Source organism: Pseudomonas sp. (assembly GCF_030150285.1).
Classification (GTDB): Bacteria; Pseudomonadota; Gammaproteobacteria; order Pseudomonadales; family Pseudomonadaceae; genus Aquipseudomonas.
On the sequence record NZ_JASLGE010000085.1, the window covers coordinates 1 to 105,839 of the forward strand.

General features: G+C 58.1%; 83 protein-coding genes, 2 pseudogenes and 2 riboswitches. Of the genes and pseudogenes, 36 read left to right on the forward strand and 49 right to left on the reverse strand.

Going from position 1 to position 105,839, the window contains the following annotated elements:
- Positions 1–361: 361 nt before the first annotated feature.
- Together Q1W15_RS19920 and Q1W15_RS19925 are read right to left on the reverse strand one after the other, a co-directional pair.
- Entirely contained in the window at positions 362–2,062 is a 1,701-nt protein-coding gene (locus tag Q1W15_RS19920; RefSeq protein ID WP_300731237.1) for an AMP-binding protein, read from the reverse strand.
- Positions 2,063–2,270: 208 nt separating this feature from the next.
- The gene (locus Q1W15_RS19925; RefSeq protein WP_300731240.1) at positions 2,271–2,717 is read right to left on the reverse strand and encodes a helix-turn-helix domain-containing protein; all 447 of its coding nucleotides are present in this window, start codon (positions 2,715–2,717) and stop codon (positions 2,271–2,273) included.
- Positions 2,718–2,833: 116 nt separating this feature from the next.
- On the opposite strand from Q1W15_RS19925, the gene Q1W15_RS19930 reads away from it, so the two are divergent.
- From Q1W15_RS19930 to Q1W15_RS19945, 4 genes are all read left to right on the forward strand, one after another.
- On the forward strand, positions 2,834–4,045 hold the full coding sequence (locus Q1W15_RS19930; RefSeq protein WP_300731460.1) for an MFS transporter: 1,212 nt from the start codon (positions 2,834–2,836) through the stop codon (positions 4,043–4,045).
- 146 nt (positions 4,046–4,191) lie between these two features.
- A complete protein-coding gene (locus Q1W15_RS19935) occupies positions 4,192–10,128 on the forward strand; it encodes a hypothetical protein (protein ID WP_300731243.1) in 5,937 nt (1,978 codons plus the stop codon).
- Positions 10,129–10,332: 204 nt separating this feature from the next.
- Entirely contained in the window at positions 10,333–11,160 is an 828-nt protein-coding gene (locus Q1W15_RS19940; RefSeq protein ID WP_300731246.1) for a hypothetical protein, read from the forward strand.
- Positions 11,161–11,174: 14 nt separating this feature from the next.
- The gene (locus Q1W15_RS19945) at positions 11,175–12,230 is read left to right on the forward strand and encodes a linear amide C-N hydrolase (protein WP_300731249.1); all 1,056 of its coding nucleotides are present in this window, start codon (positions 11,175–11,177) and stop codon (positions 12,228–12,230) included.
- 112 nt (positions 12,231–12,342) lie between these two features.
- Here Q1W15_RS19945 and Q1W15_RS19950 read toward each other — a convergent pair whose 3' ends face one another.
- Positions 12,343–13,851: an MFS transporter gene (locus tag Q1W15_RS19950; protein ID WP_300731251.1), complete on the reverse strand. Its 1,509-nt coding sequence runs from the start codon at positions 13,849–13,851 to the stop codon at positions 12,343–12,345.
- Positions 13,852–13,951: 100 nt separating this feature from the next.
- Positions 13,952–14,032: pseudogene (locus Q1W15_RS24560) on the reverse strand (His-Xaa-Ser repeat protein HxsA); the annotation flags it as partial.
- A gap of 620 nt (positions 14,033–14,652) precedes the next feature.
- On the opposite strand from Q1W15_RS24560, the gene Q1W15_RS19955 reads away from it, so the two are divergent.
- A complete protein-coding gene (locus Q1W15_RS19955) occupies positions 14,653–15,423 on the forward strand; it encodes a hypothetical protein (RefSeq protein ID WP_300731254.1) in 771 nt (256 codons plus the stop codon).
- Positions 15,424–15,605: 182 nt separating this feature from the next.
- On the opposite strand, the gene Q1W15_RS19960 is transcribed toward Q1W15_RS19955, so the two are convergent.
- From Q1W15_RS19960 to Q1W15_RS19970, 3 genes and pseudogenes are all read right to left on the reverse strand, one after another.
- Positions 15,606–15,947, reverse strand: a complete 342-nt coding sequence (locus tag Q1W15_RS19960) for a type II toxin-antitoxin system HicB family antitoxin (protein WP_300731257.1) — start codon at positions 15,945–15,947, stop codon at positions 15,606–15,608.
- A 47-nt stretch (positions 15,948–15,994) separates the two neighbouring features.
- Positions 15,995–16,126: pseudogene (locus tag Q1W15_RS19965) on the reverse strand (type II toxin-antitoxin system HicA family toxin); the annotation flags it as partial.
- 176 nt (positions 16,127–16,302) lie between these two features.
- Complete coding sequence (locus tag Q1W15_RS19970) at positions 16,303–16,524, reverse strand: hypothetical protein (RefSeq protein ID WP_300731260.1); 222 nt, start codon at positions 16,522–16,524, stop codon at positions 16,303–16,305.
- A gap of 67 nt (positions 16,525–16,591) precedes the next feature.
- Between Q1W15_RS19970 and Q1W15_RS19975 the strand changes: the two genes are divergently transcribed.
- Together Q1W15_RS19975 and Q1W15_RS19980 are read left to right on the forward strand one after the other, a co-directional pair.
- Positions 16,592–16,837: a type II toxin-antitoxin system ParD family antitoxin gene (locus Q1W15_RS19975; protein WP_300731263.1), complete on the forward strand. Its 246-nt coding sequence runs from the start codon at positions 16,592–16,594 to the stop codon at positions 16,835–16,837.
- A complete protein-coding gene (locus Q1W15_RS19980) occupies positions 16,830–17,120 on the forward strand; it encodes a type II toxin-antitoxin system RelE/ParE family toxin (RefSeq protein ID WP_300731266.1) in 291 nt (96 codons plus the stop codon). Before Q1W15_RS19975 ends, Q1W15_RS19980 begins: the two co-directional genes overlap by 8 nt.
- Positions 17,121–17,433: 313 nt before the next feature.
- Here Q1W15_RS19980 and Q1W15_RS19985 read toward each other — a convergent pair whose 3' ends face one another.
- The gene (locus tag Q1W15_RS19985) at positions 17,434–18,348 is read right to left on the reverse strand and encodes a LysR family transcriptional regulator (RefSeq protein ID WP_300731268.1); all 915 of its coding nucleotides are present in this window, start codon (positions 18,346–18,348) and stop codon (positions 17,434–17,436) included.
- 333 nt (positions 18,349–18,681) lie between these two features.
- On the opposite strand from Q1W15_RS19985, the gene Q1W15_RS19990 reads away from it, so the two are divergent.
- The 4 genes from Q1W15_RS19990 (at position 18,682) to Q1W15_RS20005 (ending at position 25,515) form a co-directional block, all read left to right on the forward strand.
- Positions 18,682–19,704 carry a zinc-dependent alcohol dehydrogenase family protein gene (locus Q1W15_RS19990; RefSeq protein WP_300731271.1) on the forward strand — a complete coding sequence of 341 codons (1,023 nt, stop codon included), beginning with the start codon at positions 18,682–18,684 and terminating at the stop codon, positions 19,702–19,704.
- Between the two features lie 297 nt (positions 19,705–20,001).
- Positions 20,002–21,471: a hypothetical protein gene (locus Q1W15_RS19995; protein WP_300731274.1), complete on the forward strand. Its 1,470-nt coding sequence runs from the start codon at positions 20,002–20,004 to the stop codon at positions 21,469–21,471.
- A gap of 142 nt (positions 21,472–21,613) precedes the next feature.
- A complete protein-coding gene (locus Q1W15_RS20000) occupies positions 21,614–23,263 on the forward strand; it encodes a VRR-NUC domain-containing protein (RefSeq protein WP_300731277.1) in 1,650 nt (549 codons plus the stop codon).
- On the forward strand, positions 23,260–25,515 hold the full coding sequence (locus tag Q1W15_RS20005) for an ATP-dependent DNA helicase (RefSeq protein WP_300731280.1): 2,256 nt from the start codon (positions 23,260–23,262) through the stop codon (positions 25,513–25,515). The genes Q1W15_RS20000 and Q1W15_RS20005 overlap by 4 nt, the downstream gene beginning before the upstream one ends.
- 84 nt (positions 25,516–25,599) lie before the next feature.
- Here the strand turns inward: Q1W15_RS20005 and Q1W15_RS20010 are convergent, their stop codons facing one another.
- Both Q1W15_RS20010 and Q1W15_RS20015 read right to left on the reverse strand, forming a co-directional pair.
- On the reverse strand, positions 25,600–25,824 hold the full coding sequence (locus Q1W15_RS20010) for a hypothetical protein (RefSeq protein WP_300731283.1): 225 nt from the start codon (positions 25,822–25,824) through the stop codon (positions 25,600–25,602).
- Between the two features lie 158 nt (positions 25,825–25,982).
- Complete coding sequence (locus tag Q1W15_RS20015; RefSeq protein WP_300731286.1) at positions 25,983–26,258, reverse strand: peptidylprolyl isomerase; 276 nt, start codon at positions 26,256–26,258, stop codon at positions 25,983–25,985.
- 238 nt (positions 26,259–26,496) lie between these two features.
- Here Q1W15_RS20015 and Q1W15_RS20020 point away from each other — a divergent pair, with 238 nt between their 5' ends.
- Positions 26,497–27,798 carry an OprD family porin gene (locus Q1W15_RS20020; RefSeq protein WP_300731289.1) on the forward strand — a complete coding sequence of 434 codons (1,302 nt, stop codon included), beginning with the start codon at positions 26,497–26,499 and terminating at the stop codon, positions 27,796–27,798.
- Positions 27,799–27,873: 75 nt separating this feature from the next.
- On the forward strand, positions 27,874–28,620 hold the full coding sequence (gene cobF, locus Q1W15_RS20025; protein WP_300731291.1) for a precorrin-6A synthase (deacetylating): 747 nt from the start codon (positions 27,874–27,876) through the stop codon (positions 28,618–28,620).
- Between the two features lie 198 nt (positions 28,621–28,818).
- Here the strand turns inward: cobF and Q1W15_RS20030 are convergent, their stop codons facing one another.
- Positions 28,819–30,096 carry a glycosyltransferase family 4 protein gene (locus Q1W15_RS20030; RefSeq protein WP_300731293.1) on the reverse strand — a complete coding sequence of 426 codons (1,278 nt, stop codon included), beginning with the start codon at positions 30,094–30,096 and terminating at the stop codon, positions 28,819–28,821.
- A 182-nt stretch (positions 30,097–30,278) separates the two neighbouring features.
- Positions 30,279–30,477: riboswitch (cobalamin riboswitch) on the forward strand.
- Between the two features lie 92 nt (positions 30,478–30,569).
- On the opposite strand from Q1W15_RS20030, the gene cobW reads away from it, so the two are divergent.
- From cobW to Q1W15_RS20050, 4 genes are all read left to right on the forward strand, one after another.
- The gene (gene cobW / locus Q1W15_RS20035; protein WP_300731462.1) at positions 30,570–31,640 is read left to right on the forward strand and encodes a cobalamin biosynthesis protein CobW; all 1,071 of its coding nucleotides are present in this window, start codon (positions 30,570–30,572) and stop codon (positions 31,638–31,640) included.
- A gap of 3 nt (positions 31,641–31,643) precedes the next feature.
- Positions 31,644–35,414 (forward strand): cobaltochelatase subunit CobN, encoded by a 3,771-nt coding sequence (cobN, locus tag Q1W15_RS20040; RefSeq protein ID WP_300731296.1) that lies wholly within the window; start codon positions 31,644–31,646, stop codon positions 35,412–35,414.
- Positions 35,415–35,469: 55 nt separating this feature from the next.
- On the forward strand, positions 35,470–36,483 hold the full coding sequence (locus tag Q1W15_RS20045) for an ATP-binding protein (RefSeq protein ID WP_300731300.1): 1,014 nt from the start codon (positions 35,470–35,472) through the stop codon (positions 36,481–36,483).
- Positions 36,484–36,593: 110 nt separating this feature from the next.
- Positions 36,594–37,145: a VWA domain-containing protein gene (locus Q1W15_RS20050; protein WP_300731465.1), complete on the forward strand. Its 552-nt coding sequence runs from the start codon at positions 36,594–36,596 to the stop codon at positions 37,143–37,145.
- 35 nt (positions 37,146–37,180) lie between these two features.
- Here the strand turns inward: Q1W15_RS20050 and Q1W15_RS20055 are convergent, their stop codons facing one another.
- The gene (locus Q1W15_RS20055; RefSeq protein ID WP_300731302.1) at positions 37,181–37,447 is read right to left on the reverse strand and encodes a hypothetical protein; all 267 of its coding nucleotides are present in this window, start codon (positions 37,445–37,447) and stop codon (positions 37,181–37,183) included.
- A 341-nt stretch (positions 37,448–37,788) separates the two neighbouring features.
- On the opposite strand from Q1W15_RS20055, the gene Q1W15_RS20060 reads away from it, so the two are divergent.
- Positions 37,789–38,730, forward strand: a complete 942-nt coding sequence (locus Q1W15_RS20060) for a sigma 54-interacting transcriptional regulator (RefSeq protein ID WP_300731306.1) — start codon at positions 37,789–37,791, stop codon at positions 38,728–38,730.
- A 4-nt stretch (positions 38,731–38,734) separates the two neighbouring features.
- Here Q1W15_RS20060 and Q1W15_RS20065 read toward each other — a convergent pair whose 3' ends face one another.
- The 15 genes from Q1W15_RS20065 to Q1W15_RS20135 form a co-directional block, all read right to left on the reverse strand.
- Positions 38,735–39,259, reverse strand: coding sequence for an AAA family ATPase (locus Q1W15_RS20065; RefSeq protein ID WP_300731309.1), 525 nt, complete (start codon positions 39,257–39,259; stop codon positions 38,735–38,737).
- The gene (gene pnuC / locus Q1W15_RS20070; protein WP_300731312.1) at positions 39,256–39,819 is read right to left on the reverse strand and encodes a nicotinamide riboside transporter PnuC; all 564 of its coding nucleotides are present in this window, start codon (positions 39,817–39,819) and stop codon (positions 39,256–39,258) included. The genes Q1W15_RS20065 and pnuC overlap by 4 nt, the downstream gene beginning before the upstream one ends.
- 265 nt (positions 39,820–40,084) lie before the next feature.
- Positions 40,085–41,692: a glycosyltransferase family 39 protein gene (locus Q1W15_RS20075; RefSeq protein WP_300731315.1), complete on the reverse strand. Its 1,608-nt coding sequence runs from the start codon at positions 41,690–41,692 to the stop codon at positions 40,085–40,087.
- Between the two features lie 73 nt (positions 41,693–41,765).
- Positions 41,766–43,142, reverse strand: a complete 1,377-nt coding sequence (locus Q1W15_RS20080; protein ID WP_300731318.1) for a UDP-glucose/GDP-mannose dehydrogenase family protein — start codon at positions 43,140–43,142, stop codon at positions 41,766–41,768.
- A complete protein-coding gene (gene arnF / locus Q1W15_RS20085; RefSeq protein WP_300731321.1) occupies positions 43,139–43,546 on the reverse strand; it encodes a 4-amino-4-deoxy-L-arabinose-phosphoundecaprenol flippase subunit ArnF in 408 nt (135 codons plus the stop codon). The genes Q1W15_RS20080 and arnF overlap by 4 nt, the downstream gene beginning before the upstream one ends.
- Positions 43,543–43,887 (reverse strand): 4-amino-4-deoxy-L-arabinose-phosphoundecaprenol flippase subunit ArnE, encoded by a 345-nt coding sequence (arnE, locus tag Q1W15_RS20090; protein WP_300731323.1) that lies wholly within the window; start codon positions 43,885–43,887, stop codon positions 43,543–43,545. The genes arnF and arnE overlap by 4 nt, the downstream gene beginning before the upstream one ends.
- Entirely contained in the window at positions 43,884–45,533 is a 1,650-nt protein-coding gene (arnT, locus tag Q1W15_RS20095) for a lipid IV(A) 4-amino-4-deoxy-L-arabinosyltransferase (RefSeq protein ID WP_300731325.1), read from the reverse strand. Before arnT ends, arnE begins: the two co-directional genes overlap by 4 nt.
- A complete protein-coding gene (gene arnD / locus Q1W15_RS20100; protein WP_300731328.1) occupies positions 45,530–46,414 on the reverse strand; it encodes a 4-deoxy-4-formamido-L-arabinose-phosphoundecaprenol deformylase in 885 nt (294 codons plus the stop codon). Before arnD ends, arnT begins: the two co-directional genes overlap by 4 nt.
- Positions 46,414–48,405 (reverse strand): bifunctional UDP-4-amino-4-deoxy-L-arabinose formyltransferase/UDP-glucuronic acid oxidase ArnA, encoded by a 1,992-nt coding sequence (gene arnA, locus Q1W15_RS20105; protein WP_300731332.1) that lies wholly within the window; start codon positions 48,403–48,405, stop codon positions 46,414–46,416. The genes arnD and arnA overlap by 1 nt, the downstream gene beginning before the upstream one ends.
- Positions 48,402–49,415, reverse strand: coding sequence for an undecaprenyl-phosphate 4-deoxy-4-formamido-L-arabinose transferase (arnC, locus tag Q1W15_RS20110; protein WP_300731335.1), 1,014 nt, complete (start codon positions 49,413–49,415; stop codon positions 48,402–48,404). The genes arnA and arnC overlap by 4 nt, the downstream gene beginning before the upstream one ends.
- Positions 49,416–49,897: 482 nt before the next feature.
- Positions 49,898–50,722, reverse strand: a complete 825-nt coding sequence (efeO, locus tag Q1W15_RS20115) for an iron uptake system protein EfeO (RefSeq protein ID WP_300731338.1) — start codon at positions 50,720–50,722, stop codon at positions 49,898–49,900.
- 24 nt (positions 50,723–50,746) lie between these two features.
- A complete protein-coding gene (efeB, locus tag Q1W15_RS20120) occupies positions 50,747–52,072 on the reverse strand; it encodes an iron uptake transporter deferrochelatase/peroxidase subunit (RefSeq protein ID WP_300731341.1) in 1,326 nt (441 codons plus the stop codon).
- A 17-nt stretch (positions 52,073–52,089) separates the two neighbouring features.
- Complete coding sequence (efeO, locus tag Q1W15_RS20125; protein WP_300731344.1) at positions 52,090–53,283, reverse strand: iron uptake system protein EfeO; 1,194 nt, start codon at positions 53,281–53,283, stop codon at positions 52,090–52,092.
- Positions 53,284–53,291: 8 nt separating this feature from the next.
- Positions 53,292–54,134, reverse strand: a complete 843-nt coding sequence (gene efeU / locus Q1W15_RS20130) for an iron uptake transporter permease EfeU (protein WP_300731347.1) — start codon at positions 54,132–54,134, stop codon at positions 53,292–53,294.
- A 194-nt stretch (positions 54,135–54,328) separates the two neighbouring features.
- Positions 54,329–54,805, reverse strand: a complete 477-nt coding sequence (locus tag Q1W15_RS20135) for a nuclear transport factor 2 family protein (protein ID WP_300731350.1) — start codon at positions 54,803–54,805, stop codon at positions 54,329–54,331.
- Between the two features lie 388 nt (positions 54,806–55,193).
- On the opposite strand from Q1W15_RS20135, the gene Q1W15_RS20140 reads away from it, so the two are divergent.
- From Q1W15_RS20140 to Q1W15_RS20155, 4 genes are all read left to right on the forward strand, one after another.
- Positions 55,194–55,883, forward strand: a complete 690-nt coding sequence (locus Q1W15_RS20140; protein ID WP_300731353.1) for a GntR family transcriptional regulator — start codon at positions 55,194–55,196, stop codon at positions 55,881–55,883.
- Positions 55,884–55,905: 22 nt separating this feature from the next.
- On the forward strand, positions 55,906–56,583 hold the full coding sequence (locus Q1W15_RS20145; RefSeq protein WP_300731356.1) for a DUF2848 domain-containing protein: 678 nt from the start codon (positions 55,906–55,908) through the stop codon (positions 56,581–56,583).
- A gap of 8 nt (positions 56,584–56,591) precedes the next feature.
- On the forward strand, positions 56,592–57,932 hold the full coding sequence (locus Q1W15_RS20150; RefSeq protein WP_300731359.1) for an amidase: 1,341 nt from the start codon (positions 56,592–56,594) through the stop codon (positions 57,930–57,932).
- Between the two features lie 150 nt (positions 57,933–58,082).
- Entirely contained in the window at positions 58,083–59,417 is a 1,335-nt protein-coding gene (locus Q1W15_RS20155; protein WP_300731361.1) for an MFS transporter, read from the forward strand.
- Between the two features lie 37 nt (positions 59,418–59,454).
- On the opposite strand, the gene Q1W15_RS20160 is transcribed toward Q1W15_RS20155, so the two are convergent.
- Positions 59,455–60,477: a DNA-binding protein gene (locus Q1W15_RS20160; protein ID WP_300731363.1), complete on the reverse strand. Its 1,023-nt coding sequence runs from the start codon at positions 60,475–60,477 to the stop codon at positions 59,455–59,457.
- Between the two features lie 178 nt (positions 60,478–60,655).
- Between Q1W15_RS20160 and Q1W15_RS20165 the strand changes: the two genes are divergently transcribed.
- The 3 genes from Q1W15_RS20165 (at position 60,656) to ahpF (ending at position 64,020) form a co-directional block, all read left to right on the forward strand.
- Positions 60,656–61,594: a site-specific integrase gene (locus tag Q1W15_RS20165; protein ID WP_300731366.1), complete on the forward strand. Its 939-nt coding sequence runs from the start codon at positions 60,656–60,658 to the stop codon at positions 61,592–61,594.
- Between the two features lie 172 nt (positions 61,595–61,766).
- Positions 61,767–62,330: an alkyl hydroperoxide reductase subunit C gene (gene ahpC, locus Q1W15_RS20170; RefSeq protein ID WP_300731368.1), complete on the forward strand. Its 564-nt coding sequence runs from the start codon at positions 61,767–61,769 to the stop codon at positions 62,328–62,330.
- 127 nt (positions 62,331–62,457) lie between these two features.
- Positions 62,458–64,020 (forward strand): alkyl hydroperoxide reductase subunit F, encoded by a 1,563-nt coding sequence (ahpF, locus tag Q1W15_RS20175; protein ID WP_300731371.1) that lies wholly within the window; start codon positions 62,458–62,460, stop codon positions 64,018–64,020.
- Positions 64,021–64,075: 55 nt separating this feature from the next.
- On the opposite strand, the gene gloA is transcribed toward ahpF, so the two are convergent.
- From gloA to Q1W15_RS20190, 3 genes are all read right to left on the reverse strand, one after another.
- The gene (gloA, locus tag Q1W15_RS20180; protein ID WP_300731374.1) at positions 64,076–64,597 is read right to left on the reverse strand and encodes a lactoylglutathione lyase; all 522 of its coding nucleotides are present in this window, start codon (positions 64,595–64,597) and stop codon (positions 64,076–64,078) included.
- Positions 64,598–65,056: 459 nt separating this feature from the next.
- Positions 65,057–65,419, reverse strand: coding sequence for a histone-like nucleoid-structuring protein, MvaT/MvaU family (locus Q1W15_RS20185; protein WP_300731376.1), 363 nt, complete (start codon positions 65,417–65,419; stop codon positions 65,057–65,059).
- Between the two features lie 182 nt (positions 65,420–65,601).
- The gene (locus Q1W15_RS20190; RefSeq protein WP_300731379.1) at positions 65,602–67,149 is read right to left on the reverse strand and encodes an EAL domain-containing protein; all 1,548 of its coding nucleotides are present in this window, start codon (positions 67,147–67,149) and stop codon (positions 65,602–65,604) included.
- A gap of 366 nt (positions 67,150–67,515) precedes the next feature.
- On the opposite strand from Q1W15_RS20190, the gene hppD reads away from it, so the two are divergent.
- Complete coding sequence (gene hppD / locus Q1W15_RS20195; protein WP_300731382.1) at positions 67,516–68,592, forward strand: 4-hydroxyphenylpyruvate dioxygenase; 1,077 nt, start codon at positions 67,516–67,518, stop codon at positions 68,590–68,592.
- Between the two features lie 275 nt (positions 68,593–68,867).
- Here the strand turns inward: hppD and Q1W15_RS20200 are convergent, their stop codons facing one another.
- Genes Q1W15_RS20200 through Q1W15_RS20210 form a run of 3 tightly spaced genes read right to left on the reverse strand, consistent with a single transcriptional unit; the run spans position 68,868 to position 73,816 of the window.
- The gene (locus Q1W15_RS20200; RefSeq protein ID WP_300731385.1) at positions 68,868–69,506 is read right to left on the reverse strand and encodes a DUF1345 domain-containing protein; all 639 of its coding nucleotides are present in this window, start codon (positions 69,504–69,506) and stop codon (positions 68,868–68,870) included.
- A 51-nt stretch (positions 69,507–69,557) separates the two neighbouring features.
- Positions 69,558–72,659 carry an efflux RND transporter permease subunit gene (locus Q1W15_RS20205; RefSeq protein WP_300731388.1) on the reverse strand — a complete coding sequence of 1,034 codons (3,102 nt, stop codon included), beginning with the start codon at positions 72,657–72,659 and terminating at the stop codon, positions 69,558–69,560.
- A gap of 2 nt (positions 72,660–72,661) precedes the next feature.
- Entirely contained in the window at positions 72,662–73,816 is a 1,155-nt protein-coding gene (locus Q1W15_RS20210) for an efflux RND transporter periplasmic adaptor subunit (protein ID WP_300731390.1), read from the reverse strand.
- Between the two features lie 177 nt (positions 73,817–73,993).
- Here Q1W15_RS20210 and Q1W15_RS20215 point away from each other — a divergent pair, with 177 nt between their 5' ends.
- Both Q1W15_RS20215 and Q1W15_RS20220 read left to right on the forward strand, forming a co-directional pair.
- Positions 73,994–74,695 (forward strand): response regulator transcription factor, encoded by a 702-nt coding sequence (locus Q1W15_RS20215; RefSeq protein WP_300731393.1) that lies wholly within the window; start codon positions 73,994–73,996, stop codon positions 74,693–74,695.
- Positions 74,696–74,699: 4 nt separating this feature from the next.
- Complete coding sequence (locus tag Q1W15_RS20220; protein ID WP_300731396.1) at positions 74,700–75,995, forward strand: ATP-binding protein; 1,296 nt, start codon at positions 74,700–74,702, stop codon at positions 75,993–75,995.
- An 87-nt stretch (positions 75,996–76,082) separates the two neighbouring features.
- Here the strand turns inward: Q1W15_RS20220 and rarD are convergent, their stop codons facing one another.
- On the reverse strand, positions 76,083–76,967 hold the full coding sequence (rarD, locus tag Q1W15_RS20225) for an EamA family transporter RarD (protein WP_300731398.1): 885 nt from the start codon (positions 76,965–76,967) through the stop codon (positions 76,083–76,085).
- A gap of 202 nt (positions 76,968–77,169) precedes the next feature.
- On the opposite strand from rarD, the gene Q1W15_RS20230 reads away from it, so the two are divergent.
- The 7 genes from Q1W15_RS20230 (at position 77,170) to Q1W15_RS20260 (ending at position 89,036) form a co-directional block, all read left to right on the forward strand.
- A complete protein-coding gene (locus tag Q1W15_RS20230; RefSeq protein WP_300731401.1) occupies positions 77,170–78,291 on the forward strand; it encodes a sugar diacid recognition domain-containing protein in 1,122 nt (373 codons plus the stop codon).
- A gap of 76 nt (positions 78,292–78,367) precedes the next feature.
- On the forward strand, positions 78,368–79,507 hold the full coding sequence (locus Q1W15_RS20235) for a glycerate kinase (RefSeq protein ID WP_300731404.1): 1,140 nt from the start codon (positions 78,368–78,370) through the stop codon (positions 79,505–79,507).
- A 99-nt stretch (positions 79,508–79,606) separates the two neighbouring features.
- Positions 79,607–80,950, forward strand: coding sequence for a CDP-diacylglycerol--serine O-phosphatidyltransferase (pssA, locus tag Q1W15_RS20240; RefSeq protein ID WP_300731406.1), 1,344 nt, complete (start codon positions 79,607–79,609; stop codon positions 80,948–80,950).
- Positions 80,951–81,043: 93 nt separating this feature from the next.
- Positions 81,044–87,130: a M3 family metallopeptidase gene (locus Q1W15_RS20245; protein WP_300731409.1), complete on the forward strand. Its 6,087-nt coding sequence runs from the start codon at positions 81,044–81,046 to the stop codon at positions 87,128–87,130.
- 291 nt (positions 87,131–87,421) lie between these two features.
- The gene (locus Q1W15_RS20250) at positions 87,422–88,027 is read left to right on the forward strand and encodes an SCO family protein (RefSeq protein WP_300731412.1); all 606 of its coding nucleotides are present in this window, start codon (positions 87,422–87,424) and stop codon (positions 88,025–88,027) included.
- 28 nt (positions 88,028–88,055) lie between these two features.
- Positions 88,056–88,529, forward strand: coding sequence for a copper chaperone PCu(A)C (locus tag Q1W15_RS20255; RefSeq protein WP_300731414.1), 474 nt, complete (start codon positions 88,056–88,058; stop codon positions 88,527–88,529).
- 3 nt (positions 88,530–88,532) lie between these two features.
- Complete coding sequence (locus tag Q1W15_RS20260; protein WP_300731468.1) at positions 88,533–89,036, forward strand: GNAT family N-acetyltransferase; 504 nt, start codon at positions 88,533–88,535, stop codon at positions 89,034–89,036.
- A gap of 3 nt (positions 89,037–89,039) precedes the next feature.
- Here the strand turns inward: Q1W15_RS20260 and Q1W15_RS20265 are convergent, their stop codons facing one another.
- From Q1W15_RS20265 to Q1W15_RS20330, 14 genes are all read right to left on the reverse strand, one after another.
- Positions 89,040–90,383, reverse strand: a complete 1,344-nt coding sequence (locus Q1W15_RS20265) for an OprD family porin (protein ID WP_300731417.1) — start codon at positions 90,381–90,383, stop codon at positions 89,040–89,042.
- Positions 90,380–90,817, reverse strand: coding sequence for a pseudoazurin (locus tag Q1W15_RS20270; protein ID WP_300731420.1), 438 nt, complete (start codon positions 90,815–90,817; stop codon positions 90,380–90,382). Before Q1W15_RS20270 ends, Q1W15_RS20265 begins: the two co-directional genes overlap by 4 nt.
- 21 nt (positions 90,818–90,838) lie before the next feature.
- Positions 90,839–91,630 carry an ABC transporter ATP-binding protein gene (locus tag Q1W15_RS20275; RefSeq protein ID WP_300731423.1) on the reverse strand — a complete coding sequence of 264 codons (792 nt, stop codon included), beginning with the start codon at positions 91,628–91,630 and terminating at the stop codon, positions 90,839–90,841.
- Positions 91,627–92,643 (reverse strand): iron chelate uptake ABC transporter family permease subunit, encoded by a 1,017-nt coding sequence (locus tag Q1W15_RS20280; protein WP_300731426.1) that lies wholly within the window; start codon positions 92,641–92,643, stop codon positions 91,627–91,629. Before Q1W15_RS20280 ends, Q1W15_RS20275 begins: the two co-directional genes overlap by 4 nt.
- Positions 92,640–93,653: an ABC transporter substrate-binding protein gene (locus tag Q1W15_RS20285; protein ID WP_300731429.1), complete on the reverse strand. Its 1,014-nt coding sequence runs from the start codon at positions 93,651–93,653 to the stop codon at positions 92,640–92,642. The genes Q1W15_RS20280 and Q1W15_RS20285 overlap by 4 nt, the downstream gene beginning before the upstream one ends.
- A gap of 119 nt (positions 93,654–93,772) precedes the next feature.
- A riboswitch (cobalamin riboswitch) is annotated at positions 93,773–93,969 on the reverse strand.
- Positions 93,970–94,024: 55 nt separating this feature from the next.
- Positions 94,025–96,907 carry a glycoside hydrolase family 99-like domain-containing protein gene (locus Q1W15_RS20290; RefSeq protein WP_300731432.1) on the reverse strand — a complete coding sequence of 961 codons (2,883 nt, stop codon included), beginning with the start codon at positions 96,905–96,907 and terminating at the stop codon, positions 94,025–94,027.
- Between the two features lie 6 nt (positions 96,908–96,913).
- Positions 96,914–98,263 (reverse strand): ABC transporter ATP-binding protein, encoded by a 1,350-nt coding sequence (locus tag Q1W15_RS20295; protein ID WP_300731436.1) that lies wholly within the window; start codon positions 98,261–98,263, stop codon positions 96,914–96,916.
- Positions 98,253–99,071, reverse strand: coding sequence for an ABC transporter permease (locus Q1W15_RS20300; protein ID WP_300731438.1), 819 nt, complete (start codon positions 99,069–99,071; stop codon positions 98,253–98,255). The genes Q1W15_RS20295 and Q1W15_RS20300 overlap by 11 nt, the downstream gene beginning before the upstream one ends.
- Entirely contained in the window at positions 99,071–99,199 is a 129-nt protein-coding gene (locus Q1W15_RS20305; RefSeq protein ID WP_300731441.1) for a hypothetical protein, read from the reverse strand. Before Q1W15_RS20305 ends, Q1W15_RS20300 begins: the two co-directional genes overlap by 1 nt.
- Entirely contained in the window at positions 99,196–100,083 is an 888-nt protein-coding gene (gene rfbA, locus Q1W15_RS20310; RefSeq protein WP_300731444.1) for a glucose-1-phosphate thymidylyltransferase RfbA, read from the reverse strand. The genes Q1W15_RS20305 and rfbA overlap by 4 nt, the downstream gene beginning before the upstream one ends.
- Before the next feature lie 71 nt (positions 100,084–100,154).
- Positions 100,155–101,096, reverse strand: coding sequence for a glycosyltransferase family 2 protein (locus Q1W15_RS20315; protein ID WP_300731447.1), 942 nt, complete (start codon positions 101,094–101,096; stop codon positions 100,155–100,157).
- A gap of 426 nt (positions 101,097–101,522) precedes the next feature.
- The gene (locus Q1W15_RS20320; protein ID WP_300731449.1) at positions 101,523–102,425 is read right to left on the reverse strand and encodes a hypothetical protein; all 903 of its coding nucleotides are present in this window, start codon (positions 102,423–102,425) and stop codon (positions 101,523–101,525) included.
- 150 nt (positions 102,426–102,575) lie between these two features.
- The gene (locus Q1W15_RS20325; protein ID WP_300731452.1) at positions 102,576–103,874 is read right to left on the reverse strand and encodes an MFS transporter; all 1,299 of its coding nucleotides are present in this window, start codon (positions 103,872–103,874) and stop codon (positions 102,576–102,578) included.
- A 36-nt stretch (positions 103,875–103,910) separates the two neighbouring features.
- Complete coding sequence (locus tag Q1W15_RS20330) at positions 103,911–104,684, reverse strand: SDR family NAD(P)-dependent oxidoreductase (RefSeq protein ID WP_300731454.1); 774 nt, start codon at positions 104,682–104,684, stop codon at positions 103,911–103,913.
- A 140-nt stretch (positions 104,685–104,824) separates the two neighbouring features.
- On the opposite strand from Q1W15_RS20330, the gene Q1W15_RS20335 reads away from it, so the two are divergent.
- Positions 104,825–105,703, forward strand: coding sequence for a LysR family transcriptional regulator (locus Q1W15_RS20335; RefSeq protein WP_300731457.1), 879 nt, complete (start codon positions 104,825–104,827; stop codon positions 105,701–105,703).
- Positions 105,704–105,839: the final 136 nt, after the last annotated feature.

A 105,839-nucleotide genomic window follows, 5' to 3' on the forward strand; every position in this document is an offset into this window, starting at 1 on the left:
ACAAAAGGAACCAAAAAGGCCTTGCCCCGACGTTCGGCCTTCGCTGCGCTCAGGTTCCCTCGCTCCGGTCCCGCTTCGAGGGCACGCCGAGACGGGCCATCCTTGGCCCGACACGGCTTTCCCGGCATCCATGCCGGTCAATCCTCTACGCAGAACCTGCTCTCGGCCTGCCGAAAGGGGCTTGTAGATCAAGATCAAGATCAACAGCGCGTGCGGCGCGTTCCGTAGCAGTTGACGAGTAGAACGAGGCTACGTCCGATTGCGCAGCGATCGTAAAACCTGAATTCCGAATCTACCAGGAACACCGCGCTGTCTGGTTTCACGACGCCTTCGGCGCCGGACGTAGCCTCGCAAGGCTCGGTCACCCCTTGATCTCTACAAAGTCTTCTTCGTGGTACTCGTGGGTGCCGCGCTCACCGCTCTGGCGTTGCAGCACTTCCATTTGTCGCAGTTCGACGCGGCGGATTTTTCCCGAGATGGTTTTCGGCAATTCAGTCACGAATTCAATGCGTCTTACCCGTTTATAAGGGGCCAGGTTCTCGCGGGCGAAGGCCAGGATGCTGCATGCCAATTCGGCCGTTGCCAGCGAACCGCCGGTAAGGATCAGGTACGCCTTGGGCACCGCCAGGCGCAGTGGGTCCGGGCTGGGTACCACGGCCACTTCCATCACCGCCGGGTGCTCGATCAAGGCGCTTTCCAGTTCGAACGGGCTGATGCGGTAGTCAGAGGCTTTAAATACATCATCGGCACGGCCCACAAAGGTGATGTAGCCGTCGGCATCAATTTGTGCAGTGTCGCCGGTGCGGTAGTAGCCGTCGCGCATGACTTCGGCGGTTTTTTCGGGGCTGTCTTCATAGCACAGCATCAGGCCCAGGGGCCGTCCTTGCAGGGGCAGAGCCACTTCACCTTCCGCCGCAGGCAGGCTGTCCGGGTCGAGCATGGTCACTTGGTATCCCGGCAAGGGTCGCCCCATTGAGCCAGGTTTGAGGGTTTGGCCGGGGGTGTTGCCCACCAGGGCGGTGGTTTCCGATTGGCCGAAGCCGTCGCGCAGCGGTAACCCCCAGGCGAGCTGGATCTGTTCGATGATTTCCGGGTTCAACGGCTCGCCCGCCCCCACCAGTTCACGCAGTTTGAGCCGTGGGCGGTAGCTGGCCAGGTCTTCCTGGATCAACATGCGCCACACAGTGGGCGGCGCACACAAGCTGGTCACGCCGTAGGTCTCAAGGGCGTTGAGCAGGGCGGGCGCACTGAAGCGGGCGACGTTGTGAATAAAGATGCAGGCCCCGGCGTTCCAAGGCGCAAAGAAGCAGCTCCAGGCGTGTTTGGCCCAGCCCGGTGATGAAATATTGAGGTGCAGGTCGCCCGGTTGCAGGCCGATCCAGTACAGGGTCGACAAATGGCCAACCGGGTAGCTCTGATGGCTGTGCAACACCATTTTGGGTTTGGAGGTGGTGCCCGAGGTGAAATACAGCAGCATTGGGTCGGTGGCGTGTGTCTGGGCATCGGCTTCAAACTGTTCGCTGTATTCACTGGCGGCACTATGGGCCACCCAGCCTGCCGGAGCAGCTCCGACGCACACACGGCTGCAGCCCTGGCCGAGCCCGGCGAATTTGTCGACATGGGCGCTGCCCACCACCAGGTGCCGTACATTGCCGCGTTCGATACGGTCTTGCAGGTCTTCGGCGGTCAGCAACGCCGTGGCTGGAATGACCACGGCTCCGAGTTTGAAGGCCCCGAGCATGGTCTCCCACAGGGCTACGTCGTTACCCAGCATTAACAGGATGCGTTCGCCGCGCTTAACCCCCAGCGCACGTAAATGGTTAGCCACCTGATTGGAGCGCGCCGACAGGTGCGCGAAGCTGTAGCGCTGCTCACTGCCGTCTTCTTCGACGATCCACAGGGCATTGGCTTGGTTGCCTTGGGCCAGGGTGTCGAAATAATCCAGCGCCCAGTTGAACGTCTCCAACTGCGGCCAGCGGAAGTCGCGTACAGCGGTGTCGTAATCGGTGCGGTGGGCCAGCAGGAAGTCGCGAGCGGTGATAAAGGGCTGAGCAGGGTGCATGGCAATCGTCCTTATTTTTTTTATTGGGACGGGAGGCTGGCCCATGGCCAGAGGTTTGGTTCGAGTATAGGTAGGCAAAAATCAAAGCAGTACGGGCAAATAACCCTATGCGTTATGCATAAACGCCTTATGCACGGTTCGTGCTTGATGGCCCTCAAGGCTTTAAGTCCGGGGCTGAAAAACGACCAATACCGGCTTCTCGCAACGTTTATTGCACTTTCTTCACGGCGGTAGCGCCGGGCTGTAGCACGGCACCTTCCTCGTTACGCGCGAGCATGGGGGCCAGCGGTTTGCCGGTGTGCGTGTCGATCAGCACTGAATGGCGCTCCCCAGGCGCGAACAGATGCGCTTCACCCCATTGGCGCAGCGCCACCACCATGGGGAACAGGCCTTCTCCCTTGGCCGTCAACACATACTCCTGATACGCGGTGCCGTCCGAAGCGGCCTGTAATTGAAGAACGCCAGCGTCCACCAGCTTGCGCAGGCGATCTGTAAGGATATTGCGGGCCACCCCCAAATTGCGTTGAAAATCACCGAAGCGGCGCGCGCCGTCGAAGGCATCGCGCACGATCAACAGCGACCAGCGATCACCGACAACCGCCAGGGTACGTGCGACCGGGCAAGGCTCATCGGTCAAGGGGGCAGAACGAGGCATGGTTTGTCCTGGTGTGGGGAAAGGAAGAACTAGTGTAGTTGCATTTTAAAACTTGATAAATTACCGTGCAATCAGTTTCATTTTGCAACTAGATTGGACGCTCGCTTCCCATGAAAATGCCTGATTCCCCCCGTGTATTACCCCGCAGCGTGGTGTGGCTGTTTGCGCTTGCCAGCGGCATGAGCGTGGCCAATGTGTATTACGCGCAGCCTCTGTTGGACGCTCTGGCGCAAGAATTCAACATCAGCCAGGGCGCTGTCGGTGGCGTGATCACAGCCACACAAATAGGTTGTGCGCTGGCGTTGTTGTTGCTGGTGCCGCTGGGCGATCGTGTCGATCGCCGCCGTTTGATGGCCGTGCAACTGCTGCTTCTGGTGGTGGCGCTGATCGCCACAGGTATGGCGCAATCGGCGTCAGCGTTGCTGGCGGCCCTGCTACTGGTGGGGATGCTGGGCACGGCCATGACTCAGGGGCTGATTGCCTATGCGGCGAGTGCAGCGGCACCCGAAGAGCAGGGCCGCGTGGTGGGGGCTGCACAGGGAGGCGTCTTTATCGGCTTGCTGTTGGCCCGAGTGTTTTCGGGCGCAGTCAGTGATTTGGCCGGTTGGCGCGGCGTGTACTTGAGCTGCGCCGTGTTGATGCTCGGCCTTGCAGCCCCGCTCTGGTACCGCCTGCCGGTGTTGCCCGCCGTGGTGAATAGCCTGAGTTACCCGCGTTTGATTGCGTCGATGGTGACCCTGCTGCGCCAGGAAAAGGTGCTGCAGGTACGGGGCCTGCTGGCGCTGCTGATGTTTGCGGCCTTCACGACTTTCTGGAGCGCGTTGGTGCTGGCCTTGAGTGCGCCCCCGTTCCAGTTTTCGCACACGCTGATTGGCGCGTTTGGCCTGGTCGGCGTGGTGGGGGCGCTGGCGGCGGGACGTGCCGGGCAATGGGTCGACCGGGGCTATGCCCAGCGCACGAGTGCGGTGGCGCTTATGGCGCTATCAGTGGCTTGGTGGCCTCTGTCGTTGATGGAGCGCTCTTTGTGGGCGCTGGTGATCGGTATCGTGCTGCTCGACCTGGCTGGCCAAGCGTTGCACGTCACCAGCCAAACCCTGATCCTGCGTACCCGGCCGCACGCCCACAGTCGGTTGATCGGCCTTTATATGATGTTCTATGCCGTGGGCAGCGGGCTCGGGGCGATCGGTTCCACTGCAGCGTACGCCTACGCGGGCTGGCAGGGCGTGTGCCTGGTGGGGGCGGCTGTGAGCCTGACAGCGTTGATATTTTGGTGGATGACCTTGCGCGCGATGCCTGGTGAAACGACGCTGCCCCCTGGAGCCGGATGAGTCAGCAATCTTGCCAAAAGCTGCACTTGAGAATACCTGCGATAAGTATGTAGTGCCTGCCAGAAATGTAATGCGTTGAAAATCTCCTTGCCCAGAAGCGTGTTGAGCGGCGCAACGGGTTTGTTCATTGTGTGAGGGGATTTACGATGGTTGATGACAGCGGGGTAACGCGCGCCGTTGCGCGAAATAGTGTTAAGCCTACGGACGTAAACACGGCCGCACAAAAAAGTTTGATAAGCTCACTCGTCAATACGGCTGATCTGGCACTTCAAATCTTGAGTAGACAGCCGCCGTTGAAGGTGCCTGTAGCGCTGTCATATATAGAGACCATGGGTTATTTGGAGTGGACGCCGAAAGATGAACTGATGCTGTGTTTTACATCATTGTTTGCCGATATGGATACCCCCCAGCAACATGACCCTGACAGACTGTTTGTTCACTGTCCCGAGTTGCCGGCGTTACATCTGAAGCGCGTTAGCCTGACTGAGGTATTTGATGAGTACAGAGGCAAACAACAGTTGCTCGGGTATTCGATACTCAGAGACGTCACTGCCAACGTCGAAGTGTACGCTTACGAGGACCCGCTATTGTCTTCGGGACGTTATCGGGTAGCGAGGCTGAGCTACGCTGAGTTGCGTGATCGTTGTTTAATGGCCAGTCGTAGACATTTTTTCGGCGTGGGGGTTAAGCAAACACCTAAAAGCTGGTTGGCCGACGCACTTGCGGCACAACGTCAAACCGAAGCGCATTTGCGATTAAGTGATCGTACTCTGTCAGTGTTCAGCCATAAGCTCATTACAACATTAACCGCACCGCTTACGCTGGGGGGGCCGTCTTCTGGCGAGGAACCCCCTGGGGTGTTCGCCCTTGAAGTCGCCAATGCAGACAGTAGTTACCTAGCGCTTAAAGGGGCTTTTGTGCTGACTGAAAGCCGGCGGCACTTACCTGAAAAAACGACCAGGCCTATTGTTTTACTGATCCAGGGGCGCGGGATAGAAGAGTTTGCCAATGGGGCCCACTTTCAACAACAAATGCAGGATGTTTGGTGCACAGAACCCGAAAAAATCAGTTTGTTTTTACCTTGCTTGGGCATTGAAGAATTAGCCAACATTAAGCAGCTTTATTTCAGGGGTGTCAGGAGTCGTCCGTTTACGGCGAACCATGTTTTTGCAGAACTGTTAGACCAGTTTATAAGAAAGCAGTACCTGGATTTACAGTATTGCGTTAGGCATTTACCCGATGAGCCGCTTGCTCGACTGGACGCGTCAATTGATTTACGAGCCCTTTTCAGGGTGAGTGAATTATTGAAGGTCAGGGAGGTAAAAATACTGGAGCGCACGGCTAAAGTTGAACAGACTGATATATCCTCGATTTTTCTGGCTCAATTAATTGAACATGCCCCTGATCTGAAACGCCTACAGGCTAAACTTCCCGTAGAACAACGCTTTAATCTTGATGCCTATTATGTCAATGGTTATGTCACGGATAGTGATAATTCAGACAGTGTGGACGTTAGACGGCCCGTTTTTACGCAGTCGCTTGAGCAAGTATTAATGCGAAAAATAAAGGGTGATCGCTCGCCCAATCAACATTATCAGGGAACAGAGTTTTTTTATGCGCTGAGTTCAGCAACCCTGTACGGCGATCCGGATATGGTCTGGGCCAACCTTGTTCACATGATTGACTCCAGGGACGAATGTGCAGCCCACTATGCCATGACTCAAAGTGCTGCTGCCAAGGCGCATGCTGCAGAATTGATCGATCTTGAGAAAATGCTGGCAGCATTGGGTTATAACCTGACCTCTGGGGTCAGAGCGCACCCGTTCTCGAGTCTTGCACTGGATATCGTGGCCCCCCCCCATCCAAGTGTTGAGTTAGTGGTTCATCAACACTATGTGGAAACGCATCCAGATTCACTGTTTTTCTGGAAGACCGCGCCGTTTCACTCGGTGAGTCTGGCAGTATTGCTCAAGCGATACGGCCTGGGTTTACCGCAGGACGTCGAGCAAAGAACGAAGGTGGTGAATGCTCTATGCGAACTACGAGCTTCTTTAAACTTACGCATGGTGACGGGTACCCCGCTGGTGGATGTTGTCCTCAATGACCTCAGCATAAAAGCAGTGGTTGAGCGTGCGCAGCAGTTTATCGCCGCGCAAGAGGCCTCTCACACGACCGCGAGCCCTGCGCATCTGTTAGATACGCTCTGGCAAGCCTTACCCGAATCAGACCAAGTGTTGGTCACAAAGTACGCCAGTGTCACCCCCACAGCAGCGCTTGAAGTGCTGCTTCTTTCCGCAACGGCTCAGCAGTTGGGTCGTGAGTTGATCCAGTCGTTGAGCTGGTATGGCAGCGAACCTGGGGAACAGATTACGCCAGTTTTTTTGGCGCAATTGGTATGCAAAGCCGTGGCGTTGGTAGATGGGCAGGCGAGCCCTGGCGATGTCTGGGATAACACCACGCCCTGTGGGGCCTTGTCCATGTGGGGGAAAAGCTATGCGCGTTTGCAGGCTGAGCGTCAGGAGGCGTTATTGGATGCTGGCAAAGCCTCCTCCAAGGCCTTTTCATACCTGCTGGAACGCGTGATGCGCGGAAATTTGTCCGCTGATTTTTTTATTCGTGATATTCCGAATGACTTGAGCTATGGCTCTGTCAGGTGGTTGACGTTCAAGCATGGCGTCAACCTTGCTCAAGCGATAAATAGCGACGCCGCGTGGCGGATGAGTTTCCAGGACATCACTGCGCTCGTAGTTAGGATGGGCAGTCAAACCCTGGAAGACGCAGCCGCGAACCAAACGCAGGTAGTCAGAGAAAAGGCTGTCGCGTTTGCAGCAGCCCGGATGGAACCCGCGATTGTTTGGGCGGTGGTGCATGGCATTGTGCCTTGCAAACCGTTTGCCGACTATAAGCCGCACGATATTGAATACGTCGCGGCTCAACTGGATCGTCATGAGCGATTGCTGCTTACCTCGGCCAGGGCTTTATCCGCGTTGCCTCCCGATCGAATGGCCAAGGCCCGGGCAGAGCTGGCTCTGTTCAAGCTCTCGCCTGAACGGCGTTTGGTTGGACCAGGCACCGCAGTAGCCACGCTGCTGGATGTTTATGCCTCTGAGAAAGACCTCAATCAATGGCAACCTTATTACGACCGGCGTGTGGAGCCTACCGCGCAGAACCTTGAACAGCATGCTGCCTTTATCAAGGCGTACCGGCGGTTAGTGGCGTTGAATTTTGAGCAAGATTATGCAGCCTTTCTCTCGGCTGCCAAGGCAGGCTACCAAGTGGTGATCGCGACGTTGCTGGCAAGGCTCCCGCGTGTTGATCGCATAGCGTTGGAAAACGGCCAGGTCCAGATGTACACGTTAAGGCAGGTCATCGGCTACGAAGAGCCGGGTAAAGTGGACCGCATCAAGAGTGACAGCGTAGGGCGATTTGGTTTTATTTTAAAAACCAACTATTTGAACATCACGCGATTTTACGAAGTGTTCGCGCGAGAAATGATCATCAATCCCTTGCCCCATGACTTTAACCTGGTCGTTGGCGGGGTCATGCAGGATCTGCAAATTGGTGGCAGCGGGTTGAGCACGTATACCTATCTGGCACGAAACGGTACCTCCATGCCCTTTGACTGGGCGGCCTACCAGAAAGGCACCCGGCCCGAAGCTGGCAAAACATCAACGTTTATTGCCGACCCATTGGGTGAATTGCTGCTGGCGAACCTGGATGTGCGTGCGCAACCGCCCACGCCCAAAACCTTGACGTCGTTGCGCACGCAAGCGATCACTCAAACCATTGCGCAGCATTTATTCTATGTAAACGAGCGGGCGCTCTATTCGAAATGCAAAGGTATAACCTCGCTTGAAGAAGAGAGCCCGCTTGTGGTGTTGTTGAAATGGTTTTTGCCGTTTTGGGGAACCTTGGAGGATCTGTTGTCAGTCGATCCTGACCGGATTGAGCAAGCAACGTTAAGTGCTGTCACGGACCTGCTTATATTTTTGCCCATCGGTAAATTTCTGGGGGGGACAACGCGGGTGCTGAAACTCTCCGCGGGCCTTGGTTTTCGAGTGGTTATTCCCAAACTGGCCCCCTTGGCCGGTCAATTACTTATCTCATTGAGCAAGGAAATACTTCCAGACCCCGTGGCTCTTCTGCAAGGTGTAGGGCGTCTTCTCAAATGGGGGGGCAAGCGTGCATTGGCAAGAGGGCAGCGCTCTTACGCATTGATCAGCAACGGGTTACAGCACTTTCGTCAAAGCGCCAAGGAACTCACTGGGCAGGCGGGTCATTATAATCTGGTCAGTGACCTGGCGGTGGTTGACCCCGGGTACTGGAAACCACTGGCCACGGGCGATGAGTTGTTCATGTTTGAGGGTATTGATCATGTCCCTGTGCGAAACATTGCAACGCGAATTGACCCTGCCCATGTGCTGGTTGACTCTCTGTCCGGTGTACCCTTTGGACCACGCTTGTATACGACAGATGACGCCGTCGAACGCACGATGCTGGCGATTAAGGTTGAACTATCGAAAGCGTCAAAAGTGCAAGAGTCAGGAAAGTTTTCCGGTCTCTATGCCCTGGATAACAAGCAGTACGTTGAGTTTGATGTGTATATATTTGAGGTTCAAGTGGCTGGCCCGTCCAACAGGCTCAGGATCGTCGATTCAAGGGCTATAACGCGGGGGTCGGGCCCTTATTTCCTGATGAATAACAATGGCTTTATTGAGGCCCAGCCACAGGCCTTTCTGAACGTGCTCAGAAGTGCCGAGTACGAAAGAAACCTGCAAATGGCCGTGGAACTTCAGATTGAGTCTTCCCAGCTTGTACCCTTACTGGAATGGACCAAGCGTCTTTATTCCGGGCGTTCAGATATTCAGGCTCACCATTTTTTGCGGGGCTTTGATTTCCCCAAAGACTCGAGGATCAGTAAGTACCAGCTGTTGTTGGAAGCGATCGAACAAGAGAGTGCGATCCCTCGATGGGCGCAGCAATTCCTGATTCCGGGTTATTGGCGGCATGAGGATCACACCTATATTCCAGCGTTGAATGCGCTCTGGCGTCTGGACAAAACTCGCTCCAAAGAAGCGATAGAGCAGCTATGGGGCAGTTTTAATATGACAGGAGAAACGCGGACGCGGTTTTTCAATGAGCTATGTCTCACCGGGACCATTCCGGATTGGGCGCAGCAGTGGAAACTGGCTTCGAATAAGGCAGATGACCTGCACCGGTTCGATGCGCTGCATGCATCAGCGTCTGAAAGAATCACTGAAATGCAACGCCATTCAGGGAGCATCCGTAATGAGTCTCGCAGCTTGGTTAGAGAGTTCGACTCGAATTTTTTGGACGCGTATTACCTCTCCCGAGGGTATCTGAAAAATGAGCATGATGTGCTATACCGCACCGATATAGGGGCTGTATTTCGAGGTGATCATCGACTGCCTTCAACACTTTGCGCGGACGGCCGAATGATGGCATTCAGCGGTGGGCACACTTACCAGACAACCACCGGTACGGTGATGGCAAGTAGTTTTCAATTGAGGGATGCCCAGCAATATGCGTTTGGAGAGTACTTTGCCAGTGCCGGGCAATTGCGTTATCGAGACCAGTTTGCCACGTCGCCCAGGCCCTCAAGCAGCCGTTCCGGGTCTGCTGGGGAGTCTTCTGCGGACTCGTCTCCAGTGCCCTCGAGCCCGCAGGTCCAGCAAATAGAAGGGGTTGTTTATGTGATTGATGTGAGGGGCGTGGAGGTTGTTCCGATTGCCGACAACGTGGTGATTAATCCTCGTCAGGCTACGGCTCAAGGCTATGTTGTCTCGGCTGAGGCGCATATATCCGTTTCGCCCAATGATGGGCTACAGTCTGAGCGGCTTTGGTTGCACGAAAAGGACGGCACGCGAATAGCCAGCATCCATGACCTCAATGATCATGCTGCTGAAGAACTGGCACTGCTTGAAAATGACATCAGATCGGGGAGTGATACACAAAGAAGTTATGGACGCCTATTTTATCTCGCGGCGCAAGATCCGAACATTAAGTTGCTGGATCTTGAAAACGTGGGCGAGATGCGCAACTTTACATTCGCTTCCCCTTAACCTTTAGGCATCAAGCCGATCAGTTGCTGTGTTGCTCGTTCAGCCTGTACATCCTGACCGGCAAGTCCGCAGCGGCGCCAGCCTGCCCGCGAAAACTGGCCTCCTGGCAAAGGCGCTAATCGATTAAACCGCCCGTTTAAACACGCTGTGCTATAAACTTTGCGCTAAGAAAATTCCTACACGTCAATCAGGACGACAAGCGCAATGACATTGAGGCCAGTTTTCACCCGGCGAATTCCCAAAGGTCTGTTTTTCGCCTGCTCATTATTGAGTATCAGCAACGGGGTTCAGGCTGCCGAGAGCACATCCGAGAAGGATCAGGATGAGTGGCTGGTGCTGGTCAGCCCCTTTGTCTGGGCTCCGTCCATGAATGGCCAGGTCGAAATGGCCGGGGTCAGCACCAAGGCGGATGTGGGGTTCCGGGATGTGTTCAGTAACCTGAACAAGGTCTTTATGGGCAACGTGGAAGTCACCAACCGCACGGTCGGCTTTTATATCGACACGGTGTACGCCAAGACCCGGCAGTCGGAAAGGCTCTTCGGGCAAAAGCTCGGCCTGGACATCACCCAGGCCACCGTCGCGGGGGGGGTGTACTACCGCGCGTATGAACAGACCTTGCAGGGCAACACCGTGTTTGGCGAACCGCGCAACTGGCGCATTGAACCCACTGCCGGCTTGCGCTGGACCAAGTTGTCGACCCGCTTGACCCTGGACGCGGTGAACTTCAGCACCAAGAAAAAAACCGATTGGGTTGACCCCTTTATCGGGCTGCGTATGCATGCGGACCTGGACGAGCGCTGGACGTTGTCCGGCGAGGCGGACACGGGCGGGCTGGATACACCGTCGAAAAAAACCTACAACGCCCAAGCTTACCTGGGCTACCGGATGTACCTGCTGGACCACCCGACCATTGTGCGCGTCGGTTACCGGGTGCTCGCGCAGGAATACAAAATCAATGACTTTACCGGCAACAAGTTCAAATACGACGTCACTCAACGCGGGCCGGTGCTCGGTTTATCGATGCGTTTCTAGTAAGGATCAATGGAATGAAAAAGCCTTCTCTTAAAGCTCTGGTATTGGCCCTGTCCAGCTGCGTGCTCTCTATTCCCGTGGCACACGCCTGCACCCGGCTGGTGTACCTGGGCGATGACCAACATGTGATTACCGCCCGCTCGATGGACTGGAAATCCGACGTGGCCACCAACCTGTGGGTATTCCCCAAAGGCATGGAGCGTAACGGCGAAGTGGGGCCAACATCGATCAAGTGGACCTCCAAATACGGCAGCGTGATCGCCAGCGGCTACGACATCTCCACCACCGACGGTGTCAATGATGCCGGCCTGTCGGCCAACCTGCTGTGGCTAGTGGAGTCCGAGTACCCGACCTACAGCAAAGACAAACCGGGCTTGAGCATCGCCGCCTGGGCGCAGTACGTACTGGATAACTTCGCCACCGTGGCCGAGGCCGTTGAAGTGCTCAAGACCGAGCCGTTCAATGTGGTCACCGCCCAGGTACCGGGCGAGAGCCGCCTGGCCACGCTGCACCTGTCCATGTCCGATGCGTCGGGTGACAGCGCGATCATCGAATACATCGACGGCAAACAGGTGATCCACCACAGCCGTGCCTACCAGGTGATGACCAACTCCCCGGCGTTTGAGGCCCAATTGGCGATGAACGCGTATTGGCAGTCCGTGGGCGGCACCGTCATGTTGCCGGGCACCAACCGCTCGGCGGACCGTTTTGCCCGTGCCTCGTTCTACGTCAACGCCGTGCCGCAAAACCAGGACGATCGCCTCTCGCTGGCCAGTGTATTCAGCGTGATCCGCAACGTCTCGGTACCGTACGGCATCTCCACCCCGGGCGAGCCGAACATCTCCTCGACGCGCTGGCGCTCGGTGATCGACCACAAAAACAGCTTGTACTTCTTCGAATCGGCCGTGACCCCGAACACCTTCTGGGTGGACTTGAAAAAGCTCGACCTTTCAAAAGCCACTGGCCAGGTCAAAAAACTCGACCTGGGGCCAAACCAGAGCACGATTTTTTCGGGCGAAGTGTCCAGCCAGTTCAAACCCATGCCTGCGTTTAAATTCGAAGGCGCTTAAAACCGCGACCGCCATAAAAGATTGCGAGCGTGCTCGCGATCTTTTATGCGCTTGATCTGCCCTGAAGGGGCGCGGGGGCCGTGGCGTAATCACTGCCCATGCACCGCTCCCTTCAGTGCCTGCTGCTCGCTGTGGTGTTCGTGCGCAATATCAAAAACACCACCCCGCTCAACAGGCCGATCAACACTGCCGCCGACAGCAATACGGCGCTGTGGGAAGTGCTGAAGGCTTCGCGAGCGGCGTCGATCAGGGCGTGTCGGGGCTCGCCGCTCAAAGCGTGGGCGGCCATCAGTGTTTCGCCGATGGAACGCGTTGCCGTGTCTGCCAGGGCACTCGGCAGGCCATCCGGCAAGCGGATGGCGCGTTCGTAGCTGACTGTCAGCAACAGCCCGAAGCCGGTAATGCCCAGGCCGGTCCCCAGGTCATAGCTGGTCGCTTCCAGAGCACCGGCCGACCCGGCTTTTTCAGCGGGTGTATTGCTCATGATCGCCACCGACGACGCCGTAAGCCCGATGCTGAGGGCAAAGCCCAAGACGGCCAGCAGGCCGATCACGCCCAGGCTCATGTGGTCAAAGTTGCTGTTGGCCAGGCCCGCCAGGCTGACGGCCGAGATTAACAGTGAAAGGCTCGCCACCGCCCGCAGGCCCAGCCAGCTCATGGCCAGCCCGGCCAGCGGGCCACCGATCGCCGACGCGATCATCAGCGGCAGCATAAACAGGCCCGCCTCCAGAGCGGTGCGGCCAAACACAAATTGCAGCTCTTGTGCGAGCATCAGCTCAACGCCCGCCAGTGAGCCCATGACCACCAATGCCATCACCACGCCTGCACTGATGGCGGGTTTGGCGAACAGGCTCATATCAAGCATCGGTGCGGGGGCATGCAACTGCTTGTGAACGAACCAGGCCAGCATGCCCAGGCCGAGCACCAGTGCGCTCGCGGTCAACCACAGAGGGGAGCCCTCCTTCACACTGGACTTGATGGCATACACCGTAGCCAGTATGCCGATCATCAAAATTACCGCCTGGCCCAGGGTCCAATTGCCTTTGCCGAGCACCGACTGGCGCGGCGCACACGCCATCACCATCGGCAGCACCACCAACATCACTGGCACGTTGACCAGAAACACCGAGCCCCACCAAAAGTGCTCCAGCAATGCGCCCCCCACCAGCGGGCCCATTGCCGCGCCTGCCGACGCCACCGCGCCCCAGATCCCCAATGCAGTCGCGCGTTCGCGCTCATCGCTAAAGGCCTGGCGAATGATGGCAAGGGTGCAGGGAATGACCATCGCCGAACCGACCGCCATAAATGCCCGGGAGGCAATCAACAGCCCGGCCGAGGTCGAGAACGCTGCAAATACAGAGCCCAGGGTGAAAATCAACAACCCCGACAGCAGCAAACGCCGATGCCCGACCCGGTCAGCCAGAGTGCCCATGGGAATCAACAGGCTGGCCATCAACAGCGGATAGATATCGATAATCCACAACACCTCAGTGCCCGTGGCCTGCAGGGCCAGCGTCAGCGAGGGAATGGCGACGTGCAGAATCGTCATGTCCAGCACGATGGGCAAGAAGGCAAACATCACAGCCAGCAGCGCCCACCACCGGTTCGGTGAAGAAACCATCACGGTGTACCTCTCACATTCGTCTCGCAGGGGGGGACGCATCGTATTTTTGCGGCCAGAGTGAGTCAATGTAGATGGGCCCCGATCTTGTAGGCTTTTTGTAAGTGCTGTGCGAGCGGTGTGCAGCGTAAATGTTCACTGCACTGGAACCATTGAGGGTGCCTGCGAAAACAGGCGGCTGAGGTATCCATTCCAGTGTTGCCATCAGTCACGGCATCATTTGTATGATCCTGATATCGGGGGGTTTGAGTTATTTCCCCCTTGTTACCTCGGTGAGCGCGCCATGCTCGCTGCATAGGTTCGATGACAAAGAGTGACGGATGTGATCCGCAGGCTGCAGTCAGGAGGTGTTGAGTTTATGCGGTCGCTATGCACGGGGTGAATCTCCAGAGTTTTCAGGTTGTACCCGTTGGAAATGAATGCTAACCATTAATGATTTTTTTAGTTTATTTATTTAAGGGTATTATCTTTATTTAAAGCTATTAACTTTTACAGTTCGCGGTATGAGCAGTTATTCCAAATAAGGCGAGAAAACTTTTGAGGTGTTTTTATGGGTGGGATGGAACTCTTTTTTATGAAAAATGATTAGTTTTATATGTCACGATCAGACGCTGTACGAAATATTTGCCAGCGAAGGTCAGTCAAAGCGAACACAGGCGGGGAACGGCCGGGGCGCGCACGATTCTACGTATTATAAATAAGCGCTCTGAGCCTGTTTTCAGCACAATATCACCGAGCGCAGATATGTTTCGTACAGAGCCTAAGACGTTCAATCGCAAAACAACGGCTCGGAGGCTAATTATGTTCAATAGAGTTTTTTTCAATCACACCAACCATGCGTATTTAAACACATCTGAACACTCACGAGCGTCCAGCGCGACCCGTGTTTGCGATTTGTCTTCAGCAACTCTCCAGCACACGGCTGCTTTCAAAGCGAACCCGAAAAGCTTCCTTGAAGGCCATACTGTTGATGCCAGGCATGTGATAAGAATGGGTGATGGTTTAACCGGGGATCTGTTGAATAACACGATTAAACAGGGGCATTTCGCACTTATTCTCGACGCCAGTACGGGTAATTTTATCCTCAAGCATGTAAATGCCGCGACGGCTGCCGATCGAGATAAAGTGATACATGCCCACTGGATACCATTCAAAAATGGAAATGGTACACCGGGTTATGTGGACATTCCCAAAGATCCACGTTATGCCACCGCGCAGGAGTCAGCCCCCTTCGCTTTCACACCGGGTATGAACGGGTGTTCGCTGGAAATCAGGGAACATCTCAGAGATGATCGTTACATGCGTGTGTTTCATAATCAGCATCCTGAGAGCGCGACTACAAATAATCTTGTCAGAGAAATATCAGGTCTCAAGATCGGTTCATTCGGCCCTGATGATTATCATGATGAGAACTCCATCGCTCCGGTTGCCTTCAACATGATGTATTTCGACAGAGACTCTACTAACTGGAAGTTTCTGGGTCAGTCCCTTGAGACCAATCCTTATGACAGTAAGCAGGTGTTGAGCAGGGTTAATCCTGGCAGTGTGAATATCAAAGATGTCTCTGACTGAAAAAAGCACAGCATTATTCTGCATGGTGACTTCAGTGCCGTGACGAAGTCGCCATGCAGTTCAAGACTGCCATCGAGTGGACAATTGTTGAACTCAAACCTTGGCCTTTCCCGTGGCGTTACTCACCAATGTGGAGGCTTTGCCTGTTAGCAGTTTGTCAGTGGCCTAGTGGATGATGGGTATCAGTTCGTGAGCTCCAGATAGTCATTCAACGCCTGACGAGTCAGATCATTCAGCGTCATGTTCTTGCGGCTGGCTGCCAGCGCGGCAGCCATGTGCAGATCATGGCCAACACGAACATTGAACGAGCCTTTGCAGGGTGTTTCCGGTTTGTGGCCGAGCTTCAGACAGGTCTCCAGATAATCATCCACCGCTTCATGAAACGCAGCCTGAAGTTCGGCGACAGTCTCACCTTCATAACTGACCAGAGGGCGAATAAACAAGAGTTTGCCGTACAGGCAGTTGTCCTCTGTACTGGCCTCTATCGAACCGTAGTAGCCCTTGTATTTCATCTGGTTGCTCATGGGATCAGACCTCCTGATTTCAACTGTTCGACGATCTGGCGTTTGATCTAGGCCTTGAGTTCGTTGCCCGGATGCGGTTTGTGCAGATTGATCATCGCTGTGGGATCGCCGTTGTCGAATTTAACCCGGCTGCCAGATCCTTAAATTTGGCGATAGCCGAGGCGTCGGAGCAGGGTGATAAGTGGTCGCGGTCACGCTTTTTTCACCCTCGTCTGCCCGATCAAGCATTAGCCAGCCTTGTACAATGGCCATCCGGGAAGGGGTGCAACAAGAGTGCTGAGAAATGTTACTGACGGATTTTCAGTTGAAGCAACCGACATCGACCTGATTGAACACCTAAGCCTCAGAGGCATTTTTAAAGCTGCCCACTGTGACATCCACAGCCAACGCCACCCGTTCCAGGTACACGACGACGTGGGCACCGGCATTCCTGATAGACGCGCTTGAACAGGTCGGCATCGCCCTTGGGGTCGAACACGATACAGGTTTCGCCACGACGGATGTCCTGGGCGATCAGCAGTAGAAGGTGCGGATGCGCAGCCAAATTGGCCCGGATCGTGTTCAGGTTATTGCTCATGTGCGTCATTTCGCACCAATAGTATGATAGCCTTCGCCCTGTTGATATTGTTGCCGGAGGCAGAATCATGGGAACCGTACGTAAAACTATCACTGTGACCGACAAGCAGGATGGTTGGATCAAAGCGCAGATTGATGCTGGGTACTACACCAATGACAGCGAATACATCCGCGACCTGATCCGGCGTGAGCAGGAGCGCAACGCGGAAGTGGAAGCAATTCGTTCGGCGCTGATCGCCGGTGAATCCAGCGGCGAGCCGCGTCCATTTGACCCCGATACTTTCAAGCAGAGGATGTTGGCCAAGCATGGCTGAGTACCGACTTGCACCGGCTGTCGAGCGGGATCTGGAGGTGATCTGGGCTTACACCGTTCAACGGTGGAACGTGGAGCAAGCGCATCGCTACACCGACATCCTCACCGATGCTTTTGGTGCGTTAGCACAGTCGCCCAAGACAGCCCAAGCCTGTGACTACATTCGACCGGGCTACCGTTGCAGCCGGGTTGAGCGGCACATGATTTATTTTCGTATCACCGATTACGGGATTGCGATCATTCGCGTGTTGCATGATCGAATGGATGCCGCGCGTTACCTGTGATGCTTCGCATCAAATCATCTGCGCTTGCAGCAGTCGCTCGATAATCTAAAGGTCGAATACGGCGTGCCCGCGGGCGAGCTGCCCAGCATTAAGGTGAGCATCGCCCCGATAATATTGAGGTAGGTGGTGTCTACGAAACCCAGGGCGATTCAGTTCATATTTGGGGGCACGCCATTTTTTTAGTAGCAGACGTGCCCCCAAATATGCCCCCAGAGTAAGTGGATTCAGCAGTATTTGACGGATGGCAGCGGATCAAAAATTACCTTGAAAACCGTCTGAAACAGGCATTCCAGAGCGATTTCAGACGCCTCTGTCAAAGACTTTCCGGGTCCCCGAAAAACATTTGAATCCGCGACCGCAGCCAGCGTTCGCCCGGGTCGTTGTCCTGGGCTCCGCGCCAGGCCATGTGCAGTTCGAAGCTGGGGACGTCCAGCGGTGGGTCTTCGGCGCGGACGCCGCCGGCAGCAGTCAGGGCTTCGGCGGTGTAGTCGGGGACGGTGGCGATGATGTCGGTTCCGGCCAGTAAGGTACTCAGGCCGTTAAATTGCGGTACGGCCAGCACGACATGGCGTTTGCGGCCCAGCGCTTCAAGTTGGGTATCGATAAAGCCGCTCAGGTCGCCCGCAAAGGACACCAGCGCGTGGGGGCGGGCGCAGAAGTCGTCCAGGCTCAGGGCTCCGGGCATGGTGTCGGCACGCAACAATTTGGGTTTGCTGCGGCGCAACACTTTGCGCTTGGCGTTGGCCGGCAGGTCGCTGGTGTAACTGACACCCACCGAGATTTCACCGGATGCCAGCAGCGGCGGCATCAGGATGTAGTTGACCCGGCGCACCACCAGTACGATACCCGGTGCTTCGGCGCGCAAGCGCTTGAGCAGCATGGGCAGCAAGGCAAATTCGACGTCGTCTGACAAGCCCACGCGAAACACCGAAGTGCTGGTGGCCGGGGTGAAGTCGGCCGCACGGCTCACGGCGGTGGAAATCGAGTCCAGCGCCGGTGACAGCAGGGCAAATATTTCACTCGCCCGTGCGGTCGGCTCCATGCTGCGCCCAGTGCGTACGAACAACGGGTCGTCAAACAGGTTGCGCAGGCGCGACAAGGCCGCGCTGATAGCCGGTTGCCCCAGAAACAGTTTTTCGGCCGCACGGGTCACGCTGCGTTCATGCATCAGGGTTTCAAAGACGATCAGCAGGTTCAGATCGACGCGGCGCAGGTCGTTACGGTTCATCGGGCGGGTTCACTGGCGGGCCAACGGGTCGTTAGGGAATGAATCTTACTGGCAAAATTGATTAATCGTCACTCGGTAGATTGGTAATCGTACGTTTTACCGAGTAAAAGATGCGCGGGTTCTGGGGGTTTGGGGTAAATTTTCTGAAGCGTTCTAGCACCTGATCTACAGCGCCAAAGGCAGCGTTCTATAGGAAAATCCTCAAAGGTGTGCTGGGCAAAATGACGGCGGATCAATGTCAGGCATGTCGACTATTAATGCTGTCTGTTAGTCTTGCGCACAAAGCCCGGATAAAGTCCCGGGGTATGAGTGATTAATTTGGCGAGGTTGGTGATGTCGCGCTCGATCCGTTTTCACAAGTTTGGCTCGGCCGAGGTGCTCAAGTGCGAAGAGCACGAGGTCGCTGCGCCCAGGGCTGGCGAAGTGCAGGTGCGCGTCGAGGCGATTGGCATCAGTTGGTATGACGTGCTGTGGCGCCAGAACCTGGCCCCGACCCAGGCGCGTCTGCCTGCCGGTATCGGCCATGAAATGGCCGGTGTGGTGACGGCGGTCGGTGAAGGCGTGAGCGATTTGGCCGTGGGCGACAAAGTGGCGAGCTTTCCTGGCCAGAGTGCCAATGACTACCCGACTTACGGTGAGTTGATTGTGATGCCGCGCTCTGCCCTGACACGCTACCCGCAGGTACTGACAGCCATTGAGGCCAGTGTGCATTACACCCCGTTGCTGATGGCCTACTTCGCGTATGTGGACCTGGCGCGGGTCAAACCCGGGCAAACGGTGTTGATCACCGATGCCAGCCACTGTGCCGGCCCCTCGTTTGTGCAATTGGGCAAGGCGCTGGGCGTGACGGTGATCGCGGCCACCCGCGACGCGGAGGAACGTGAGTGCCTGTTGGCCCTGGGTGCCGACAAGGTCATTGTTACCGAGGAGCAGGACTTGTTGATGGAAATCAACAGGATTACGCAGAACCGGGGCGTGGACGTGGTGCTTGATGGTCTGGGCGGCCCACAAATGTCGGTGCTGGGCGATGTGCTTGCTCCTCGCGGCAGCCTGGTACTGTATGGCTTGCAGGGCGGCAATCAAACACCGTTTCCGGCCTGTGCAGCGTTCCAGAAAAATATTCAGTTCTTTGTGCACTGCATTGGCAACTTCACCGGCAGGCCGGAACTGGGTATTGCCCAAGACGAAGAAGCGCTGCAGCGAGCCCTGCGCGATATTAATCAGTTAACCGCTGACCGGGTGTTACAGCCTCTGGATGTAAGTGTTTTCCCCTTTGACCAGTATATTGAAGCGCACCGTTACATGGATGGTTGCCCTTGCCGAGGACGGGTTGCACTGGAACTGCCTGTGGCCTGACGCCCGCCCGTACTGTCATGAAGCCGACGCCCTTGAACCTGGTTCAAGGGCGTTTTTTTTATGGGTATGCGTTTAAACGGGCATGTTTGGTTTTAAGGAGCTTGTTTAAAGAAGAGGCGGCCAATAAATTCATTTGGCTGTCTTTAAAAAATAATAAATCCATTTGAATTGATTTGCGTGTAAGGCGATTCTTGTGCGGATGTGTGTCGCGTCTGTTCTGAGCCCTGTACTCCAGTTAAATGTGGGCGCATTGAGGGTGGCTGCTGATAATAAAACGCTCAACTTGAGGGATGAGCCATGAACAACTTTCATGAACAAGCCATGAGTTTTGTTTATCAGCAAATGCTGAATCGACTGCTGGGCTTTTTCAGTCGGTCTGAACGTATTGCGCTGCAATTATTGATTCAACGCTTACTCGTGGCCGCAGGCGGCATAGACCGAATTGGCCATTATCGCGTTATGGTGGTTCATGAGGGTGGCCAGGAAAGTGCGTATAGTCTGGCTTTTTTGCGTGCGGCGCAGTTGAGTATCGCCGCACGGGCACCTCACACGTTTGAGTTGCGGATGGCGGTATTGTGCCAGCCACGCGTCACACTCGGGTTGATGGCCTGCATACAGGCACAGTGCGCTGAGTTGTTTATGTATGAAGACCGTCGCGTCGAACTGCTGCTGGTCGACGAGTCGGGTGTACAGCAATTGCGCAAGCCTGATGCGTTTGAACGGCCGGTTGTCAGGGCGGACCGAGTGCCTGTACTGATGACGGGACACCTGAGCCAAGGCGATGCCCGAGCAACGTTTTGTTATGGCGACCTCTTGGCGCGGGCCCGGTTGTTTAGCCATGCGTGCGGCTGGGGTGGCGAAGTCAATGCGTTGATCGATCGTCGCCCACCCACGCACCTGGCCCAGTACATGGCCTGGATTCAACGGGTGGCTTGGCAGCGCGGGCATGCGCAGCGTGCCGTGGTGCAAGAGTGCCTTGCAACGACCCTGCGCCTGTGTTCGCGGCTCGCAGACGATTATGAACACGGGCTGCGTTTGATACCCCCCAGCAGGCGGGTGCCTGAGTTCGAGCCCGTACGCGAACTCAGAGTGATCAACGTGTTTGATTGTCTTTGCGGTGAAGTGCAAGTGCTGCACTCACAAGTGCTGATGTTTATGCAAGGTATGAAACCCCTGCAGCCGTTGGCTATCGAAGAGCCACAGGCGGCGGTTGTGATGGTGGCGGCGCATCTGCAAGGTTTGCGTGGCGAGTGGCAGCACGGGGTGGCATACAGTGCGGGTATTGCCGCCTACTTGCAGCACGCGATGGTCGACAATCAGTACAACGAGCGATTCAAAGGGCAGTTGGTTAAACAACTGCGTGCGGCCTTCAATACGGCGAAAAAAACCCGCAAGTTACGGTCGGTCGCCACTCAATATCTGGAGCAGGTGTATGGCCTGAGTGATGAGCATTTGCGCTGTTTGGTCCACTCGCCGTTTATTAATCAGGGCAGGGCGCTGAGCGTTTTTTTGCAACAGTGTTATCCCGAGAAGCGATACTTGTGTGACGTATATGAACAACTCTTGGCTTCCCGCCAGCCATCGACGACAGTTGACGCCTTGTGGCTGGAATCCGTGAGCGGGCTGCCCTTGGCCTCCTTGCAAGCGCTGTACCGTATGTCGATGGCCCAGAACCGGGACGGGGCCTCAGTGATTGCTCTGCTGCGGGCCCATGACCCGAACACCCACAGCCGTTATGCGATTTTCGAGCGAAAGGCCTTCGACTGAAAAACTGCATGGAGCGTGCCTGCCGTTTTGGGCATGGCAAGCACGCTCAAGGGTGCCGCCTATCCAATAGGGTTTGCCAGAACGCCAGGCAAACTGCTATCTGTACGCATATCCAGTAAAAAGCCAGTGGTTTGTGTTGCCCGTGATTTCCAACCCCCTCGAAGACCCGTTGTACTACCTGAAGAATTTCCAGCACGTCCTCGGCTGGATTGCCGCTCGTTATGACGATGTGCTGAGCGCTGACGAGCACCGTTTTATCGCTGCTTTTACCGCGCTGCCCACCGTATCCCAGGCTTTATGGGTGCGTATGGTGATGCGCAAGGGGCCGCATTTCAGAGCCAGCAAGCTCAATTACCTGGAAATTGGTGACGTGCAACAGGCCGCGCTACCTTTGCTGGTCGAGGGCTGGGTCAGTGACCAGGCCCCGCTGGCCTTGAGTGAGGTGTTCGAGGTGCTGACCAAACCTGAGATTCTGGCTTGTCTGGGTGGGGCCATTACGCGGCCCGGCGGGAAAAAGTCAGACTGGCTACAAGCGCTGGCGCAAGACTTTTCAACGCCGCAAGCCTTGAATCAATGGTATCCCGCCTTGGGTGACCCGCTCTACACCTTGGCCAATCGCGCCCTGAGTGACCGCCTGCGGCTGATGTTCTTTGGCAACCTCAGCCAGGGCTGGTCGGACCTGGTGCTGGCGGATCTGGGGCTGTTCACTTATGAACCGGTGGATTTCAGCCCGGCATCACGGGCCCTGCGTTGCCGCGCTGATATCGAGGGCTACCTGCATTTGTATGCCTGCCGCGAGCATTTTGAAGCGCACGCAGAGGTGAGCACGGTGCTGCCCCAGGTGCTGGACTACCAGCCCGACAACCGTTGGCTGCAACGTCGTCGCTCACGCCTGTTGTTTCAGATGGGCCAGCATCAGGAGCGGGCAGATGCCCTGATCAGTGCTTTGCAGGTGTATGAACACAGTGCCCACCCGGACGCACGCGCGCGCCGTATTCGGGTGCTGGAACGCCTGGGCGACTACCCACAGGCCATGGCGCTGGCCCAAGCCGCCGAGTTGGCCCCCTTTACCGAAGCTGAATTCCAGCAGGTGCAGCGCATGCTCCCCAGGTTGCGCCGCAAGCTGGGGTTGCCAGCACCTGAGCGAGCCAAGGCCGCTGCCCCCGAGCGTCTCGACCTGTGCCTTGAACACGCGGCCGATACCCGCGTTGAGTCCGCTGTGGCTGCGTACCTTCACACGCCTGAAGCGCCCGTTTATTACGTTGAAAATACCCTGATCAATGGCCTGTTCGGCCTGCTGTGCTGGCCCGCGATTTTTGCGCCATTGCCCGGTGCGTTTTTTCACCCGTACCAAAGCGGCCCGGCCGATTTGCTGGAAGAGGACTTTTACCCGCGCCGCGCCGACCTGTTCGAGGCCTGTCTGGCGCAGTTGCAAGACGGCCGTTACCAGCAGACCCTTCGCGACACCTGGGCGGCCAAATGGGGTGTGCAATCGCCCTTTGTGGCCTGGGGCTACCTGACGCAAAGCCTGCTCAACGATGCGCTGGCCTGCTTGCCGCCCGCCCATTTACACGTGTGGTTCAGGCGACTGTTACAAGACATCCGCGCCAACCGCGCCGGCATGCCTGACCTGATTCAGTTTTGGCCTGAACACAACACCTACCGCATGATCGAGGTCAAGGGGCCGGGCGATCGCCTGCAGGACAACCAACTGCGCTGGCTGGCCCTGTGCGAGCAGCACGACATGCCCGTGACCGTGTGTTACGTGCAATGGCAGGTGCAGGCGTCGTGAGTTACCGCATTGCGGTACGGGCCTTGTGCGAATTCACGGCCAAGGTCGGTGACCTGGACCTGCGCTTTACCCCGTCACCGACTGCGCAGCAAGGCATCGCCGGGCACCGTACCGTGGCCGCCCGGCGCAGTGCAGGCTATCAGGCTGAACTCAGCCTTGAAGGCCAGTACGAAGGCTTGATCGTGCGTGGCCGTGCCGACGGCTATGACCCGGCAACCCATACCCTGGAAGAGGTTAAAACCTACCGCGGCGACTTTGCGGCCATCCCGGCTAATCACCGCCAGTTGCATTGGGCGCAGGCCCGGGTCTATGGCTGGTTGGTGTGCCAAAGCCTGCAACTGCCTGAAGTGAACCTGGCGCTGGTGTACTTCGATATTGTCAGCGAACAGGAAACGCGCCTTCAGGAAACCTGGAGTGCGGCGCAGTTACAGGGCTTCTTCAATCAGCACTGCGCGCGGTTTCTGGCCTGGGCCGAGCAGGAAGCCGCACACCGGGTGGCGCGGGATGAGGCGGCCCGACACCTGGCGTTTCCCCATGCACAGTTTCGAACCGGGCAGCGGGCGCTGGCCGAGGCGGTGTACAAGACCGCCAGCGGCGGCCGCTGCCTGATGGCGCAAGCCCCCACCGGCATTGGTAAAACCATCGGTACGCTCTTTCCCTTGATAAAAGCCATGCCCGGGCAGCAACTCGACAAGCTGCTGTTTCTGACCGCCAAAACCCCGGGCCGCCGTTTGGCGCTGGATGCCGCGCGGGTGCTTTACCCTTCGGGCAGCGAGACGCCGTTGCGGGTGCTGGAAATGGTGGCACGGGACAAGGCTTGTGAGTACCCGCAAAACGCCTGTCATGGCGATGCATGCCCACTGGCGAAAGGCTTCTACGACCGCTTGCCAGCGGCGCGTCAGGCCGCCATTGCACACTCGCCGCTCACTCAGCACACCCTGCGGGACGTGGCGCTGGCGCATCAGGTATGCCCGTATTACCTGAGCCAGGAAATGGCCCGTTGGGCCGACGTGATCATTGCCGATTACAACTACTACTTCGACTTCACCGCTTTGCTGTATGGCTTGGCGCAGGCTAACCAGTGGCGCGTCGCAACCCTGATCGATGAAGCCCACAACCTGGTGGAGCGCGCGCGCCAAATGTACAGCGCCGGTCTTGACCAGCAGCGCCTGGACGCTGTGCGGCAGGCCGCGCCTGCGCCGCTGGAGAAACCGTTCAAACGTCTCAACCGGGAATGGAATGCGCTGCACAAGGATCAGGTGGCACCCTATCAGGTAAGTGGGCAATTGCCGGGTAAATGGCTCAATGCCCTGACGGCGTGCATCACTGCCCTGGGGGATTACCTCAACGATCATCCGCAAGGCCTGAGCGGCCCGTTGCAGGCGTTTTACTTCGATGCGTTGCAGTTCAACCGCGTGGCGGAGCTGTTTGACGAACACTTTCTGTTCGATGTGACCGTGCGTGAGGGTGGCAAGCGCCGGTCATCGCAACTCAACCTGCGCAATATCGTACCTGCCGGCTTTATCGGCCCACGACTGGCGAGTGCGCAGAGCAAGGTGTTGTTTTCGGCCACGCTGAGCCCGCGAACCTACTACGCCAACCTGCTGGGCCTGCCCGCAGACACGGTGTGGATCGATGTGGAGTCGCCGTTCAAGGCTGAACAACTTCGCGTGCAGGTGGCCAGCCATATCTCAACCCGATATGCCCACCGGCAGGCGTCGCTGGGGCCCATTGTTGAACTGATCGCCGGGCAGTATCAGCGGCGAGAGGGCAATTACCTGGCGTTTTTCAGCAGTTTTGATTACTTGCAGCAAGTGGCCGGGCTGCTGGCTGAGCGCTACCCACACCTGCCGCAATGGGTACAGTCGCGGGGCATGGATGAAGCCGCGCGGCAGGCCTTTCTCGACCAGTTCACGCTTTCCAGTCGGGGCATCGGGTTTGCCGTGCTGGGCGGGGCCTTCGGCGAGGGCATCGATTTACCGGGCGCGCGCTTGATCGGTGCCTTCGTTGCCACCCTCGGGCTGGCGCAACTGAACCCGGTCAACGAACAGATCAAACAGCGCATGGCGGCCCTGTTCGGTGCCGGCTATGACTACACCTACCTATACCCCGGCGTGCAAAAAGTGGTACAGGCGGCGGGGCGTGTCATCCGTACCCAGAGTGATCAAGGCACGCTGTTTCTGATCGATGACCGTTTTGCCGAACACAAGGTGCAGCAGTTGCTACCGCGCTGGTGGCACTTGAGTGGATGACGGGCAGCGCCCTGTGGAATGAGCGGTTAAACATCCACTATCGCGTTTCAGCGCCACATTGCAGCGTCGGTGCTTGGCCAGCCGCTATTTACGCGACTTGCCGAACATCATCCGCCAGCGATTGCGGTTCAACAGTACATAACCGGTTAGCTGCATGCACCCCGCCAGTACCAGGCTGCGCATCAGGGCAGGTTCCGTAGGCTTGGGCCCGGTATAGATGCTGTAGAGGGCGAAGAGGACGCCGAGCATGCCGAGAATGAAAAAAATCAAACCAAGAAGGGTGAGGCGATGCAAATTGAGCGAGGACATGGCGTAAATCGTTAAGGGCTTGAGCCGCAACACTACCTGTTAATGGGGGGCGCTGCCAATCAGTCAGCGACTCAAGGGGCCGGCGCGCTGACATTAACAGGCAGTTTCTGTTCGCTGCCACGCTGCATCACCGGGCGCAGATACATCTCGTACAGAACCTAGTCGCGGTAGAACACTTGCACCAGGTGATAGCCGAATTTGCTTTTGACCGGGCCGTGGATGACCCGCAATGGTTTTTTGAAGATGATCTGGTCAATCACACCCACCATTTGCCCGGGCCGCACCTCCCCCAGATCGCCACCGCGCTTGCCGGAAGGGCAGGTGGAGAACTTTTTCGCCAGCACATCGAAGGCTTCGCCTTTGGCAATTCGCTGTTTCAGCGATTCGGCTTCTTCGGCGGTTTTCACCAGGATATGGCGGACTTGAGCTTTCATGAGGCAAATACCTTGTTACGGTGGAGCAAACAATAAGGCGGCAGATTATGCCTGAGTTCGGGCCAGAAGGCGCAGATGCCCTTGGCCAGTTGTGCGACTAAGGTCCAATGAGGCTTGGCCTAGTCCTTTCGTACAATTGCACATACTTTTTAGCTTGAATGGATTCACTTCGGTTATTGCCGCAGGTGCGCCTTCGATTGTCTTGGTTGTGCGAATGATTCGCGGCGGGAGCATGTTCATGGTTGTCCCTTTTACTCGGTTGCCACAGGGCCGCACAGTGCGTGTGGGTGCCCTGGCGGTGTGTGCAGGTTTTGCGGTGCCGGCGCAAGCGGGTGGTTTTTTCGAAGACAGCACTGCGACGATGGAAGCGCGCACGGTGTATTTCAATCGTGATTTCCGCGATGGCAGCAGCTCAAACCCGCAAGGCGCGTCCAAGCGCGATGAAACCGCTCAGGGGTTTATCCTCAATGTGCAATCGGGCTACACCGAAGGTACGGTCGGCTTCGGCCTGGACGCACTGGGAATGCTGGGCATCAAGCTGGACTCCAGCCCCGCCAACAGCAACACTGGCCTGTTGCCGTCGACCGGCAGCAACCCGCGCCACTCCAAAGACCAGTACGCAAAAGGCGGCCTGACCGCGAAAATGCGCGTGTCTGAGACCGTGCTCAAGTACGGCACCTTGCTGCCCGACCTGCCACTGCTCAAGTACAACGACGGCCGCCTGCTGCCGAACATGTTCAACGGCGCGATGCTGGTGTCTCAGGAAGTCAAGGACCTGAAGTTCATGGCTTCGCGGCTTGACCGCTACACGGCCCGGGACTCCACCGATTCCCAGGACCTGCGGCTCAACTGCAAGAACAAGCGGTATGCGTGCGACGTCACCGCCGACCACTTCAACATGTACGGCCTGGACTACAAAGTGAACGAGCGCTTGACGGCGCAGTATCACTATTCGGAACTGCAAGACATCTACCGTCAGCAGTTTGTCGGCCTGTTGGCCAACCAGAACGTCGGGCCCGGTGTACTGTCGGCGGACGTGCGGCTATTCAAAAGTGACGATGCTGGGTCCGCCAAAGCGTCCACCATCGACAACCGCGCCCTGGGGGCCATGCTCAGTTACGCGCTGAGCGGGCATAAAGTCAGCGCCGGCTGGCAGCGCATGAACGGCGAAACGTCGATGCCGTACCTGGATGGCAGCAACCCGTACCTGGTCAACTACTTGCAAGTCAACGACTTTGCCAATGCCCAGGAGCGTTCCTGGCAGTTGCGCTATGACTATGACTTCAAGGCGATTGGCATCAACGGCCTGACCTTCCTGACCCGCTACGTTAACGGCGACAACATCAAAGTGGTCGGGCGCAACGAAGAAGGCAAAGAGTGGGAGCGTGACAGCGAGTTGAAGTACGTGGTGCAAAGCGGCACGTTCAAGGACGTCAGCCTGCGTTTGCGCAACGCCACCTACCGTACCAACTACGCCCAGTTTGCCCGCGACGTGGACGAAACCCGCCTGATCGTAAGCTACAACTTCAGCGTGCTGTAAGACGGCGCTTGCCCGCTGTGCGGTCTGTCTGAAACCATACCGCCGGTTGACTCCTTCAGCGGCGGGCACGGCGAAATGAAAACACTGTTATTGATCGGCATGGGTGCCGGCGACCCGGCGCACATCACGGTGCAGGCGATCAATGCGTTGAACCGGGCGTCAGTGTTCTTTGTGCTGGACAAGGGCCAGACCACTGACGACCTGGTGCGCCTGCGCCTGGAGATCTGCGCGCGTTACATCCGCGAGCCGGGTTACCGCGTGGTGCAGGTCTGCGACCCCAAGCGCGACAGCACCACGCCGTCCTACACCCGTGGCGTTGAAGACTGGCATCAACAACGTGCTGATGTTTTCACGCGGCTAATAGAACACGAACTGGCAGACGGCGAGTGCGGCGCATTTCTGCTGTGGGGCGAGCCGGGGCTGTACGACAGCACCTTGCGCATCCTGGACCGTGTGCGGGCCAACGGTTGTCTTGGTTTTGACTACGAAGTGATTCCTGGCATCAGCAGCGTGCAAGCCCTTGCGGCTCGTCATCGAATCCCCCTGAATGACATTGGCCAGCCGATACGCATCACGACCGGGCGGCGGCTGGAGGCGGCCGACCTGGACAACGTAGTGGTGATGCTGGATGCCCACTGCGCGTTTGAAGCGTTTGTGCATGAAAGCGTCGATATTTATTGGGGCGCGTACATCGGTACGGAAGACGAAATCCTGATTGCCGGCAAACTGGCCGACGTGTGCGAACAGATCAAGACCGTGCGCCAGGCTGCCCGGGCGCGAAAGGGCTGGATCATGGACACCTACCTGCTCAGGCGTCGCTGAGCCTCGCGCCTCACCCCGTAGTGCACGCCGGTAATGGATATGTACGCGGTGCGCCAGTTGTCTCAGTGCTCACACTGACACCCCCATGGCCGCGGACCTATCCGTTCGATACATAACGGGTTTTACGATCGCTGCGCAATCGATCGCAGCCTGCGGCAGCGACTACACAACACATTGTTGTTGAGCATTGAGCCCCCATCAGCGGTTTTTAGCTTCGATCCATTGCGCCATGTACTGCGTACTTTTGTGGTGGTGGTGGCGCAGCATCGCCCCGGTAAAATTGTTGCGACGGTGCTCGGCAAGGCCGGCCCGGCACGCTTCGATGCGCTGTATCAGCGCCGGGCCATGGGTGGACTGCAGGTAGCGTTCGGCCAACAGCGTGTGCCCATGCTGTTGCGCGGTGTGCCAGGCCTGCGGGTTGCGGTACAGCTCAACCGCCGCCGCGGCAATGGCTGTCGCGCTTTGTTCGATGGCTCCGGCCCATGGCAGATCGCCATGCATGCCTTCTGCCCCCACCGGTGTGGTCACGTTGGGCGTGCCGCACAGCATGGCGTCGGCAATTTTACCCTTGATGCCCGCGCCAAAACGCAACGGGGCCAGGCATACGCGGGCCTGGCTAATCACCTGCAGTGCATCCTCTGCCCAGTTCAATACCTGGAACCCCTGCGCCGGGTTGTGCAGCGCAGTGGCCTTGGGCGGGGTGTAGGCCCCGTAGATGTGCAGTTGCGCAGCAGGCAGTTGTTGGCGGATCAAGGGCCAGATATGGGTTTTCATCCAGAGCACGGCGTCCCAGTTCGGCGCGTGGCGGAAGTTGCCGATGCTCAGAAAGTGCTGACGCTGCTCATAGGGCACAAACGCGTCGGGCACGTGGTCGACCATTAGCGGGCACCAGTGGAGCAAGGCGGGTGGTACGTTGAACTGCTCGACCAGCAGGTCGATTTCGTACTCGGAAATCATCAGGTTCAGGTCGCTGCGGTAGATCGCAGCGATTTCGCGCTGGGCCAGGTCAGCGTCGGCCATGTGCGCGTAAGTTTCGCTAGCACCGGGGGCAAACAGGCTGCTGAAGTCGTCCTGTTCGGGGGTGTGCTTGAGGCGGGCCTTGAGCTGCTGGTGGCGGGCGTCGCGCAGGCTTTGCAGGTCAGAGGTTTCCAGCACGCGCAGGGCGTTGGGGCAGTGTTTTTCGACCCGCCAGCCGAACTGCTCTTCCATCATGAAGCGGTCGAACAGCACGATGTCCGGGGCCAGCTCGCTGACAAAGGCGTCAAAGCTGCTGTTGTTGAGCTCGATGGTCACTTCATCGATACCCAGCGCGGCCAGGTCGGCCTTGTGTTCGCCAACCCCGGCGGGGCTGCTGAAGGTGATCTGCCAACCGGCCTGCAAGGCGCTTTCGATGATTTGCATCATGTGCCCGCCGGCCGCCGATGAGCGGGGCTCGGGCCACACATAGCCGATGATCAGGAGGCGAGTAGACGACATGGCAATTCCTTGAAGCGCTGAGAGCTGAAAAAAGGCGGCAATTAAAGCACAGCGCCCGTTTCTGCGGACCCCGCATCGCCCGGTTTACGACACCTTCGGTGCCGGACGTAGCCTCGTGCTACTCGGCAACTGCTACGGAGCGGGTAGTGGCAGGCTGGCATTGACCTGTTACAAAGCACTGCGTAGCCTTGCACGTTTGAGGTTCTTCGCCACGCGAAGCTAAGACGGGAACGCGGTATGCCGCGGCTGCCCCCGCAACTGTAAACGGTCGATGGCCTTGCATTGCCACTGCTGATCCAGCGGGAAGGCGCAGGGCCGGTGTCAGCTACGGCCGACGCCAGGCCGTCAGCCAGGAGACCTGCCTCATAACGATTCTTATATCAACCGGGCGGGGTGATCCGGTGACGAACCTTGACCGCGCAGCGCCTGCGGTTGTCGTCCCGTTTGCCCGCCGCTTTGCCAAAGGGCATCCGATGAAAACACTGGCCAAAACCCCCGTCACCATCGTTACCGGCTTTCTGGGGTCGGGTAAAACCACCTTGCTGCGCCATATGCTCGACAACGCGCAAGGGCGTCGTATCGCGGTGATCGTCAACGAGTTCGGCGAGCTGGGCATCGACGGCGAAATCCTTAAGCAATGCTCCATCGGTTGCACCGAAGAGGAAGCCAACGGCCGCGTGTATGAGTTGGCCAACGGTTGCCTGTGCTGCACCGTGCAGGAAGAGTTCTTCCCGGTGATGCGCGAGTTGGTGGCACGCCGTGGCGACATCGACCATATCCTCATTGAAACCTCGGGCCTGGCCCTGCCAAAGCCGCTGGTGCAAGCCTTCCAGTGGCCGGAAATCCGCAGCGCCTGCACCGTGGACGCCGTGATTACCGTGGTCGACAGCCCGGCCGTGGCCGCCGGTACGTTTGCCGCGTTCCCGGACCAGGTGGATGCCCAGCGCAAGCTCGACCCGAACCTGGACCACGAGTCGCCGCTGCACGAACTGTTTGCCGACCAACTGGCCAGTGCTGACCTGGTGATTCTCAACAAGGCCGACCTGATCAGCCCTGAAGACCTGGCCAAGGTGCGTGCCGAAGTCGCTGAAGAACTGCCACCGGCGGTCAAAATCATCGAAGCCAGCAGCGGTCGCCTGCCGCTGGACGTGTTGCTGGGCCTGGGTGCCGGCTCCGAAGACCATATCGACGGCCGCCACAGCCACCACGACCATCACCACGACGGCGATGATGACCACGACGATCATGACCATGATGCGTTCGACTCCATTTCCATCGAACTGCCCGAAGGCGAAGAGCGCGTGCTGCTGGACGCGCTGACCCAATTGGTGGTCAAGCACGGCATTCTGCGGGTCAAAGGCTTTGCCGCGATCCCGGGCAAACCGATGCGCTTGCTGATCCAGGGGGTGGGCACGCGGTTTGACAAGCACTTTGACCGTGCCTGGGGCGCGGATGAAGCCCGCACCACCAAACTGGTGCTGATTGGCCAGGACCTCGATGCCGCGCTGCTCGAGTCCACATTGCGTACAGCGTTGAGCGTATAACCCATGCATTTGCTCAGGACCCAGCCCGGTGGCTTTGTATCGGACGACAATATTGCCGACCTCGGCCAAACCCCCGCCGAGCTGGTGATCCTGTGCAGCGGTGATTCAAGCCTGGCACTGCTGGCCGAAGCGGCGCAGCAGTTGCCTGACGATTATCCAAGCCTGCGTCTGGCCAACCCGATGCAGGTGCAAAACCATGGCTCGGTCGACCTGTATGTCGACCAGGTGCTGCAGCACGCCAAAGTCATTGTGCTGTCGTTGCACGGCGGCATCGGTTATTGGCGCTACGGCATTGAGCGTTTGATGCAACTGGCTGAGCGCGGCGTCACGCTGGTTCTGGTGCCCGGCGATGATCGCCCCGACCCGGAACTCAGCGGCCTGAGCACCGTGCCGGCTGAGCAAGGCGAGCGGTTGTGGCATTTCTTGCGCCAGGGCGGGCGGCATAACGCGCTGCAACTGTACCGTTACCTGGCCAGCCAGTGGCTGGGGCGCGATTACCGGTGGGATGAGCCGCAAGCGCTGCCGCGTACGGCCATCTATCACCCGCGCCATTCCAGCCCCGAGCTGCACCACTGGCAAGCCGACTGGCAGGTTGGGCAACCGGTGGCGGCGCTGCTGTTCTACCGTTCGCACTTGCAGGCGGCCAACACCGCGTTTGTTGATGTGTTCTGCCAGCGCTTGCAGGCGGCAGGGCTGAACCCCTTGCCCATTGCCGTGGCCAGCCTGAAAGAGCCGGGGTGCCTGGCGGTGGTGCAGGACCTGCTGGATGAAGTCGAGGCCTTGGTGATTCTTAACACCACTGGCTTTGCCCAATCCAGCCCCGAAGCCCCGCACTTGCGCCCATTTCGCCGCAATATCCCGGTGATTCAGGCCATTTGCGCCCAGGACAACGAGCCCGGCTGGCGTGACAGCGAGCAGGGCTTGGGGCCGCGTGATCTGGCCATGCATATCGCGTTGCCCGAGCTGGACGGCCGGATTATCAGCCGCCCCATCAGCTTCAAGGATCTGGCCTGGCGCAGTGAGCGCAGCCAGTCAGACGTGGTGTGCTACCGCGCACAACCGGAACGCATGGACTTTGTCGCTGAGCTGGCGCGGCGTTGGGTCGAACTGGCCCGCGTGCCCAACGCACACAAACGCATCGCGCTGATTCTGGCCAATTACCCGACTCGCGATGGCCGTATTGGCAATGGCGTAGGGCTGGACACGCCGGCGGCGGCGCTGAATATTCTGCGGGCGTTGCAGGCTCAAGGTTACCCGCTCGAAGGTGAGTTGCCGGGCAGCGGCACCGACCTGATTCACGCGTTGCTGGGCGGCGTCAGCAACGACCTGGACAGCCTCGACCTGCGGCCTTGCCATCAAAGCCTCGGCCTGGATGAGTACCGCGCAATGTTCGAGCAACTGCCTGAGGCCAACCGTCAGGCGGTCATCGAGCGTTGGGGCCACCCGCAGAACGATCCGATGTTTCGTGACGGGCGCCTGATGATTGCCGGGCTGCGCTTTGGCCTGACATTTGTTGGCATTCAGCCGGCGCGTGGCTATCAAGTGGATGCCAGTGCGGTGTACCACGACCCGGATCTGGTGCCGCCTCACGCTTACCTGGCGTTTTACTTCTGGCTGCGCCACACCTACGGAGCCCATGCCGTGGTGCATGTGGGCAAGCACGGCAACCTGGAATGGTTGCCGGGCAAAGGCGTGGGGCTGTCGGAACATTGCTGGCCGGATGCAATTCTGGGCCCGATGCCCAATGTCTATCCGTTTATCGTCAACGACCCGGGCGAGGGCGCACAGGCCAAGCGCCGGACGCAGGCGGTGATCATCGACCACTTGATGCCGCCGCTGACCCGCGCCGAAACCTACGGGCCGTTGCGCGACCTTGAGCTGCTGGCCGACGAGTATTACGAAGCCCAATTGCTGGACCCACGGCGCGCCCGTGAGTTGCAGCGCGACATTCTCAAACTGGTGCGCGAAACCCGCATCGACCGTGAACTGCAACTGGACGAAGCGCTCGACAGCGAGGCCGATGCGGCGATCTGGTTGCCCCGGCTGGACACTTACCTGTGCGACCTTAAAGAGTCGCAAATTCGCGACGGGTTGCATGTGTTTGGTGAATCGCCCACAGGGCGCCTGCGCATCGACACCTTGCTGGCCCTGTTGCGCATCCCGCGCGGCGATGGGCGCGGCGCACAGTCAAGCGTCTTGCGGGCGCTGGCCAAAGGCTTCGAGCTGGGCTTTGACCCGCTGGACTGCGCGTTGGCCGAACCCTGGACCGGGCGGCGTCCCTTTGAGCTGCAAGCGTTGACGGATGAAAGTTGGCGCACGGCCGGTGACACGCGCGAGCGTCTGGAGATTTACGCGGCGCAGTTGATCGAGCGGGCGCTGGTGGGCGCGTTGAACCTGCCCGACACCCCGCACTGGGCAGACGCACACGGCATCTTCGCGGCGTTGCAGGGCACCGTGGCACCGCGCCTGGATGCGTGCGGCCCGGCCGAAATGCAGGGCTTGCTCGATGCCTTGAGCGGGCGCTTTGTACCGGCTGGCCCCAGCGGCGCACCGAGTCGCGGGCGGCTGGATGTGCTGCCCACCGGGCGCAACTTCTTTTCGGTGGACGTGCGCAACTTGCCCACCACCACCGCGTGGCGCATTGGTTTTCAGTCGGCCAACCTGATCCTTGAGCGTCACCTGCAAGACCACGGCGATCACCTGCGTCAGCTCGGGCTTTCGGTGTGGGGCACAGCCACCATGCGCACGGGCGGAGATGACATTGCCCAGGCCATGGCGCTGATGGGCGTACGCCCGGTGTGGGCCACGGGCAGCCAGCGGGTCGACGACTTCGAGATCTTGCCCGTCAGCCTGTTGGACCGCCCCCGGGTAGACGTCACCTTGCGCGTGTCCGGGTTTTTCCGCGATGCCTTCGCCAACCTGATTCGTTTGTTTGACGCGGCCGTGCAGGCGGTAGCGGCTTTGGACGAGCCAGACGACCTTAACCCGCTGGCCGCTAAAGTGCGCAGCGAACGCGAGCAATTGCAGCGCGACGGCCTGTCGCCCGAACTGGCCGCGCGTCAGGCGGGTTGGCGAGTATTTGGGGCCAAACCCGGGGCTTATGGCGCGGGCATTCAAAACGCTATCGATGGCCGCCTGTGGCAAAGCCGCGACGACCTGGCTGAGGTCTACCTGAATTGGGGCGGCTATGCCTATGGCGGTGCAGACGAAGGTACCGCCGCGCGTGGCCAGTTTGCTCAGCGCTTGAGCCAGGTGCAGGCCGTGGTGCAAAACCAGGATAACCGTGAGCATGACCTGCTTGATTCAAACGATTACTACCAGTTCCAGGGCGGTATGCTGGCGGCAGTTGAAAGCCTGAGCGGTGCCCCGGCGGCCAGTTATCACGGCGACCATAGCCAGCCTGACCTGCCGAAAATCCGCAGCCTCAAGGAAGAGCTGAACCGGGTGATTCGTTCGCGGGCCGCCAACCCGAAATGGATCGAGGGTGTAAAACGTCACGGCTACAAAGGCGCGTTCGAAATGGCCGCGACGTTGGACAATGTGTTCGCCTTTGATGCCACCACCCAGTTGATCGATGACCATCAATACGCCTTGCTGGCCGACGCCTACTTGCTGGACCCGGACACCCGTGCGTTTGTGCAGCAGCACAACCCCCATGCCCTGCGCGACATGACCGAGCGCCTGCTTGAAGCGCAGCAGCGCGGCTTGTGGCAAGCGCCTGGCGAGTACCGCGAAGCCCTGGAAAACCTGCTGCTGGACATAGAAGAAACCTGATTTCCCCGCCTGCCGGGGGGTAATGACAAGCCTTAGCGTACCTGGAACCGAATTTATGACTGACACCCCGCATTTCCCGCTCTCGGCGGTGGTCGGCGCGGATGCACTGAAACTGGCGTTGTGCCTGACGGCCATCGACCCGAAAATTGGCGGTGTGCTGATCGAAGGCCCCCGGGGCATGGCCAAGTCCACCCTGGCGCGTGGCCTGGCTGACGTGTTGGCCAGCGGGCAGTTCGTCACTTTGCCATTGGGTGCGACCGAAGAGCGCCTGCTCGGCACCCTCGACCTGGAGGCTGCGCTGGGGCAAGGCAAGGCGCAGTTCTCACCCGGCGTGCTGGCCAAGGCGGACGGCGGCGTGCTGTACGTGGATGAAGTCAACCTGTTGGCGGACCATCTGGTGGATGTGCTGCTGGACGTGGCGGCCAGCGGGGTCAATGTCATCGAGCGCGATGGCATCTCCCACCGGCACCCGGCGCGCTTCATCCTGATTGGCACCATGAACCCGGAAGAGGGCGAGTTGCGCCCGCAATTGCTCGACCGTTTTGGCCTAAACGTGGCCCTCAGCGGGCAACCGGCACCGACCGAGCGCGGCGAGATCATTCGTCGGCGGCTGGATTTTGACGCCGACCCCCTGGGCTTTTGTGCGCACTGGGCACCCGCGCAAGCGGCGTTGCGCGAACGCTGCCAGCAGGCCCGCGCAGCGTTGTCGGCCATTGCCCTGGACGATGAATCGCTGCGGGTGATTACCGAACGCTGTTTTGCAGCGGGCGTTGATGGCCTGCGTGCTGACCTGGTGTGGCTGCGTGCGGCCCGTGCCCATGCCGCGTGGCGTGGTGCGTCGGCCATTGACCTGGACGACATTGACGCCGTGGCCGAATTTGCCTTGCGCCATCGGCGTCGCGAGCGATCCACTGCGGCCCCCACGCCCGAGCAACCGCACGCACCTCCTGCGCCGCAAGGTGCTGAGCCGGGGACTACACAGGGCCAAGGGCAATGGGGTGAGTTGCCGGCACAGCCGCAAGCCATGGGCGCGCGCCGGGATGTGCCGAGCTGGCCAAAAAAGCCCTAGGCATTCGCTCCCGGGCTACTGGGGGGGCGGATGCCAAACCCGAAGCCGGTGCCCTGAACCAGGGCCGACGTGGCGCGGCCCGCAGGGCTGACAACGGTTCAATCAACTGGCTGGGCACCTTGTTGCGCGGCCGCCCGCAGCAGCACAGCGACCTGCTGTGGCAAACGCGTCAACAGGCGGCTCAAACGCTGTGGCTGGTGGTGGTGGATGCGTCGGCGTCCACCCGCCGGCACCAGGCGTTGAGCGATGCCAAAGGCTTGCTCGCCCAGGTGTTTGAAGATGCCTACCGCCAGCGCGTGCGGGTGGCCGTGATGACCGCCAGCGGTCGCGAACCGCAGTGGCAGGTCAGCGGCTCGAAAGCGTCCAAGGCGCTGGATCAGTGGCTGGTCACGCTGGGCGCTGGGGGCGGCACGCCTTGGGTTCAGGCGTTGGAAGAGGTGGCGCGGTGGCTCAAGGCGCGGCGCAAGCAACTGCCGGAAGAGCAGCAGCGTGTGTTGCTGGTGACAGATGGGCGCTTGAAAGCCTGGTCGACCTTGCCCGCCATTGATTGCCCGGGGCTGTTGATCGATATCGAGCGGGGGCCGATTCGCTTGGGTCGTGCTCGCCAGATGGCGTCAGAGTTGGGTGTTGAGTACGTGCATCTGGATGCTCCCTCGGCCTGACCCTCTTGGGCAAGAGGGCGGGCGAGGCAGGGTGATCAGTGTGGCATGGTCCAGTCTTGCAGGGTGTAGCCCTGGTTGCTCAACTCGGCGCGGGCTTGTGCCAGCAGGCTTTCGAGTTGGGCTGCGTCTGCGCAGGCGCTGCGCGGAATTTGTTGGCGGCCGATACGGGTGTTGGTGCGGTCAATGACCGTCAGGCTCAACTCGCCGTGGCCTTCCTGTTCAGCCCAGGCGACACATTGAAATGGTTCAAAGGCGTGACCGGCAATCAGAAGAGCTTCGTTAAAACGCAGCGGGGCATTCATAGGGTGTTCTCTCAAGTGTGCCCATCAAGTGATAACCGTCGGCTGGGCGTACCGTTCGGTTGGTTACTTGTAGTGATGACTTCTGACCCGTACCGGGTCACACACTTTCGCAACTTTTTTAAAAAGATTTTTATCGGGTTGATTTAAATCAAGGTATAGCCCACGCCTGACGAGCGTGCTTGCACGCTGACGGCTCTGTAACTACCCGAGACAAGCACCGTTGGCTATTAGCGCTATCAGAAAATGTTACAAGGGATTGACGAAGGCTGGCTAATGTTAAAACAGGCTCTATAAATAGCTGTTTTTAATCATCTTTTGTTATTTGGCGTCAAGGAATTGTCATGCGCGAATCGCCTGAATCCTGGCAACCGTTAGCCCTTGATCCTGATGCCGATTGTCTGAATTTAGAGCCGCTATTGGGTGACAGCCCAGCTTTTAGCGCTATGCGTGTCCTGTTGGGTAAATTTGCGTTGGCAGAGACGTCAGTGTTGATCCGTGGCGAAAGCGGTACAGGCAAGGCGTTAATGGCTCGCACCCTGCATCAGGCGTCCCCGCGACGGGGCAAGCCATTCGTTGTGCTGACGTGCGCCAACGTCCCGGCGGACACCCTGCAGGCGCAACTGTTGCGCAGCTTTGAGGTGGCCGAAGGCGGCACGCTGTTGTTCAAAGATATCGACGCGCTGGCACTGGAGGCTCAGGCGAGCGTGTTGCGCATCCTCCATGACAAGTCTATTCAACGAACCGGCAGTGGTCAGCCGGTAGCGGTGAATGTGCGCGTGCTGGCGACCAGTGCGGTTGACCTGGTGGCTGCCGTTATCCAGGGGCGGCTGCGCAAGGACCTGTATTACCGGATCAACGTGCTGGAGCTGGTAGTGCCCCCCTTGCGCGAGCGACGGGACGACCTGGCGCTGTTGGCCCGGCATTTTTTGCAGTGTGACCAACCGGGTGCCAAGCGCCGACCGTGCACCCTCAGTGAGGGGGCCTTGGCCGCGATGGCGCAGTATGCGTGGCCGGGGAATGTGCGCGAGCTGGCCAGCCGGGTACGCCGTGGTTGGGTGGTGGCTGAGGGGTTGCGCATAGAAGCGCACGATTTGGGGCTGGAAGCCAGCCTGCAGGCGAGCGGGGCCATCGACACCCTGGAGGTCTACAAGGACCGCGCCGAGCGGGAGGCACTCCGCGATGTGTTGTACCGCCATGGCCACAACCTGAGCCGGGCCGCCAAAGTGCTGGGGGTGTCGCGGCCCACGTTTTACCGGCTTTTGCACAAGCATGGTTTGCGCTAGCGCGTCAGCCCGCGAGCAGTTGGCGCACGGCTTCGAAGGCTTGCTGTTGCCGCGCGAGCCAATCCCCGGTGATCACTTGCAGGGGTTGGTGGTGGTGTTCCAGCCAGCGGCGGCTGGCCGCAAAAAAGGCCTGACGTTCTGCCAGTGAAGGCTGGCAACGCTGGCCATCGGGCGTCCATTCCACGTCATCGGGCGACAGCAGCAAATGCAGGTCGTAATGCCGGCTCAGCAGTTGCGGTTCGAGCCAGGCGGGGCACGCCTGGAACAGGGTCTGGCTCCAGAGGATATTGCTCAGCAAATGGGTGTCGAGAATCAACAGTTCAGGCTGTTGCGCGCGCGCGGCGTCTTCCCACTCAAGTTGGCCACGGGCAATGGCCGGAATATCGGCCAGGCAGGTGTCGCGCGGGTTTTGTTCGATGAAATAGCGCACGTATTCGCCCACCAACAGCCCGCCAAACTGTTGCTGCAAGTACGCGGCCAGCCAGCTTTTACCACTGGATTCAGGGCCTGCCAAGACGACCACCTTCATGGGCACAACGCCGGGTCGGCGCGCCAACTGCGCCAGCCCTGGATGGCAATGACGGTAAACAGCGCGTACAGCCCGGCGGTCAGGTACAGCGATTGCCAGGCAAAAAAGCCGATATAGAGCACATCCACCACACACCAGAGCAACCAGCATTGCAGGCGTTTTTGCGCCATCCATAACTGTGCAACCAGGCTGAACGCGGTCAGGGCGGCGTCTGTCCAGGGGAATTCTGAGTCGGTCCAATGCGCCATCGCAGCCCCCAGTGCGAGGCTGCCCAGCGTACCGACGAGCAGCCCGAGCAGCACGTGCGCCGCGCTCAATCGCGTGACCACGCGGCCCTCGTGCTGAGCGCCGGCGCGGGTCCATTGCCACCAGCCATAGACTTGCAGGCCGGCAAAAAACACCTGCAACAACATGCCCGAATAGAGTTTCAGGCCATAGAAAATCCAGCTGTAGAGCAACACCATCACCAGCCCGATGGGCCAGCACCAAGGGTTCTGTTTGACCGTTAACCAAACGGCAATAACGCCGAGTGCGGCGGCAAACAGTTCGAGCCCTGACATGGTGATTCCTGGCGGTAAAAAGAGGGGCGGGGATTGTAACCGCAGGCGTCCCTTTTGTGGCACGCCCAGTAGCAGTTGCCGAGTAGAACGAGGCTACGTCCGACGACGCAGTCGTCGTAAAACCAGACAGCGCGGTGTTCCAGATAGACCCGGGACTTAGGGGTTACGATCGCTGCGCAATCGATCGCAGCCTTCGTCAGCGACTACACCCGTAGTCGTTGACGAGTTGTTGCGCTGTGAACTCAGGCCACGGCGACGCGGTGTTCTATTGCACGTGCAGCAGCACGTAGTCGTTTTTGTCGAAGCGCCCGCTCAAGGTGGGGCGTGTGTCGCCCACTGGGGTGCCCTGCAGCGTTTCGTAGTCCTTGCGGTCCATGACGATCCAGTACGGAGCCGGCAAAGCCAGCACTTCATCCGGCGACAGGGTGAACACGGGCAGCAGGTCGCGGTCTACGTTGACCATAAACTTGATCGCCTTGGCATCTTTGCCCATGCCATGCAACACCAGGGGTGCGGGGGTTTCGTCGATCAGGCGCAGTGCGTTTTGTGTGAAGGCGCGGGTGTCGTACAGCTCGCGTTCAACCGGTTCGAACACCAGGATGTAGCTGCCCCACAATGCCAATACCGCACAGACGGCGAGCCCCGCTGTTCGCCATTGCGCCTTGAAGGCCAGCACCACGGCGATGACTTGCAATACCCCCAGAAACACGAAAGTCAGGGTCAGCGACGGCAGTTGCTCGTCAAAACGCTTGCGTGCCACCACCAGGCCGATAATGAGCAAGGCGGGCAGCGCCAGCCAAATAGTCAGGATCAGCCCGCGCAGTGCCGCCCAGACGCGGCCTTGGCGACCCTGAAACGGGTAGGCGGCAATGATCGCGGCCATCGGCAGCATCGGTAATACGTAGCGGGCTTTTTTGGCTTGAGGAATCGACAGGCCGATCATCACGATCAACCCCGCGCCCAGGCAGTACACCACCAAGCGCAAGGCGGGCGAAGCGGCGAGCCGGCCGCAGAGGGCGATGGCGATGAGTACGATAATGGCCAGCGGGTAAGCCAGCGCGTAGTTGCCCACTGAGCTGGTGAAGTAGTACAGCGTGCTGCTGGCCCCTTCGGTGCCGTCCATGCGCCCGGTGACTTGCATGCGAATGACTTCATGCACAAAGGCTTCGCCCCCACTGACCCAGGCCAGGCACAGCAGCAGGCCGATGCACGCCACCAGCAGCACCAGGGCTTGCAGGCCAACGCTGATCATCCGGCCCCATTGGCCGCTGAGCAGGTAGTAGCTGCAGAGCATGCCCGTGGGGATCACCAGGCCAATCGGGCCACGAATGGCAAAGCCCAGCACCAGCAGAGCCAAGAGCCAGAAATGCCGGCGGCCAGCGCCAAAGTGATCGTGAGCGTAAGCCAGGTAGAACGCCGCCAGACTCACCGCCGCCAGCATCTGGTCCAGCGATACGGCACGGGTTTCGGTGATGAAGGTCATGCTCAGCAGCAACAGCGCCACGCTGGTGTAAGCCCAGGTACGGGACTGCGGTGCGACCAGGCGGTAGGTCAACACCACCAGCACGGCGCTGGCCACAGCCGTGGGCAACCAGGCGGTCAGGCTGTTGACGGCCCCCAGCGGCCAGGACAGCAACCACACAAACAGGGTTGAGGTCGCGCTGTAGTCGGGGTAGGGCAGGCCGTAGGTGGTGGGGAAAAAACCCGGGCCATGGCGCAGCATTTCATTGGCAAACATGACAAAGCGCGAGTCAAAACCGATTGCCGACTGATGCGGTGCACCGACAATAAACAGCAGCAGCGTAAGGGCTCCCAACAGCAGCGATTGCCGATGATGGGCCCGTAAGGTGAGCGGGGAGGCGTAAGCGAGCATGTCGAGTTTCCTTGACTCAAAAAGCGCACAAAAAAAAGCCGCCATTGTGACCAATGGCGGCGCTGTCACCGTGCTACTGGCTGACGGCCGTCGTCGTATCACCCCGCGAGACCGGCAAATTGCAGGACTCGCCACGGCCCATCGGGAAGTACTGCAAGCCAGCGCGGGCCAGGCGTTCGCCATCGTACAGGTTGCGGCCATCGAAGATCACCGGCGTTTTCAGGCGCTGCTTGATCAGGTCAAAGTCCGGTGCCTTGAATTGTTGCCACTCGGTGCACACGATCAAGGCATCAGCACCTTGCAGGGTGGACTCCGGGGTGCCCATCAGGCTCAGGCGAGGCTCCTCACCGTACAGGCGCTGAGTTTCTTGCATGGCTTCCGGGTCGAAGGCGCGCACGTCGGCACCCGCGTCCCACAAGGCTTGCATCAGCACGCGGCTGGGGGCATCGCGCATGTCGTCGGTGTTGGGCTTGAACGCCAGGCCCCACAGGGCAAAGGTCTTGCCTTTCAAATCGCCTTTGAAGTAGGCATTGATACGGTCAAACAGCTTGTGCTTCTGGCGTTCGTTGATCGCTTCCACCGCTTGCAGCAGGTCGCTGGAGCAGTTGACTTGCTGTGCGCTGTGGATCAGTGCGCGCATGTCTTTGGGGAAGCACGAACCGCCATAACCGCAGCCCGGGTAAATGAAGTGATAACCAATGCGGGTATCGGCACCGATGCCCAGGCGCACCGCTTCAATGTCAGCCCCCAGGTGTTCCGCCAGTTCAGCGATCTGGTTGATAAAGCTGATTTTGGTCGCCAGCATGCAGTTAGCCGCGTACTTGGTCAGTTCGGCGCTGCGCAGGTCCATGTTGATGATGCGGTCATGGTTGCGGTTGAACGGGGCATACAGGTCGCGCATTACGTCGCGCACTTCATCGCGTTCGCAGCCAATGATGATGCGGTCCGGGCGGCGGCAGTCGCTGACGGCCGAGCCTTCCTTGAGGAACTCGGGGTTGGAGACCACATCGAACTGCAACGAGCGGCCCGCTTGATCAAGCGCTTTATTGATGTGTGCGGTCAGTGCATCGCCAGTGCCCACTGGTACGGTGGATTTTTCAACCAGAATCACTGGTTCCACGCGGTGGCGGGCAACCGCGTCGCCTACCGAGAAGACGGCTTTCAGGTCGGCCGAGCCGTCATCACTGGGCGGGGTGCCCACGGCGATAAACAGGACCTGACCATGTTCAACCGCGGTCTTCTCGTCACTGGTGAAGCGCAGGCGTTTGCTTTCGAGGTTTTCACGCACCAGGCTGGACAGCCCGGGCTCAAAAATGCTGACGTGACCCTGTTGTAACAACTCGACCTTTTTCTGATCAATGTCCATGCATATCACGTCGTGGCCGACTTCTGCCAAGACCGTTGCCTGCACCAGGCCTACATAACCGCTACCAAATACACTGATTTTCATGCGTTGTTCCTGGAACTTGGGGTACGTCGAGAATTGATCGTCAGCACCCCCAGAATGACCAAGGCCACTCCAAGGGTTTTTGAAACGGTGAAGCTTTCATGGAAAACCGGCAGGCTGGCGGCCAGCAAGTAGACCAGCGCGTAGCTGAAGCTGAGCAGCGAATAGGCCCGCCCCAATGGCAGGTCACGCAGGGCCAGCAACCAGCACAGCATTGACAGTGCGTACGCCAGGATCGACGTGCAGACCACCGCCAGCGCGGGCAATGACACATCACCCTGGTGGATTGCGTCGAGCCATTGAGTGGGCTGGGGCAAGCGCGTCATGCTCCAGCGCATGCCCAACTGGGCACTGCTGACCAGCAGCACGCTGGCGGATGCACAGGCAAAACCACGGCGCAGGCTCATGCGTGTTGCCCCAGCAGAATCACCCCGGCAATCACCAGGCCCACACCACACCAGTGGCGCAGGTCGATGGTTTCCTTAAACAGATAACGGGCCACCAGGGTGATCAAAACAAAGTTGAGGCTTAGCATCGGGTAAGCAATGCCGACCTCAAGGCGCTGCAACACCAGCAACCACACCAGCAACCCCAGGCCAAGGCACAGCAAAGCCAGCCACAGCCAAGGGGAGCGGAGTTTGTCAGCCACGCCTGATTCAACCCCGCGCCAGCCTTCGACCGCGTACTTCTGTGCGATCTGGCCGCCGCAGGTCAGCAGGCACGCCAACAGCAACAAGCCGAGGGTCATGGCGCGCTCTGTGGGAAAATCAGAATCACCATGTTGCCTTCGTCATAGCGCGTGCCGTCTTTGGGCAGCATGTCCATTTCATGGGACTCGTCGCTGTCCTTGACCCGCATCACCACGCCCACCGGGCCTTGGCGACGGGCGTCAGCCATCCACTGCTCAATCTTGTCCAGACCGATGCTTTTGCCTTGGGTGTCTTCATAGGTCAGGCCGTACTTGACCTCACCCTGGGTGTTGTACAGCGTCACGTCAGGGCGGCGCAGACGCCAGGCCAAGGCAGACGCCGCGCCCAGGTCGTTGCTCAGGAAGGAATGGGCTTGGGACAGCTCGTCCATGTGTTCCAGCACAAACTGGTCAGGCATTTTGTTGTGCACCACGCTGCTGGGCATGGCGGCCGGCAGCAACAGTACCAGTGCGCCCATGGCCACGGCGGGGGCGGCCCACATTTTCAGCGGATTGAAGAACGCCAGCAGGCCGGTCACGATCCAGGTCAGCATGACGATCACCAGCAGCGTCAGGTGAAACGTTTCGTTGTCATAGAACGGCTGTTTGACCTGGAAGTAGATCAGCGCCGCCAACGCGACACCGCTCAGCAGTACGTTCACCAGGCCGTTGATGCGCAAGGACAGCGGTTTGGCCTGTTCCACGCGCTGGATCAGGGCGTGGCCCAGCAACAAGGCCAGCGGCAACATGCACGGCATGATGTAGGTCGGCAGCTTGCCCTTGCTCAGGCTGAACAGGGCCAGTGGCAACAGCACCCACAGCAGCAGGAACACCACACCGGTTTGGCGCTTGTTCTGCCAGGCATCCTTGAAGGTCGCTGGCAGCAGCGCCGCCCACGGCAAGCTCGATACCACGATCAGTGGCAGGTAGAACCACCATGGGCGACCGTGCTGGGCATCTTCACCGGCGAAGCGACGGATGTGCTCGTGCCAGAAGAAGAAACGCCAGTAATCCGGCTCCTGAGCATGCACCGCCAACACCCACGGCAACGACACCAGGGCGGCGACCAGCATGGCCAGCAGGCCGAACTTGACCATTTCCAGGAAGCGCTTCTGCCAGATCATGTAAGGCACAGCGATCAGTACGGGCAAGAGGAACGCCAGGAAGCCCTTGGTCATAAAGCCCATGCCGCAGGCAAAGCCCAGCACGCACCAGCTGATAAACCGTTCGCGTGCGCTTTTGCTGTCAACGGCAAACCACAGCGCGGCGAGGCTCAGGTTGACCCACCAGGTGAACTGCGGGTCGAGGTTGGAGTAACCCGCCTGGCCGGCGATCAGGCCGAAGGTCATGTACACCAGGGCGCTGGCGAAGCTCTTGCGCGGGTCATTCCACAGGCGGCGTGCCACGGCATACGCCAGGAACACGCTCAGGCCGGTGGCGATGGTCGAGGCAATTCGCACGCCGAACAGGTTTTCGCCAAAAATGGCTTGCCCGATGGCGATCATCCAGTAGCCGGCAATCGGCTTCTCGAAGTAGCGGATGTCCATAAAGTGCGGGGTGACCCAGTTACCGTCGATCAAAATTTGCTGACCGATTTGCGCATAGCGCGTTTCGTCCGGGATCCACAAGCCGTGGGTGCTCAGCGGCAACAGGTAAAAAGCAATAAATGCCAGAACCAGCAGGGGTATCGTCCAGCGCTGAGTCATGGTTTCTGCACTCCCAGCCAGCCTTCGCGGCCGTCCAGCACGCCACGGCTCAGTTGCCCGGCCGGCACACTGTTGAGGTCTGCGGGAAGCAAGTCGCGCAAGGGGTGGAAATGAATGTCGCGGTCACGGGCCTGCGTCAGCAATTGACGAAAGTCGTTGGCCATAAGAATCCCTTCTACTTCTGCATGGATGGTGTACGCATTCAGCTTTTGCGGGCTGAAGCGATCAAGAATAAAGGTGTTGAAGTCGGCGGCACTGACGTCAGGGCCGACCACTTCATCAAACGTGGGCAAATCCACAGGGATTTGCGGCGCGCCCAGGCTGCCATCGGCCAACCGTGGTCGAAACAGACTGTGCCCGCGGCAATCACTGTTGTAACGAAAGCCAAAGGTTTCTTTGGCCTGGACAACGCGTTCGTCGGCACGCCAGCCCGCTGCGGCTGAACACTCCACGGGGTGGCCCGTGATGTCGCTCAGGGTGTCAACGCCACGGCGGATCTGCTCGATCAGTTGTGCCTCGCTCCAGCGCCCGGTGTTGGCTTGCCAGCCGTGGTGATCCCACGCGTGCAAGCCCACCTCGTGCCCGGCGGCCAGGGTCTGGCGCATCAAGTGCCCCAGGTCCTTGCCGATCGGTTTGCCTGGCCAGGCAGTGCCGGCCAGCAAAATATCCCAGCCATACAGGCTGGCCGCTTTGGAGCGCATCATCTTCCAGAAGAACTGGGGCTTGATGAGCCGCCATAAATGGCGGCCCATGTTGTCCGGCCCTACGCTAAAAAAAAACGTGGCCTTGATGTTGGCTTCATCGAGCAATTCGAGCAGCCGGGGCACCCCCTCACGGGTGCCTCGGTAGGTGTCGACATCAATGCGAAGTCCCGCCTGCATTAGCGTTTTTCCGCGATTTCAACCATGGCTTCACGCAGGAAGAAATCCAGGGTCTTGCCGATGGTTTCGCTCAGCTCGGTGGTTGGGGTCCAGTCGATCAGGCGACGGGCGTTCTCGACGCTCGGTTTGCGGTGGCTCACGTCCTGGTAGCCGGTGCCGTAGAACGCTTGGCTTTCGACATCACGGAAACCGGCAAACGGCGGGAAGTTGTCACGCAGCGGGTGCGCTTCGAACTGACGCAGCAACTCTTCGCCCAGTTCACGAATGCTGGCTTCGTTTTCCGGGTTACCGATGTTGATGATCTGGCCGTCGCACTTGCCGCCCTTGTTGTCGATGATGCGTGCCAGTGCTTCGATACCATCGGCGACGTCGGTGAAGCAGCGCTTTTGTGCGCCGCCGTCGACCAGGCGAATCGGGGTGCCTTCCACGAGGTGCAGAATCAATTGAGTGATGGCGCGCGAGCTGCCCACCCGTGCCGAGTCCAGACGGTCCAGGCGCGGACCCATCCAGTTGAACGGACGGAACAGCGTGAACTTCAAGCCTTTGGTGCCGTAAGCCCAGATCACACGGTCCAGCAGTTGCTTGGACACGGAGTAGATCCAGCGCTGCTTGTTGATTGGGCCAACAATCAGGTTGGAGGTGTCTTCGTCGAAGTTTTGGTCCTGGCACATGCCATACACTTCGGACGTAGACGGGAAAATCACGCGTTTGTTGTACTTGACGCAGTAACGCACCAGCTTGAGGTTTTCTTCGAAGTCCAGTTCGAACACGCGCAGCGGGTTGCGGGTGTATTCGATTGGCGTAGCGATGGCCACCAGCGGCAGAACCACGTCACATTTCTTGATGTGGTACTCGATCCACTCGGTGTGGATGCTGATGTCGCCTTCCACGAAGTGGAAGTTCGGGTGGCTGCGCAGGCGCTCGATGGCGTCAGAGCCGATGTCCAGGCCATACACTTCGTACTGGTCGTCTTGCAGCAGACGCTCGGACAAGTGGTTACCGATAAAGCCGTTCACGCCCAGGATCAGCACGCGGGTACGGCGCGCCGGGCGGCCGGATTCGCTGCCACGCAGGCGCGAACCTTCCACCAGACCCAGTTCGCGGGCCAGTTGCGGGCCGCTCAGGTACAGGCCGTTGTCGTTGCGCTGACCGGCGGTGATCACCAGCGAGTCCTGACCGCACGCGATGCGCAGGGGGTCGCAGCTGATCACGTGGCCCGGGGCGTAGCCCTCGTTGCCAGCAACCACTTCACTGCCCCACACGATCAGTTTGTGCTCGCCCACGGCGCAGAAGGCACCCGGGTAAGGTTGGGTCACAGCGCGCACCAGGTTGAACAGCTCTTCAGCGGGACGTGCCCACTGCAGCAGGCCGTCGGCAGGGGTGCGGCGGCCAAAGTACGTGGCCTTGGATTCGTCTTGCGCGGTTTCGCTCAGCTTGCCTTCAGGCAGCAGAGGCAGGGCCTCGGCCAGCAATTGGGCGGCGGTGTCGCGCAATTTGGCGTGCAGGGACAAGGCGGTGTCAGAGCGTTCGATGCTGATCCGCTGCTGGGCCAGGATGTCGCCTGCGTCGGCGCGCTTGACCATGCGGTGCAGGGTCACACCGGTTTCGGTTTCGCCATTGACCAGCACCCAGTTTGCCGGTGCACGGCCACGGTAGCGCGGCAGCAGCGAGCCGTGCAGGTTGAAAGCCCCTTTACTGACGCTGGCCAGCAGTTCTTCGCCCAGCAGGTGACGGTAGTAGAACGAGAAAATGTAATCGGCGTTCAGCTTGCGAATGCGCTCGATCCACAGCGGGTGGTTAGCGTCTTCAGGGGCGTGAACCGGAATGCCTTTACGGGCGCACAGTTGGGCGACAGAACCGTAAAAGTTATTTTCCTTGGGGTCGTCAGCATGGGTAAACACAGCAGCAATTTCGTAGCCTGCATTGAGCAAGGCTTCGATGCCTGTGCAGCCAATATCGTGATAGGCGAAAACAACGGCTTTAAAACTCATGATTGGACCTGTGTCGAAGTAGAGGTAGACGAATTGCCAGTTGGAGCAGGAGTTGCTTTAGGTTCGGCGCGCACGATTTTCTCGATAAAGAAGCGTGGCCGTGCACGCACGTCGCTGTACATACGGCCCAGGTATTCACCCAATAGCCCCATGCCGATAAATTGCCCGCCGGTAAACACGAATAGCACCGCGAACAGCACAAAGGTGCCGCCGCCTGCCCACGAGGCCCCGAACATCAGGCGCAACGCAATCAGGACAATGGCAAAGAGCACGCCCAGCGCGGCCATGCTGAAGCCAATAATGCTCAGCAGGCGCAGCGGGGTAGTGGTCATGCAGGTGATCAGATCGAACATCAGATTGATCAGGCGCATCGGGCTGTATTTGGAGTCACCGTGCTCGCGCTCGGCATGCTGCACCAGCACCTCGGTGGTGTGGCGTGCAAAGCTGTTGGCGAGAATCGGGATAAACGTGCTGCGCTCACGGCAGGCCAGCATGGCGTCGACGATGGAGCGGCGATAAGCGCGCAGCATGCAGCCGTAATCACTCATGGCCACGCCGGTGGAGCGCTGTACAGCCAGGTTGATCAGGCGCGACGGCCAGCGACGCCAGGCGGAGTCCTGACGGTTGTTGCGCACGGTGCCGACCACGTCGTAACCCAGGGCGGCCTGCTCGACCAAGCGCGGAATTTCTTCCGGCGGGTTCTGCAAGTCAGCATCGAGGGTGATGACCACATCGCCTTTGGAATGCTCAAAGCCCGCCATAATGGCAGCATGCTGACCATAGTTGCGGTTGAGAATCACGGCGACCACGGGGCTGCCTTCACGTTCAGCGGCGTCTTGCAGAATTTGCGCTGATTGGTCCCGGCTGCCGTCGTCCACCAGAACGATTTCGTAAGCGTGTGAGAGCTGTGCGCAGGCCGCTTCGGTACGGCGCAGTAACTCGGGCAGGCTCTCTTCTTCGTTATAAACCGGTATGACTATCGACACACACTGGATAGGGTAGGGTTTCAAATTTTTCGTTCCAGTCAGTTCAATGGCACACGATGACTCGTCTTAAAATCGACCCGTTCGGGCCCCTGACGCAACTGCGCCATGAGGGATTAAAGACTATTACTTTCAAACGTAAAGCACTTAGCTTACGTTATCTTCATGATTTTCTTGCAGAGTATTGTGGATTTTCCTATTCAAGAATGTGCATACGTTAAACGCACTCTTGTGAAAAACCTATGAAAGTCACCTGGAGGGGGGCTGATTTCTCAGTCCTGGACAGGTGTTATTCAGGTAAGCGGATAAAGACGTCAACAGGGGGGGTAACACCCCTGTTTACTGCGGGGATATGCCGGCTTCATTATCCTAAATACAGCGCTTTATGAAGTGATACAGGTCAATGATCCGGCTAAGCAGTTGCACTTTTTTATTCAACTGAATCGAAACAGCACCAACCTGTAGATCTGTGACGTGCATCACATCGGCGGGTGCTGTTGTCAGGCCCTTTAGTTCAAGCCCAGCTTGCCGCGCAGGGTCGACAGGTCTTCAGCCAACGTGTTGACTGGGCCAATCAGGGCTTTGCGGTCATTGTCGTTCACTTTGTCATAGGTCTCGAACCCGCCGTTGGGTGTTTTGTACTTGGCCAGGATGGTATTCACGGTGGCGAAGTTTTTATCCACTTTGACGGCGAATGCCTTGTCGTTTTTCTCGATTTGCCCGCGCAACAGGTCAAAGATTGTCTTCGCGCCGTCTACGTTGCCCTGAAAGTCATACAGGTCGGTGTGACTGTAACGGTCTTCTTCCCCGGTCACCTTGGTGGCCGCCACTTCTTCCATCAGCGCCGCTGCGCCGCCCACCACTTTCTCGGGCGCGAATGTCAGCCCGGCCACGCGGGCTTGCAAGTCTTTGACGTCCTTGTTCAAGCCGTCTGCCAACGGGCCCAGGCCTTCGGTGGTGTTCTCGGCAAACAGGCTGTATTCAAGGCGATGGAAACCGGTAAAGTCCTCGGCTTTGACGCCTTGCTCGTGATCGTCGACGCGTGAGTCGATGGAGGCATCGAGGTCGCTGAACAGTTCAGCGATCGGCTCAATCGATTCGTAGTACACGCGGGTCGGGGCGTAGAGTTTTTTAGCGGTGGCCAGGTCGCCCCGCTTCACAGCGTCGGTGAATGTTTGGGTATGGCTGGCCAGTTCGTCCAGTTGTTCGGTGACATAAATCTTGTAGTCCGAAATGGGCTGCACCAGTTCCAGGGGGGCCGTTGCCGCCAGAACCGGAAGCGAGGTGTGAAGCAGGCCTAGGGCCAACAGCAGTGCAAGCGGCGACTTCTTCATGGGACTTTTCCGTTGTGGTTGAGGTCAAGCGCGGGTGAGGGGGGCAGCGGCATCCAGCAGTGGACGCCCGATAAAATCCTGATCGTCCTGGCGTACGCCCGGCAGGGTGAAGAAATAACCGCCGCCCACCGGCTTGAGGTATTCCTCCAAGGGTTCACCGTTGAGGCGGTTCTGCACGCTGATAAAGCCGTTGTTCAAATCACTCTGGTAGCAGATGAACAGCAAACCCATGTCCAGTTGGCCGTTCTTGTTGACGCCGTTGGAATAGTTGAAGGGCCGGCGCAGGATCAGGCTGTTGGCGGTGTGTGCCGTGCGAGGGTTGGCCAGGCGAATATGAGCGTCCAGTGGCGTGATTTTGCCCAAGGGGTCGGCACTGTAATCCGGCGCGTCGGTTTCACGGGTGCCGCCCATGGGGGCCCCCGTGGCTTTGTGGCGGCCGACAATGCTTTCCTGTTCCTGCAGCGGTGTGCGGTCCCAACGCTCGACAAAATTACGAATGATGCGCACGGCCTGGTAGCTGCCGTTCACCGCCCAACGCGGCTCATCACTCTCGGGCTGAACCCAGACAATGCGATTCATCGCGGTGTGGTCTGTGGAGTCGGGGTTGGCCGAGCCGTCGCGAAAGCCCAAAAAGTTGCGCGCACTTTGTACCGGTTCGCCCGGCCGGGCCGGGGTCTGTGGCGGCACGGTACCTTCCTGTTTCCAGCGCACCAGCAGCAAGTCCGGCAGGTTTTTCACCATGTCGCGCAGTGCGTGGATGTTGGTGTCGGCCGTGTTGGCGCAAAACTGCAGGCTTAAATCACCGTGGCACTGGGCTGGGTCGAGGGCATCGTTGGGGAAGCCCTGCATGCGGCTCAGCCGCTTGGGTTTGTGATCGGCCAGACCAAAGCGTTCATCGAACAGCGATTCGCCCACTGACACGGTGATGGTCAAGTTGTCGGGGCTGACCACCGGGCCGAGGATGCCGGAGTCGGTGGGCGGCAGTTTGGGGTCGACTTGCGGCACTTCACCGCCCCTCATCAAGAACGCGATGCGTTGGTTCAGGGTGCGGAACAACCGCTCCAGGTCGTCACGGTCTGTGGCCAGCACGTCGAAGGCCACCAGCATGCCAGCGGCCGGGCGCGGCGTGACGATGCCGCTTTGGTGCTGGCCGTGAAAGGCCTGGTGGTCCTGGGTTTTATCGCTGCTGGGGGCCTGGGCGACTTGAGTGGGCTGTTGCCCACCGCTCGCGGCCAGCGCTGGGCAGCTCAAGGCACTGCCCGCCAGAGCGGCCCCGGCCACCCCCATACCCAGCAGGATGCGGCGGCGTTGCAGGTTGAAGGTTTCGGTGCTGTGTTCTGAATCGCTCATGTGCATCTCGTCTGTTGTTACAGGCCTGAAAGGCCGAGGGCAGGGTCGATTCCATCGAGTGCATCGGCCAGTGCCTTGGCCTTGTGGCTGATTGTTTGACGCTGCTCGGTGCTTACGCTGTCGTAGGTGCTGTAGCCCTGAGCGGTTTTAAAGCCCGCGAAGGTGTTGTCCAAGTCGGCGCTGGCGGCATCAAGGGCGTGCAAGAGGTCGCCGTTGTTTTTGGCCAGCAAGGGCCGTAACAAGTCGACCACTGTGCGGGTGACCCCCAGGTTGGCGGCGAAGCCATTAAGGTCGATATGGCTGTAGCGCTCCTCTTCACCGCTGCCAGCTCGGGTGTCTGCCAGGTTGTGCAGGTTGCGCGAGACGGTGCTTACCCACTGCTCGGGCGGCAGCGATTGCGCCAGCAGTTGCTGCTTGAGGGCGACGACGTTGGCTTGCAACTGTTGGGCGAGCGGGGCCAGCCCTTGGGTGGTGCGTTGATCGAAGAGGGCATACTCGATGCGGTGAAAGCCGCTGAACGCCGGGTCCTGTTCGCGCTTCTCGAAATAGTCGGCGCGGGCGTTGATCGCCGTGTCCAGTTCGGCGAGACGTTGCGCGGCCGGTGCCAGGCGCTGATAGGCCTCGCGGGCAGGCACATACAGTGCTTGTGCCTGCTGCAGATCACCGGCGCTGATGGCCTGTGACAGCGCATCGACTGCTTTAATCAGCGCGGTGCTCTGGCTGCTCAGATAAACCCGGAACTCAGACAGGGGGCCGATAAACGCCACCATGGAAGGCCGGGCCTTGGCCTTGGCGTCGGATTGCGCCGTGGGCGTGACGTGTAAGGTGCCGCGCGGGTTGCTGAGCAGGCCGCAGGTGATGGCGTAATCGCCGGGTGCCAGGCTGGCGTTGATCACCTGGCTGAGCCCTGGCGCGATATTTTCACGCTCTTCGACCACCAGTACGCCGTCAAGAATCTCCCATTCAACGGCGCGTTCGGAGGCATTGACGATTCGGAAACTGTTGAGCCCGGCGGGCACTGTCAGCGCATTGGGCTCGCAGGCGTGGGAGTGAACCGTTACGGTGACTTCGTTGCTGTGAGCCTTGCGCTTGGCGGCCGCCATGTGCGAGGCGTAATAGAACAGCCCGCCCGCTGCGATCATGACGATCACCGAGCCGGCGACGGCCCAGCGCAAGGCGCGGGGCGGTGTACCACTTGCAGAGGTAGGCATGCAGGACCTTATGGGTGTGTGACTGAAGGAGAGGGGCTTGCCTGCGGGGCCTTTGGCGAGCGGAAAAACAGCGCCAGCGTGACCAGCAGGTAAATGACATAAGCCGCCAGCACGCTGACGCTGGGCGCATCCTGATAGCCGAACATGCCGGCCAGGACTGTGCCCAGCGGGCCATCCATCGGCAGGGTGGCGCTGATATCGAACACCACGGTTTGCAGGTGATTCCACAGCCCGGCTTCGTGCAGGGCTTGCACCGAATTGGCCAAGATGCCTGCGGCGACCACCAGAATAAACAGGCCCGTCCAGCGGAAAAACAGGCCAAGGTTCAAGCGCATGCTGCCGCTGTAGAGGGCAAAACCCACACCGATCGCCAGTACCAGCCCGAGCAACGCGCCCAGCGGTGCGGCGGGGCCTTCGCTTTGCTGGAACACCGCGAGCAGGAAGAACACGGTTTCCAGCCCTTCACGGGCCACGGCAAAAAACACCATGGCAATCAATGCAGTGACCTGATGCCTGGAGCCCGCGAGGGCCTGGTCCAGTGAGGTGTGCAGCGCGTGCTTGATGGAGCGCGCCACCTTGCGCATCCAGAACACCATAGAGCTGAGAATGCCCACGGCAACCAGGCCCACAAGGCCTTCAAACAGTTCCTGCTGTTTTTGCGGAAACTCGGCACTCATCAGTTCCAGGCCGCCGCCCACCAGCAGCGACAGCGCAGCGGCCAGAAACACGCCGATCCAGACGGCGGGCATCCACTGCCCGCGCCCGGTTTGCTTGAGGTAGCTGGCAATGATGCCGACGATAAGCGCGGCCTCAATCCCTTCGCGCAGCATGATCAGAAATGGAACCAGCATGGACAGCACCGCAGAATGAATTAGATAGGGAGCTAAGTTGTAACATGTTGATACGTTTGGCCAAACAAGAATCGATTGCATCTGCTGAACGCTGGCTGAACGAAAGGTGAGGGGGGATTCGGGGTGGTTTTTTGGGGGGGGGAACTGCCGGGTGTGCGCGACGCCGCTATTCAGTCGGCGCCACTGTGGGCGTATTACAAGCCTAGTTGCGAAAGCCCCGGATGGTCATCAGGCCTGCGGCCCAACGGCCAGTGGAACTTGCGCTCTGATTCCTGAATGGGCAGGTCATTGATGCAGGCAAATCGATGAGCCATCAGCCCATTCTCGGTGAACTCCCAGTTTTCATTGCCGTAAGAGCGGAACCAGTTACCGGAATCATCGCGCCACTCATAGGCATAGCGCACAGCAATGCGGTTGTCGGTAAACGCCCACAGCTCCTTGATTAGGCGGTACTCCAGCTCCTTGCACCATTTGCGCTGCAAAAAGGCCTGGGCCTCGGCCCGATTGCTCGCGAACTCCGTACGGTTACGCCAGCAGGTATCCAGGGTGTACGCCAGAGCCACCTTGGCGGCATCGCGACTGTTCCAGCCGTCTTCAGCGAGGCGTACTTTTAACGTCGCCGTTTCGCGGGTGAACGGCGGCACCGGTTGACGAATTTCTGAGCTGGACATGGCGCTTGCTCCAAGGGTGGCAATAAACGGAGAGGGGGCGTGCAACGTGTCATAAAAGCGGGTATTGCGGCAATTATGTGGTAATCCCTCGATGAAAATGCTTGGCGGGGGATCTATAGCATGAGGGCAAGACAGTTAGGCGGGAACACCCGCAGTGGCTCGGCTCCCTTGTTCAATGATGCTCGTGTGTCATGCACACAAAGGGCGCATGCGTACCCAAAACTGGGCACAAAAGTAACAAGTAACACGTGGAGGTAGCCGTTGCGGCTTTCCCCTTAGCCTGGAAACACCCCGTAATCCGGCGAATGCTCAGAGTTTGCCAAGGCTGGCACAGGCTTTGCTTTCTCTGAAATTCATCTGATATATCAGATGAATTTCAGGAGTGAAAATGCCCAAATCCACTGATGTTCCTAGTGTTCTGCAGCCGGCGACGCCCACGACCAAAAGTGCTGCGCAACTGCGCGAGCTGGCCTATGCGCAGATCAAGCAACGCATTATCAGTTGCGAGTTTCGCCCCGGTGATGCGATCAATGAGGCGCAACTGGCAGCCCTGCTGGGCTTTGGCCGCACGCCGATCCATCAGGCGCTGCACCGCCTTGAGGTCGAGGGCATGGTCACGATCATGCCGCGCAAAGGGGTGATGGTGACGGCGCTGTCGCTTAACGACGTGCTGGACATGATTGAAGTGCGCGTGTCCAACGAACAGCTGTGCATCAAGCTGGCCGTAGAGCGTGCCCACGACACGGATATCCGGGCGATGCGCAGCATTCTTGAGCGCACCCCGGCGCTGTTGGCCTGTCACGACGTGACAGGGTTGATGAGCCTGGACCTGCAGTTTCATATGTCCATTTCTGCCGCCGCGCACAACCGTGTGCTGGCCGAACTACTGCGCAACCTTCACGAAAAGCAGGCCCGGTTCTGGTACCTGACGCTGTCGGAAAACCACCACAGCCAGCGTATCTACGACGAACACATGGCCATTCTCGAAGCCGTGGAACAGCGTGACGGCGACGCGGCAGTCGCCGCCATTCACCACCATATCGACGATTTCCGTCGCGCGATTATGCGCACCCTCTAACGATTGATAAGGGAAACCCAACATGACTCAATTGACGTTCAACATTGTCGGCCAAGGTGAGCACCACGCCAGCATCAAGCATTTGATTATTGCCGGGTGGGCAGGGCGTAACAGTGAGGCGGTCGAGCATCACATTGCCGAGCTGGAAGCCCTGGGTGTGCGTCGCCCGACGCAGATTCCCTGCTTTTACCGGGTGTCGGCGAGCCTGCTGAACACCGGGGAGAACATTCAGGTGCCCGGCAAGGATTCTTCCGGTGAGACCGAGTTTGTGTTGATCCCGAGTGATCAGGGGTTGTTGATCGGCCTGGGCTCGGACCACACCGATCGCAAGGTTGAAAGCTACGACGTCACGGTCTCCAAGCAGATGTGCGACAAGCCCATTGCGCAACAGGTGTGGCGCTTCAGCGAAGTGCAGGCGCATTGGGACCAATTGGTGATGCGTACCTGGCGGGTGCGTGACGGCGTGCGTGAGCTGTATCAGCAAGGCCCGGTAACCAATTTGCTGGCCCCGCAAACACTGCTGGCAAAACTCAACAGTGCCGCCTCGCTACCAGCCGACACCGCCATGTTCTGCGGTACGCAGTCGGTGATTGGTGAGCTGGGCTATGGCGAGTCCTTTGAAATGGAGCTGTTCGACCCTGTACTCAATCGCAGCCTGCGCCACCAGTACGGTGTCGAGTCGCTGCCTGTCGCTGAGTGAGCCAGAAAATGAATGATATTGCACAGCTTGCCCAAGCGCTGGCAGAGGGTCGTACCACCAGTGAGGCATTGGTGACGCGCGCTTTGGCCCGTATTGAGGAACACCGTGCCAGGGGTGGGGTTGCCTATATCAGTGTCGATGCGCAAAGCGCATTGCAGGCCGCCCGTGCCAGCGATCTGGCGCGGGCGAGCGGCTATGTGCCGTCGCCTCTGGCGGGCCTGCCGGTGTCGATCAAGGACTTGTTTGATGTGGTTGGGCAGGTTACCGCCAGCGGTTCTAAATTGCTGGCCGGTGCTGAGCCCGCGGCTGAAGATGCCGTGGTGGTGCAACGGCTGCGAGCGGCCGGGGCGATCTTGCTGGGCCGAACCAATATGAGCGAGTTCGCTTTTTCCGGTCTGGGGCTAAACCCGCACTACGGCACGCCACTCGCACCGTGTGGCGGGCAGCGTATTGCCGGCGGGTCCAGTTCGGGGGCGGCGGTCAGTGTCGCCCTGGAGATGGCAGTTGCGGGCCTGGGTACCGATACCGGCGGATCCATTCGCATCCCGGCCGCCTTTTGCAACCTCACCGGGTTCAAGCCCAGCGCCAGCCGCGTCCCGCTGGCCGGTGCCTTCCCGCTGGCAGCCAGCCTGGATTCTATTGGCGCACTCACCCACAGCGTGAGCGACTGCATCCTGCTCGACCGGATTCTCTCAGGTGAGCAACTCGATACCCGTTCGGTGCCTTTGGCCGGATTGCGCCTGGCGGTAACGCGGGATTTCGTGCTTGACCAAGTGGATCCGACGGTGGCCGCCGCGTTTGAGCGCAGCCTGGCGTTACTTGCAGAGGCGGGCGCGAGCATTCGTTGGTTCGACTTCCCGCAACTGTACGATCTGCCCCGCATCAATGCGGCGGGCGGGCTGACCGCCGCTGAAGCCTGGCACGGTCATCGCCAGTGGTTGCAAGGTGAGCAGGCTGACCAGTACGACGCCCGTGTGGCACAACGCATCCGGCGAGGAGAAGCGATTGGCGCGGCGGATTATCTGGACACCCGGCTCGAGCGTCAGCGGTTGATCGCTATTGCTCAAGAACGTTTGGGCGATGCGGACGCCTGGTTGATGCCTAGCGTGGCGGTCGTGGCACCACCGCTGGCCGACCTGGCGGATGATGACGCGTTCTTTGCGGCCAATGGGCTGATTCTACGCAACACCAGCGTCATCAACTTTCTCGATGGCTGTGCCCTGAGCCTGCCTTGCCATACCGGCGACGCGTTGCCCGTCGGGCTGTCGATTGCTGGCTTGCATGGGCAGGACGCGCGCGTGCTGCAAGTGTCACTGGCGATTGAAGCGCTATTGCGAGGTAGCGTCTGATGCGGTGCCCTTAAACGCGGGGCAGGCCTGACCTGCCCGATTACCCGTAGCAGCTTTTCATCCCCGAACCCACGGTAAATCCCGTGCGCTATCGCTCGCCTGAAAATCGGGTGGCGGGGTTCACTGTGCAATGTATTGACGAGATGACGTATGAACCAAAGTAACGCAAGTTCAGTTATAGACGTAGAGCGCGCGCTCGATCCGGCTGCGGCCGAGATCGGCGCGGTCTATAAAAAAATCGCTTGGCGCTTGTTGCCGTTTTTGGTCTTTCTGTTTGTATTGGCCTGGATTGACCGGGTTAACGTCGGGTTCGCCAAGCTGTCGATGTTGCAGGACTTGGGTTTCAGTGACGCGGTCTATGGGCTGGGGGCGGGGATATTCTTTATTGGGTACTTTATCTTCGAAGTGCCCAGCAATTTGATTCTGGAAAAGATCGGGGCGCGCCGCACCCTGGCGCGTATCACCATCATGTGGGGCCTGACGTCAATTGCGATGGCTTATGTGGAAAGTGCCTGGTCTTTCTATGTGCTGCGCTTTCTGCTGGGTGCCTTTGAAGCGGGCTTCTTCCCGGGCGTGGTGCTGTACCTCACCTACTGGTTTCCGGCGGCGCAGCGGGCAAAGATCAACGGCATGTTCATGACGTCGTTTGCCATTGCCGGTGTGGTGGGTGGCCCGTTGGCCGGCTTTATCATGAGCCGCATGGTGGGCGTAGGCACGCTGGCGAACTGGCAGTGGCTGTTTATCCTTGAAGGCATTCCTTCAGTGATTGCAGGCTTTATGGTGCTGCGCTACTTGCCCGAGAAGCCGGCCAACGCCAAATGGCTGACCCCGGCACAACGCCAGATGGTCACCGACACCATTGCTCGTGAAGACAGCGCGCCCGGCAAGCACAGCGACCTGCGTACCTTGCTGCGCTACCCCAAGCTGTGGCTGTGTGCGCTGGTGTATTTCTGCCTGGTCAGTGGCAACGCGACCATCGCCTTCTGGACCCCGTCGGTGATCAAGTCGTTGGGCGTCGACGACACGCTGCATATCGGCTTGTTGTCGTCTATCCCGTTCATACTGGGCACCGTAGCGATGCTGTGGAACGGCTTCCATTCCGACAAGACCGCCGAACGTCGCTTGCATTGCGCAATGGCAGCGCTGCTGGCCGGGCTTGGGCTGATCTGCACCGGGATGTTCCTGGGTAACGCGGTACTGGCGCTGATTGCCCTGACCGTTGCAGCGATGGGGATTCTGGCGGCCTTTCCGGTGTTCTGGTCGATCCCTGGAGCATTTCTGGCGGGCACCGCTGCGGCAGGCGGTATTGCCCTGATTAACTGCATCGGCAACCTGGCCGGGTTTGTCGCGCCGTATATGATTGGCTGGCTGAAAACCCTGACCGGTAGCCTGGCGGCCGGCCTGTATATGGTGGCAGCCTTTGAGATTGTGGCGGCGGTATTGCTGCTGCTGTGCTTCAAAGGCATCAAGGTGGCCAAGGTGTAACGCTTGCCACGCCCTCCCTGAAGCTGATATCGCCCCGTTAAGGGGCGATTTTCGTGGGGGGCGATTCTTCTTTGCTCGGCGTTTTCGCATCATTCAGCGCTTGCAGGCTGTCCAGCGCGGCTTCGGCTTTTACGGCCCTTAAGGTCAGTGCGGTATGGGCTTCCAGCGCCTGGCTGTGGGCTCGTTTAAGGCTGTCGCTTTCTTCGGTGGCGACGCGCAGGCGTTCGTTCAGCAAGGTGCGTTCGCTGTCCAGCTGGCTCAGTTGCGCGGTGAGGCGCTCATTCAAGTTGCTGAGTTTGTGCTGTTGATCGCTGGCCTGGTTAAGTTCTTTGCTCAGGGCGCGGCTTTCACTGAGTACGCGCTCGTTGTCGCGGTGCAGTTGGGTGATCTCGTCCTGACGCACCAACGCGCTTTGTTGAGCCTGGCGCAACTCCATCTGCACCTGTTGCAGTTGCCCTTCGTGGCGGCGCTGCTCCTGCTCGCGCTGATCTTTAACGGCGCTACGGTAGTGCTCAAGCGCATCGCGGGCGTGCAGGTGTTTGTCTTCCAGTGAGCGAATCTGCTCGTCGCGGTCGTTGAGGCGCAGCTCGAAATCGCTGCACGCCTGATTCAGCGCCGCGTTGCGGGTTTGCTCGGTTTGCAGCATGGAGCGGGTGGACTCAAGGTGGGCGGTCTCCTGGTGCAGGGCGTTGCCTTGGCTCTCGAACTGCTGCTGGAGTTGCGCCAGCGCCTGTCGGGTTTCAGCCAATTGCGCCTGCAGTTCGGCCTTGAGCTGTTCGTAGTGGGCCTGGGCGCGGTCAATGGGCTCTTGCGCCTGTTCTTGCAAGCGGCGAGCGAGGCGGGCGACCAGTTCGGTCAGTTCATCCCCGATGTGCTCGGGGGCCAGACCGCGCCGGCTGTCGCTTTCATCCAGCTCCTTGAGATACCGGTGGATCGTGGTTTTCGACCCGGTATTGCCCATTTCTATTCGTACCGCATCGATGCTCGGGTGTTCACCACGGGCCAGGATGGCGGTGCGTGCGATTTGCACCACTGCCTTGTTTACGCCGCCGCGAGCCATCGCGTTCTCCTACGATTATGTACTGTGGTATGTATCATGTATTTACATACTATAACGGCTTGATGATTTTGTCTTTATTTAAGATTTAACAGGCGGGATATACTGGTATTATCCCGTGCTAGAGCCTTTTTACAGTCTGTAACGCCCATTTTCAGTACGCCACACACGAGAGCTGCCCATGAGCGAGCTGGATCGCTACCTGAATGCCGCGACCCGCGACAACACTCGGCGCAGTTATCGCGCCGCCATTGAGCACTTCGAAGTGACCTGGGGTGGGTTTCTGCCCGCCACCAGTGACAGCGTTGCGCGGTATCTGGTGGCACACGCCGGCCAGCTGTCGATCAACACGTTAAAACTGCGGTTGTCGGCGATTGCTCAGTGGCACAACAGCCAGGGCTTTGCCGACCCCACCAAGGCACCGGTGGTGCGCAAAGTGTTCAAGGGCATTCGTGCGCTGCACCCGGCGCAAGAGAAGCAAGCCGAGCCCCTGCAACTGCAACATCTGGAGAAAGTCATCGCCTGGCTGGACAGCGAAGCGCTTGCCGCGCAAGCACAAGGGGACAGGCCGGGGCTGTTGCGTGCGCGGCGGGATGCGGCCCTGATCCTGCTGGGGTTTTGGCGCGGATTTCGCAGCGATGAACTGTGCCGCTTGCAGATAGAGCATGTGCAAGCCGTGGCGGGTTCCGGCATTACCTTGTATGTGCCGCGCAGCAAGGGTGACCGGGACAACCTGGGTAAGACTTTCCAGACCCCGGCGCTGATGCGCCTGTGCCCGGTGCGGGCCTATATTGAGTGGCTCAATGCGGCGGCATTGGTGCGCGGGCCGGTTTTTCGGGGAATTGATCGCTGGGGCAACCTGGGGGAGTCAGGGTTGCACGCCAATAGCGTGATCGCGTTATTGCGCCAGGCGTTGCAACGCGCCGGCATTGCGGCCGAGCATTACTCCAGTCACTCATTGCGTCGCGGTTTTGCAACATGGGCGCATCAGAGTGGGTGGGATCTCAAATCGCTGATGAATTACGTCGGCTGGAAGGATGTAAAGTCTGCGATGCGCTATGTTGAATCCACCCCGTTTGCCGGGATGAGCCTTACCGCTGAAAAACACATTGGTCACTGATCGAGATCAGGTTGAAAACCGTCGAGTCGGTTCATATTTAGATTTCGGCTATTTATGGTGTCACTCGATAGTCAAAACCAATCGTAAGCATCAGCTTTGCCAATGAGCCAGTCACGAAATGTGTTGTTAGGATTCACCCCATCAACTTTTCAACCCTGACGGAGAGTCAACGATGCCTATCATCAACAGCCAAGTAAAACCGTTCAAAGCAACTGCCTACAAAAACGGCAGCTTCGTGGAAGTGTCGGACGCTGACCTGAGAGGCAAGTGGTCTGTCGTGTTCTTCTACCCAGCCGACTTCACCTTCGTTTGCCCAACCGAGCTGGAAGACCTGGCTGACAACTACGAAGAGTTCAAAAAACTCGGCGTAGAAATCTACAGCGTGTCGACTGACACCCACTTTGCTCACGCTGCCTGGCACAACACGTCGCCCGCCATCGGTAAAATCCAGTACACCATGATCGGCGACCCTACGCTGACCATCTCCCGCAACTTCGACGTGCTGATCGAAGAAGCTGGCCTGGCTGACCGCGGTACGTTCGTGATCAACCCGGAAGGTCAGATCAAGATCGTTGAACTGAACGACGGCGGTGTTGGCCGTGACGCTTCCGAGCTGCTGCGCAAAATCAAGGCCGCTCAGTACGTTGCTGCTCACCCGGGCGAAGTGTGCCCAGCCAAATGGAAAGAAGGTGAATCCACCCTCGCTCCTTCGCTGGACCTGGTTGGCAAGATCTAAGCTTGTGCGCCAGACAAGGGCGGTGATCCGCACCTGAGTTGTTCGCTGCACCGCCCTCAAAACGCCCGGGCGACATTCGCTCGGGCGTTTTTTTTGACACAGAATTAAACCGTAGGAGATCGCCCGTATGTTGGACGCCAATCTAAAAGCTCAATTGAAGTCATACCTGGAGCGGGTCACACAGCCGATCGAGATCGTTGCCTCTCTCGACGACGGTGCGAAATCCCGTGAAATGCATGACCTGTTAAAAGAAATTTCCAGCCTGTCCAGCCAGATTACATTGCTGGACAACGGCAACGATGCGCGGAAGCCGTCGTTCTCGCTGAACCGCCCAGGCGGGGATATCAGCCTGCGTTTTGCCGGCATTCCCATGGGGCACGAATTTACATCGCTGGTGCTGGCCTTGCTGCAAGTCGGCGGCCACCCTTCGAAAGCCAGTGCCGAAGTGATTGAGCAAATTCGCTCCCTTAAAGGTGAGTTCAACTTCGAGACCTACTTCTCGCTGTCCTGTCAGAACTGCCCGGACGTCGTGCAGGCGCTGAACCTGATGGCCGTGCTGAACCCGAACATTCGCCACGTGGCCATTGACGGTGCGCTGTTTCAGGATGAAGTCACCGAGCGTCAAGTGATGGCGGTGCCAAGCGTTTACCTGAACGGGGTTAACTTCGGTCAGGGCCGCATGGGCCTGGAAGAGATTCTTGGCAAGCTGGACACCAGTGCCATTGAGCGTCAGGCTGAAAAAATCAGCGCTAAAGAAGCCTTTGATGTGCTGGTGATTGGTGGCGGCCCGGCCGGTGCTGCGGCAGCCATTTATGCGGCGCGCAAAGGCATCCGTACCGGCGTGGCCGCCGAGCGATTTGGCGGTCAGGTACTCGACACCATGGCCATCGAGAACTTTATTTCGGTGCAGGAAACCGAAGGGCCGAAACTGGCCACTGCCCTTGAAGAGCACGTTAAGCAGTACGACGTTGACATCATGAACCTGCAGCGGGCCGATCAGTTGCTGCCGGGCCAGGCGGGTGAGTTGCACGAGGTGAAATTTGCCAGCGGTGCTTCGCTCAAAGCCAAGACCGTGATTCTGGCCACCGGTGCGCGCTGGAGAGAGATGAACGTACCAGGCGAACAGGAATACCGCAGCCGTGGCGTGGCGTACTGCCCGCACTGTGACGGCCCATTGTTCAAGGGCAAACGCGTTGCGGTTATCGGTGGTGGGAACTCGGGTGTGGAAGCGGCCATCGACCTGGCAGGCATCGTGTCACACGTGACCTTGCTCGAGTTCGACACCCGGTTGCGCGCTGACGCTGTGTTGCAACGCAAGCTCAACAGCTTGCCAAACGTGACCGTGATCACCAATGCCCAGACCACTGAAGTCACTGGCGACGGTCAGAAAGTCAATGGCCTGCGTTACAAGGACCGCGCCACCGAGGCGGTGCACACTGTCGAGCTGGAAGGGATCTTTGTTCAGATCGGTCTGTTGCCTAATACCGACTGGCTCAAGGGTTCGATTGAGCTGACACCACGCGGCGAGATCATTGTTGATGCACGCGGTGAGACGTCGATCCCTGGCATCTTTGCTGCCGGCGACGTGACGACCGTGCCGTACAAGCAGATCGTGATTGCGATCGGTGAGGGGGCCAAAGCTTCGCTGAGTGCGTTCGATCACTTGATCCGAACCTCCGCGCCAGCCTGATAGGCGCTGAAATAAAAAACCCATGAGCGATCATGGGTTTTTTTTGCGCCGGTTTTTACAGCGGTTGCGGCTGGATAATCTCGACCCAATAAGCGTCAGGGTCTTTGATAAAGGCCAGGGACTTCATGCGACCATCGGTCAGGCGCTTCTGGAAGTCCACGCCCAGGGTTTCGAAGCGCTCACAGGCGGCAACGATATCGGGTACTGAAATACAGATATGACCAAAGCCGCGCGGGTCAGTGTTGCCGTTGTGGTAAGCAAACCCGGCATCCTTCTCGGTGCCGTGGTTGTGAGTCAGTTCCAGAATGCCAGGGATCGATTTCATCCAGACCGTGCGCGCAGCATCGTCGGCCGGGATCTGGGCTTTATCCACCAGCGCCAGGAAGTACAGGCTGAACTCGGCTTCAGGGAAGTCACGTTTTTCAAGCAACGAAAAGCCCAGGATGCGGGTGTAGAAATCGAGTGATTTCTCGATGTCCTTGACGCGCAGCATGGTGTGGTTGAACACGAAGTTTTGGGTAGCGTTATCGGGTTCGGCGGTAACACCAGGTACATTGTTCAGTTCTTGCAGGCTCATGAACCCTCCGAAAGTGATGCGTAAGTGATCGGTCGCTACGGTGAGCGTGGTGGGTCAATGATACGGAATGTTACCTTGTGGGCCAAGGAGCAGGTGGGTTGCTGCCCAAATCGCAGGCAAAAAGAAGCCCGCCGAAGCGGGCATGGGGCGCTAGTCCTTTAGCAGCTTTCATCCTGTGCTGACAGGTGTGAAAAATCTGTGAAACCTTTGACTATTTACATTCGCTCTACTGCAACAGGCTCGTTGCGGTGACTAAAGAGGGCGTGTGGAAAAGCGGTGTCTCTCTGGCGGCACAGGCTTATTGCATTCTTACTGTCACCCCACATTCATTTGAGGAATGAACATAACAGTAAGGTGGACTTTTTATAACAAAATAAATGCGGGTATGCGGGTATTAACGTGGCGTATGCCAGGCATTAAAAAACCCTGCGGCGGCAAGGTTTTAAATCACATTAATACTTAAGCACGAAGCCAGGAGTCTACGGTATCGGCACCGTATTGTTCTTTCCAGGCTTTCAAGCCTCGGTGATTGCCGCCTTTGGTTTCTATCAACTCACCGGTGTGCGGGTTTTGATAAACCTTCAGAACACGCGCTTTACGTTGTTTAGGGGCTGCTGCTGCCTTTTTGGACGCCGACGGGTTAGGGTCCAGCAGGGCGATAATGTCGCGCAGGTTCTTGTCATAGGTTTTCATCAGCCCCTGAAGTTTTTGCTCGAACTCAATTTCTTTTTTCAGTCCGGCATCATTCTTCAAGGCTTCCAGTTGCGCCAACTGCTCTTGAAGGGCTTTTTCCGCGGCACGAAACTCAGCAAGTCTAGACAAAGTGATTACTCCAGTCGTGGCTTCGGCAATAGAGGACCGAAGTGAATTAGTACAGCAAGGGTGCAGAGAGGGGAATGAATGAGCCCCAGCCTTTCAAGGGTGTTAACTAAACATTAACCCAATATTAAGCACCCTTGCCAAGCCAAAAAAAGTGTAGTTGTTTATACCCTCAGTGCCAAGTCTCATGTGTGACTAAGGCGTGCCTTTAAGGCGCTGATGAAATCACTGGCGGGCAAGGGGCGAGAGAATAGATAACCTTGTAGAAAATCAACGCCCTTGCTGGCGAGGTAATCACGCTGCTCTTCAGTTTCTATGCCTTCAGCGACAATCTTCAAGTCGAGCTTGGCACTCAACTCAATAATACTGTCGAGAATATGCCGGGACAGTGCATCGGCCCCAATCATGGCAACAAAGCTCTTATCGATTTTCAAGTAGTCGACATTAAAGTCTCGCAAGTAGGTCAAGCTGGAGTGACCGGTACCAAAGTCATCGATGGCAATGGTGATGCCCATGGCATGCAGCTTGGCAAACAGTGCGTGAGTAATGTCGGTAGGCGCGATCAGCTCGCGCTCGGTGAGTTCGAGGACCAGGCGGATATGGTCCTTGGGGAAGGCTTGCAAGAACTCACGGCAGTCTTCGATTAGATCAAGGTTCTCGCAATGCCGGGCGGTGATGTTGAAGCCCACATGAAAGCCGGCTTGCAGACTGCCAACATGGGGTGCCAATAACGCCGCGGTTTGCTGCATCAGCGAGCGGGTCATGGGAATAATCAGGCCTGAGTGCTCGGCAAAGGGTATAAACAGGTCGGGGCGAACCAAGCCTTCTTGCGGGTGTTGCCAGCGCATCAATACTTCAGCCCCCGCCCATTGTTGGCTGTCACCGTGCACCACGGGCTGGAAATAAGGAATGAACTCTTGGGCCTCCAGGCCACGTTGTAATTCGTGAGTGGGCGAGGAGGCGCGCTTCTTTAAGCGATGAACAATGGTTGCCGAAATGCCTCCCAGAAAAAACAGCAGCACCAGTACACCCAGGTATTCAGCAATCACATGATGCCAAAGTTCGTTGGCACGAAAACCTGCGACCACTCGGTAAGGGTAATGAGTGGATGGCACGCTGTTGTTCGCCACGGGGTAAAGCGGCGGCGCTGTGGGATGGACGTTGCCGGAGCGATCGATCCAGTTGTCACCTGCTTGAAAGATCAATTGCGCTCTTTGGTTGGGCTGGCCCAATGCATGGATCAGATGAAAACCATAAATACTGACCAACACCCCACGACTGTCTTTCTGTTGGCGATAAATCAGCAGCGGGTCATTGGGGGTTACTGGGTTGCCAGGCATTAACCACAATTCACCGCCTGCATAGTTCTGCGGGTAAACAGGTTCGTTGAAGCTACCGAACAAGGAGGTGCAATAGATCTGATTATCTTGAATCAGATTGACTGAGCGCACAAAAGGGCGGCGGGTAACCTGGTCGCGAAGTGCAAGTTCTACATGGCTGCATTCTTCTCCGGCCAAGGGCAACACAACATTGGCGGCACGTGCAGCGTTGTCAAGAATCCCGTCGAATTGGCGCACGGCCTCTTCAGCGGTGTGCCTTGAGGTCAGCTCCAATGAGCGGTTGGCCTGCCAGACTATAATGACTATGCCCAGTACCACGGGCATCAATCCACTGAACACAATCAACGCGTAGCGATCAGTCCATTTGCGGGTCAGTGTGTGCGCTAATTGCATTGCGGATCCTGCAAACAGAAGGGGGCTGGACAGCTGCGGAGCACTGCAGGCACCGCCAGTGGTTATGTAAGGGCTGTGCTTAATGTAAAGCCTAGCATTGCCATTGGGCTATTTCACATCGCGTGGGACAAATAGGATTACGCCATGTAGAATCTGCTTACGCATAAAAGAATAATGGCTTTTGCAAGCACAAGCCCCCCGCGTATAGAGATGGGTCCAAATGAAGGTATTCGGTTTTCAACTGATCTACGGTGATTTCCTGGCGCGCAGTGTGCGCGGGATCTCCTGTGCTCCGCCCGTCGCCCTCGGCATTATTAGTTAATAACCTGTTGTTAATTCTAAAAATGACCATGATGAGGTGCCGAAATGGCTGATCTATACGAAAATCCGATGGGCTTGATGGGCTTTGAATTCATCGAGTTCGCATCGCCTTTGCCCAATACCCTTGAACCCATTTTCGAAATCATGGGTTTCACCAAGGTGGCGACCCACCGCTCCAAGAATGTCCATCTGTACCGCCAGGGCGAGATCAACCTGATCCTCAACAATGAGCCCAATAGTGTGGCGTCTTATTTCGCCGCCGAGCATGGCCCTTCGGTGTGCGGTATGGCATTTCGAGTGCGCGATGCCCAGAAGGCTTACAACCGTGCGCTGGAATTGGGCGCGCAGCCGATTGAAATCAAGACCGGCCCGATGGAACTGAACTTGCCGGCGATCAAAGGCATTGGTGGCGCGCCGCTGTACCTGATTGACCGTTACGGCGAAGGCAGTTCGATCTATGACATCGACTTCGTATTTATCGAAGGCGTTGATCGTCACCCGGTGGGTGCCGGCCTCAAAATCATCGACCACCTGACCCATAACGTGTACCGCGGTCGTATGGCGTACTGGGCCAACTTCTATGAAAAATTGTTCAACTTCCGTGAAATTCGCTATTTCGACATCAAGGGCGAATACACTGGCCTGACCTCCAAAGCGATGACCGCCCCGGATGGCATGATCCGTATTCCTTTGAACGAAGAGTCGTCCAAAGGTGCGGGCCAGATCGAAGAGTTCCTGATGCAGTTCAACGGTGAGGGCATTCAACACGTTGCCTTTCTCAGCGATGACCTGGTCAAGACCTGGGATGCACTGAAGAAAATCGGCATGCGCTTTATGACCGCGCCACCCGAGACCTACTACGAAATGCTTGAAGGCCGCTTGCCAGGTCATGGCGAGCCGGTGGGCGAGTTGCAAGCGCGGGGTATCCTGCTGGACGGATCATCGCAGGAAGGTGACCAGCGCTTGCTGCTGCAAATCTTCTCTGAAACCCTGATGGGCCCTGTGTTCTTTGAGTTTATCCAGCGCAAGGGTGATGACGGCTTCGGTGAAGGCAACTTCAAGGCGCTGTTTGAGTCCATCGAGCGTGATCAGGTGCGCCGTGGTGTGCTGACTGCCGACTGATCGCTAACCTGTAAACCCGCTCTTACCCAGTAGGAGGGCCACCCCGTCTTCGACGCGACGCTGTGGCTCGGCATGCCCTCACACAGGCTTGGCTCCGTGCGGCCGCCGCGATCGGCCGTCCCTGGCCGTGTCGCGGCTAACCCGGTGTGAGGCCAACGTGGTTTAAGGGGGCCCTTTAGATCAAAAACCAGATCAAAAGATCACGAGCAAGCTCGTTCCTACAGATCCCGGCCCTGTAGGAACGCTTGCTCGCGATCTTCCGCTTGTCTCTTCTGTCAAAACAACCCCGCCGCGATATTGATCGAATACCCCAGCACCGCTGTGTTGAAGAGAAAGCCCAGTAACGAATGCACGATCACGGCTTTGCGCATGCCGCGCGTGGTGATGGACACATCTGCCGTTTGTACGGCGACGCTGAGCGTGAAAGAGAAGTACAGAAAGTCCCAATAGTCCGGGTTTTCTTCACCTTCGGGGAAGTGCAGGGCGGGCACCGGGCCGTCATTGTTATAGAACAGTCGTGCGTAGTGCAGCATGAAAATGACCCCGATCATCAGCCATGAACCCACCACGGTAATGCCCGTAAGCGCGTAGTGGAGCATCTGATCGTCAGTGCCCAGCTTGCTGTTGCCTGCCAGTTCCAGGGTGATTGCCGCCAGGCTGGCAATGGCCGCGATGCACACGGTAAACAACACCATGCTGGCATTCTCATCCTCGATTTCCGCTGTCCTTTTCACGTCACTGGCTTTGGAGCGCAACACCAGCCACAGGGTCAGGGCCAGGTAGAGCCAGACGCCAGCGTTCCAGCCCACCAGAAATTTGCTGGTGAGCGTGGCGGCCGGGGTGAAGAATCCCACGGCCAGCCCCACGACAGTGGCGACGCTCAGACGCGGATGGGTGCGGGCAAGATGCGGCATACACAGTCCTTGTTTCCAGAGAGTGCGGCACCTTACCACGCAGCGCCACGCTTAGCCCTTGGGCGGCTTGCGATTGAACCGTTTCATCACCACTACAAAGAACACCGGCACAAACACCACGGCCAGTGTGGCCGTAATCATCCCGCCGATCACCCCGGTGCCAATGGCCTGCTGACTCGCTGAGCTGGCACCCGTGGCCAGAGCCAGCGGCAGTACGCCCAGAATAAATGCCAGCGATGTCATGACGATCGGACGCAAACGCAGGCGTGCTGCTTGTACGGTGGCCTCAACCAGATCATGCCCTTCGTCATACAGGGTCTTGGCGAACTCGATGATCAAAATCGCGTTCTTGGCCGACAAACCAATAATGGTGATCAAGCCCACCTTGAAGAACACGTCATTGGGCATGCCCCGCAAGGTCACGGCCAGCACGGCCCCCAGCACACCCAGCGGGACGACCAGCAGCACTGCTGTCGGAATCGACCAGCTTTCGTACAGCGCAGCCAGGCACAAAAACACAACCAGCAGCGACAGCCCCAGCAACATCGGCGCTTGTGACCCGGACACCTGCTCTTGCAGGGACAGCCCCGTCCACTCAAGGCCCAGACCTGCCGGCAGTTGATCCACCAGGCGCTGGATTTCTACCATGGCCTCGCCGGTGCTATGGCCTGGAGCCTCTTCACCGGAGATGCTGATAGCGGGGTAGCCGTTGTACCGCGTCAACTGGGCCGGGCCCTGGATCCAGCGTGCTTCGACAAAAGCCGAAAGCGGGACCATTTTGCCCAGGTTGTTGCGCACATGGATCTTGAGCAAGTCTTCGACCTGGCTGCGTTGATCGCCTTCGGCCTGCACCATGACCCGCTGCATGCGGCCCTGGTTCGGGAAGTCGTTGACATAGGCCGAGCCAACGGCCGTGGACAGCACGCCGCCAATGTCCGCGAATGAAATGCCCAGCGCGTTGGCGCGCTTGCGATCCACCTCCAGTTGCACTTGCGGGCTTTCAGCCAGCGCACTTTCACGTACGTTAGCCAGCACCGGGCTTTTCTCGGCCAGGGCCAGCAGTTCAGTGCGCGCCTTCATCAGGGCGTCATAGCCCACGCTGCCACGGTCTTGCAAACGGAACTCAAACCCGCTGGAGGTGCCCAGACCGTCGACCGGCGGTGGCAAGATGGCAAACGCCACGGCATCTTTCAGTTCGCTGAAGGCTCCGTTGGCGCGGTCAGCAATGGCGGCGGCCGAATCTTTTGCACCTCGGTCAGCCCAGTCCTTGAGAGTGGTAAACGCCAGCGCGGCATTTTGCCCGCTGCCCGAGAAGCTGAAGCCCAGGATCAAGGTGGTGTTGCCCACGCCCGGCTCGCTGGCGTTGTGCGTTTCGATCTGCTCGGCTACCGCGATAGTGCGGTTTTGGCTGGCCCCCGGCGGCAATTGGATATCGGTGATGGTGTAACCCTGATCCTCGACCGGTAAAAAGGAGGAGGGCAGGCGCGTAAAACACAGTACCAGGACCACCAGCAGCAGGCCGTAGAGCATCAGGTAGCGACCGCTACGCTTGATCAGGTGCACGACCCAGTGTTCATAGCCTTTTGACAGGCGCTCGAAGCGTTGGTTGAACCAGCCAAAGAAACCGCCTTTGGCATGGTGTTCGCCTTTGGCGATGGGCTTGAGCAGGGTCGCGCATAGTGCCGGGGTCAATGACAGCGCCAAAAACGCTGAGAACAGGATGGAGGTGGCCATCGACAAGGAGAACTGCTGGTAAATCACCCCCACGGACCCAGGCATAAATGCCATGGGAATGAATACGGCCACCAACACCAGTGTGATGCCAACAATCGCACCGCTGATTTGCGTCATCGCCTTTCGCGTGGCTTCACGGGGGGATAACCCCTCGCTGACCATGATGCGCTCGACGTTCTCTACCACCACGATGGCATCGTCCACCAGAATACCGATGGCCAGCACCATGCCAAACATGGTCAGCACGTTGATCGAGAAGCCCAGTACCAACATCACGGCAAAGGTGCCCATCAGCGCGACGGGTACCACCAGCGTCGGAATCAGCGTGTAGCGGATGTTCTGCAAAAACAGGAACATTACCGCAAACACCAGCGCCATGGCCTCGACCAGGGTGTAGATCACCTTGATGATCGAGACCTTGACGAATGGCGAGGTGTCATACGGGATGCTGTATTCCACGCCTGCCGGGAAGTAACGACTGAGGTCGTCCATTTTCGCGCGGATCAGGTTGGCGGTGTTCAAGGCATTGGCCTCGGGGGCCAACTTGATACTGAATGCGCTGGACGGCTTGCCGTTGAGACGGGTGCCGTACTGGTACTCCTGGCTACCGATCTCAACCCGTGCCACATCGCCGATGCGTACCGTAGAACCGTCCGGGTTGGCGCGCAGCACGATGTCGGCAAACTCTTGTGGTGTCGACAGTTGGCCTTTGACCAACACCGTGGCGGTGATTTCTTGCGTGGAACGGCCGGGCAAATCGCCGATGCTGCCGGCTGAAACCTGCGCGTTCTGGCTGGCAATCGCGGCGTTGACATCAGCCGGTGTGAGGTTAAAGCCGACCAGCTTCTGGGTGTCGATCCAGATCCGCATGGCCCGCTCGGCACCATACAGTTGGGCCTTGCCGACGCCTTCCACGCGTTTGACTTCGTTCATCACGTTGCGGGCCAGGTAATCGCTGAGAGCGACTTCATTGAGCCCGCTGTTGGCATTGGCGGTCAGCGTCACCAGCATCAAAAAGCCAGATGAGACTTTTTCGACCTGTAAACCTTGCTGAGTAACGGCCTGTGGCAGGCGGGACTCAACGGCCTTGAGGCGGTTTTGCACATCGACCTGGGCCATTTCAGGGTCGGTGCCGGGTTTGAAGGTGGCGGTAATGGTGGCACTGCCGAGGCTGCTTTGGGATTCGAAGTACAACAGGCCATCTGTGCCATTGAGTTCTTGCTCAATCAGCGTGACCACGCTTTCGTCCACCGTTTGTGCTGACGCACCCGGGTAGATCGCATAGACCTCAACCTGGGGTGGTGCGACATCCGGGTACTTGGCCACGGGTAACTGCGGAATGGCCAATGCCCCTGCCAGCATAATAAACAAGGCAACGACCCAGGCAAAAACCGGACGGTCGATAAAAAACTGCGGCATGCTCACTGATCCGTAGAGTGGGTGAGGGAAGGTGTCGAGTCGTCGATCTGTACCTGTTCGCCAGGCCGGGTGTGCTGCAACCCTTCGAGTACGATACGGTCACCGGCCTTGAGGCCTTCGTTGACGATCCAGCGATTGTTGTGAGCACCACCCAACTGCACGGGCTGTTGCGTGACACGGTTATCGCCGTCCAGCAAGAACACGTAGGCCACTCCGGCACTGTCACGCAGAATGGCACGCTGCGGCACGCTGATACCTTCTTTGTTAACGGCCTGTTCCAACCGAACGCGTACAAAGCTGCCGGGCAGCAAGTCGTATTCGGGGTTCGGGAACTCACTGCGCAGAATGATCTGCCCGGTGCTGGGGTCCACGCTCACATCGGTAAACAGCAATTTGCCGGGCAGCGGATAGGCGCTGCCGTTGTCACGAATCAGTGTGGCGCGCGCCTGCTGGGTGCCGACCTGTTGCAACTCGCCGGCGCGGAAGGCTTCGCGCAAAGCATCGAGATCGCGGGTGGACTGTGTCAGGTCGACATGAATCGGGTCGAGCTGATGAATCCGTGCCAATGGCGTGACTTCACCCTGACCGACCAAGGCCCCTTCGGTCACCAGCGCCCGGCCGATACGCCCGGAAATCGGCGCAGTGACGGTGGCATAGCCCAGGTTCAAGCGGGCGCGTTCTACTGCCGCTTCGTTGGCGGCCACGTCGGCATCAGCCTGCTGCGATTGCGCCTGGGCGTTGTCGTAGTCCTGGCGGCTGACCGCGTTGATGTCGATCAGATCGGCGTAGCGCTTGGCATGCAAGCTGGCCTGGCGGGCCAGCGCGCGGGACTTGCGCAGGGCGGCCTGTGCGCTATCCAACTCCGCCTTGAAAGGGGCCGGGTCGATCAGAAACAGCACTTGGCCCTGTTTGACTTGCGTGCCTTCGGTAAACACCCGCTTGAGCACGACACCGGCCACACGGGCACTGACTTGAGCCTCGCGCGGGGCAACCACGCGGCCACTCAGTTCGTTGTTGATCGATAAAGGCGCAGTGGCAATCACCTCAGTACGCACTTTGGTCAAAGGGGCTTTGGTTTCAGCGACGGGACTTTTATCACAGGCACCGAGCGCCAGTGCCAGCGCCGAGAGGCAGAGTGGAGCGAAGAGTTTTTTCAACGATCTTGCCTTCTTGTAAATGCGGAATAGTGCGGTGTCATGCTTGGCATGCTAAGCGCAGCACGTCAGAGGCGTTGTTAAGCTATGTAGGAGGTATGTGAAAAAGTGTTAAGGATGTGCTCCTTTCCCAGTGAGGTTGTATATGCTCCGGGTTTTCCGTGTTTGTAAGCATTTATTATGCCCACGCTTTTATTGGTTGAAGACGATGCCGCCCTTTCAGAACTGATTGCCAGCTATCTGGAGCGTAACGGTTACCAGGTCAACGTGATAGCGCGTGGTGATCAAGTTCGTGAAAGCGCCCGAAGCAACCCCCCGGACCTGGTCATTCTCGACTTGATGTTACCGGGATTGGACGGCCTGCAGGTTTGCCGTCTGTTACGGGCTGACTCAGCAAGCTTGCCGATCTTGATGTTAACGGCGCGCGACGATAGTCATGATCAGGTCCTGGGGCTAGAGATGGGCGCTGACGATTATGTGACAAAACCTTGCGAGCCCCGTGTTCTGCTGGCGCGGGTACGCACTTTACTGCGTCGTAGCAGCCTGGGTGACCCGCAGGTGGCCAGTGACCGTATTGTGATCGGTAACCTGTGCATCAACCTCTCGGAGCGCACGGTGACCTGGCGCGGTGACGGCGTTGAACTGTCCAGCGGTGAATACAATTTGCTGGTGGTGTTGGCCCGGCACGCGGGCGAAGTCCTGAGCCGTGACCAGATCCTGCAACGTTTGCGCGGCATTGAATTCAATGGCACCGACCGCTCGGTGGATGTGGCCATTTCCAAATTGCGGCGCAAATTCGATGACTGCGCCGGTGAAGCGCGCAAGATCAAAACCGTGTGGGGCAAAGGGTACTTGTTCAGCCGTTCCGAGTGGGAATGCTGAGGCCATGTTCAAACTGTTGATCCGGCTGTACCTGGTGACCATCGTGACGTTTGCAGCGGCCATTTATGGCGTGCCTGAAGTGATCATTCATGTGTTTCATGAGCGCTTCATGAACTACAACGAGCAGATGTCGCGAGGCACACAGGGCTTGTTGGTCAAACAGTTCGAGCACGTACCCGAAGCTCAGTGGCCCGCGCTGGCCGCCGACTTGAATGCCCGCTTCCAGCCCCTGAACATCGACCTTCGACCCATTGCCGACCCCGGTTTCAGCGCCGATGAACAGCGCCAACTGCACCAGGGCAAAGATGTGCTGCGCATCGGAGAGTGGGGCATGTGGACGCGGGTGGCTTCGCCGCTGAATCAGACCCACGCTATTGAAATGTCCATGTCGCCCGATCCGTTTGACATGAACGTTTTGTATTGGAGCATTAACGTGCTCATCGGCGCAGCCTTGCTGGGCGGGCTTTTGCTGTGGCTGCGGCCTCACTGGCGTGACCTTGAACAACTCAAGCGCACCGCTGCCCGGATCGGCCAGGGGCAACTGAGCGAACGCACACACCTCTCGCCGCGTTCCAATATCTATGGCCTGGCCCATGTGTTTGACACGATGGCGCACGACATCGAGCACTTGCTCAACCAGCAGCGCGACTTGCTTAACGCCGTGTCCCATGAGCTGCGCACCCCCTTGACCCGCCTCGACTTCGGCCTGGCCCTGGTGTTGTGCGATGACTTGCCGCCGGCCAGTCGCGAACGCTTGCAGGTGTTGGTGGGGCATATCCGCGAGCTGGATGAACTGGTCCTTGAACTGCTGTCCTTTAGCCGGCTGCAAAACCCCGCGCTGGTGCCGGAAAGGGTAATGGTGTCGCTGGATGAGTTTATCGACAGCATTCTGGGCAGCTTCGATGAAGCCCTGGAAGCCCCGGAGAGTGTGTTGGACGTGCGCCTGCACGGCAGCCAGGAGCGTTTCGCTCTTGACCCACGGCTCACCGCGCGTGCTTTGCAAAACCTGTTGCGCAACGCCATGCGTTACTGCGATCGACGCATTCAGGTGGGCGTCAATGTGACAGCACAGGGGTGCGAGATATGGGTAGAGGACGATGGTATCGGCATTCCCGAGCAGGAACGCGAGCGAATTTTCGAACCGTTTTACCGGCTGGACCGCAGCCGCGACCGCGCCACGGGGGGCTTTGGTCTGGGGCTGGCGATCAGTCGGCGAGCCCTGGAGGCCCAGGGCGGTAAGTTGACGCTTGGGCCATCACCGCTGGGCGGTGCCCGGTTCACACTGTGGTTGCCCGCCTGAGGGTTGGCCAAACGGCTAACCCGTCGTTCAACCAACCCTGACAAAGCCGGCCTATTGCGATACCCCACGGCCACCAACGCGCCAGGGTCAGACGGGCTTCTGTTGACGCAGCAGGTGCTTGACCCCTTCGAGCATGAGGACCAGCACGGCCAGCCAGATGGGCAGGTAGGTCAGCCATTGGCCGTCGCTGATGCTTTCTCCCAGCAGTAATGCCACAAACACCAACAGCACCGGTTCAACGTAGCTGAGCAGGCCGAACAGGCTAAATGCCAGCATGCGGCTGGCCAGGATGTAGCAGATGAGGGCGAGTGCGCTGATGGCCCCCAACAGCGGGATCAGGGTGTACAGGGCCGTGCGTTGGCTGGCCACGTCGAAACCGTGCTCGCTGCTTTGGATAAACCACAGCGCGACAGGCATTATCAGCAGCATGTCGGTCCACAGGCCGCCCAGGTTGTCGGTGCCCGCACGCTTGCGCATCACAAAGTACACCGGGTAGCCCAGGGCAACCACGAGGGTGGTCCACGAAAACCCACCCACGCGGTACACCTCGTTGGCGACGCCGAGGGTAGCCAGGGCGGCGGCAATTTTTTGCAGGTGCGACAGGCGCTCGCCATACACCAGGCGTCCGGTAATCAACATGGTCAGTGGCAGCAGGAAATACCCCAGCGACACATCGAGGCTATGGCCGTTGAGCGGTGCCCACAGAAACAGCCACAACTGCACACCCACCAACGCACTGGACGCAATCAGCACGGCCCATAGAGCGGGCTGTTGACGCACGCGTGAGACAATCGCGGGGATCAAGCGCCAGTCACCGGAAAAACACATGAACAGGGTCATGCAGGGCAGGGTCAGGAGCATCCGCCAGCCGAAGATTTCTTCGCCGGTCAGGGGCCACAGCAGGGATGTGAAGTAATACATGACACCGAACAGGCCCGATGCCAGAACCGATAGAACAATACCTTTAGACACAACAGCCTCGTTGACACATACATTTATGATTTTTAGGAAGCGTGTAGCTTGAGCCTCTACAGGCTGTAGGGCAAATCGTTATCCGTCATGCGTAAGTGTCAGAAGCGACCCATGGCATTAAAAGTAGCGGTTTATTATGTTTTTTGTCGGCGCGCGGTTAACGTTGGCAGCTGTTAGCGATGCCTGAATGGATTGTCACCCTATGTTCGAACTGGATCATGATTTGGCACAGGACATCGTGGATCGCGCGATGGCCATCTTGCCGTACAACGTCAACGTGATGGACAGCCAGGGGCTGATTCTGGGCAGTGGCGAGCCCGAGCGTATCAATACCCGGCACGAGGGCGCGCAGTTGGTGCTGGCGAATGGCCGGGTGGTAGAGATCGACGCCCAGACCGCCAAGTGCCTTAAGGGGGTGCAACCGGGGATCAATTTGCCGCTGCTGCTCGATCAACGACTGATCGGGGTGTTGGGGCTTACAGGTGAGCCCGAATCGCTGCGTACCTACGCGGAACTGGTGCGCATGACGGCCGAAATGCTGGTGGGTCAGCGTCGACAGCAGGCTGAGCAGCAATGGCTACACCAGCGTGGCGATGATCTGGTGGCCTTGTTGCTGAGCAAGGGCGGCGATTCAACTCGCCTGATGGATGAAGCCCGGCAGTTGGGCCTTAAACCACAGTTGTCGCGCATTCCCTACCTGTTCGAGCTGGGTGAGGGGGACACGGCGCAAGCCTTGCGGGCATGGCTGCAAGCGCGCTACCCGGACAGCTGGTGCCTCAGCCCTGCGCCCAGTTCGTTGCTATGGTGCCGGCCAGCCCTGCTGGCGCTGGACGATCAACGTTTACTGGACAAACTTCAGGCACAGGGCTGGACCGTTCTTCGAATGGCCGTGGGTGGCCAGGCCGATGAACTCAAGGGGCTGCGCCGCAGTTACCGACAGGCCGGTGATTTGTTGGCGTATGGTCGCGATGTATTGGTGGGCACACGGCTGTTAAGCGTCGATCGCTACCGTTTGCCCGCAATGCTCTGGCGTTATCGCCATGAAGACGCCCTTGAGGCGCTGCTGGAACCTTTGCGCAACGTCGTTTCAAAGGACACTAACGGCCAGTTGCTCGCCACCTTGCGCAGTTGGTGCGAGCACGACGGTCAAAGTCAGGCCTGCGCCGACGCGCTGGGGATTCACCGCAACAGCTTGCGTTACCGCATGGAGCGCATCGCTGAACTGAGCGGTATAGACCTGCTAAGCCTCAATGGCATGCTGGCGCTGTACCTGGGCGTGCAGTTGCTGCCGCCGCCTTGTCGCAATGAACAACAAACCCGGTGATTGCTTGTGCACCTGACTGGCGAGTTTGCGCCTGGGTGCTGTCAGCATGAGGGGATAAGACCTGGAGAGTTGCCCCATGAAAATCGTGATCGCCCCTGATTCGTTCAAAGACAGCCTGAGTGCCGAGAAAGTCGCTGAGGCCATTGCGGCCGGGCTGGCCGATGCACTGCCCCATGCGCAACTGATCCAGTGCCCGATGGCCGATGGGGGGGAGGGCACGGTAGAGGCCATTGTCGCGGCAGGCAATGGCCAGTTGCGCCGCCACACCGTGCAAGGGCCGTTGGGTGCTGCCGTTGAGGCGCGCTGGGGCTGGCTGCCAGACAGCCACACGGCAATCATTGAAATGGCCGAGGCCAGTGGTTTGCAGTTGCTTTCAAGGGCGCAGCGCAATGCCTGCACCAGCAGCACATTTGGCACTGGGCAACTGATAGCGGCCGCGCTCGATGCGGGCGCTCGGCGTATTATCCTGGCCATTGGTGGCAGTGCCACCAATGACGGTGGCGCGGGGGCGTTACAAGCGTTGGGCTTGGGTTTGTTTGATTCTGAGGGCAACCTGTTGGCTCGTGGCGGCCAGGCACTCGCGGGGTTGGCACGTATCGATCTGACCAGTTTTGACCCTCGCTTGAGTGATGTGTGCTTTGAAATTGCCGCCGATGTCAATAACCCGTTGTGCGGCGAACACGGTGCTTCAGCGATTTTTGGCCCACAAAAAGGCGCAACCCCTGAGCAGGTTCGACGGTTGGATCAGGCGCTGAATCATTTTGCCGACCGGTGCGCCGACGTTTTGCCGAAGGATGTTCGCCATGAGCCCGGCTCGGGGGCTGCTGGAGGCCTTGGTTTTGCGGCCAAGGCGTTTTTCGGGGCACAGTTTCGCGCCGGCGTCGAGGTGGTGGCTGAGCTGGTGGGCCTGGCAGATGCGGTAAAGGACGCGGATCTGGTGATCACGGGCGAGGGCCGTTTTGACGCCCAGACCTTGCGGGGCAAAACCCCCTTCGGTGTGGCGCGTATTGCCCAGGCTGAAGGTGTACCGGTGGTGGTGCTGGCCGGGACGCTGGGTGAGGGTTACCAGGCATTGTACGAGCACGGCATTCTGGCAGCGTTTGCGTTGACCAGCGGGCCCATGAGCCTGGAAGACGCCTGTGCCCAGGCTGCGCCGTTGCTCACCGATCGGGCACGGGATATTGCGCGGTTGTTCGGGTACACGCGTCGCGGGTGAAAGGCGCGCCCGCGCGGACAGATTCCCTCGGGGTGCCTACACAAATGCCGTAATCGTGTAAGCTTGGGGGTCTTTTGCATTCGACCCTTAGCGAGCCCCATGCCGTCGCTCTTCAAACGCTCCTTACTGCCCAAGCTGCGCAGCTTTCCATTAACCGCTGATGCCTTCAAGGTTTTGCCCGGTGCCGCTGAGTTTCGTCAGTGCCTGTTGGAGCAGATCGCGAGTGCTCGTCAGCGGATCACGTTAGTGGCCTTGTACCTGCAACAGGATGAGGCCGGCCAGGAAATACTCGATGCCTTGCATGCCGCCAAGGCCGCGCGGCCCGAGCTGGAAGTGGTCGTACTGGTGGACTGGTTGCGGGCACAGCGTGGGCTGATCGGTGCCGGCAAACAGCCGGGCAATGCCGCGTGGTACCAGGCGCAGACCGCCAGCCATGACAGCTACGTGCCGATTTACGGGGTGCCGGTGCAAACCCGCGAGCTGTTCGGGGTACTGCACCTCAAGGGCTTTATTGTCGACGATTGCGTGATTTACAGCGGCGCAAGCCTGAATAACGTTTACCTGCATAAATTCGACAAGTACCGCTTTGATCGCTACCACCTACTGCAGAGCAAACCGCTGGCGGACTCGATGCAGCAGTTTATTCAGGAAAATCTGCTCAGTACGCCGGCAGTGCATCGCCTTGACGTGCCGCAACTGCCGTCCACGCGCAGCCTGCGCAGCGCAATTGGCGACCTGCGTAGCCGTCTGAAAAAAGCCAGTTACAACACTGACGAAGGTACGAACGGCCACTTTGGTTTGTCAGTCAGCCCATTGTTGGGCGTGGGCAAAAACAACCCGCTGAGCCGCGTGATCTGTGAGCTGATTGCCAGCAGTCAGCAACAACTGACCCTCTGCACCCCGTACTTTAACTTGCCGCTGCCCGTCACCCGTGAAATCAACCGAGCCCTGGAACGGGGTGTGAAGATCGACATCGTGGTGGGCGACAAAACGGCCAACGACTTTTACATCCCCCCGAGCGAGCCGTTTCGGGTGATTTCGGCACTGCCTTACCTGTACGAACTGAGCCTGCGCCGCTTTGCCAAGCGCCATCAGCCCATGATCGACAGCGGCTTGTTGAACGTGCACCTGTGGCACCATGGCGATAACACCTACCACCTCAAGGGCATGTGGGTGGATGACCGTTACACCTTGCTGACGGGGAACAACTTGAACCCGCGGGCGTTCCGCCTGGACCTGGAAAACGGCTTGTTGATCGATGATCCGCGCCGTGAGTTGCTGGAGCCCCGGCGCAAGGAGCTGGAGAGCATTTTCCAGCACACCCGACGTATTGAAGACTTCAAGGCCCTGGACACCCTGGCGGATTACCCGCCCGCCGTTGCCAAGTTTTTGCGCCGGGTCAGCCGGGTCCGAATTGAACGGTTGCTGTACCGAATTTTGTAAGTCGTTGTATGTGCCGTGCACTATCTATGTAACGCCTGCCCACGTTCTCCCTGAGTAGATTGCGATTTTCGCAATGTTATTCAGGGAGAGCGCATGCTCGACACAAACCCGCTACTGAACACCGGTGAGCTGCCGTCATTCTCGACGATTCGCGCTGAGCACCTGGTACCCGCCATTGAACACATCCTTGCTGACAGCCGCGCGAAAGTCGCTGACATCATCGTCAGCCAAACACCGTTTCCGACTTGGGACGATCTGGTGCTGGCTATGGATGAGATTAAGGCTCGACTGGAAGAAGTTGTTCACGTCATTGAGATTCTCTCCAGCGTTCACACGCACAAGGCCTGGACCGATGCAGTCGGCGTCTGCGGGGAGCGGGTGGCGCAGTACCGCGCGCAGTTGGCCGAGAACACGGCGTTGTATGAGCTGTACCAGGCCTTGGCCAACAGCCCTATTGCCGCGTTGTTTGATCGTGCCCGGCCCCGTGTACTGCAGAAGATACTCCAGGAATATCGCCAGGCCGGGTTTCATCTCGCGCCGGTGGATCAACAGCGGCTGCGTGAGTTAAAGGACGCAACCCGGCAGTTGGAGCACACGTTCAACGCGCGCGTTGAGCAGGCCACAGCCGCCTGGGGGAAACATATTGAGGACGAGTCGCTGCTGGCAGGCCTTGTGTCGTCACTGAAAAACCGAATGGCGTCTGCAGCGCGGGAGCGCAGCCTCGCGGGCTGGTGGCTGACCCTGGACGATGAGACCTTTCGCGCCGTCATGCTGCACGCGGAACACCGTCCGTTGCGTCAGGAAATGTGGACCGCCTATTACAACCGCGCCACAGACCCCGAGCCGATCAATAACGAAAGTGTACTGGCGTTACTGCTGGAAAGCCGTCATCACACCGCGCTGTTACTGGGTCAAAGGGATTACGCCGAACTGGCTCAGGAGGGCCTGATGGCAACCTCGGCGGATCAAGTGCTGTTATTTCTGCGCAATCAGCTGGAATCCCAGCGGGCAACCTTTGCACGTGAGACCCGTCAACTTGAGGGCATGATCGAGGCGCACAACATCCCCGTGCTGGAGCCTTGGGACCATGAATACCTGGCGCAGAAGGTACGCGTTTCAGAGGGCCAGCCTGCGGATGCACTGCGCGATTTCTTTGCGCTGCCGACGGTTCTGGAGCGGCTTGTCCACTTTACCCGTCAGCTGTTTGGCGTTGAACTGGTTGAGCGTGAGCGGTTTGATCGCTGGCATCCGCAAGTGCGCCTTTTCGAAGTCGTTGAGCATCAGCAAACCCTTGGGTACCTGTATATCGACCTTCACAGCCTCGGGGCGATGGATGGGGCGGTGGACATGTTGACGTTACGCCATCGACGAATGACGGCAGAGGGCCGGCCCCGATTTCCGGTGGCCGTCCTGCGCGGGCAGTTTATGAAAGGCGAGGGTGCTCAGCCCAGCCTGCTGGATCACACCCAACTGCGTATGCTGATGCATGCGTTTGGTCATTGCCTGCAGCACCTGCTGGGAGAGCAACCGTATCGTGACCTGTCGGCACCTGGCCGCCTGGCACCGGATTCCATTGAGTTTGTAGGCCAGGTGATGGAGCAGTGGTGCTCAAGTGTTCAATTTCTGACGTGGATGTCGCAGCACTATGAGACGGGTGAGCCCCTGCCGGCCAATACCGCCTTGAGCATTGTTCGCGGGGCACGCACACAAACCAGTTGGGAAACCGCTCAGCTGTTATTGCTCATGCTGCTTGATATTGAGGTGCATCGTGCCCGGAGCGAAGGCCGTAGCCCACAGGCAGTGTTCGAGGCGCTGAATACGGAAGTCGGGCATCTGCGTTGGTCCTACTGGGTGAATCCGCTCAACAGTAACGATTTGATAGCCTCGTCACTGGCAGCCCAAGGCTATTCGTACAAAGTGTCGGGCGTACTGGCCAGCTTGGCATTTGATCGCTTTAGCCGTGAAGGCCTATTCGACGCAGCGGCGGGGAGAGCCTTCCGCGATGCATTTTTTACCCCAGCCGACACCCGGTCGTTGAGAGAGTCCCTTAAGGTTTTTCTGGGAGACGACGCCGCAGGACGTCTTTATTCGCCCTCCGCCTTACACCTCAGAGCAGACCCTTCAGCCGATATCGCGGCACTGATCAGCCAATTGAGGGTATCGCAGCAGGGCATGATCCGACTTAACGATGCCATCCCCCGGCCCGGTGATGTGGTGGCGCAGTACTTAAAGGCGTGGTTCGAGAGGGCCTTCCCGGCACTGTCAGCCAGCGTGGCGGTGCTTGACGTCGGCATACGCAAGGTGCACGACACGCTGATTCCCATGGCAGAACGTACCCCCGAGGGGCCGCAGTTCCGTCGCACCATTATCGCCAGTACTGCGTTGCAGACGCTGTTTCTGCAGGCGGCCGCAGGACGCTTGAACACCGCTGAACTCTTTATCGAGCTCGATGCCATTGAGATCGTTCTGGATTCGGACGGTAGCCAGACCCTTCCACAGGCGCTAAACACCAGTGAGGCAAAGGTTGCCTTTGAGCGCCTGTTGATCGAGACCCGCCCGGTCATGTTTGAACACCTGTGGGAAGGTGCCCTCAGTGCATTTTGGGCATCCACCCCAGACTTCACGCAACAGCGGCCTGTGAGTGAATGGCTGGCAGACGAGCTGCGTTCACAACTGATGGCACAGGCCAACCTTCAGGCGCTGGACGGTGCGCTTACCTCTGCGCTGCACAGGGTCGTGACCGACTATGCACTGTCAGCGCCAAGCGCACCGGCACGAGCAAGCCTGGCCGACGCCCTGCGCCCCGGGGTTTATGGGCTGGTCTATACGCCAGCGCGATGGAGAACCAGCCTGCCGGTTCACGATTGCGTGGTACTGACCCAGCGCGACAATGCCATCAACCCGGGGGCTTGCGTGTTGTGGTGTCTGGGTGCACCGCTGGAAGTGTTCCACAGCATGGCTCAGCTTAAATCCCGCTTGATCGAGCGAGGGGAGGCGGTTGGAACGCTCAAGCATTGGCCGCTGTCAGACAACTTTCTGGAGCATCAGGTCACGGGCTTGCGTGATCGGCAGAAAAACCGTGTTCTGGAGGTGCTGCGTGACGGCCCTTATGAAGACGATGGGGTTCATGCCTGGGCTACGCGGCTGGACGCGGCCCCCGACCTGGGTGAACAACTGGACCTGGCGGTTCCTCTTAATACGCGTGCATTCCACCAGAAACTCGACCAGTTGGATGACTGGTTGCGCAGTAACCGCCACGCCACGGGCAAAGACCGGCTGGCGTGGTGGAAAGCGTCACGCGACTGGCAAAGGGCTGTGGCAGACCTGGCACAGTTGCCGCCAGACCCCGTCATGCTCGCCACGCCCGAGGCCATTGAGGCCTGGACCCGTACTGAACTAGGGTATTTGATCAAGGGGCACTATCCGCCGGCTGATCCCGATCGAGTGTTTCTGACCATCGAGAAAAAAATTATCGACCCGCATGCGCCTACGGGTTCTTCTCCTTATGGCTCGGGTATCTCCATGTCGACGCACAAAGGGTCGGTATTCGACCGGCGCTCATTGACCCAATGGGCGATATCAAACCTGACCCCGGACGAAAGCAACGCTCGCGATTACCTGATAGAAGGCCCTTTGAATTTCCAGGCGATACGCGACCTGGTGGCGGCTGCAAACATCGGGGCCCGTCTTGCGCAATGGTTGCCGCCCGCTGCCCGCCGTACCGAAGCAGTGTGGCGTAGCGTCAAGGCCCGACAAATGCGCGCTGAACTCTGGACGGCCCACGTATCAGGCGACCTCCCGGTCGATCAGAACGCGACGTCGCTAAACAGGGTTCTGGCCGTGCTCGACGGGTTGCAGCCCAAGGGCCGTAAACAGGTTAATGGCCATGAGGTAGCCGTGTACCAGCTCAAATGGGGCGCGAGTACATTGCGGGAAGTGCTGGCGTTTGGTGCTCGTGACCTGGAGCACCAACCGTCTTTAACGCTTTACACCCCGGGGGCACAAGACGGGCGGGTGTTCCGGGATGTTCGAGCGGATGTTCACACCGACCTGCTGCCTGCTGCTGTAAAGGCGCTCACGGCGACGTCGCTCATGACCCTTTGGTTGATTTCAAAACTGCCGTTGGCCGATCAGGCTGACCAGATTGCCAGCTTGGAATCCCCCGACAGTGAGCGCAGCCTTGGCGAAAAAATCACGCGGTTCGTGCAAGGTATTTTTTCGCCGCACGCGTCCCGGCCTTTTGAGGGGCTTTCCCGTTACGGCACATTGGCGCTGGTGGATTACGATCTGCTTGAAGCGCTGTATGACACACAAATAGCCCATGGCCTTAATGCGGTCGATGTGTTGACCGTGTCCCACGCCGAACGCGACAGTGCAGCCGCACAGGAAGGCCGTCGCAAAGGCGTTTCGCTGCTACTGGGCATGCTATCGACTCCCCAGACCCATCGTTTCGGCGGAATATTGGGGCGGGCCATTTTGCCCACAATGATCGGTGGTGCAGCGGTCTCGTCCATCAGGAATGAGGCGGGCAGCACCAGCCAGTGGTTGAGTGATTTTATCGGTGCCTTAGGCGAGGTGGTGGTCGAGGCGGGCGAAGACTTGATCATGAGTCGGGCAGGCCGACGCGGCGGCAGGGCTGTCGCCAAACGGCGTATGCTGCTCACGCCGCTTGCGCCCATGGCGGACCCCGAGCTACGTGCGCTCCGAGACGAAGGGGTGGATGTCAGCAACCTGGTACCGCAGGGGCGAGATCTCTACCTTGGTCAGGGTGGCCAGGAGTATGTGCACCTTGACGGCGACTACTACAAATCCAGGCTCCAGAGTGCGGGGCGGTTTGTCCATTCGGCACGCAATATCTCGAACGCGCGTAAAGTGGTTTGGGAGCAGGGACGCTGGCAAGTGGAGGCTGTCGGGCGTGTACTGGGCGGCGGCCCCGTCATGAGTCTGTTCAGAACCCCGGAAACGCCACAGCAGAAAAAATACAACGCCTTGCTGGAGGCGTATTTGGTCGATGAGCCCAATCCGCCTCGGGAGTTGGCGCGCCAGGCAGGTGACATGATTAATGCCATGCCGGACGCTTTGGCCCAGCGGTTGCTGGATGAGTGCATCATTGACGCGCGGGTCAGCGGTATTGAAGCGTTTCGTGCCCGCATAAGCCTGCTACAGCGCCAGCGCAGGCTGACGACGGAGCATAAGGCGCAGCATGACTCGCTGGTGTACAAGCTCGACCTGTGGAGCGCCATTCATGCGTCGTCTGTGGATTTTGAAGCCCGAATCCCTGGTTTGCGACTCTCCGATGTGCAAAAAATAAAGATGTTTGATACGGCATTGCCCTACCGCAATGCGTACTACCAGACGTCCGGCATGAACATCGCTTCAATGCCCGATAATGTGACGGGTGCCGTCTTTATTGGTATTTCACCGCAGCGTGGCAAAAAGCGCGCGGCGCTGGACAAGATCAACAAAGACTACAACGACCTCTATACTGACCTGAACCAGAAAACGCTCAGTGACTTCCAGGCACAATTCCCGGGGCAGGGGCCAGAGGTGCAGGCCGCTGTGGAACGCTACCTGGCCGTTCCCGAGAACATTGCGCGTCATAGAAAAGCCAACCTTGAACACTTGCGCGCGCTAATGAAGGCCCGACGCATGCCGGGTTTGCTCACTGAAATCAGGAGTAAGGGGATTCCTTACTTTGTCGCCATCAAAGGGACGTCTCAGCGTGCAATCATGCTGGCCACCAGCCAGGACATCAGTGACTTCTCAAATAATCTCACGCGGTACACCGAGGCCTTTGAGGTGCACCCCGTGACTCAGGCAACGACTCATAAAGTGAGCGCGACGCCCTCTGCGAGCAGCGGGCAACCGGCCGTCCCGGCAGTGCCCGCCTCCGACCGGTTTACCGTTACGACCAGCGCGCTGGCGGACACACAAATGGCCTATGACAACTTCCCGGAGGCGGCCCGTATTAAAGTGGGCAGTATCATGGATGACATTCGCGCGGGGCGGGCAACCAGTAAACGTATTAATGGTTATTACTGGTACGACCTGGCCCAGCTGGACCCTGGCAGCGGCAGAGGAGCCTGGCGCGCCGCTTTCCAGCGTACGGGCGATAGCTGGGAGTTACGGGGGTTTTATGACTACCACTCAGACCGGGCAGCCACTGTTTGGGGGGACTGAGACGCACCGGTGTGCGGCAAATTGAGCCTGAGTCGATTTGCCGCAGGTGCCCTTGGGGCCCGGTTTTACAGGCCGTGAGTGGCACTGCCCACAACCGGTGGGCAGACCCACCGTGCGAGCAGCAGGGGAGAGTGGTAAATTCTGTGCCCGTCAAACACGTCTATTCCACAGCAATCGTGCGTGCCTGGCCTTTTTCGCAGGCTGGCTGCGCACACCCTGACTCAACGGTGCAGGGCAAAGGCCTGCTTCTCGACAGTGATCGGGCCAGCAGGCCGCTTAAAGGAACCTTACATGAATGATTTACTGACTCGCCGCCATGTGGTCAAAGGCCTTGGCTTGCTCAGTCTTGGGTTGCTCGCAGGTTGCGATCCCGGCAGTGGTTTGTCTTACAAGTACGGCAAAGACTTGAGCAACGAGATCCTGGGCCGCAAGTTCAAGCTGCGGGACGTTGATGGCAACGAGATGATGCTCGGTAGCTTTCGCGGGATGATGCCGATGATTTTCTTCGGTTTTACCCAGTGCCCGGCCGTGTGCCCTACCGCACTGGCCCGTGCTGCCCAAGTGAAGAAAATGATGGGCCCGGATGGCGATCGCCTTCAGGTGGTGTTTATCACCCTGGACCCCGAGCGCGACAAACCGGCCATGCTCGATGCCTATGTAAAAGCCTTTGACCCGACCTTTATCGCGTTGTCCGGCACGCTGGAAGAAACCGCCGCGACGGCCAAAGAGTTCAAGGTGTTTTACGAGAAAATCCCAAGCGGCAATACCTACACCCTGTCGCACACCGCCACCAGTTTTGTCTTCGATACACGTGGCGTACTGCGCCTGGGGCTGTCACCGTCACTGTCGGCCAAGCAGTGCACCGAAGACCTGCTGACCGTTATGTCAGTCTGCTGATTAGCCTTTTTTGAGTGAGTACTATCATATGAAGCCCGTTAAGTATCTGTTGCTGTCCCTGCTGGGCATGAGCCTGCATGTCTCGGCGCAAACCACGGTGGATGACGCCTGGGTACGCGCGACCGTTGCCGGGCAACCTTCGAGCGGTGCGTTTATGCGTTTGACTTCGACCACGGACAGCAAGCTGGTTGAGGTGAAGTCTACGGCAGCCAAAACCGTGCAGATTCATGAGTCGACCCTGCACAACGACGTTATGGGCATGCAGCCTGTGAATTCAGTGGCACTGCCAGCCGGCAAGACAGTGAACATTGAGCCTGAGGGCTACCACGTGATGCTTATTGATTTGCATGAACAGATTAAAGTAGGCGATACCGTGCCGCTGACCCTGGTGGTTGAGGACAGCAAAGGGGTCAAGGAATCGATTGAGGTCAAAGCCCAGGCTCGTGCCTTGAACAGTATGCCAATGGACCATGGCATGCACGACCACGGCACTTCGCACTGAGTGCTGAACCACGTTGAACTGAGCACGGTGTCGGTGGGGCAAGCAGATGAAGTGCTTGCGTTTGTCCTGCAGGCTCGTGCCGAGTTGTTCCCCAAACTGAGCAACAGCGGCCTGCCCGCCGATCTGGCCGATTTTGAGCGGGTGTACCTCGACGGTGAGGGTTGCTTTTTGGTCGCCCGGTGTCAGGGGCGAATCGCCGCCTCGATGGGCTACCTGCCTTATGATCACCGCTTTATGCAGCTCGATTATCGCGGGTTAAAGGTGGTCGAAGGCGTGCGTCTGTTTGTGTTGCCAGCCTTGCGTCGTTCGGGCTTGGCGGGGCTGTTGTACCGCGAACTCGAGGCACGGGCAGCGCAGGCTTCGGTCGATGTGATGTATTTGCACACGCACCCGTTTCTGCCCGGAGCCATTGAATTCTGGCAGCGGCAGGGCTTTACAGTCGTGGATACTGAAGCTGACCCGGTGTGGCAGACGACCCATATGGAGCGTCGTCTGCCGCGTCTTTAAGGCTTAGAACCTGCCGGTCAGCGGGTATTCGACGGCCAGACGGATCTGGTCAGTGTCCAGTTCGGCTTGAGCGACATTGCCGCGATGCACGTTGTGCCGCAACGACACCGCCATGCCCTTGGCCGCGCCGCTTTGCACCACATAACGGGCCTCCAGGTCCCGCTCCCAATGCTTGCCGCCCTTGCCATAACCCAGGTAGGCGTACCCGCCGCGCGGGTCAACATGGCTACCGTCAATCTGGCTGCCGCGCACATACGCCGCACTCACGTTCAGGCCCGGCAAGCCCCAAGGGGCTAATGTCAGGTCGTAACGGGCTTGCCAGGACTGTTCGTTGGGCGCGTTGAAGTCCGACAATTGCACGGCATTACTGAGAAAGATCGCCCCCCGGGTGACGTAATCGAACGGTGTATCGCCGTGTACCTTCTGATAACCCAGGCCAAAACTGTGCGGGCCGTGGCTGTAGGTGCCCATCAGACTCCAGGTGGTGTTGTCGATGTTGCCCGACAACGCCTTACCTTCATCGGTGGTGCGGTACAGGTTGAAATTCAGCGACAGTGCGTTGTAGTCATCGATGGCATGGCTGAAAATGCTGCCCAGGTAATGCTGGTTCCAGGTGTCTTCATAGCGTGAACTGTAAAGGCTGGCGCTGAAGTTGTTGGTTGGGGTGTATACCAGGCCCGCGAGGTCGAAAGCGTCACCCTTGGGGCCGTTGGAATAGTTCACCACAAAGCCCTGGTTGTGGCTGCTGGCGTTGCGGTCAGTGCTCTCGGTGAAGTGCCCACCCACCATCTTCACGGCATTGAACTCGTTGCTGGTCACAAACACACCCGTGGCGGTTTCGGGCAGCAAGCGGCTGTCAGATGAGCTGAAAACGGGTGTTTTCACGCGTTGCTCGCCGTAGGACACGGTGGTATTGGACAGGCGCAGCTTGAGTGCGGCACCGCCACGGCTGAACTCATTCTTGGGGTAACCTTCGTTATCCAGCCCCAGCAAGCGTGCCTTGCCCGCCCGGCCGCCGCCAGTGTCCAGTTTAACGCCCAGGTAAGCATGGGCATCGACCCCGACGCCAATCAGACCTTGGGTAAAACCCGACTGGTACGTGCCCATCAAGCCATAGGCCCATTCTTCGGCAGCCCCATTGCGTTCAGCGCGAGGCTTGTAAGCATTGCGCGCACCACTGTTGCGGGCACCATGACGATACTCGCGGCTGTCGTAGATCGTGCGGTTGAGCAGGCTCCAGGTGCTGTCTTCAATAAAACCGTTGGCCTCGGATTGGGCCGAATCGGCCAGCGCCAAAGGGCTGGCCAGCGCAAGCAGCAGGGCGGAGCGGGGTCCAATGGCGGTCATTTCGCGGCCTGCTGCTCAAGGGTCAGGTTTAAACGGTCCAGCGCCCGCTTGGGCAGGGTCGCAGGCAAGGTCGGCCCAGGCTCGGCCGGTTCGCCCACCTGGATCAGCATCACCATGCCCATCGCCAAGTGCGGGATGCACTGGATACCGTAGAGCCCGGGCACGGTGAAGGTTTGCTCGATTTCTTCATTGATCTTGCCTTTGAATGTGTCGGCCCCTTCCGGCCAAACGCCTGGCAAGGTTGCAGCGTTATGACCGCTTTGGGTCGCAACGAATTTGACCGTGTCGCCCGGTGCAATGCGCAGGTAGTCCGGTTCATACACCATGCCCGCCGTAGCGCTACGGGTAAGCATCTTCACTTCATGGGTTTCGGCCAGTGCGGTCGTACCGAACAGCGCGGTGGCAAGCAACAACGTCAGGGATGAAATACGCATGATTAACTGTCCATAAATCAATTATGAATAACGAAACCGCAAAATTCGGGCCCCGTCAAAAGGGTCGATCAAGTAATGCGCCTGCACACCGAATGTGTCGTGCAAACGCTGCGGGGTCAGCACTTCATGGGGCTCACCCAGGGCCACGAGCCTACCCCGTTCCAGAATCGCCAGGCGGTCACAACTCAGGGCCTGGTTGAGGTCATGCAGGGCGATAAGGGTGGTGACGGGCAGGGCGTGTACGGCGTGCAAAATCGCCAACTGATGCTGGATGTCCAGGTGATTGGTGGGTTCGTCCAGCAACAGAATCTGCGGGCGCTGGGCCAGCGCCCTGGCAATGTGCACCCGTTGCCGCTCACCGCCTGACAAGCTGCGCCAGAGACGATTGCGCAGGTGCGTAGCGTCGACTTGAGCGAGGGCCTGTTCGACAATGGCTGTGTCGGTGTCTGCCCAGGGGCGCAGTGCTGACAACCACGGTGTGCGCCCCAATGCCACGGCATCGAACACGCGAATACCTTCGTGCGTGTCGGCTTGCTGCTCTACTACCGCCAACTGCTGCGCAATACTGCGTGCAGGTAGCCCCTTCAGGCGCTGGCCCTGCAACCACACTTCGCCCTGGCCAGGCTGACGCAGGTTGGCCAGCAGTTTGAGCAGGGTCGACTTGCCCGAGCCGTTGGGCCCGACAAGGCCCAGGGTCTCACCGCGCTGCACACTCAGGTTGATGCCCTGCAACAGAGGGGTGTCACCCACCCGGTAGCTCAGGTTGCTACAACTCAACGCAATGTCGTTGGGACGTGGATCAACCTGACTCATGGGGCGTTCCTGCGGCTGATCAGAATCAAGGCAAACACCGGTGCACCGATCAGGGCGGTGACCACGCCGACCGGGATAATCTGGCCCTTGATCAACGTGCGCGAGAGGATGTCAGCGGCAATCAGAAAAACAGCACCGCCCAGTGCACTGGCGGGCAGCAAACGTGTATGTCCGGTGCCCAACAACAGCCGGACAGCATGGGGAATCACCAGCCCGATAAAGCCGATAGAGCCCACCAAGGACACCATCACCGCGGTCATCAGGGCGGCGCAACTGATCAACACCCACTGTACGCGGCGCACCGGGATGCCCAGCGAGGCTGCTGAATCGGCCCCGAAAGTGAATGCATCCAGGGCGCGCCGGTGCCACAGGCACACACCTAAACCGACCAGCGTGACAGGCACCGCCAGCCACACGGAAGGCCAGCGCACGCCACTGAGGTTACCCAGTAGCCAGAACAGGATGCCCCGCGCCTGTTCGGCGCTGGCCGACTTGGTGATCAGGAAGGCGGTGATGGCGTTAAACAGCTGCGCCCCGGCAATCCCCGCGAGGATGATCTGCCCGGTGCCACTGGCAGGGCCGCTGATACGTGCCAGCAGCATGACCAGCGAAAAAGCAGCAATCGCCCCGACAAAGGCCCCCGCAGACAATGACACCGCGCCCGCTCCAAAGCCCAGTAGCGCGACCAGCACTGCGCCGGTAGACGCCCCGGCAGAAATACCCAGCAGGTAAGGTTCGGCCAACGGGTTACGCAGCAGTGACTGCAAAATCACCCCGCACGTCGCCAGGCCGGCCCCGCAGGCCGCTGCGACCAGGGCGCGGGTCAGGCGGTAATTCCACACAATGCCTTCATCAATCGGGTCCAGCACATAACCTGCCGCCCACAGTTTATTGGCCAACACCTGCACCACGACGTGTAGCCCGATAGGTGTTTCGCCCAGCGTCACTCCAGCCAGTACTGCGCACAGCAACATCAGGAAGGCCAATAGCGCGGGGAGCAAGCGTGCAATCATTTCGGCAAATCGAAACGGTTAATGGCAGTGGCCAGGGTTTCAAGCCCTTCAAACATCCGTACGCTGGCCTGCATGGCATCTGCGTCCAGAATAATGATGCGGTCGTTTTTTACGGCATCCATAGTGCGTGTTACCGGATCAGTACGTAAAAACGCCAATTTTTTCTCAACATCGTCAGCCGGGAAGCGGCGGCGGTCCATACGAGCGATGACCAGAAACGTCGGGTTGGCCTTGGCCAGCGTTTCCCAGCCCACGGTTGGCCACTCTTCGTCGGAGGTCACAACGTTGCGTACACCCAGGGTGTTGAGCATAAAGTCGGGAATGCCCTTAAGGCCCGCCACATAGGGGTCGATATCCAGGTCGGCACTGGAGAACCAGAACAGGGCGCTGGTGTGCTTGAGGTCCTTACCCTTGAGCGAGGCAATGGTTTTATCCAGGCGCGCCTTGAGGTCGGTGTTCAAGTGTTGGCCCTTGTCCTGAACATCGAAAATTTCGGCCAATTGGCTGATGCTTTTGTAGATGCTGTCGATCTGGAAGGGTTGCAGGCGGGTGCCGTCGGCACCCACCAGGTTGTCTTTGCCTTCACAGTCGGACGGCATCAGGTAGGTCGGAATATTCAGCTCGTGGAATTGCTCGCGGGTACCGACTACACCTTGCGGGCCCACCATCCACTCCAACTGCACCACGACCAGTTCCGGACGCTTGCCGATCACCGCCTCGAAACTGGGATCGTTATCGGCCAAACGCTCGACTTTGGCGTTCTGCGCCTGGTACTGCTGCGCCAGATCGTTGAACCACAGCGACGTGCCCACCAGTTTGTCGCCCAAACCCAGTGCATAGAGCATCTCAGTGCCCGCCTGACCAATGGTCACAGCGCGCGCAGGCGCTTGCTTGAACGTGAGTGCGGTGGCGCAGTTGTCGAGCGTGAGGGGGTAGTGGGTGGGGGCTGCCTGGGCGAAGGCGGACAAGCCCAAGGCGGTCATCAGGGTAGCAACGCGGGTCAGCAGCATGATGCAATCTCCATTTGGATCGTACGAAACACAGGGCGTACGGTCTGGAAACACATCGTCGGGCACGGACGCAGAAGTTCTGCGGCAGCCGGGATGTCCTTCCCGGACACCCCGCCGGTCAGTTGATACTCGTGGCCGGCAGGTCTCCTGACTGATGCGTCATTGCCATGCTCCAGCCTTCCCGGGTATCAACCCAGTGGCTATCAAGGAGCAGACTCGGCACCTACAGTTGCGGGGGCAGTTCCGGTGAGTGCTGCGTGAGCACTGCGGATTCCCTTTTAATCCCATGACGGGGACCGGCGCGGCATGTTAGTCGAACAGACCGCGCAGTGGGTAGGAATGACTGTCTTAAAAGGTTTCAGTGCACTGCGTCAGCAGACTTCAACGCTGTACCCCGACTTTTTTGCCAACAAACAAAAGACTCTTTCAATGGCGTGAGGGAGGGTGCCATCCACCAGCCCGTGCTCAATATCAAAGTCTGCGGATGTGAACAGACTTAAATCAGCCAACGCCTCTGGTCTGAACCAAAACATGGAGCCCGCTGGGAAAACATCATGATGGAAGTCAATCCCCAGCACCTCGCATGCGGTGGCGACACCCGCGCGGTTGTCTGCCATGTTGGGAGCGTTATGAGCCATCAAGTAACGCTCAGGAATGATCATTCCCAGGGTGCTATTGGATTCGAAGCGTTCAACGATGGCTCTGATGGATTTTTCATCACCCATGATGCTGCCCAGCAGGTCCATTCGAATATGATCACCGTCCACGCGATGAAGACTACGTTTAGTGTGAACCTTGCAAACGGCGGAGTAGCCCTGTTCTTTCACGCGATCAATCATCTTGATGAAAGGCAAAACATCCCGGCCCCGGTTGTCATAGAGTTCCACTACCGCCATGGGGTAATCGGCCAGTACCAGGTCAATGGTCTCTTTTTTTGTGGTGGTGACAAACAGGTCAAAGCCCAAGGGGGTCATCGCAGCAAGTTTTTCTTTTATTTCAGACCATAATTCGAAGTAGTGAATGTGCAGCATGACGGCGACTTTGTTTGTTCTGGTAGCCGGCGGACTCTTAAAGTCTGAGCGCAACGACTCATCATAATTGGCAACAACATCATAGGTCGCCTGCAGGTACCCATAACCGTACTTTCGGTCTGGCTCCAGGTGCGTGCCTTCAGCCCATTCATTCCAGGCATTAATGAAAACGAGTTTCTCATCTTTATCATATTTTTGAGCATGGGCCATATTGCTGCACAGTGCTGAAAGCCACTGCTTATAGCGCATCAAGCTGAACCCATGAAATGAATGGCTTTGATTTTGCTTTCTCGCCGTGTTGTCCCATGACAGCATCGCGGTTCTGAAGAGTTTATAATCAGGTTCTTTTTCGCGAACCGCAGCGGCGGCCACTTGCTCATAGCTATAAATGCAGCCCTTGAAATTTGGGTTGGTCAGTGTCAGTTGGTGGCTGATCTCATAGCTTTTCGCAGTGTGTGGCGGAAACTCTACCGAGGCATCGAATCCGAATGCTTCGGGGCCCAGAATGCCAAAGCTTTGAGCGCATATTAAATACAGGTCGCTAAATCCATGTTTCTTTATTTCTTCGCGCCACACGTTAACGGTGTGCGCCATATCAGGGATAAGAGAGACTCGGTAGATGATCAGTACGGGCCTTCCATTGATCCGAATATAGCGTGGGTCATTAAAAAACTTCACCAGGTATTGAATAAAGGCGAGTGAGTCTTCATCACTGTGGGCTTGGGCAATCAATACATCGTTTTCTTGCCCATCCCAGCGCCGCGTCCAGTTCTCATTGGCCCAGGTCAAACAGAAGGGAAGGTCTACCTTGGGGTTTGCCAACATCATCTCAAGTGGCGTATCCATAAGGATTTTACCGGCAAACCAGTAGAAGTAATAACTGAAACCATGGATGCCGTATTGTTTGGCCAAGCTTGCTTGTTCTTCCATGACGGAAGGCACTCGCAAGTCATAGTAGCCGTTATGAATAGGACAGTGTGGTTGATAATGCCCGATGTAATTTTTTTCAGCCTTTGCGACGTTGGACCATTCAGTGAATCCTTTGCCCCACCATTCATCGTTCTCAGGAAAAGGGTGGAATTGCGGTAGATAGAAGGCGATCAATTTAACTGCCGGGTTTATCGCGGGGTTAGCATGGTATTCGGTATAGCCTTCATGAGTGTCGTCAAACACAATAGTAGGGATATTGTGGTGATCCGCTTGATCCGCAGTGATGCGAATATTTAGTAATTGCCGGATACGGGTTTTGTGTTGCACCGAAAGCGGCAAGCAACGCCAGATAACCTTGAGTGAGTGATAGAGACCTGGTTGTAGCCTCCCAGGCACGCGTAGAAGTAATCGTTTTAAAAAGCGCAGCGGTTTTGTCAAATACCAGGATTGACTGCGTAAAACACTCTCCAATTCGCCGGTAGCTTTTTCAGAGAGTGCTTTTAATCGCTGGGCTTCCTGAGACAGTACGTCCAGTTGGCTGTTGCGCTCTTGCAACGCTTCAGTGAGATGCGTGATTTCACTGTCTTTTTTTTCTGTGGATTGGTTGAGCGCCTCAATAGTGCTTTGTTGCCCGATGATCAGGCTGTAGTCAGGCGGGTAGCTATAGTTCGGCATCACTGCTTCTTTGTTAGTGTCGTAGCCGCAATGAAATACACCGGCTGAATCCTGGATGCGTTGAGGGTAAAGCGACGCAAAACGCTGATCCTTGACAATGACTGCGACAAAATCATTCCACATGCCTTCGCCGTTGATCTGCCCGTGTCTGGACCCCAAAAAAGACTCCAGCAGTACTGTGTCATAGCCGTTATGCCGGGACCAGTTAACCAACGAAAGCCCGGCGTCGGGGTAAAACCGCCAACTGTCGATGGGGTAGCGATGAACCATTCCATTGCTGGGCGCATTTAAATAGATCAACCCGGAGGGTTTGGTAATACGTACGCACTCTAGATACAAGAGCCAAAAAAACTCGGCATGTTCAAACACCGAACTGCAAACAACCACATCAACCGTGTCATCTTCAAACGGCAAGCGATAAGGATCGGTTATCAGAATATCAACGCCACGCCCATCAACAAAGTCGACACCCTTATACTCTGCGCCTGCGGGACAATAGGTTCTGAGTGAACCGTTAATGTCTTGAGCACCGACGTCGACAATTATTTTCCCTGTGAAGTCTCGGGCGCAGTAAGTTTCAAAAAATTTTTTTCCATATTTCATAGCCGATTCGTGCATGGACAGTTACCTGGAGCGGGAGAGGGTAATATGCGACATGGGAAGGCCGATCAGGCCGCTAGAGACACTGGTAGATTCAGACTTGAAGTGGATGGCGTCATGGATCCAGTGATGTTGAACATGGCTATGTTGACTGCCATTGGCAATCGCGACACTCACGGAATAATCTCCGGCGGCCAATCGCGGCATCAAGAAAATAAAACTGGCACTCAATGTATCACCTGCTTGGCTGCAGACTGGTTGTTCCAGGTAACTCAAGTAAGTATTGTCCCCGAACAGGGCCTGACCCAGTTTGTCCTTGATGTGGAAGCCAATAATGGGAGCCTCAAGCATCAAATGTGCGATGGCTTCTATTTTCAGGCACACGGTTTCGCCCCCCACAATCCATGCCAGCGGGTGCCCCTGACTATCGAGGAATTGCACCCGTGTAATGCGTGCACGTCCTTGTCCAAAGGAGGGCGCGTCAGGGTTAAACGCAAACAAGCGAATATCATTTCGCAAGTTGCTGGCATTGATAAAGGCGTGTCGCTGATCTTTCAGAGGTTCGTCAGTGTGGGCAATGGTTTTGATACATGCGGTGGTACTTTTACCCTGTTGCGCTTCGTAAAAGGCTTCCAGGTAATGGTCGCAGACCTCTTTCGGAGAGCCCTGTTGAATAACACGGCCTTTTTCCAGCCAGATGGCTTTATTGCACAGGTTTCTAATGGAGCCGGTGTCGTGACTCACAAACAGGATGGTGCCGGTTTTCATAAATGAACGAAGGAAACGCATGCATTTTTGGGTAAAAAACACATCACCAACGGCCAGGGCTTCATCAATCACCAGAATGTCTGCATCGACGTGAGCAATCACTGCAAACGCCAAGCGCAGCATCATGCCACTTGAATAGGTTCTGACGGGTTGTTCGATGAACTCGCCAATATCGGCAAAGGCCACGATGGCATCGAAACGCTGGTGAATCTCTTCTTTACTCAATCCGAGCACAGCGCTGTTCATGTAGATATTTTCGCGGCCACTGAACTCCGGGTTGAACCCCGAGCCAAGCTCAAGTAACGCAGCGATGCGACCCTGTGTTTGAAGTGTGCCACCTGAGGGGTTGAGTGTGCCGCAGATCATCTGTAGGAGCGTGGATTTACCGCTGCCATTACGGCCGATAATACCGACGGTTTCACCTCGTTTAACCTCAAATGAAACATCGTGCAGCGCCCAAAAGTCACGAAAATATTGGGTGGGCGGTTGTTTAAATACACGCTGAAGGCGCGGCACGATGAATTGCTTGAGCCGGTCACTCGGTTGTTCATAAATCTGGTAGCACTTGCTTAGATTAGTGATCTTGATGGAGATATCAGAGGACATCGGCAAACCCCTTGCGCACCTTTTGGAACACGGCAAAGCCCAGCCAGGCAATAACGGTTGCCGTTAGCAGGTAAATACCCAGCATGAAAAAGTCGGGTGTTCGGCCCCAGAAAATAATATCGCGGGTTTGTTCAATCACCGGGGTGAGGGGGTTTAGATACAGCAACGAGCGGAAGTTTTCAGGTAACGCGCTAGCTGGATAAAAAATGGGGGAAAGGAACATCAGCATGGTCGTCAAGACACCGACGAACTGCGCTATGTCACGTATAAAGACACCCACGGCTGCCAGTAGCCAACTCAGGCCCATGATAAAAAGCCCAAATGGCAGCAGTATCAGTGGCAGGTAAAGTACCGTGGCCGGAGGTACACCGAAGAACACGAGATAGGCCAGCAACCACACAACCAGACTTATAAGTGAATGGAACAATGCAGCCCCCAGATTGATCCAGGGCAGAATTTCCAAAGGAAATACCACTTTCTTGACATAGTTGGGATTGGCAACAATCAGCCCGGGAGCCCGGTTTATGCATTCCGAGAAAAGATTGAAGACGATCAACCCGGCAAACAGTACCAGCGCGAACTCTGTTCTGGAGCCGTTACCCGTACCCCAACGGGCCTTGAAAATCACACTGAAGACAACGGTATAAACCGTCAGCATGAGCAGTGGATTCAAGAATGACCAGATGATGCCCATGACTGAACCGCGGTAACGGCCCAGTACATCGCGTTTCACTGCCGTTCGGATAAGGTTCTTGTTGCGCCACAGGCTTGCTGCCATTTCGCGGGGGGAGGCTGAAAAGTGTCGCATCAGGCACCCACTCCGGTTTCAGTCAGGCGGGTGGGCGTGCTCTGTTTTCCTTTGCGGGTGTACCCGGCACTGTCGCGTAGGTCGTGGGCGTTTCGATCCTTGGCCGTTGTAACTGGCGCAGCAATCATGAGCACACCTGCTCATTTAAAATACGCATCAGGTAGTGGCCGTACCCATTTTTCAGCAAGGGAGTGGCGAGTGCTTCCAGTTGCTCGGCGCTGATCCATTTTTGGCGGAAGGCGATCTCTTCCGGGCAGGCGACTTTCAGGCCCTGGCGGTGCTCCAGGGTGGCAATGAACTGGCTGGCTTCGAGCAGCGAGTCATGCGTGCCGGTATCCAGCCAGGCGTAACCGCGCCCCATGACTTCGACAGACAAGTTGCCTTGTTCAAGGTAAAGACGGTTCAGGTCGGTAATTTCCAGCTCGCCACGGGGTGACGGTTTGATGCTTTTGGCCATTTCGACCACCTGCCGGTCGTAGAAATACAGGCCAGTGACCGCGTAGTTAGAGGTTGGCTGAAGGGGCTTTTCTTCCAGGCTGACCGCTTTGCCCTGATCGTCGAACGCGACCACGCCATAACGCTCAGGGTCTTGGACGTGGTACGCAAAGACACTGGCCCCCTGTTGTTGCGCCATCGCGTTTTGCAGCAGTTCGTTGAAGTGATGGCCATGATAAAGGTTGTCACCCAAAATCAGAGCGCAAGGGTTGTTGTCGATAAAGCTTTGCGCAATGAGAAAGGCCTGCGCCAGCCCGTCCGGGGTGAGCTGTACGGCATAGGACAGGTTCAACCCCCAATGGGCACCGTCGCCTAACAGTTGCGCGAAGCGTGGGGTGTCTTGCGGTGTGGAGATAATAAGGATGTCGCGGATGCCCGCCAGCATGAACGTGGCCAACGGGTAATAGATCATCGGTTTGTCGTAAACCGGCAGTAATTGCTTGGAAATGGCCAGCGTTGCAGGGTGCAGGCGTGTGCCTGAGCCGCCCGCCAGGATGATGCCTTTGCGCGTGTGCATAAATAGACTCCGGGTATTTATATAACGTGATGTTTTGGCTGCGCGGCCTGGTCGGCATATCAACAGTGGCGTTATATTTTTTTTATGAGCGCTGCGAACATTAACCCCAGGGTTCCAAATAACGTTTGCCGGTGCAGCCCAGCGCGTAGTACACCGATGACTCTGGGTATTAGGCCGCGAGTACGTGCCGCCTTGAAGTGGTTTAAGACGCTTTGGTTCTTTTTAGTCAGACGGTGAAACATGCTGCCAAGAGCATGCAAGTTCTGAGTGTTCCAGTTGTAAAAACGTCCTTTGAGCATCATTTTTATACGGTGATGGCGTGCGCGCCAACTACAGTTACTGCCCACAAGATTGCCGTTATGCTGACGGTAAAGTACTGAAGGTTGCGGGTCGTAGCGCAACATTCCGCCAACCCCTGAAATCAGTTGATAGGCCCACCAGTCGTGGGAGGGTATAGTCAACTGATTGCCCGCTTCTTGTATTAGAACCCGTGCAGCCTGGTTGAAAACCATGGTGTTGCCACCCCCTATATTTTGCACCAGTGCATTGGTAAAACAGGGCGGCAAATAAAACCTGGGCGAAAACCCAAGGTGTGCACCAGCTTCGTCTATCAACCGGGTACGGCCGCAATACAGTGCCGGCACGGATGCCGGAATGGTTTCCAGCCACGCCAGCGCGGTTTCAAGTTTTTCGTCGAGCCAGATATCGTCTTGATCGGCCCAGGCAAAATAGTCGGCCTCTATATCGGTGCGACAGGTCAGCGTGAGAAAGTTTTTAACGAAGCCTTGTTGTTCACCCGGAACCAAACACAACCGCTCGCGCCCCCAACGAAGTGTATATTCTTGTATAATGTCGAGCGTTTGGTCTTGAGAACCATCGTCCGAAACAAACAAGCGCCAGTTCACGTGTGTTTGCCGCTCAAAAGAATCGATTTGCTCAGCGATAAAGCGTTCGCCATTGAAGCTGCACATAAGTATGGCTACAGACGGGCGGGCAGGAGTGCAGGTGTGCACGATGATTTATCCTAAAACAGTGAGACAGTGGTGGAGGCAGCTTGATTTCAAAGTGCCAGGTGTGGGGCACCTGTTTCCTGAGTGGTTCGGCACTAAATTGATCGAGAGAAAGTAGGAGCCATACCCATGACTTTGCCCAATTCACTGGCAGGTGTATGTAATCCTTATCCTTTAATGCGTAAGGAAGTTTCACTCCAATCGAAGGCTTTGCCGAGTGACGCCCCATATTCACTGTCTAGACCCGTAGGGTACCCAACGCTAGCTGGGCAATGTGCATTGCTGGGCAAAATGGTTCGTCTGAATAGCGTGCGCGGTTTTTTCCAGGGAGCGCCTGGTATGGTCAACTCCGCTAAGCTGGCAGGTCCTTGTGATGTGTAGTCCGGTATCCTGACCCTGCTCCTAATGCCGCACATTCCCACAAGACGATCAGTTCACCCGATACGTATAAGTGATAGCCGTGAGCAACCCATGGGCTCCTAAGGTCACCTCGCATAAGCCGGTTGTCTGAGTGGGCAGGTGAACATAGAGGTGGTTTTCATCGAGGTAGGCACCCGGGCTACCGAGAATTTGAATACCGGCGGGGTCAAATAGAATATCGCCCTGCGTTTGAACCTGTACAAACACGTGTGGAAGCCGAATGGGTAACGGCGTGTTTTTGGCTACCGTGCCCAGATCACTGGTGCCCAATGCCTGATTACGCGCGTTGATAACGGTTGCAGCTGGCATCTGGTTGAGTACTGTCAGGTCTTCAAATGAATTGCTTTGCACCAGAAGGTTTTTCAGAAGTGTCAGTTTACTTAGCGAGTCGGGTAACTTTCCGGTCAGGTTATTGTTGTTTCCCAAGTCCAGTCGTTCCAGTTTTAGCAGGTTGCCGATAGACTCAGGAAGTGCCCCGCGCATAATACCCAGCGGGATCTGGGAGCTCAGGTTCAGTTGCGTGAGTGCGGTCAGGTTGCCGATCCAGTCTGGTATGTACTTCAGCTGGCTGTTGACAAAATGCGCCGATGTTAAATGGGCCAGTGTTCCAAAGTCTTCCGGCAGTTGGGTGATGAACTGGCGCTCAATCACAACTTCCCTCAACGCTCTTAAGTGACCAATACCTTCGAGGCTGGTGATTTTCCTCGGCTCACCACTGAGTACTCTGAAGACCGTCACCTTATCAAGCATATCTTGGGTCACGGTATCTTCAACCGAGACCGGTGTACCCGTGGCCAAACTAATGGCGGCGGCAACGAGTTGAGCGAAAGAAATGTCGGCAAACAAGTCTTTTACAGGGGCAGGGATAATGTCAGCGGTAAAGGCCTTGGCATTGAACGAGTGTTTTGACATGGAGTCATTCCGTCGGTGATGAGCGAAATGATTTTTTAAGGCATTGGCCTGAATTTTATAACTGTAAGAAGTAACAGTTCAGTAGATTCATTTGGAATAGTGCCCGGTAGTTTCATACCGGGCTAACGAGAGAGGATCTGGCGGGGCGCGTTATTTACGAATGTTTACCCAAGCCATTAACAAGGCTGAAGACAGTACGCCTGCGGTCATGAAGATGTAAGCCGCTCCGGGGTTGCCGGTCAGCCCGATCAGGTAGCCCACGATCCACGAGCCGATAAACGCACCCAAAGCCCCGCAGGCATTGATCAGGCCAATGGCACCACCAAACACGTTGGCGGGCAGGATTTCGGGGATCAGTGCAAAGAATGGCCCGTAAGGCGCGTACAAGGCTGCTCCGGCGATGGTTAGCAGGGCAAACGATAGCCAGAAGTGCGATGAACCCAGCAAAAACGAGCAGAAGAACGCCAGTGCGCCGAGTGCCAGCAACGGCCACACGAAGTGTTTGCGCTGCTGGGTTTTGTCCGACGCCCAGGACACCGCGAGCATACTGCAGACTGCCGCCACATAGGGCACCGCACTTAACCAGCCGACGGTGACAATATCGGCGGCTGCCGCCTGCTTGATGATGCTCGGCAACCACATAATGAAACCGTACACCCCGATGCTCCACAGCGCGTGCACGCAGCACAGTTGAATCACAATCGGGCTGGTAAAGGCCTGGCGGTAATTGCGCACCTGCTTCATGCCTTTTTGCTCATCGGCCAGGGTGGCGGCCAACTGGTCTTTTTCCTGCTGGGTCAGCCAGTCCACCTGGTCGGGTTTGTCCCGCGCCATGCGCCACCAGACAATCGCCCAGAGCAAGGCGGGGGCCCCTTCGATCACAAACATTTCACGCCAGCCCCAGGCCTGAATCAGGTAACCCGACAGCACCGACATCCACAGCACTGTTACCGGGTTGCCCAGCACCAGAAAAGTGTTGGCCCGCGAGCGCTCCTTGCGGGTGAACCAGTTGCTGATAAAGATCAGCATCGCCGGCATGACGGCGGCCTCGACAATCCCCAGCGACACCCGAATCACCATCAGCATCGGGATATTGGTCACCAAGCCCGTGGCCATGGCACACAGGCCCCACAGGATCAGGCTCCAGAACACCAGTTTGCGCACACTGTATTTCTGCGCGTAGATGGCCCCCGGCACTTGAAAGAAGAAATAACCCAGGAAGAACAGGGCCCCGATCAGTGACGACGTGCTCTTGGTAATGCCCAGGTCTTGTTCGATGCCGGCCGCACTGGCAAAGCCATAGTTGGCCCGGTCCAGGTAGGCCAAGCTGTAGGTGATGAAAATCAGTGGAATGAGGTACAGCCAGCGTTTAGTGGCAAAACCCTTGGGTTTCACGGCAGGCGCGCCTGCGGCATCCAGTGTGAGTGCGTGTTCTTTGAGCGTGCTCATGGGGAACCCCGTTCTTATTTTTTTGGGTGTGTAAGGTCAAACAACGCTGGTCAAACCGCCGTCCACGAAGAGGGTTTGGCCATTGATAAAATCTGACGCCGGTGAGGCGAGGAACACCGCCGCGCCGCACAATTCTTCGACCCGGCCCCAGCGCCCGGCCGGCGTGCGTTGGCACAACCACTCGCTGAACGACGGGTTGTCGACCAGCGCGCGGTTCATCTCGGTGGCGAAATAGCCGGGGGCCAGGCCATTGGCTTGAATGCCATGGCGCGCCCACTCGGCGCACATGCCTTTGGTGAGCATCTTGACGGCCCCTTTGGATGCGGCGTACGGCGCAATGGTGGGGCGGGCCAGCTCGCTTTGCACCGAACAGATGTTGATGATCTTGCCGCGCCCCCGCGCAATCATGTGCCGCGCGACCGCCTGAGACACATGGAACACGCCGTCCAGGTTGACCCGCATCAGTTCATGCCAGTCGTTGGCGTCGAAGTCTTCCAGCGGGGCACGGCGTTGCACTCCAGCATTGTTGATCAATATATCGAGGGGGCCGGTGTCGGCTTCAAAGCGGTTGATCGCCTCAAATACGTGTTCGCGCTGGGTCACGTCGAACACGGCACATTCGGCGTGCAGGCCTTCATCACGCAATTGAGCGGCCACCGCATGAGCTTTGTCGATATTGCGATCGTTGATCACCACCGTGGCTCCCGCAGCGCCCAGGCCACGGGCCAGTTCCAGCCCGATGCCCTTGCCTGAACCCGTGATGAGAGCGCGGCGTCCATTGAGCTGGAAGCTGTTAAGGTTGAATGACATGCTGTTCTCCCTACGAGCGGATTATTATTTTGGCGCTACTTCAACCCAGCATCGGGGGAGCGTCCAATCGTCATTCATGATCTCGTCATCAATTATTTTGATAAGGGCCCGAAGTGGCCTTTTTTGCGCGGAGTCACCCTGTGGAAATCAGACACTTGCGATCCTTTGTCACTCTGGCCGAAGAGCTGCATTTCGGGCGTGCAGCGCAACGGTTATCGATTGTGCAACCGGCACTGAGCATGCAAATCAAGCTGCTTGAAGAGGAGTTGGGCGTACGCCTGTTTGAGCGCAATCGGCATTCTGTGATGCTGACGCAGGTGGGCGCGGTGTTTTTGCCCGAGGCGCGGGCCACTTTGCATCAAGCCGCCCATGCAGCCGATATCGCCCGGGCTTCAGGGCGGGGGGAGAGCGGTCGTGTACGCTTGGGATTTGTGTCTTCGGTATTGCCCGAGCTGTTACCGACCCTGGTGCGCACGCTGCACGAGCGGTTTCCGCAGATTGAACTGGAACTCAAGGACATGCCGGGGCCGGATCAGGCCAGCGCCTTGAAAAATGGCCAACTGGATTTTGGCTTGATGCGGTTACCGGTGGTGATCCCGGGTATCCAGACCCGTGAGGTTTTGCAGGAAACCTATAACGTTGCAGTTCCCGCAGATCACCCGCTGGCGGCATACGAGAGTGTCTCGCCCGCCGCGCTGGCCCCTTTACCGGTGTATGTGTTGGCCCGCCGTTATGCGCCTGGGTTTTACGATGAACTGATGCAAGCGCTCAACCGTCAGGGCGTGCAACTGCACATCGCCTCGGAACTGGGCGAATTCACCACCATGCTGGCCTTGGTGGCGGCAGGGCTGGGCATTGGTCTGTTGCCGGCCAACGCCGGGCGCGCGTTACCGGCTCACGTCGTGGCTCGGCCATTGGATCTGGGCAGCTACCGGGCCACCACCGGTCTGGCCTGGGCAGACCTGAACAGCACGGTCAAACAGACCGTCTTTACGGTCATCAGTGACCGACTGTTCTAGGCTCTGTACGAAATGTATCTGCGCTCGGTTATGCGGCGTTGAAAACAGGCTCGGAATGCTCATTTACAACCCGTAAACTCCGCTTCCTCGCCTGTTTTCGCCTTGCCTAACCTTCGCTCGAAAACATTTCGTACAG

Excerpts from the sequence above, each read along its gene's own strand:
- efeO (WP_300731344.1), bottom strand. The coding sequence starts at position 53,283 with ATGCCTACCTCTGCAAGTGGTACACCGCCCCGCGCCTTGCGCTGGGCC.
- arnF (WP_300731321.1), bottom strand. The coding sequence starts at position 43,546 with ATGAGCCTGCGCCGTGGTTTTGCCTGTGCATCCGCCAGCGTGCTGCTG.
- rfbA (WP_300731444.1), bottom strand. The coding sequence starts at position 100,083 with ATGCACACGCGCAAAGGCATCATCCTGGCGGGCGGCTCAGGCACACGC.
- Q1W15_RS20020 (WP_300731289.1), top strand. The coding sequence starts at position 26,497 with ATGGTTGTCCCTTTTACTCGGTTGCCACAGGGCCGCACAGTGCGTGTG.
- Q1W15_RS20230 (WP_300731401.1), top strand. The coding sequence starts at position 77,170 with ATGTTCGAACTGGATCATGATTTGGCACAGGACATCGTGGATCGCGCG.
- cobF (WP_300731291.1), top strand. The coding sequence starts at position 27,874 with ATGAAAACACTGTTATTGATCGGCATGGGTGCCGGCGACCCGGCGCAC.
- Q1W15_RS19960 (WP_300731257.1), bottom strand. The coding sequence starts at position 15,947 with ATGAGCAACCAGATGAAATACAAGGGCTACTACGGTTCGATAGAGGCC.
- Q1W15_RS20220 (WP_300731396.1), top strand. The coding sequence starts at position 74,700 with ATGTTCAAACTGTTGATCCGGCTGTACCTGGTGACCATCGTGACGTTT.
- Q1W15_RS20280 (WP_300731426.1), bottom strand. The coding sequence starts at position 92,643 with ATGATTGCACGCTTGCTCCCCGCGCTATTGGCCTTCCTGATGTTGCTG.
- Q1W15_RS20145 (WP_300731356.1), top strand. The coding sequence starts at position 55,906 with ATGACTCAATTGACGTTCAACATTGTCGGCCAAGGTGAGCACCACGCC.
- Q1W15_RS19980 (WP_300731266.1), top strand. The coding sequence starts at position 16,830 with ATGGCTGAGTACCGACTTGCACCGGCTGTCGAGCGGGATCTGGAGGTG.
- Q1W15_RS20010 (WP_300731283.1), bottom strand. The coding sequence starts at position 25,824 with ATGTCCTCGCTCAATTTGCATCGCCTCACCCTTCTTGGTTTGATTTTT.
- Q1W15_RS19995 (WP_300731274.1), top strand. The coding sequence starts at position 20,002 with ATGAACAACTTTCATGAACAAGCCATGAGTTTTGTTTATCAGCAAATG.
- Q1W15_RS19950 (WP_300731251.1), bottom strand. The coding sequence starts at position 13,851 with ATGGTTTCTTCACCGAACCGGTGGTGGGCGCTGCTGGCTGTGATGTTT.
- Q1W15_RS20190 (WP_300731379.1), bottom strand. The coding sequence starts at position 67,149 with ATGCAATTAGCGCACACACTGACCCGCAAATGGACTGATCGCTACGCG.
- ahpF (WP_300731371.1), top strand. The coding sequence starts at position 62,458 with ATGTTGGACGCCAATCTAAAAGCTCAATTGAAGTCATACCTGGAGCGG.
- Q1W15_RS19940 (WP_300731246.1), top strand. The coding sequence starts at position 10,333 with ATGACATTGAGGCCAGTTTTCACCCGGCGAATTCCCAAAGGTCTGTTT.
- Q1W15_RS20205 (WP_300731388.1), bottom strand. The coding sequence starts at position 72,659 with ATGCCGCAGTTTTTTATCGACCGTCCGGTTTTTGCCTGGGTCGTTGCC.
- Q1W15_RS20030 (WP_300731293.1), bottom strand. The coding sequence starts at position 30,096 with ATGTCGTCTACTCGCCTCCTGATCATCGGCTATGTGTGGCCCGAGCCC.
- Q1W15_RS20150 (WP_300731359.1), top strand. The coding sequence starts at position 56,592 with ATGAATGATATTGCACAGCTTGCCCAAGCGCTGGCAGAGGGTCGTACC.
- Q1W15_RS19970 (WP_300731260.1), bottom strand. The coding sequence starts at position 16,524 with ATGAGCAATAACCTGAACACGATCCGGGCCAATTTGGCTGCGCATCCG.
- Q1W15_RS20165 (WP_300731366.1), top strand. The coding sequence starts at position 60,656 with ATGAGCGAGCTGGATCGCTACCTGAATGCCGCGACCCGCGACAACACT.
- Q1W15_RS19955 (WP_300731254.1), top strand. The coding sequence starts at position 14,653 with ATGTTCAATAGAGTTTTTTTCAATCACACCAACCATGCGTATTTAAAC.
- Q1W15_RS20305 (WP_300731441.1), bottom strand. The coding sequence starts at position 99,199 with ATGATTGCTGCGCCAGTTACAACGGCCAAGGATCGAAACGCCCACGAC.
- gloA (WP_300731374.1), bottom strand. The coding sequence starts at position 64,597 with ATGAGCCTGCAAGAACTGAACAATGTACCTGGTGTTACCGCCGAACCC.
- Q1W15_RS20200 (WP_300731385.1), bottom strand. The coding sequence starts at position 69,506 with ATGCCGCATCTTGCCCGCACCCATCCGCGTCTGAGCGTCGCCACTGTC.
- Q1W15_RS20270 (WP_300731420.1), bottom strand. The coding sequence starts at position 90,817 with ATGCGTATTTCATCCCTGACGTTGTTGCTTGCCACCGCGCTGTTCGGT.
- Q1W15_RS20155 (WP_300731361.1), top strand. The coding sequence starts at position 58,083 with ATGAACCAAAGTAACGCAAGTTCAGTTATAGACGTAGAGCGCGCGCTC.
- Q1W15_RS20290 (WP_300731432.1), bottom strand. The coding sequence starts at position 96,907 with ATGCACGAATCGGCTATGAAATATGGAAAAAAATTTTTTGAAACTTAC.
- Q1W15_RS20060 (WP_300731306.1), top strand. The coding sequence starts at position 37,789 with ATGCGCGAATCGCCTGAATCCTGGCAACCGTTAGCCCTTGATCCTGAT.
- pssA (WP_300731406.1), top strand. The coding sequence starts at position 79,607 with ATGCCGTCGCTCTTCAAACGCTCCTTACTGCCCAAGCTGCGCAGCTTT.
- Q1W15_RS20065 (WP_300731309.1), bottom strand. The coding sequence starts at position 39,259 with ATGAAGGTGGTCGTCTTGGCAGGCCCTGAATCCAGTGGTAAAAGCTGG.
- Q1W15_RS19930 (WP_300731460.1), top strand. The coding sequence starts at position 2,834 with ATGCCTGATTCCCCCCGTGTATTACCCCGCAGCGTGGTGTGGCTGTTT.
- arnD (WP_300731328.1), bottom strand. The coding sequence starts at position 46,414 with ATGCAGGCGGGACTTCGCATTGATGTCGACACCTACCGAGGCACCCGT.
- Q1W15_RS19985 (WP_300731268.1), bottom strand. The coding sequence starts at position 18,348 with ATGAACCGTAACGACCTGCGCCGCGTCGATCTGAACCTGCTGATCGTC.
- Q1W15_RS20300 (WP_300731438.1), bottom strand. The coding sequence starts at position 99,071 with ATGCGACACTTTTCAGCCTCCCCCCGCGAAATGGCAGCAAGCCTGTGG.
- Q1W15_RS19945 (WP_300731249.1), top strand. The coding sequence starts at position 11,175 with ATGAAAAAGCCTTCTCTTAAAGCTCTGGTATTGGCCCTGTCCAGCTGC.
- Q1W15_RS20320 (WP_300731449.1), bottom strand. The coding sequence starts at position 102,425 with ATGTCAAAACACTCGTTCAATGCCAAGGCCTTTACCGCTGACATTATC.
- Q1W15_RS20080 (WP_300731318.1), bottom strand. The coding sequence starts at position 43,142 with ATGAAAATCAGTGTATTTGGTAGCGGTTATGTAGGCCTGGTGCAGGCA.
- Q1W15_RS19925 (WP_300731240.1), bottom strand. The coding sequence starts at position 2,717 with ATGCCTCGTTCTGCCCCCTTGACCGATGAGCCTTGCCCGGTCGCACGT.
- pnuC (WP_300731312.1), bottom strand. The coding sequence starts at position 39,819 with ATGTCAGGGCTCGAACTGTTTGCCGCCGCACTCGGCGTTATTGCCGTT.
- Q1W15_RS20255 (WP_300731414.1), top strand. The coding sequence starts at position 88,056 with ATGAAGCCCGTTAAGTATCTGTTGCTGTCCCTGCTGGGCATGAGCCTG.
- Q1W15_RS20235 (WP_300731404.1), top strand. The coding sequence starts at position 78,368 with ATGAAAATCGTGATCGCCCCTGATTCGTTCAAAGACAGCCTGAGTGCC.
- Q1W15_RS20015 (WP_300731286.1), bottom strand. The coding sequence starts at position 26,258 with ATGAAAGCTCAAGTCCGCCATATCCTGGTGAAAACCGCCGAAGAAGCC.
- Q1W15_RS20325 (WP_300731452.1), bottom strand. The coding sequence starts at position 103,874 with ATGAGCACGCTCAAAGAACACGCACTCACACTGGATGCCGCAGGCGCG.
- Q1W15_RS20055 (WP_300731302.1), bottom strand. The coding sequence starts at position 37,447 with ATGAATGCCCCGCTGCGTTTTAACGAAGCTCTTCTGATTGCCGGTCAC.
- cobW (WP_300731462.1), top strand. The coding sequence starts at position 30,570 with ATGAAAACACTGGCCAAAACCCCCGTCACCATCGTTACCGGCTTTCTG.
- Q1W15_RS20075 (WP_300731315.1), bottom strand. The coding sequence starts at position 41,692 with ATGCTCGCTTACGCCTCCCCGCTCACCTTACGGGCCCATCATCGGCAA.
- efeB (WP_300731341.1), bottom strand. The coding sequence starts at position 52,072 with ATGAGCGATTCAGAACACAGCACCGAAACCTTCAACCTGCAACGCCGC.
- Q1W15_RS20265 (WP_300731417.1), bottom strand. The coding sequence starts at position 90,383 with ATGACCGCCATTGGACCCCGCTCCGCCCTGCTGCTTGCGCTGGCCAGC.
- arnA (WP_300731332.1), bottom strand. The coding sequence starts at position 48,405 with ATGAGTTTTAAAGCCGTTGTTTTCGCCTATCACGATATTGGCTGCACA.
- Q1W15_RS20245 (WP_300731409.1), top strand. The coding sequence starts at position 81,044 with ATGCTCGACACAAACCCGCTACTGAACACCGGTGAGCTGCCGTCATTC.
- arnE (WP_300731323.1), bottom strand. The coding sequence starts at position 43,887 with ATGACCCTCGGCTTGTTGCTGTTGGCGTGCCTGCTGACCTGCGGCGGC.
- Q1W15_RS20135 (WP_300731350.1), bottom strand. The coding sequence starts at position 54,805 with ATGTCCAGCTCAGAAATTCGTCAACCGGTGCCGCCGTTCACCCGCGAA.
- Q1W15_RS19920 (WP_300731237.1), bottom strand. The coding sequence starts at position 2,062 with ATGCACCCTGCTCAGCCCTTTATCACCGCTCGCGACTTCCTGCTGGCC.
- Q1W15_RS20215 (WP_300731393.1), top strand. The coding sequence starts at position 73,994 with ATGCCCACGCTTTTATTGGTTGAAGACGATGCCGCCCTTTCAGAACTG.
- efeO (WP_300731338.1), bottom strand. The coding sequence starts at position 50,722 with ATGAAGAAGTCGCCGCTTGCACTGCTGTTGGCCCTAGGCCTGCTTCAC.
- Q1W15_RS19975 (WP_300731263.1), top strand. The coding sequence starts at position 16,592 with ATGGGAACCGTACGTAAAACTATCACTGTGACCGACAAGCAGGATGGT.
- Q1W15_RS20295 (WP_300731436.1), bottom strand. The coding sequence starts at position 98,263 with ATGTCCTCTGATATCTCCATCAAGATCACTAATCTAAGCAAGTGCTAC.
- Q1W15_RS20045 (WP_300731300.1), top strand. The coding sequence starts at position 35,470 with ATGACTGACACCCCGCATTTCCCGCTCTCGGCGGTGGTCGGCGCGGAT.
- Q1W15_RS20285 (WP_300731429.1), bottom strand. The coding sequence starts at position 93,653 with ATGCTGCTGACCCGCGTTGCTACCCTGATGACCGCCTTGGGCTTGTCC.
- Q1W15_RS20250 (WP_300731412.1), top strand. The coding sequence starts at position 87,422 with ATGAATGATTTACTGACTCGCCGCCATGTGGTCAAAGGCCTTGGCTTG.
- Q1W15_RS19990 (WP_300731271.1), top strand. The coding sequence starts at position 18,682 with ATGTCGCGCTCGATCCGTTTTCACAAGTTTGGCTCGGCCGAGGTGCTC.
- Q1W15_RS19935 (WP_300731243.1), top strand. The coding sequence starts at position 4,192 with ATGGTTGATGACAGCGGGGTAACGCGCGCCGTTGCGCGAAATAGTGTT.
- cobN (WP_300731296.1), top strand. The coding sequence starts at position 31,644 with ATGCATTTGCTCAGGACCCAGCCCGGTGGCTTTGTATCGGACGACAAT.
- Q1W15_RS20160 (WP_300731363.1), bottom strand. The coding sequence starts at position 60,477 with ATGGCTCGCGGCGGCGTAAACAAGGCAGTGGTGCAAATCGCACGCACC.
- Q1W15_RS20330 (WP_300731454.1), bottom strand. The coding sequence starts at position 104,684 with ATGTCATTCAACCTTAACAGCTTCCAGCTCAATGGACGCCGCGCTCTC.
- arnT (WP_300731325.1), bottom strand. The coding sequence starts at position 45,533 with ATGACTCAGCGCTGGACGATACCCCTGCTGGTTCTGGCATTTATTGCT.
- hppD (WP_300731382.1), top strand. The coding sequence starts at position 67,516 with ATGGCTGATCTATACGAAAATCCGATGGGCTTGATGGGCTTTGAATTC.
- ahpC (WP_300731368.1), top strand. The coding sequence starts at position 61,767 with ATGCCTATCATCAACAGCCAAGTAAAACCGTTCAAAGCAACTGCCTAC.
- Q1W15_RS20275 (WP_300731423.1), bottom strand. The coding sequence starts at position 91,630 with ATGAGTCAGGTTGATCCACGTCCCAACGACATTGCGTTGAGTTGTAGC.
- Q1W15_RS20140 (WP_300731353.1), top strand. The coding sequence starts at position 55,194 with ATGCCCAAATCCACTGATGTTCCTAGTGTTCTGCAGCCGGCGACGCCC.
- efeU (WP_300731347.1), bottom strand. The coding sequence starts at position 54,134 with ATGCTGGTTCCATTTCTGATCATGCTGCGCGAAGGGATTGAGGCCGCG.